This window comes from Enterobacter cloacae complex sp. 394I7 (genome assembly GCF_057320345.1).
Map to the genome: position 1 here is coordinate 2,055,202 of NZ_JBXWCR010000001.1, position 115,343 is coordinate 2,170,544.

General features: G+C 53.8%; 103 protein-coding genes and 1 tRNA gene (2 of these 104 only partly in view). 51 read left to right on the forward strand and 53 right to left on the reverse strand.

Annotation, left to right across the window (positions count from 1 at the left end; all coding sequences use genetic code 11):
* A protein-coding gene (gene btsR, locus AC2FAP_RS09960) for a two-component system response regulator BtsR (RefSeq protein WP_020883216.1) crosses the window boundary here: on the reverse strand, window positions 1–227 show its start. The gene continues 493 nt to the left of window position 1, outside the view; 227 of the gene's 720 nt are visible here — the first part of the coding sequence; the start codon lies at window positions 225–227; the stop codon falls past the left edge of the window.
* Window positions 221–1,906, reverse strand: coding sequence for a sensor histidine kinase (locus AC2FAP_RS09965; RefSeq protein ID WP_025203652.1), 1,686 nt, complete (start codon window positions 1,904–1,906; stop codon window positions 221–223). The genes btsR and AC2FAP_RS09965 overlap by 7 nt, the downstream gene beginning before the upstream one ends.
* 217 nt (window positions 1,907–2,123) lie before the next feature.
* On the opposite strand from AC2FAP_RS09965, the gene mlrA reads away from it, so the two are divergent.
* Together mlrA and AC2FAP_RS09975 are read left to right on the forward strand one after the other, a co-directional pair.
* Window positions 2,124–2,864: an HTH-type transcriptional regulator MlrA gene (mlrA, locus tag AC2FAP_RS09970; RefSeq protein WP_410380966.1), complete on the forward strand. Its 741-nt coding sequence runs from the start codon at window positions 2,124–2,126 to the stop codon at window positions 2,862–2,864.
* A gap of 69 nt (window positions 2,865–2,933) precedes the next feature.
* Window positions 2,934–3,047, forward strand: a complete 114-nt coding sequence (locus tag AC2FAP_RS09975; RefSeq protein WP_010433613.1) for a protein YohO — start codon at window positions 2,934–2,936, stop codon at window positions 3,045–3,047.
* Here the strand turns inward: AC2FAP_RS09975 and AC2FAP_RS09980 are convergent.
* From AC2FAP_RS09980 to bglX, 5 genes are all read right to left on the reverse strand, one after another.
* Window positions 3,022–3,759, reverse strand: a complete 738-nt coding sequence (locus AC2FAP_RS09980) for an ABC transporter permease (protein ID WP_049022978.1) — start codon at window positions 3,757–3,759, stop codon at window positions 3,022–3,024. The genes AC2FAP_RS09975 and AC2FAP_RS09980 overlap by 26 nt on opposite strands.
* Complete coding sequence (locus AC2FAP_RS09985) at window positions 3,743–4,693, reverse strand: ABC transporter ATP-binding protein (protein ID WP_049022979.1); 951 nt, start codon at window positions 4,691–4,693, stop codon at window positions 3,743–3,745. Before AC2FAP_RS09985 ends, AC2FAP_RS09980 begins: the two co-directional genes overlap by 17 nt.
* The gene (locus tag AC2FAP_RS09990; RefSeq protein WP_193162491.1) at window positions 4,686–5,843 is read right to left on the reverse strand and encodes an ABC transporter permease; all 1,158 of its coding nucleotides are present in this window, start codon (window positions 5,841–5,843) and stop codon (window positions 4,686–4,688) included. Before AC2FAP_RS09990 ends, AC2FAP_RS09985 begins: the two co-directional genes overlap by 8 nt.
* A gap of 12 nt (window positions 5,844–5,855) precedes the next feature.
* Window positions 5,856–6,773 (reverse strand): glycine betaine ABC transporter substrate-binding protein OsmF, encoded by a 918-nt coding sequence (gene osmF / locus AC2FAP_RS09995; RefSeq protein WP_014170886.1) that lies wholly within the window; start codon window positions 6,771–6,773, stop codon window positions 5,856–5,858.
* A 146-nt stretch (window positions 6,774–6,919) separates the two neighbouring features.
* Window positions 6,920–9,217 carry a beta-glucosidase BglX gene (gene bglX, locus AC2FAP_RS10000; RefSeq protein WP_449541831.1) on the reverse strand — a complete coding sequence of 766 codons (2,298 nt, stop codon included), beginning with the start codon at window positions 9,215–9,217 and terminating at the stop codon, window positions 6,920–6,922.
* Between the two features lie 189 nt (window positions 9,218–9,406).
* Here bglX and dld point away from each other — a divergent pair, with 189 nt between their 5' ends.
* Together dld and AC2FAP_RS10010 are read left to right on the forward strand one after the other, a co-directional pair.
* Window positions 9,407–11,155: a D-lactate dehydrogenase gene (gene dld / locus AC2FAP_RS10005; RefSeq protein WP_448868534.1), complete on the forward strand. Its 1,749-nt coding sequence runs from the start codon at window positions 9,407–9,409 to the stop codon at window positions 11,153–11,155.
* Between the two features lie 111 nt (window positions 11,156–11,266).
* Window positions 11,267–11,821: a GNAT family N-acetyltransferase gene (locus tag AC2FAP_RS10010; RefSeq protein WP_020883208.1), complete on the forward strand. Its 555-nt coding sequence runs from the start codon at window positions 11,267–11,269 to the stop codon at window positions 11,819–11,821.
* Between the two features lie 66 nt (window positions 11,822–11,887).
* Here the strand turns inward: AC2FAP_RS10010 and pbpG are convergent, their stop codons facing one another.
* Together pbpG and AC2FAP_RS10020 are read right to left on the reverse strand one after the other, a co-directional pair.
* Window positions 11,888–12,811 (reverse strand): D-alanyl-D-alanine endopeptidase, encoded by a 924-nt coding sequence (pbpG, locus tag AC2FAP_RS10015; protein WP_014170890.1) that lies wholly within the window; start codon window positions 12,809–12,811, stop codon window positions 11,888–11,890.
* A gap of 167 nt (window positions 12,812–12,978) precedes the next feature.
* Window positions 12,979–13,566, reverse strand: coding sequence for a Yip1 family protein (locus tag AC2FAP_RS10020; RefSeq protein ID WP_449541830.1), 588 nt, complete (start codon window positions 13,564–13,566; stop codon window positions 12,979–12,981).
* Window positions 13,567–13,723: 157 nt separating this feature from the next.
* Here AC2FAP_RS10020 and AC2FAP_RS10025 point away from each other — a divergent pair, with 157 nt between their 5' ends.
* Window positions 13,724–14,296 (forward strand): DedA family protein, encoded by a 573-nt coding sequence (locus AC2FAP_RS10025; protein WP_138614376.1) that lies wholly within the window; start codon window positions 13,724–13,726, stop codon window positions 14,294–14,296.
* A 42-nt stretch (window positions 14,297–14,338) separates the two neighbouring features.
* Here the strand turns inward: AC2FAP_RS10025 and AC2FAP_RS10030 are convergent, their stop codons facing one another.
* Both AC2FAP_RS10030 and mdtQ read right to left on the reverse strand, forming a co-directional pair.
* On the reverse strand, window positions 14,339–15,103 hold the full coding sequence (locus tag AC2FAP_RS10030) for an SDR family oxidoreductase (protein ID WP_020883205.1): 765 nt from the start codon (window positions 15,101–15,103) through the stop codon (window positions 14,339–14,341).
* A gap of 50 nt (window positions 15,104–15,153) precedes the next feature.
* Window positions 15,154–16,563: a multidrug resistance outer membrane protein MdtQ gene (gene mdtQ / locus AC2FAP_RS10035; protein WP_449541829.1), complete on the reverse strand. Its 1,410-nt coding sequence runs from the start codon at window positions 16,561–16,563 to the stop codon at window positions 15,154–15,156.
* A gap of 203 nt (window positions 16,564–16,766) precedes the next feature.
* Between mdtQ and yohP the strand changes: the two genes are divergently transcribed.
* Complete coding sequence (gene yohP, locus AC2FAP_RS10040; protein ID WP_015572324.1) at window positions 16,767–16,850, forward strand: small membrane protein YohP; 84 nt, start codon at window positions 16,767–16,769, stop codon at window positions 16,848–16,850.
* Window positions 16,851–16,888: 38 nt separating this feature from the next.
* Here yohP and AC2FAP_RS10045 read toward each other — a convergent pair whose 3' ends face one another.
* From AC2FAP_RS10045 to dusC, 5 genes are all read right to left on the reverse strand, one after another.
* Window positions 16,889–18,283 (reverse strand): glycoside hydrolase family 1 protein, encoded by a 1,395-nt coding sequence (locus tag AC2FAP_RS10045; RefSeq protein ID WP_449541828.1) that lies wholly within the window; start codon window positions 18,281–18,283, stop codon window positions 16,889–16,891.
* Between the two features lie 12 nt (window positions 18,284–18,295).
* Window positions 18,296–20,149 carry a PTS beta-glucoside transporter subunit IIABC gene (bglF, locus tag AC2FAP_RS10050; protein ID WP_449541827.1) on the reverse strand — a complete coding sequence of 618 codons (1,854 nt, stop codon included), beginning with the start codon at window positions 20,147–20,149 and terminating at the stop codon, window positions 18,296–18,298.
* Window positions 20,150–20,285: 136 nt separating this feature from the next.
* Window positions 20,286–21,119: a BglG family transcription antiterminator LicT gene (gene licT, locus AC2FAP_RS10055; RefSeq protein ID WP_014170897.1), complete on the reverse strand. Its 834-nt coding sequence runs from the start codon at window positions 21,117–21,119 to the stop codon at window positions 20,286–20,288.
* A 166-nt stretch (window positions 21,120–21,285) separates the two neighbouring features.
* A complete protein-coding gene (locus AC2FAP_RS10060; RefSeq protein WP_485452917.1) occupies window positions 21,286–22,641 on the reverse strand; it encodes a carbohydrate porin in 1,356 nt (451 codons plus the stop codon).
* Between the two features lie 313 nt (window positions 22,642–22,954).
* Window positions 22,955–23,887, reverse strand: coding sequence for a tRNA dihydrouridine(16) synthase DusC (dusC, locus tag AC2FAP_RS10065; protein ID WP_050737101.1), 933 nt, complete (start codon window positions 23,885–23,887; stop codon window positions 22,955–22,957).
* A gap of 194 nt (window positions 23,888–24,081) precedes the next feature.
* Here dusC and AC2FAP_RS10070 point away from each other — a divergent pair, with 194 nt between their 5' ends.
* The 5 genes from AC2FAP_RS10070 to AC2FAP_RS10090 all read left to right on the forward strand — a co-directional run bounded on the left by AC2FAP_RS10070 (window position 24,082) and on the right by AC2FAP_RS10090 (window position 28,543).
* Entirely contained in the window at window positions 24,082–24,480 is a 399-nt protein-coding gene (locus AC2FAP_RS10070) for a CidA/LrgA family protein (protein WP_020883202.1), read from the forward strand.
* A complete protein-coding gene (locus AC2FAP_RS10075) occupies window positions 24,477–25,172 on the forward strand; it encodes a CidB/LrgB family autolysis modulator (RefSeq protein WP_059306318.1) in 696 nt (231 codons plus the stop codon). Before AC2FAP_RS10070 ends, AC2FAP_RS10075 begins: the two co-directional genes overlap by 4 nt.
* A gap of 129 nt (window positions 25,173–25,301) precedes the next feature.
* The gene (gene cdd, locus AC2FAP_RS10080; RefSeq protein WP_449541826.1) at window positions 25,302–26,186 is read left to right on the forward strand and encodes a cytidine deaminase; all 885 of its coding nucleotides are present in this window, start codon (window positions 25,302–25,304) and stop codon (window positions 26,184–26,186) included.
* A gap of 127 nt (window positions 26,187–26,313) precedes the next feature.
* Window positions 26,314–27,033, forward strand: a complete 720-nt coding sequence (gene sanA / locus AC2FAP_RS10085; protein WP_014170903.1) for an outer membrane permeability protein SanA — start codon at window positions 26,314–26,316, stop codon at window positions 27,031–27,033.
* Between the two features lie 121 nt (window positions 27,034–27,154).
* On the forward strand, window positions 27,155–28,543 hold the full coding sequence (locus AC2FAP_RS10090) for a glutamine synthetase family protein (protein ID WP_106503352.1): 1,389 nt from the start codon (window positions 27,155–27,157) through the stop codon (window positions 28,541–28,543).
* 49 nt (window positions 28,544–28,592) lie between these two features.
* Here the strand turns inward: AC2FAP_RS10090 and mglC are convergent, their stop codons facing one another.
* The 7 genes from mglC to AC2FAP_RS10125 form a co-directional block, all read right to left on the reverse strand.
* A complete protein-coding gene (gene mglC, locus AC2FAP_RS10095; protein ID WP_014170905.1) occupies window positions 28,593–29,603 on the reverse strand; it encodes a galactose/methyl galactoside ABC transporter permease MglC in 1,011 nt (336 codons plus the stop codon).
* A gap of 15 nt (window positions 29,604–29,618) precedes the next feature.
* Window positions 29,619–31,139 (reverse strand): galactose/methyl galactoside ABC transporter ATP-binding protein MglA, encoded by a 1,521-nt coding sequence (mglA, locus tag AC2FAP_RS10100; RefSeq protein WP_020883197.1) that lies wholly within the window; start codon window positions 31,137–31,139, stop codon window positions 29,619–29,621.
* A 79-nt stretch (window positions 31,140–31,218) separates the two neighbouring features.
* The gene (gene mglB, locus AC2FAP_RS10105) at window positions 31,219–32,217 is read right to left on the reverse strand and encodes a galactose/glucose ABC transporter substrate-binding protein MglB (RefSeq protein WP_449541825.1); all 999 of its coding nucleotides are present in this window, start codon (window positions 32,215–32,217) and stop codon (window positions 31,219–31,221) included.
* 295 nt (window positions 32,218–32,512) lie between these two features.
* On the reverse strand, window positions 32,513–33,535 hold the full coding sequence (gene galS / locus AC2FAP_RS10110; protein WP_020883196.1) for an HTH-type transcriptional regulator GalS: 1,023 nt from the start codon (window positions 33,533–33,535) through the stop codon (window positions 32,513–32,515).
* Between the two features lie 155 nt (window positions 33,536–33,690).
* On the reverse strand, window positions 33,691–34,848 hold the full coding sequence (gene yeiB / locus AC2FAP_RS10115) for a DUF418 domain-containing protein YeiB (protein WP_014170909.1): 1,158 nt from the start codon (window positions 34,846–34,848) through the stop codon (window positions 33,691–33,693).
* Window positions 34,849–34,866: 18 nt separating this feature from the next.
* Window positions 34,867–35,535 (reverse strand): GTP cyclohydrolase I FolE, encoded by a 669-nt coding sequence (gene folE / locus AC2FAP_RS10120; RefSeq protein WP_020883194.1) that lies wholly within the window; start codon window positions 35,533–35,535, stop codon window positions 34,867–34,869.
* Between the two features lie 102 nt (window positions 35,536–35,637).
* A complete protein-coding gene (locus AC2FAP_RS10125) occupies window positions 35,638–36,786 on the reverse strand; it encodes a YbfB/YjiJ family MFS transporter (protein ID WP_032678574.1) in 1,149 nt (382 codons plus the stop codon).
* A 138-nt stretch (window positions 36,787–36,924) separates the two neighbouring features.
* Here AC2FAP_RS10125 and fghA point away from each other — a divergent pair, with 138 nt between their 5' ends.
* Both fghA and AC2FAP_RS10135 read left to right on the forward strand, forming a co-directional pair.
* The gene (fghA, locus tag AC2FAP_RS10130) at window positions 36,925–37,761 is read left to right on the forward strand and encodes an S-formylglutathione hydrolase (RefSeq protein WP_449541824.1); all 837 of its coding nucleotides are present in this window, start codon (window positions 36,925–36,927) and stop codon (window positions 37,759–37,761) included.
* 249 nt (window positions 37,762–38,010) lie between these two features.
* Complete coding sequence (locus AC2FAP_RS10135; RefSeq protein WP_138614382.1) at window positions 38,011–39,996, forward strand: ligand-gated channel protein; 1,986 nt, start codon at window positions 38,011–38,013, stop codon at window positions 39,994–39,996.
* Between the two features lie 53 nt (window positions 39,997–40,049).
* On the opposite strand, the gene AC2FAP_RS10140 is transcribed toward AC2FAP_RS10135, so the two are convergent.
* Window positions 40,050–41,519: an amino acid permease gene (locus AC2FAP_RS10140; RefSeq protein WP_020883191.1), complete on the reverse strand. Its 1,470-nt coding sequence runs from the start codon at window positions 41,517–41,519 to the stop codon at window positions 40,050–40,052.
* A gap of 171 nt (window positions 41,520–41,690) precedes the next feature.
* Window positions 41,691–42,557: a DNA-binding transcriptional regulator YeiE gene (gene yieE, locus AC2FAP_RS10145; RefSeq protein WP_014170915.1), complete on the reverse strand. Its 867-nt coding sequence runs from the start codon at window positions 42,555–42,557 to the stop codon at window positions 41,691–41,693.
* Between the two features lie 98 nt (window positions 42,558–42,655).
* Here yieE and AC2FAP_RS10150 point away from each other — a divergent pair, with 98 nt between their 5' ends.
* Entirely contained in the window at window positions 42,656–43,702 is a 1,047-nt protein-coding gene (locus tag AC2FAP_RS10150) for a YeiH family protein (RefSeq protein ID WP_040017996.1), read from the forward strand.
* Window positions 43,703–43,766: 64 nt separating this feature from the next.
* Entirely contained in the window at window positions 43,767–44,624 is an 858-nt protein-coding gene (nfo, locus tag AC2FAP_RS10155) for a deoxyribonuclease IV (RefSeq protein WP_449541823.1), read from the forward strand.
* A gap of 47 nt (window positions 44,625–44,671) precedes the next feature.
* Here nfo and fruA read toward each other — a convergent pair whose 3' ends face one another.
* The 3 genes from fruA to fruB are packed head-to-tail and all read right to left on the reverse strand — an operon-like array spanning window position 44,672 to window position 48,439.
* A complete protein-coding gene (fruA, locus tag AC2FAP_RS10160; protein ID WP_151887812.1) occupies window positions 44,672–46,354 on the reverse strand; it encodes a PTS fructose transporter subunit IIBC in 1,683 nt (560 codons plus the stop codon).
* 16 nt (window positions 46,355–46,370) lie between these two features.
* Window positions 46,371–47,309, reverse strand: a complete 939-nt coding sequence (gene fruK / locus AC2FAP_RS10165) for a 1-phosphofructokinase (protein ID WP_014170919.1) — start codon at window positions 47,307–47,309, stop codon at window positions 46,371–46,373.
* On the reverse strand, window positions 47,309–48,439 hold the full coding sequence (gene fruB, locus AC2FAP_RS10170) for a fused PTS fructose transporter subunit IIA/HPr protein (protein WP_426021373.1): 1,131 nt from the start codon (window positions 48,437–48,439) through the stop codon (window positions 47,309–47,311). The genes fruK and fruB overlap by 1 nt, the downstream gene beginning before the upstream one ends.
* A 360-nt stretch (window positions 48,440–48,799) precedes the next feature.
* Between fruB and setB the strand changes: the two genes are divergently transcribed.
* Window positions 48,800–49,981, forward strand: coding sequence for a sugar efflux transporter SetB (gene setB / locus AC2FAP_RS10175; protein ID WP_014170922.1), 1,182 nt, complete (start codon window positions 48,800–48,802; stop codon window positions 49,979–49,981).
* On the opposite strand, the gene AC2FAP_RS10180 is transcribed toward setB, so the two are convergent.
* Entirely contained in the window at window positions 49,978–50,232 is a 255-nt protein-coding gene (locus AC2FAP_RS10180; RefSeq protein ID WP_025203636.1) for a YkgJ family cysteine cluster protein, read from the reverse strand. The genes setB and AC2FAP_RS10180 overlap by 4 nt on opposite strands.
* Window positions 50,233–50,396: 164 nt before the next feature.
* Here AC2FAP_RS10180 and yeiP point away from each other — a divergent pair, with 164 nt between their 5' ends.
* Window positions 50,397–50,969, forward strand: a complete 573-nt coding sequence (yeiP, locus tag AC2FAP_RS10185) for an elongation factor P-like protein YeiP (RefSeq protein WP_008500940.1) — start codon at window positions 50,397–50,399, stop codon at window positions 50,967–50,969.
* A 43-nt stretch (window positions 50,970–51,012) separates the two neighbouring features.
* On the opposite strand, the gene uxuA is transcribed toward yeiP, so the two are convergent.
* Window positions 51,013–52,203 carry a mannonate dehydratase gene (gene uxuA / locus AC2FAP_RS10190; protein ID WP_032678583.1) on the reverse strand — a complete coding sequence of 397 codons (1,191 nt, stop codon included), beginning with the start codon at window positions 52,201–52,203 and terminating at the stop codon, window positions 51,013–51,015.
* Between the two features lie 204 nt (window positions 52,204–52,407).
* On the opposite strand from uxuA, the gene AC2FAP_RS10195 reads away from it, so the two are divergent.
* The 9 genes from AC2FAP_RS10195 (at window position 52,408) to yejF (ending at window position 63,988) form a co-directional block, all read left to right on the forward strand.
* Window positions 52,408–53,874, forward strand: coding sequence for a mannitol dehydrogenase family protein (locus AC2FAP_RS10195; RefSeq protein ID WP_342863855.1), 1,467 nt, complete (start codon window positions 52,408–52,410; stop codon window positions 53,872–53,874).
* Window positions 53,875–53,997: 123 nt separating this feature from the next.
* Window positions 53,998–54,984, forward strand: a complete 987-nt coding sequence (locus AC2FAP_RS10200) for a CobW family GTP-binding protein (RefSeq protein WP_014170928.1) — start codon at window positions 53,998–54,000, stop codon at window positions 54,982–54,984.
* A 33-nt stretch (window positions 54,985–55,017) separates the two neighbouring features.
* A complete protein-coding gene (locus tag AC2FAP_RS10205) occupies window positions 55,018–55,731 on the forward strand; it encodes a phosphatase PAP2 family protein (RefSeq protein ID WP_025203633.1) in 714 nt (237 codons plus the stop codon).
* 416 nt (window positions 55,732–56,147) lie between these two features.
* Window positions 56,148–56,717, forward strand: a complete 570-nt coding sequence (gene mepS, locus AC2FAP_RS10210; RefSeq protein ID WP_014170930.1) for a bifunctional murein DD-endopeptidase/murein LD-carboxypeptidase — start codon at window positions 56,148–56,150, stop codon at window positions 56,715–56,717.
* A 126-nt stretch (window positions 56,718–56,843) separates the two neighbouring features.
* Complete coding sequence (locus AC2FAP_RS10215) at window positions 56,844–58,385, forward strand: cyclic di-GMP phosphodiesterase (protein WP_020883182.1); 1,542 nt, start codon at window positions 56,844–56,846, stop codon at window positions 58,383–58,385.
* A 77-nt stretch (window positions 58,386–58,462) separates the two neighbouring features.
* The gene (locus tag AC2FAP_RS10220; protein ID WP_025203632.1) at window positions 58,463–60,268 is read left to right on the forward strand and encodes an extracellular solute-binding protein; all 1,806 of its coding nucleotides are present in this window, start codon (window positions 58,463–58,465) and stop codon (window positions 60,266–60,268) included.
* A gap of 9 nt (window positions 60,269–60,277) precedes the next feature.
* Window positions 60,278–61,372, forward strand: coding sequence for a microcin C ABC transporter permease YejB (locus tag AC2FAP_RS10225; protein WP_014170933.1), 1,095 nt, complete (start codon window positions 60,278–60,280; stop codon window positions 61,370–61,372).
* On the forward strand, window positions 61,372–62,397 hold the full coding sequence (locus AC2FAP_RS10230; protein ID WP_014170934.1) for an ABC transporter permease: 1,026 nt from the start codon (window positions 61,372–61,374) through the stop codon (window positions 62,395–62,397). Before AC2FAP_RS10225 ends, AC2FAP_RS10230 begins: the two co-directional genes overlap by 1 nt.
* 1 nt (window position 62,398) lies before the next feature.
* Complete coding sequence (gene yejF / locus AC2FAP_RS10235) at window positions 62,399–63,988, forward strand: microcin C ABC transporter ATP-binding protein YejF (protein ID WP_047955886.1); 1,590 nt, start codon at window positions 62,399–62,401, stop codon at window positions 63,986–63,988.
* A gap of 3 nt (window positions 63,989–63,991) precedes the next feature.
* Here the strand turns inward: yejF and AC2FAP_RS10240 are convergent, their stop codons facing one another.
* The 3 genes from AC2FAP_RS10240 to rsuA all read right to left on the reverse strand — a co-directional run bounded on the left by AC2FAP_RS10240 (window position 63,992) and on the right by rsuA (window position 66,536).
* Window positions 63,992–64,336 carry a YejG family protein gene (locus tag AC2FAP_RS10240; protein WP_014170936.1) on the reverse strand — a complete coding sequence of 115 codons (345 nt, stop codon included), beginning with the start codon at window positions 64,334–64,336 and terminating at the stop codon, window positions 63,992–63,994.
* Between the two features lie 280 nt (window positions 64,337–64,616).
* Window positions 64,617–65,813 (reverse strand): Bcr/CflA family multidrug efflux MFS transporter, encoded by a 1,197-nt coding sequence (locus tag AC2FAP_RS10245; RefSeq protein WP_014170937.1) that lies wholly within the window; start codon window positions 65,811–65,813, stop codon window positions 64,617–64,619.
* Window positions 65,814–65,828: 15 nt separating this feature from the next.
* Window positions 65,829–66,536, reverse strand: coding sequence for a 16S rRNA pseudouridine(516) synthase RsuA (gene rsuA / locus AC2FAP_RS10250; RefSeq protein ID WP_014170938.1), 708 nt, complete (start codon window positions 66,534–66,536; stop codon window positions 65,829–65,831).
* A gap of 151 nt (window positions 66,537–66,687) precedes the next feature.
* Between rsuA and radD the strand changes: the two genes are divergently transcribed.
* Complete coding sequence (radD, locus tag AC2FAP_RS10255) at window positions 66,688–68,448, forward strand: DNA repair helicase RadD (RefSeq protein ID WP_020883178.1); 1,761 nt, start codon at window positions 66,688–66,690, stop codon at window positions 68,446–68,448.
* Between the two features lie 125 nt (window positions 68,449–68,573).
* Window positions 68,574–68,858 (forward strand): 50S ribosomal protein L25, encoded by a 285-nt coding sequence (gene rplY / locus AC2FAP_RS10260; RefSeq protein ID WP_014170941.1) that lies wholly within the window; start codon window positions 68,574–68,576, stop codon window positions 68,856–68,858.
* 53 nt (window positions 68,859–68,911) lie between these two features.
* Here the strand turns inward: rplY and yejK are convergent, their stop codons facing one another.
* The gene (gene yejK, locus AC2FAP_RS10265) at window positions 68,912–69,919 is read right to left on the reverse strand and encodes a nucleoid-associated protein YejK (protein WP_014170942.1); all 1,008 of its coding nucleotides are present in this window, start codon (window positions 69,917–69,919) and stop codon (window positions 68,912–68,914) included.
* 134 nt (window positions 69,920–70,053) lie between these two features.
* Here yejK and AC2FAP_RS10270 point away from each other — a divergent pair, with 134 nt between their 5' ends.
* The 3 genes from AC2FAP_RS10270 (at window position 70,054) to AC2FAP_RS10280 (ending at window position 72,210) form a co-directional block, all read left to right on the forward strand.
* Complete coding sequence (locus AC2FAP_RS10270; RefSeq protein WP_449541822.1) at window positions 70,054–70,281, forward strand: YejL family protein; 228 nt, start codon at window positions 70,054–70,056, stop codon at window positions 70,279–70,281.
* A gap of 19 nt (window positions 70,282–70,300) precedes the next feature.
* Window positions 70,301–72,061, forward strand: coding sequence for an LPS biosynthesis-modulating metalloenzyme YejM (gene yejM / locus AC2FAP_RS10275; protein WP_449541821.1), 1,761 nt, complete (start codon window positions 70,301–70,303; stop codon window positions 72,059–72,061).
* Between the two features lie 72 nt (window positions 72,062–72,133).
* Window positions 72,134–72,210, forward strand: a tRNA-Pro gene (locus AC2FAP_RS10280).
* 95 nt (window positions 72,211–72,305) lie between these two features.
* Here the strand turns inward: AC2FAP_RS10280 and AC2FAP_RS10285 are convergent.
* Both AC2FAP_RS10285 and AC2FAP_RS10290 read right to left on the reverse strand, forming a co-directional pair.
* Window positions 72,306–72,626, reverse strand: a complete 321-nt coding sequence (locus tag AC2FAP_RS10285) for a hypothetical protein (protein WP_485452918.1) — start codon at window positions 72,624–72,626, stop codon at window positions 72,306–72,308.
* Entirely contained in the window at window positions 72,626–72,865 is a 240-nt protein-coding gene (locus AC2FAP_RS10290; RefSeq protein WP_485452919.1) for a hypothetical protein, read from the reverse strand. The genes AC2FAP_RS10285 and AC2FAP_RS10290 overlap by 1 nt, the downstream gene beginning before the upstream one ends.
* Window positions 72,866–73,005: 140 nt before the next feature.
* Between AC2FAP_RS10290 and AC2FAP_RS10295 the strand changes: the two genes are divergently transcribed.
* Complete coding sequence (locus AC2FAP_RS10295; protein ID WP_485452920.1) at window positions 73,006–74,055, forward strand: acyltransferase family protein; 1,050 nt, start codon at window positions 73,006–73,008, stop codon at window positions 74,053–74,055.
* Between the two features lie 41 nt (window positions 74,056–74,096).
* Here AC2FAP_RS10295 and AC2FAP_RS10300 read toward each other — a convergent pair whose 3' ends face one another.
* Both AC2FAP_RS10300 and AC2FAP_RS10305 read right to left on the reverse strand, forming a co-directional pair.
* The gene (locus tag AC2FAP_RS10300; RefSeq protein ID WP_485452921.1) at window positions 74,097–76,193 is read right to left on the reverse strand and encodes a tail fiber/spike domain-containing protein; all 2,097 of its coding nucleotides are present in this window, start codon (window positions 76,191–76,193) and stop codon (window positions 74,097–74,099) included.
* A gap of 54 nt (window positions 76,194–76,247) precedes the next feature.
* A complete protein-coding gene (locus tag AC2FAP_RS10305; protein WP_485452932.1) occupies window positions 76,248–77,504 on the reverse strand; it encodes a host specificity factor TipJ family phage tail protein in 1,257 nt (418 codons plus the stop codon).
* Window positions 77,505–77,884: 380 nt separating this feature from the next.
* Between AC2FAP_RS10305 and AC2FAP_RS10310 the strand changes: the two genes are divergently transcribed.
* The 10 genes from AC2FAP_RS10310 (at window position 77,885) to AC2FAP_RS10355 (ending at window position 82,575) form a co-directional block, all read left to right on the forward strand.
* Entirely contained in the window at window positions 77,885–78,130 is a 246-nt protein-coding gene (locus AC2FAP_RS10310; protein ID WP_485452922.1) for a DUF7446 family protein, read from the forward strand.
* Window positions 78,127–78,540, forward strand: coding sequence for an ead/Ea22-like family protein (locus tag AC2FAP_RS10315; RefSeq protein WP_485452923.1), 414 nt, complete (start codon window positions 78,127–78,129; stop codon window positions 78,538–78,540). The genes AC2FAP_RS10310 and AC2FAP_RS10315 overlap by 4 nt, the downstream gene beginning before the upstream one ends.
* Window positions 78,541–78,542: 2 nt before the next feature.
* Window positions 78,543–78,779: a hypothetical protein gene (locus tag AC2FAP_RS10320; protein ID WP_485452924.1), complete on the forward strand. Its 237-nt coding sequence runs from the start codon at window positions 78,543–78,545 to the stop codon at window positions 78,777–78,779.
* Entirely contained in the window at window positions 78,776–79,468 is a 693-nt protein-coding gene (locus AC2FAP_RS10325) for a hypothetical protein (RefSeq protein WP_485452925.1), read from the forward strand. The genes AC2FAP_RS10320 and AC2FAP_RS10325 overlap by 4 nt, the downstream gene beginning before the upstream one ends.
* On the forward strand, window positions 79,461–79,763 hold the full coding sequence (locus AC2FAP_RS10330) for an ASCH domain-containing protein (RefSeq protein ID WP_485452926.1): 303 nt from the start codon (window positions 79,461–79,463) through the stop codon (window positions 79,761–79,763). Before AC2FAP_RS10325 ends, AC2FAP_RS10330 begins: the two co-directional genes overlap by 8 nt.
* Before the next feature lie 66 nt (window positions 79,764–79,829).
* Window positions 79,830–80,099, forward strand: coding sequence for a hypothetical protein (locus AC2FAP_RS10335; protein ID WP_485452927.1), 270 nt, complete (start codon window positions 79,830–79,832; stop codon window positions 80,097–80,099).
* Window positions 80,100–80,130: 31 nt separating this feature from the next.
* The gene (locus AC2FAP_RS10340) at window positions 80,131–80,340 is read left to right on the forward strand and encodes a hypothetical protein (protein ID WP_180251493.1); all 210 of its coding nucleotides are present in this window, start codon (window positions 80,131–80,133) and stop codon (window positions 80,338–80,340) included.
* A 1-nt stretch (window position 80,341) separates the two neighbouring features.
* Complete coding sequence (locus tag AC2FAP_RS10345) at window positions 80,342–81,520, forward strand: phage integrase Arm DNA-binding domain-containing protein (RefSeq protein WP_221696892.1); 1,179 nt, start codon at window positions 80,342–80,344, stop codon at window positions 81,518–81,520.
* Between the two features lie 364 nt (window positions 81,521–81,884).
* Window positions 81,885–82,124 (forward strand): DinI family protein, encoded by a 240-nt coding sequence (locus tag AC2FAP_RS10350; RefSeq protein WP_014170944.1) that lies wholly within the window; start codon window positions 81,885–81,887, stop codon window positions 82,122–82,124.
* 124 nt (window positions 82,125–82,248) lie between these two features.
* Entirely contained in the window at window positions 82,249–82,575 is a 327-nt protein-coding gene (locus AC2FAP_RS10355) for an NIPSNAP family protein (RefSeq protein WP_449541861.1), read from the forward strand.
* A 305-nt stretch (window positions 82,576–82,880) separates the two neighbouring features.
* Here AC2FAP_RS10355 and AC2FAP_RS10360 read toward each other — a convergent pair whose 3' ends face one another.
* The 4 genes from AC2FAP_RS10360 to AC2FAP_RS10375 all read right to left on the reverse strand — a co-directional run bounded on the left by AC2FAP_RS10360 (window position 82,881) and on the right by AC2FAP_RS10375 (window position 86,511).
* Window positions 82,881–83,231, reverse strand: coding sequence for a hypothetical protein (locus AC2FAP_RS10360; protein WP_449541820.1), 351 nt, complete (start codon window positions 83,229–83,231; stop codon window positions 82,881–82,883).
* A 118-nt stretch (window positions 83,232–83,349) separates the two neighbouring features.
* Complete coding sequence (locus tag AC2FAP_RS10365) at window positions 83,350–84,309, reverse strand: hypothetical protein (RefSeq protein ID WP_032678589.1); 960 nt, start codon at window positions 84,307–84,309, stop codon at window positions 83,350–83,352.
* Window positions 84,310–84,927: 618 nt separating this feature from the next.
* Window positions 84,928–86,115: an MFS transporter gene (locus tag AC2FAP_RS10370; protein ID WP_449541819.1), complete on the reverse strand. Its 1,188-nt coding sequence runs from the start codon at window positions 86,113–86,115 to the stop codon at window positions 84,928–84,930.
* A gap of 135 nt (window positions 86,116–86,250) precedes the next feature.
* Window positions 86,251–86,511, reverse strand: a complete 261-nt coding sequence (locus AC2FAP_RS10375) for a DUF2534 family protein (protein ID WP_010433451.1) — start codon at window positions 86,509–86,511, stop codon at window positions 86,251–86,253.
* A gap of 209 nt (window positions 86,512–86,720) precedes the next feature.
* Between AC2FAP_RS10375 and eco the strand changes: the two genes are divergently transcribed.
* The gene (gene eco, locus AC2FAP_RS10380; protein ID WP_025203609.1) at window positions 86,721–87,224 is read left to right on the forward strand and encodes a serine protease inhibitor ecotin; all 504 of its coding nucleotides are present in this window, start codon (window positions 86,721–86,723) and stop codon (window positions 87,222–87,224) included.
* 93 nt (window positions 87,225–87,317) lie between these two features.
* Here the strand turns inward: eco and mqo are convergent, their stop codons facing one another.
* Window positions 87,318–88,970, reverse strand: a complete 1,653-nt coding sequence (gene mqo / locus AC2FAP_RS10385) for a malate dehydrogenase (quinone) (RefSeq protein WP_138014043.1) — start codon at window positions 88,968–88,970, stop codon at window positions 87,318–87,320.
* Between the two features lie 187 nt (window positions 88,971–89,157).
* On the opposite strand from mqo, the gene AC2FAP_RS10390 reads away from it, so the two are divergent.
* Entirely contained in the window at window positions 89,158–90,447 is a 1,290-nt protein-coding gene (locus AC2FAP_RS10390) for a SulP family inorganic anion transporter (RefSeq protein ID WP_047742943.1), read from the forward strand.
* Here the strand turns inward: AC2FAP_RS10390 and mgtE are convergent.
* The 6 genes from mgtE to AC2FAP_RS10420 all read right to left on the reverse strand — a co-directional run bounded on the left by mgtE (window position 90,410) and on the right by AC2FAP_RS10420 (window position 97,778).
* Window positions 90,410–91,846 (reverse strand): magnesium transporter, encoded by a 1,437-nt coding sequence (gene mgtE / locus AC2FAP_RS10395; protein ID WP_149376362.1) that lies wholly within the window; start codon window positions 91,844–91,846, stop codon window positions 90,410–90,412. The two genes, AC2FAP_RS10390 and mgtE, sit on opposite strands and share 38 nt — an antisense overlap.
* A 147-nt stretch (window positions 91,847–91,993) precedes the next feature.
* A complete protein-coding gene (locus tag AC2FAP_RS10400; protein ID WP_049023597.1) occupies window positions 91,994–93,637 on the reverse strand; it encodes a multidrug ABC transporter permease/ATP-binding protein in 1,644 nt (547 codons plus the stop codon).
* A gap of 75 nt (window positions 93,638–93,712) precedes the next feature.
* The gene (gene alkB / locus AC2FAP_RS10405) at window positions 93,713–94,363 is read right to left on the reverse strand and encodes a DNA oxidative demethylase AlkB (protein WP_020883168.1); all 651 of its coding nucleotides are present in this window, start codon (window positions 94,361–94,363) and stop codon (window positions 93,713–93,715) included.
* Window positions 94,363–95,421, reverse strand: a complete 1,059-nt coding sequence (ada, locus tag AC2FAP_RS10410; protein ID WP_032678594.1) for a bifunctional DNA-binding transcriptional regulator/O6-methylguanine-DNA methyltransferase Ada — start codon at window positions 95,419–95,421, stop codon at window positions 94,363–94,365. The genes alkB and ada overlap by 1 nt, the downstream gene beginning before the upstream one ends.
* Window positions 95,422–95,493: 72 nt before the next feature.
* On the reverse strand, window positions 95,494–96,549 hold the full coding sequence (gene apbE / locus AC2FAP_RS10415; RefSeq protein WP_014170957.1) for an FAD:protein FMN transferase ApbE: 1,056 nt from the start codon (window positions 96,547–96,549) through the stop codon (window positions 95,494–95,496).
* Between the two features lie 113 nt (window positions 96,550–96,662).
* Complete coding sequence (locus AC2FAP_RS10420; RefSeq protein ID WP_014170959.1) at window positions 96,663–97,778, reverse strand: porin OmpC; 1,116 nt, start codon at window positions 97,776–97,778, stop codon at window positions 96,663–96,665.
* A 743-nt stretch (window positions 97,779–98,521) separates the two neighbouring features.
* Here AC2FAP_RS10420 and rcsD point away from each other — a divergent pair.
* Together rcsD and rcsB are read left to right on the forward strand one after the other, a co-directional pair.
* The gene (gene rcsD, locus AC2FAP_RS10425) at window positions 98,522–101,194 is read left to right on the forward strand and encodes a phosphotransferase RcsD (protein ID WP_020883163.1); all 2,673 of its coding nucleotides are present in this window, start codon (window positions 98,522–98,524) and stop codon (window positions 101,192–101,194) included.
* Between the two features lie 16 nt (window positions 101,195–101,210).
* Complete coding sequence (rcsB, locus tag AC2FAP_RS10430) at window positions 101,211–101,861, forward strand: response regulator transcription factor RcsB (protein ID WP_006176468.1); 651 nt, start codon at window positions 101,211–101,213, stop codon at window positions 101,859–101,861.
* 87 nt (window positions 101,862–101,948) lie between these two features.
* On the opposite strand, the gene rcsC is transcribed toward rcsB, so the two are convergent.
* Together rcsC and gyrA are read right to left on the reverse strand one after the other, a co-directional pair.
* Window positions 101,949–104,795, reverse strand: coding sequence for a two-component system sensor histidine kinase RcsC (gene rcsC / locus AC2FAP_RS10435; RefSeq protein WP_121339246.1), 2,847 nt, complete (start codon window positions 104,793–104,795; stop codon window positions 101,949–101,951).
* A gap of 135 nt (window positions 104,796–104,930) precedes the next feature.
* A complete protein-coding gene (gene gyrA, locus AC2FAP_RS10440) occupies window positions 104,931–107,567 on the reverse strand; it encodes a DNA topoisomerase (ATP-hydrolyzing) subunit A (protein ID WP_014170963.1) in 2,637 nt (878 codons plus the stop codon).
* Window positions 107,568–107,713: 146 nt separating this feature from the next.
* On the opposite strand from gyrA, the gene ubiG reads away from it, so the two are divergent.
* From ubiG to yfaE, 4 genes are all read left to right on the forward strand, one after another.
* A complete protein-coding gene (ubiG, locus tag AC2FAP_RS10445; RefSeq protein WP_014170964.1) occupies window positions 107,714–108,442 on the forward strand; it encodes a bifunctional 2-polyprenyl-6-hydroxyphenol methylase/3-demethylubiquinol 3-O-methyltransferase UbiG in 729 nt (242 codons plus the stop codon).
* A gap of 347 nt (window positions 108,443–108,789) precedes the next feature.
* On the forward strand, window positions 108,790–111,075 hold the full coding sequence (gene nrdA, locus AC2FAP_RS10450; RefSeq protein WP_020883162.1) for a class 1a ribonucleoside-diphosphate reductase subunit alpha: 2,286 nt from the start codon (window positions 108,790–108,792) through the stop codon (window positions 111,073–111,075).
* Between the two features lie 51 nt (window positions 111,076–111,126).
* Window positions 111,127–112,257: a class Ia ribonucleoside-diphosphate reductase subunit beta gene (gene nrdB / locus AC2FAP_RS10455; RefSeq protein WP_014170966.1), complete on the forward strand. Its 1,131-nt coding sequence runs from the start codon at window positions 111,127–111,129 to the stop codon at window positions 112,255–112,257.
* Complete coding sequence (yfaE, locus tag AC2FAP_RS10460) at window positions 112,257–112,511, forward strand: class I ribonucleotide reductase maintenance protein YfaE (RefSeq protein ID WP_014170967.1); 255 nt, start codon at window positions 112,257–112,259, stop codon at window positions 112,509–112,511. Before nrdB ends, yfaE begins: the two co-directional genes overlap by 1 nt.
* A 48-nt stretch (window positions 112,512–112,559) precedes the next feature.
* On the opposite strand, the gene glpQ is transcribed toward yfaE, so the two are convergent.
* Window positions 112,560–113,612 carry a glycerophosphodiester phosphodiesterase gene (glpQ, locus tag AC2FAP_RS10465; RefSeq protein ID WP_032678598.1) on the reverse strand — a complete coding sequence of 351 codons (1,053 nt, stop codon included), beginning with the start codon at window positions 113,610–113,612 and terminating at the stop codon, window positions 112,560–112,562.
* An 11-nt stretch (window positions 113,613–113,623) separates the two neighbouring features.
* Entirely contained in the window at window positions 113,624–114,976 is a 1,353-nt protein-coding gene (glpT, locus tag AC2FAP_RS10470; protein WP_020883160.1) for a glycerol-3-phosphate transporter, read from the reverse strand.
* A gap of 255 nt (window positions 114,977–115,231) precedes the next feature.
* Between glpT and glpA the strand changes: the two genes are divergently transcribed.
* Window positions 115,232–115,343, forward strand: the start of a protein-coding gene (glpA, locus tag AC2FAP_RS10475; protein ID WP_032678599.1) for an anaerobic glycerol-3-phosphate dehydrogenase subunit A. The gene runs 1,517 nt beyond the window's last position; the window shows 112 of its 1,629 coding nt (coding positions 1–112); it begins with the start codon at window positions 115,232–115,234; its stop codon lies beyond the right edge, outside the window.

The window sequence follows — 115,343 nt, forward strand, 5'->3', positions numbered from 1 at the left end:
TAGGGGCGATGCTCCGGGTCGAGCATTCCGACCATCTCCAGGCCGCTAATTCGGGGCATCTGAATGTCGAGGAACAGCACGTCCGGGCGCAGTTTGTGCACGGCGCCAATAGCCTCAATGGCGTTTGCGCACTCCCCCACAATCTCAATGTCAGGCTGCTCCTGCAACAGAACGCGCAGGTTTTCCCGTGCTAACGGCTCATCATCCACAATCAGCACTCTTAGCATGCGTTTTCCTCCAGCGGCAGTCGTAACGTAATACGGGTGAATCGGTCGGGCTCACAGGCAACGGTAATGCCACAGTCATCACCAAAGTGCGCGCGCAGGCGTTTATCCACCAGGCTCATCCCTAATCCGCCTGAGGTGGAAGGCACATAAAGCCCGGCGTTATCTTCAATATCCAGCACCAGATGATGGTTAAAGCGGCTGGCGGAAATGGTGATCTCCCCAATTCCCAACAGCTGTGACGTACCGTGTTTAATGGCGTTTTCCACAATAGGCTGCAGGGTAAAGGCCGGAAGATGCTGATACGCCAGCTCATCCGGGACGGATAACGACACCTGCAGACGAGTCTGGAAGCGTGCCTGCTCAATCTGCAGGTAAGCATTAACGTGTTCTATTTCATCGGCCAGGGTCACAATCTCGGACGGACGTTTAAGGTTTTTGCGGAAAAACGTCGACAGGAACTGAACCAGCTGCGCCGCCTGATCGCTGTCGCGGCGGATCACCGCTTTGAGCGTATTAAGCGCATTGAACAGGAAATGCGGATTCACCTGAGCGTGCAGGAGTTTAATTTCGGATTGCGTCAGCAACGCTTTCTGACGCTCATACTGCCCGGCGAGGATCTGCGCGGAGAGCAGCTGAGCGATGCCCTCTCCCAGCGTACGGTTGATAGAGCTGAACAGACGGTTTTTCGCTTCATAAAGCTTGATGGTGCCCATTACCCGCTGGTTTTCCCCGCGCAGCGGAATGACCAGCGTGGAGCCCAGTTTGCACTGCGGGTGCAGCGAACAGCGGTAAGGAACTTCGTTGCCGTCGGCATACACCACTTCGCCGGTTTCAATGGCGCGCAGCGTATAGGCGGAGGAGATCGGTTTCCCGGGCAGATGGTGGTCGTCGCCCGTGCCGGTAAAAGCCAGCAACCGTTCACGGTCGGTTATCGCCACCGCGCCGATATCCAGCTCCTTATAAAGCACCTGCGCCACCTTCATGCTGTTCTCTTCGTTAAAGCCCTGACGCAGGATCCCCTCCGTCGAAGCGGCGACCTTCAGGGCCGTCGCGGAAAACGCCGAGGTGTACTTCTCAAACATGGCGCGCTTGTCGAGCAGAATACGCATAAACAGCGCAGCACCCACGGTATTCGTCACCATCATCGGGGCGGCGATATTGCTCACCAGATGAAGCGCATCGTCAAACGGCCGGGCAATCAGCAAGATGATGGCCATTTGCGCCATTTCAGCGACAAAGGTGATCGCCCCGGCGGTGAGCGGGCTAAAGACTTTATCCGGACGACCGCGCTTAATCATGTAGCTGTGAACCAGGCCGCCGAGCAGCCCTTCGACGATCGTTGAGATCATACAGCTCAGCGCCGTCATGCCACCCATCGAATACCGATGCAGGCCACCGGTTAACCCGACCAGCCCACCGACCACAGGGCCGCCAAGCAACCCGCCCATCACGGCACCGATGGCTCGCGTATTGGCAATGGAGTCTTCGATATGGAGACCAAAATAGGTTCCCATAATGCAGAAAATAGAGAAGGTCACGTAGCAGAGCAGCTTGTGCGGCAGGCGTACGGTAACTTGCATCAGCGGAATGAACAGACGCGTTTTACTCATCAACCAGGCGATGACAAGAAACACGCACATCTGCTGAAGCAACAGCAGCACCAGATTAAACTCGTACATACTCAAAACCGCACACCCTCAAAACGCGTAACATACACTGCTGGCGGTAAACTTTCTTTGAAGCGCGGCAAAAAAGCTGCAATTCGTGCCCGGCATCACACCTTTTGCCGAACCTAACGCCTGCTTCGCATTATTCGTGCAAAAAACAACCATTTCTTCCTGGTTCAGTAAACAGGGACTACAGTTAAGCTGGGGACGCGTAAGCCAGGGGGCGAATATGGCGCTTTACACAATCGGTGAAGTGGCACTCCTTTGTGATATCAATCCCGTCACGCTACGGGCATGGCAGCGACGGTATGGATTACTCAAACCGCAGAGAACGGACGGAGGCCATCGTCTCTTCAACGATGCCGATATCGACCGGATCCGCGAGATCAAAAGCTGGATCGATAACGGTGTGCAGGTTGGCAAAGTGAAATCCCTGCTCAGCCATGACGATCCTGACACGCAGCTTCTCTGGCGCGAACAACAGGAAACGTTGCTGCGCCTTCTGCAGGCGGGCAATCTGCAGCGCCTGCGCGCATGGATAAAAGAGCAAGGGCGCGATTATCCCGCGCAAACGCTGATCACGCATCTTTTCATCCCGCTCCGTCGACGCCTGCAGTGCCAGCAGACCACCCTGCAGGCGCTGCTGAGTATGCTCGACGGCGTCCTGATCAACTATATTGCCGTCTGCCTTGCCTCGGCGAAGAACAAGCACGGAAAAGACGCGCTGGTGGTCGGCTGGAACGTGCACGATACTACTCGTCTGTGGCTGGAGGCCTGGATTGCCACCCAGAATGGCTGGCGCGTTGACGTCCTTGTGCACTCGCTGGCGCAATTTCGCCCTGAATTGTTCGACGGCCAGACCCTGCTGGTCTGGTGCGGAGAAGTGCCTTCCGCCTCGCAGCAACAGCTGATGACGGAATGGCGTGAACATGGTTACCCGGTTTACTCGCTTGGCCCGCAAGAGCCGTAACGGCATTTAATGGTTCATTAACAGCTGCGCTTCACCGTATAATTGTTCCGTTAACAACAGGAGCACATGATGAAGGCAACCAAACTGGCCGTAATTACCCTTTTTGTTCTGATGGCCGTAAGCGGTATCGGCGGCGTGATGCTGGCCGGGTATTCGTTTATTGTTCGTGGCGGTGTCGGCTGAGATACTGCGCCAGACGCTCAAAAACGCGATCGACGACGATTGCCGCCAGCGCGACCAGCAACGCCCCCTGCACAATATAGGCCGTATTGAACCCGCTTAAGCCGATGATAATCGGCGTTCCCAGGGTGTTGGCCCCCACCGTCGACGCAATGGTCGCCGTCCCGATATTGATGATCACCGACGTACGGATCCCGGCAAGGATGACCGGTGCCGCCAGGGGGAGTTCAACTTTGCGCAGCCGCTCTGCATGACTCATCCCCATCCCTTCAGCGACGCTCAGTACCGACGCAGGTACCGCCGCAATACCGGCCAGCGTACCCTGCAGAATGGGCAACACACCGTATAAAATCAGCGCAATGATGGCCGGTTGCTGACCAAAACCCATCACCGGCACTGCAATCGCCAGCACCGCCACCGGCGGAAACGTCTGGCCAATCGCCGCAATGGTCTCCACCAGCGGGCGAAACTCCCGGCCCGCGGGGCGCGTGACCGCGATGCCCGCCCCCACGCCCAGTACAATAGCGACGGCACTTGAGAGCACCACCAGCCAGAGATGGGCCAGGGCAAGATTAATAAAACTCTCCTGCTGATACACCGGGCGCGGCAAGTCGGGGAAGAGCGTGCTAAACAGCGCCGCGCTGTGCGGCATCAGCAACAGCAAAGCGACAAAGAGCACGACCAGCCAGAACAGCGGATCACGAAGTGCCTTCACGTGTCACCTCCCCTGCCAGCAGATCGCGAAAATGCAGGGTGCCACTTGGCGCGCCCCGGGCATCCGCAACGGGCAACACTTCACACTGACGGGCAACAAACGCCGAAAGCGCATCCCGCAAGCTCATCTGTTCCTGCAGAGGCTCGCCACGCACCGTCGCGTCCTGTCGACGCATATAGTCGCTGACCGTACGCAGCGAGAGCAGCCTGACGCCCAGCTCGCTGTGGCCAAAAAACTCACGCACAAAATCGTTTTTCGGCCAGGTCAGCAGCTCAAGCGGCGTCCCCTGCTGCACCACCTCACCATGGTCCATCAGCACCAGATGGTCGGCCAGACGCAGCGCCTCATCAATATCGTGCGTCACAAGAATGATTGTTCGCCCCAGAATGCGATGAATGCGGGTCATTTCCGCCTGCAGTGCGGCGCGCGTGACCGGATCCAGCGCGCCGAAGGGTTCATCCATCAGTAACACCTGCGGATTGGCCGCCAGCGCACGCGCCACGCCCACCCGCTGCTGCTGGCCTCCGGAAAGCTGGTGCGGGTAGCGGTCACGCAGCGCAGGTTCTAACCCGAGCAGAGACATCAGTTCATCAACCCGGTCGGCAGTTTTTGCCCGCGACCATTTCTCCAGCTGCAGAACGGTGGCGATGTTCTGCGCGACCGTCCAGTGCGGAAACAGGCCGATGGACTGGATGGCATACCCCATACGACGACGCAGCTCCAGCACAGGCAGGCTGCGGATCTCCTCTCCGGCAAAGCGGATCAGACCGCTGTCATGTTCAACCAGGCGGTTAATCATCTTCAGGGTGGTGGATTTTCCCGACCCCGATGTGCCAATCAGCACGGAAAATGCGCCCTCGGCAAAATTCAGGTTGAGATGGCTTGCCGCCGGACGACCCGCAAAGGTTTTACTGACATCGTGAAATTCAATCATTGGCTCTTCTCCTGAGCAGCGCGAGCCATAAGGCAAACAGCGCGTCGATGACAACCGCCAGCGCAATCGTGGGCACCACGCCCAATAACACCAGGTCCAGGGCGCTACTCAACAGCCCCTGGAAAACCAGCGCGCCAAAGCCGCCCGCGCCGATCAGCGCCGCAATCACCGCCATGCCAACGGTTTGCACCGCCACCACCCGCAGGCTGCGCAGCAGCAGGGGCAAAGCCAGCGGCAGCTGGATCTTCCAGAAACATTGTCTCGCGCTCATCCCCATTGCATGGGCACTTTCCAGCACGTCCGGCGCGACCTGGCTCAGCCCGGCCACCACACCGCGCACCAGCGGCAGCAGCGCATAGAGCACCAGCGCGATAAGGGCTGGCGTTAAACCGGTTCCGGCGATCCCCATCGTTCCCAGCACCGGGAACGACTTCACCAGCCCGGCCAGCGGAGCAATCAACAGGCCAAACAGAGCGACGGACGGGATAGTCTGAATCACATTCAGTACGGCAAACACCCCGCCCTGACGTGAAGGGTGGCGATAGCACCACATACCCAGCGGTATGCCGAGCAGTAAGGCCGGGATCAGGGTGCCAAACAGGATCGTGAGGTGTTGCGCCAGGGCGTCATTAAACACCTCCTGACGGTTGGCGTACTCTTTTAACAGCGAGAGATTATTCAGCTCACCGCTAAACAGCAGCAGCAATGGAATACACCATATCTGGGCATTGAGTATCCAGCGCCAGACGGATGTTGAGATAAGACGGCGAATAGCATCGCTGCAGGCCAGCAGACACAGCGCCAGCCAGAGCCACAAACCGCTACCCACAGAGGTTCTTGCCAGCGGACTTTCCGCCGAGGTCATGTGCGTTGCTGCAAGTCCGCCTCCCCAGAACAAGGCGATAAACAGCCCTTCACAAAGCAGCAGCGTCAGCCACTGAGCCTTGCGTCCTTGCCAGAGCGACAACGCAACCCACGCGCCCAGCGCCGTCACCAGTAACCACGGCGTAAATGACCAGACCTGCCAGAGCGAGCGACTCTCCCCCGACATCAGGCGATTCGGGGCCACATTCACAAACGGTAACGCGACCGCCGCGATGGCCACACAGGCCAACAGCAGCAGTACGCGGTTATGACATTTTATTGGCACAGCCCTGTCCTGTTACTTCACAAGCCCTTGTTGTTTCAGGAAATCGGCGGCCACTTTTTTGGCATCCAGTCCCTCAACGGCAATGCTGGCATTCAGCTGTTGCAGCGTTTTTGCATCCAGCTTTTCGAAGACCGGTTTGAGCCATTCAGCAATATCCGGGTACGCTTTAAGTACCGCTTCCCGCACGACAGGTGCCGGGGCGTAAATCGGCTGGACGCCTTTTGGATCGGTTAAGGTTTGCAGGCCAAGCGCCGCGACCGGGCCGTCGGTGCCGTAAGCCATCGCCGCATTAACGCCCGACGTTTGCTGCGCAGCGGCTTTGATGGTCACCGCGGTATCACCGCCCGCCAGAGAGAGCAGCTGGGCCTGATCCAGTTTGAAATCATAGGCTTTTTCAAACGCCGGCAGCGCATCCGGACGCTCAATAAACTCAGCGGAAGCCGCAAGCTTAAAGTCACCCTTCTCTTTCAGGTAGCGACTCAAATCCGCAAGCGAGGTCAGCTTTCCTTTCTCCGCCACGTCCTTGCGCACCGCGATGGTCCAGGTATTGTTGGCCGGCGCCGGCGTCAGCCAGACCAGCTTATTTTGCTCAGCGTCGAGTTTTTTGACTTTTTCATACCCGGCTTTGGCATTTTTCCACGCCGGATCGTTTTCATCTTTGAAGAAGAACGCGCCGTTGCCGGTGTATTCCGGGTAGATATCCAGCTCGCCGGAGGTAATCGCGCCGCGTACCACAGGCGTGGTTCCCAGCTGGACTTTATTGACGGTTTTAACACCGTGGCTTTCCAGTACCTGCAGAATAATGTTACCGAGCAGCGCACCTTCGGTATCTATCTTGGAACCCACTTTTACCGGTTCTGCCGCCTGTAATGGCAGACTCAGCGCCGCCAGTAACACCGCTGAACCCAACATCCCCTTTGCAATCGTCATTCCACTGTCCTCATTTTTTTGCTGCCTTTTTCAGAGGCTTGAGAGAAAAGCGTAGCTTAAAACGGCGGAATTAACCGTCAAAATGCCTTTTTAACATAAGGTAAGACGCATCCCCCGCAAAGCGGGGGATGCAAGGGAGGGAAACGTCAGAGCAGCTCGAACTCGCCTTTATTTACGCGAGCGGAATCGACCCCGATAAAGACGTTAAACTTGCCTGGCTCCGCATCATATTTCATCTGCTGGTTCCAGAACTTCAGCGCATCCACGTCGATGGGGAAGCTGATGGTTTTGGTTTCGCCCGGCTTCAGGTTGACCTTCTCGAAGCCACGCAGCTGTTTCACCGGACGGCTCATGGAGGCGGTAACATCCTGGACGTACATCTGAATGACCGTTGCCCCTTCGCGTTTACCGGTGTTGCTCACCTCGACGCTTGCGGTAACTTTGCCGTCACGCTTCAGGGTCGGCGCAGACATTTTGACGTCAGAAACCTTGAAGGTGGTGTAGCTCAAACCGTAACCAAACGGATACAGCGGGCCGTTCGCTTCATCGAAGTAACGGGAGGTGTACTTATTCGGTTTGTCGGCGTTGTACGGCCGGCCGGTATTCAGGTGGCTGTAGTAAACCGGGATCTGCCCGACCGAACGCGGGAAGGACATTGGCAGCTTGCCTGACGGGTTGTAATCGCCAAACAGCACGTCGGCAATCGCATTACCGCCTTCGGTACCGGCGAACCAGGTTTCCAGGATCGCGTCGGCCTGCTGGTCTTCTTTGACCAGCGCCAGCGGACGACCGTTCATCAGCACCAGCACCAGCGGCTTGCCAGTCGCCTTCAGGGCGGCAATCAGATCGCGCTGGCTTTGCGGAATGGTGATGTCGGTACGGCTGGAGGCCTCATGCGCCATCCCTTGCGCTTCACCCACTACCGCGACAACCACGTCAGATTGCTTAGCGGTGTTCACCGCTTCATCAATCATCTCTTTCGGCGAACGCGGATCGACCTTCACCGCCTCTTCGTACTGATTGAGGAAGGTGACAATGTCTTTATCGTTGGTGACGTTCGCCCCTTTGGCGTAAACCACTTTCGCGTTCTCACCCACGGCGTTCTTGATACCGGTCAGCACCGTGACGGACTGATCGGCCACCCCCGCTGCAGACCAGCTCCCCATCACGTCGCGCTTGCTGTCAGCCAGCGGGCCCACCACGGCAATGGTGCCGGATTTCTTCAGCGGCAGCGTGTCGAGGCGGTTTTTCAGCAGCACCAGACTTTCGCGTGCCACATCGCGGGCCTCTTTGCGGTGCAGACGACTTTCCGCGTTGGTGTCCGCCGGGTCAGAATCTTTCGGCCCCAGGTGGCTGTACGGGTCGTTAAACAGCCCCATATCATATTTCACGTTCAGCACGTGGCGCGTGGCGTCATCCAGCTCCGCCATGGTCACCTTACCGCTCTTCACCAGCCCCGGCAGGTATTTACTGTAGTACTCGTCGCTCATGCTCATGTTGATGCCGGACTTGAGCGCCACGCGTACCGCATCTTCCGGATCGGAGGCGGTACCGTGCTTAATGAGCTCTTTAATGGCGCCGTGGTCAGAGACGGTAATGCCCTTAAAGCCCCACTGGTCACGCAGAACGTCTTTCAGCAGCCACGAATCGGAGGTCGCCGGCGTGCCGTTGAGGGAGTTCAGCGCCACCATCACCGCGCCGCTGCCGGCATCCAGCCCCGCTTTGTACGGTGGCATGTAGTCGTTGAACAGCCGCTGCGGGCTCATATCCACGGTGTTGTACTCTTTACCCCCTTCCACGGCGCCATAGGCCGCGAAGTGTTTGACGCTGGTCATCACCGCGTAGCGATCTGCCGGGCTCTTACCCTGCATCGCTTCCACCATGGTTTTCCCCATCGTGGCTGTTAAATAGGTATCTTCACCGAACCCTTCTGAGCCGCGGCCCCAGCGCGGATCGCGGGAGACGTCCACCATCGGTGCCCAGGTCATATTCAGGCCATCATCCGCCGCTTCATAGGCGGAAACGCGCCCCACGGTTTTCACCGCATCAAGGTTAAAGGACGATGCCAGACCAAGGCTAATCGGGAAGACGGTACGCTGACCGTGCACCACGTCATAGGCGAAGAACAGCGGAATTTTCAGACGGCTGAGTTCCATCACCTGATCCTGCATTTTGCGGATATCCTGGCGGGTGACGGTGTTAAAAATAGCCCCGACCTGCCCGTCTTTGATCATCTCGCGGATGGCCTCTTTCGGGTTATCCGGGCCGACGCTGATAAGACGCAACTGGCCAATTTTCTCATCGACCGTCATTTTCTTGAGCAATTCCGTGACAAACGCGTCCCGGGCTTCAGGCGTGAGCGGGTGATTGCCAAACAAATCCTCTGCCAGCGCAGGTTGCAGCGCCAGGCTGACGGCGACACCTACAGAACATAGCCATTTCATGTCGTTTTACTCTCTCATCAATAACCGCCGGAAGAACTCGGCCAGACCGTGCGAAAAGCGCAGTGTGCCACAAACCCTCAGAACGTTGCAGGGTTATTCTCTGATTTTTCTCGTGAATACTAGACCGCTTAACAGTTAATCGCGCTATGCTTTACAGCGAGAAATTTGCCCCACCACAAGGAGTGGAAGATGTCTTCTGTTCGAACTCACGATAACACGACGTTTATTAACGAACTGTCGCGCCTGGTTGGCTCCTCTCACCTGCTTACCGACCCGGCAAAAACCGCCCGCTACCGTAAGGGCTTTCGTTCCGGTCAGGGCGAGGCGCTGGCGGTGGTGTTTCCCGGCACGCTGCTTGAACTCTGGCGCGTCCTGAGCGCCTGCGTGGCCGCCGACAAAATTATTCTCATGCAGGCGGCTAACACCGGTCTGACGGAAGGCTCAACGCCGAACGGCAACGATTACGATCGTGACATCGTGATCATCAGCACCCTGCGTCTCGACAAACTGCATCTGCTGGATAAAGGCGAGCAGGTGCTCGCGTTCCCTGGCACGACGCTCTACTCCCTTGAAAAAGCGCTTAAGCCGCTGGGACGCGAACCGCATTCGGTCATTGGCTCATCCTGTATTGGCGCCTCCGTGATCGGCGGGATCTGCAATAACTCCGGCGGTTCGCTGGTGCAGCGCGGCCCGGCTTACACCGAGATGTCACTTTTTGCCCGTATCGACGAAAATGGCAAGCTGACCCTGGTCAACCATCTGGGTATTGATCTTGGCGTTACGCCGGAGCAGATCCTGAGTAAGCTCGACGACGATCGGGTGAAAGATGAAGACGTCCAGCACGACGGTCGTCATGCTCACGACCACGATTACATCACCCGCGTGCGGGATATCGAAGCGGATACCCCGGCACGTTACAACGCCGACCCTGACCGCCTGTTTGAATCTTCGGGCTGTGCGGGCAAGCTGGCTGTTTTTGCCGTGCGCCTCGACACCTTCCCGGCCGAGAAAAAACAGCAGGTGTTCTACATCGGCACCAATCAGCCGGACGTGCTGACCGAGATCCGTCGTCATATTCTGGGCGAGTTCGCTCACCTGCCGGTGGCGGGCGAGTACATGCACCGTGATATTTACGACATCGCGGAACGCTACGGCAAAGATACGTTCCTGATGATCGACAAGCTCGGCACCGATAAAATGCCGTTCTTCTTCACCATGAAGGGCCGTACCGACGCGATGCTGGAAAAAGTGCCGCTGTTTAAACCCCACTTTACCGACCGCTTTATGCAGAAACTGGGCAACGTCTTCCCGTCACATCTGCCGGAGCGGATGAAAACCTGGCGCGATAAGTACGAGCATCACCTGCTGCTGAAAATGGCCGGGGACGGAATTGCCGAAGCGCAAACCTGGCTCAGTGAATTCTTCAAAACTGCCGAAGGCGATTTCTTTGCCTGTACCCCTGAAGAGGGCAGCAAAGCCTTCCTGCACCGTTTCGCCGCTGCAGGTGCCGCCATTCGTTATCAGGCGGTGCATTCAGACGAGGTGGAAGACATTCTGGCGCTGGATATCGCCCTTCGCCGCAACGATAACGAGTGGTTTGAACACCTGCCGCCGGAAATTGACAGCAAGCTGGTCCACAAGCTCTATTACGGCCACTTTATGTGCTACGTCTTCCACCAGGATTACATCGTTAAGAAAGGGGTGGATGCGCACGCGCTGAAAGAGCAGATGCTCGCGCTGCTGCACGCGCGAGGCGCACAATATCCTGCGGAACATAACGTGGGGCATCTTTATAAGGCTCCTGACGCACTTAAGCAGTTTTATCGCGAGAATGACCCCACAAACAGCATGAACCCCGGCATTGGTAAAACAACGCGGAATAAATACTGGAAAGAGAGTCCTGACGCGGAGCAGCCCGTGACGCAAGCGTCTGATTAATTCCCACAGCCAAATTTGAGAGATTGTTAAGCGCGCCTTAATCGTACTAGAGTAGCGTTCTGTCGCCGGAGAAACGTTTCTCCGGCATCTGTTACGAGGAGCAGGCACATCATGTCGGCTGTTGATATTTTATCCGAAACCGAAGTGGAAGTGCGCGATGCCCTTCCCGACGATGTGCATGCTATCGCCGCTATCTACGCCTGGCATGTGCTTCACGGGCGCGCATCCTTTGAAGAAGTTCCCCCCACCATTGATGAAATGCGTCAGCGAATGAAAAGCGTGGCCGAGAATGGCTTACCGTGGCTTGTCGCGCTGTACCGCGGCATCGTCGTAGGCTACTGCTACGCGACGCCTTACCGTCCGCGCCATGCCTATCGCTACACTCTGGAAGAGTCGATTTACGTGGATGCGAGTACTACCGGTCGTGGTTTTGGCTCCGTCCTGATGGATGCGCTGATCGCCCGCTGCGAGCAAGGACCGTGGCGGCAGATGATTGCCGTTGTGGGGGATGGCAACAACAATGCCGGCTCGTTACGGTTGCATAAGAAATACGGCTTCGAAATCGTCGGTCAGTTACGCAGCGTCGGGTATAAGAAAGGTGACTGGCGGGATACGGTGATCATGCAGCGCTCACTCAATGACGGAGACTGGACGCTGCCGGAGTAAGACGCAGCGAGGTCTGTTGCCCTCTCCCGCGGGAGAGGGCGAAAACACAGTCATCAGCAATCCGGCTCAGTCGTTCTGGGCGGTTGCCATCTGCTCTGCTTTCTGCTTTTTGTAGGTCAACGCCGCGGCCGGTACCGGCTGCACTTTCCCCGTCTCAATCCAGGTACGCAGTCGGCTTGCATCCGCGAAGTGGGTGTATTTGCCAAAGGCATCCATCACCACCAGCGCCACCGGTTTACCGTTGAATACGGTACGCATCACCAGGCAGTGTCCCGCCGCGTTAGTAAACCCGGTTTTCGTTAACTGAATATTCCAGTTATCCCGGTACACCAGATGGTTAGTATTACGGAACGGCAGCGAATAGGCCGGGTTCGCAAAGGTCGCCATCTCTTCACGGGTCGTACTGAGCTGACCAATCAGCGGGTACTGTTTGCTGGCAATCAGCAGTTTTGTCAGGTCGCGGGCCGTGGAGACGTTGTGAATCGACAGGCCAGTCGGCTCGACGTAACGGGTATTGGTCATCCCCAGCGATTTGGCTTTTGCGTTCATAGCACGAATAAATGCGTCATAGCCACCCGGATAGTGGTGGGCCAGGCTCGCCGCCGCGCGGTTTTCAGAAGACATCAGCGCCAGCAGCAGCATGTTTTTACGGCTGATTTCGCTGTTCAGTCGCACGCGGGAGTAGATCCCTTTCATCTCCGGCGTATGGCTGATATCCACTTTCAGTTTTTCGTCCAGCGGCAGATGTGCATCAAGCACCACCATCGCGGTCATTAATTTGGTAATCGAGGCGATCGGGCGTACCAGATCCGGATGGCTGGCGTAAATCACCTTATTGGTGTTGAGATCAACAATCATCGCACTGCCGGAAGCGATTTGCGGCTGGGCAGCAGCGGTGGTCACGGCGGGCGTTTTGGCGATCGCTGGCGCGGCAGCGGACGCTCCCAGCAACAGGGCCAGGCTAAGTAAAGAGACTCGGAATTTCAGCATGGTGAGACTTCTGATAATTATTCACGCACGTTATGACGTACACCGCCTGTGTCGATGGAGAAACGCAGGCTGGCTTCGGCATCATAGCGGTCACCGGGCTTTGTCGCCAGAGGATAATCGTGAACAGATGCTGCATTGCTGGCATTTACGCCAGCAATGCAGTGAGCCTAGAAGAGACGGTATCCATAACCCCACAGAATAACCGTCAGAGCCAGTAGCGCTTCCAGCACCAGCACGCCGATGGCGAGCGTTGAACTGGAGAAGCTCAGGCCCTCTTCTTTATTGATATTGAGGAAGGTTGGTACCCCCAGATACAGCAGATAACCGGTGTAAAAGAGGGCAATAGTACCGATCAGCGCGCACAACCAGACCAGTGGATACAGCGCCACAATACCGCTTAAGAACAGCGGCGTCGCGACATACCCGGCGAAAACCATACAGTCTGCCAGCGATGGACGTTGCGGATAGTTACGCGCCATCCAGTGAATGACACGCCCCATGACAGCCACACCCGCCAGCATCAGGCCATAAAAGAGAATGGCCAGTGAAAGACCGGTAAACCAGGAAAGCTGAACCACGGTGCCATCACCAAAGTTCCAGCCGATTTGTGTTGTGCCAATAAACGCGCAGATTACAGGCACCGCTGCCATCAGCAGCACATGATGCGTGTAATGATGCGAGACCGTTTCGTTCTCCGTTTTGATGACATGCATTTCACGATCGGGATGGGAGAAAAGTCCCCAGACATGGTTCATAACGCCCCCTTGTTGTCGGCCCGTCAGCGATATCTTAAGTATAATGCAGGCCTGAGATTATTTTATGTACAGTGGGAAATTTCCGTTGATTGCCCCGTTATTGATTCATGGGGTATATGATTAACCGAGGCATAATAAGGGAGATGACATTGACGTAATGGATATCAACAGTCTTATTGAACACTATGGATACGCTGCACTGGTCGTTGGCAGCGTGGCGGAAGGAGAAACCATCACGCTGCTCGGCGGGGTGGCCGCGCATCAGGGGTTACTCAAATTCCCACTCGTTGTTGCCGCAGTCGCACTCGGCGGGATGATTGGCGATCAGCTGCTCTACTTTCTGGGACTGCGCTTTGGCCCTACGCTTTTGAAGCGCTTTTCAAAGCACCGCAAGAAAATTCACCGCGCCCAACGGCTTATCCAGCGTCACCCTTACCTGTTCGTGATTGGCACCCGTTTTATGTACGGCTTTCGGATTATCGGCCCGATACTGATTGGCGCCAGCCATTTACCGCCGAAAATTTTCCTGCCGCTGAACATTCTTGGCGCGATTGCCTGGGCCCTGATCTTTACCACGCTCGGTTATGTGGGTGGAGAAGTGATTGGTCCGTGGCTGCATAATGTTGACCAGCATCTGAAGCACTGGGCATGGGTTATCCTGATTGTCGTGGTGGTAATTGCTGTCCGGATGTGGCTGAAGCATCAGGAAAAGACGCGGGATGAAGAGTAAGTGCAATGGCGCCCTCTCGCACAAAGAGAGGGCGAAAAGTTTCTACCCGGCGGGCTTAAATTGTGGATTCGCCAGCATAAAACCGCCGTCGACAATAAATGATTGCCCGGTAGCATAGCTGGCGTCACCGTCACACAGCCACGCCACCAGGCTGGCAATCTCTTTGGTATGCCCCGGCCGCGCGAGCGGGATCGCGGGCATCGAACCAGCCTTCACTTCACTGTCGTCCATATCATTCATTGGCGTGGCAATGGCACCTGGCGCAACGGCATTCACCAGGATGTTATGCTCGACCAGCTCCAGCGCCATGGATTTGGTTAATCCGCCCAGGGCATGCTTGGCCGCCGTATACGCACTGGCATCCGGTAAAGGCGTGTGTTCATGCACCGAGGTAATGTTCACAATTCGCCCCCCTTCTCCCTGCTTCACCATCTGACGCGCAGCGATCTGTGAACAGAGAAACGCGCCATCCACGTCAACGGTAAAAATCCCCCGCCACTCCTCAAACGGCATGTCGAGAAACGGCGCTTTGGTCATCGCCCCGGCATTGTTGACCAGCACGTCCAGCCGACCAAAGCGCGTAATTAACGTTTCAATGGCCTGCGCCCCCTGCGGGAGAGTGCTTAAATCAAGTTGAACCGCCTCTGCACGCCGCCCCTTCGCCTCGACTTCGCGGCAGGTTTCCAGCGCACCTTTTTCGTCGGAATGCCAGGTGACGCCGATATCAAACCCTCGTTCAGCCAGCATCAGGGCCGTGGTTTTCCCAATCCCGGAATCCGATGCGGTAACAATCGCGACTTTGGTCATACTCACCTCCAGAAAAGCTGCAAAGAGGTAAGTATAGATAATCGCGCTTTTTAGCCCTGATGATAGCCGCCACCCAGCGCCGAGGTCAGCTGCAGCGTGGCGTCAACGTACTGGCCTTTGAGCATCACCCCGGTGAGCTGCTCCCTGAGGGCCGGTATTCTGGCCTCACTCACGCGGGAGCCGGCGATAATGCCGGCGCGAAAGCGGGCCTGAGCCAGTGCAACAACGCGGGCAGCCTCTTTTTCGACACGCTGCTGGTGCTGGTTTTTGGCGGTCAGTGTTTCGACTTCGCTGGCCGTGCGCGCCACCTGATTCACCGCATCCACCACCGCTTTGTTATAACGCGCGACGGAGAGATTGTTCTGCGCCTGGGCAATATCCAGCTCGGCGTTTAGCCTGCCGCTGTCGAAAATGGGCAGCGTCAGACCGGCGGTGACGCCCATCTGCTGCGCAGAAGAGCGGAACAAATCGCTCAGGTGCAGGGCATCCTGCTGTAAGAAAGCCATCAGATTCACATCGGGATAGAAGGCTGCTCTGGCGGCCTCAACGTCACTCATGGAGGCCTCGATATACCAGCGAGCCTCCTGCAAATCCGGTCGACGTGCCAGCAGTTCATACCCCAGCGTGGCCGGGAGCGAGGCTTCTACCGTGGGTAAGGCGTGGCGTGTAAGCGTCACTGAGGGGGTGTTCGTCAGGGCGCTCAGACGCGCCTCAACGGCTTTCATTTTTCCGTTCACTTCTGCCAGTTGCTCGTCAGTTTTGCTGGCGTTGATGTCGGTTTCGACGCCCTCTACGGAAGAGGTGATCCCATGCTGATACAGTTCGCGGTCGGCTGCAATAATCGTGTCCTGCTGGTGTTTAATCTCCGTGAGAAAATCCCCCACCGCGGCCTGGGTTTGCCACGCCCAGTAAAGACGTGCGACGCTGCTGGCAAGCAGTTGCCGGGTTTGCTCAAGCTCCGCTTTTTGCGCGTTTACCCGGCCAATTCGGGCTTCAACCCGTGCACGATTTTTCCCCCACAAATCGAGATCCCAGCCCGCGCTCAGACCAAAAGTACCGTTGGTGTACCACGGCCCGGTGGTTCCCGCCGCCGGATCGGTTATCGCAAAGGGCCCCATCAGCCCCTCGGCCGACATTTTTTGCCGTTCAGCATCCGCTGAGAAATCAATTTCCGGCCCTCCGGCGGCCAGGGTGGCTTTTGCCTGCGCTTCCGCCAGCGTGATGCGCTGACGGGCAATTTGCATATCCGGCGCATCGTTCAGCGCCTTCGCAATCAGCGAATTGAGTTCAGGATCGTTATACGTTTTCCACCATGCATCTTTCGGCCACGCGGTATGGCTCAGCGTAGTATTCACCGCAGCCGTTGTTGATTGCATATTTACAGGGGAAACCGAGGCATGTTCCGGCGCGCAGGCCACCAGAATAAAAACCAGGGGAATACTCAGAGATAAAGGTTTCATTACGCCATTCACGCAAAAAATAAAGGCGCAACTTACGCCAGACGTCGCTCTTTTTTTTAGTAACGCGTGGCAACCCGCAATTTGTCATACATTTTCATACTCAGAAAATTATTCATCATAAGAATGAATTAAATGAGTGAATTCATCTTCATTATAAATTCACTGCTACACTTACTTTCGACAAACAGACGCGGGAGAAGCGAATGAAAATATTATTGTGGGTTATTTTAATTATATTTCTGATAGGGCTGCTGGTGGTAACCGGTGTATTCAAGATGATTTTCTGATTTCATTGCCCGGCTCAGCGCCGGGCAAATTCACATCATTATGCTTTCAGGGAAGCGCCTTTTGTGGCAATAACCTCTTTATACCAGTAGAAGCTTTTCTTACGACTGCGCGCTAACGTCCCTTTTCCACTGTCATCACGATCGACATAAATAAAGCCATAACGTTTTGAGAGTTCTGCTTTAGACGCACTGACCAGATCGATCGGCCCCCAACTGGTGTAACCCATTACCTCCACACCATCTTCAATGGCTTCACGCACCTGTACCAGGTGGTCGTTAAGGTAGCTGATGCGGTAATCATCCTGCACTACGCCGTCAGCATCCGGCGTGTCTTTCGCGCCCAGACCGTTTTCCACGATAAATAGCGGCTTCTGATAGCGATCCCAGAGCACGTTCAGCAGGGTACGCAGGCCGACAGGGTCAATCTGCCAGCCCCACTCGGAACTAGCCAGATGCGGGTTAGGTACCATGCTAAGGATATTGCCCCGAGCCTGCTGATTAAGCGCCTCATCCGCGGTGACACATCCCGTCATGTAGTAACTGAACGAGATAAAATCGACGGTCGATTTCAGCGCCTCACGATCGGCATCGGTGATATCAATCTGGATATCGTTATCGCGGAAGAAGCGCTGCATATACCCCGGATAAACACCACGGCACTGCACATCGCCAAAGAATTGCCAGGCGCGGTTTTCCTGCAGTGTTTCCAGGACATCTTCCGGCTTGCAGGTCAGCGGATACATCAGACCGCCCAGCAACATGTTGCCAATCCGGGCGTCTGCAATGATCTCATGGCAGGCTTTCACTGCCAGCGCGCTAGCCACCAGTTGATGATGGATAGCCTGATACACCTCACCTTTGCTGCTGGTTTCCGGCAGGCCGACGCCGGTCATCGATGCATGCAGAGACATATTGATCTCATTGAACGTCAGCCACAGCTTTACCTTCGTTTTGTAGCGCGTAAATACGGTACGGGCATAGCGCTCAAAGAACCCAATGGTCTGACGGCTGGCCCAGCCTCCGTACTGCTTCACCAACCCCCACGGCATTTCGTAATGCGACAGTGTGACAAGCGGCGTGATGTTGTGCGCGGCCAGTTCGTCAAACAGTTTGTCGTAAAAAGCCAGCCCCGCTTCGTTAGGGTGCTGCTCGTCGCCGTTCGGGAAAATGCGTGTCCAGGCAATGGAAACGCGCAGGCAGCTAAAGCCCATCTCGGCGAACAGTTTGATGTCCTCGGGGTATCGATGATAGAAATCAATCGCGATATCCTTGATGCCGCTGTCGCCCTCGACGCGCTCAACCACCGGGCCAAAAACTCCCTGCGGCTGGACGTCAGAGGTGGACAACCCTTTACCGTCTTCCCGATAAGCGCCTTCTACCTGATTCGCGGCAACCGCACCGCCCCATAAAAAATCATCCGGGAAAGTCTTCATTCCATTCTCCTGTTATTGATGGTTTACGCTGAGTAACGGTGCTCCCGCATTCACGGAGGTTGTCGCCACGGTCACCACTTCGCGGTACTCGTCGCTATTACTGATAATAATCGGGGTCGCCAGGTCGTATCCGGCATCGATAATCGCCTGACGATCAAACTCCAGCAGCAGATCCCCCGGCTGTACCTTGTCCCCCACCTTCACATGGGCGGTAAATGGCTTGCCGTCGAGCTTCACGGTGTCGATACCTACGTGGATTAACACTTCAATACCGTTGTCACTGAGCAGGCCGATGGCGTGTTTGGTCTGGAAAAGCGAAGCTACAACGCCAGCAAAAGGGGAAACCACTTTGTTATCTGAAGGAATAATGGCAACCCCGCTGCCCAGCAGGCCGCTGGCAAAAGTGGTATCCGGCACGTGATCGAGCGCCAGAACGGTACCGGTCATCGGGGATAACACGTCGTTTTCTCCGACCGACACTGCAGACTCAGGCATTGTGCGCCCCGGCATACCGGCCACCAGTGTCAGGCCACAGCTCAGTACCAGCGCAACCACCGTACCAATAACGCCGCCCCACAGCGTGGCATTCACCCCACCCGGCGGGATCATTTGTGCGATGGTAAAGATATTCGCGAAGCCGAAGGAATAAACGTGGGTATCGCTGAAGCCGACAATCGCCCCGCCGATAGCACCAGCGACACAACCAAAGATAAACGGACGGCGCAGCGGCAGGTTTACGCCATACACGGCTGGCTCGGTGATGCCAAAGATCCCGGCCGTGACGGATGAGCCTGCCAGCATTTTCTGGCGGGCATCGTGGGTACGCAGGAAAATGCCCAGCGCCGCACCCACCTGACCAAATACTGCTGGCAGCAACATGGGCAGCATCGAGTCATGCCCCAGTACCGCCAGGTTATTAATCATCAGCGGCACCAGCCCCCAGTGCAGGCCAAAAATTACGCATACCTGCCACAGTGCCCCCATTGCCGCCCCCGCCAGCCACGGTGCCAGCACATAGATCCCCTGATAGCTGTTCGCCAGTATCTGACTCAGCCAGGTCGCCAGCGGACCAATGACCAGGAACGTCAGTGGAACAGTAACGCCTAAACAGATCAGCGGAGCGAAGAAGTTTTTCATCGATGATGGCAGCCACCTGGTGCTCTGCTTTTCCAGCCAGCAGCTTACCCACGAGGCGAGAATAATCGGGATCACCGATGTGCTGTAGTTGAACCAGGTAACCGGAATACCAAGAAAGGCTTCCGATACCGCCCCCGGCTGTTGGCTCGCATTAAAGGCGGCGATCATCATCGGATGGGTAAGCGCCCCGCCGATCACCATGGTAATAAACGGGTTGCCGCCGAATTTTTTCCCGGCCGTATAGCCCAGCACCAGCGGGAAGAAGAAGAACAGCGCGTCGCTTGCGGCAAACCAGATTTTATAGGTGCCACTTTCAGTCGTGAGCCAGCCGCAAACTACGGCCAGCGCAAGCAGCCCTTTTAAAATACCGGACGCAGCAAGGATGCCAATAAAAGGCGTGAAGATCCCGGAAACAATGTCGATCAGACGGCCCAGCAGGTTGCCTTTTTCCGTCTTATCGTCCACCGCAGGGGTATCATCTGTCAGCCCTGCTTCCTTGCGTACCGCCAGCCACACATCATGCACATGGTTACCAATCACTACCTGAAACTGACCGCCGCTTTCGACTACCATGATCACCCCCGGGTTTTTCTTTAACCCTTCCGCATCCGCTTTTTGATTCTCTTTCAGTTTGAAGCGAAGCCGGGTGGCGCAGTGAACAAGGCTGACGATGTTCTCTTTCCCGCCAACGTGCCCGAGAATATCCTGTGCTAAAGCCTGGTATTCCATCTCGATTTCCTTACATCCGATGCCCGAAGGCACCTGTTGACTGAGTACAAAATAAAAAAACCCGAGAACGGTCTTTTTTCACAGACCGCACCCGGGTTTTGCCTGCATTATGCAGTAACAATCCCATTGTTGAGGCTTAGCGCCCCTCTTTTCTTACCCGCTCAATATGAATCGCGAGGAACATAATTTCTTCGGTTGTCAGCTCACGCTGATAGCTCTTATTCAGATGCTGCGCGATTTTCTCTGCGCATTTCCAGGCTTTCGCGTAATTGTCCTTTACCGCCGTATGCAACGAAACATCATCATCTTCTACCACGGTGCGGGTAAGCATCCGCTGAGCAAAAAATTTCAGATGGGTGACAAAACGCTGATAACTGAGCGACTCTTCGTCATACTCAAGCTGTAGCTGATACTTCACCAGTTGCAGGATCTCCTGCATCACCCGCGTCACGTGCATCACTTCCGGCATTTCGCTATTCAGTTGCGCCGTCACCAGATGCAGCGCGATAAACCCGGCTTCATCCTCCTCGAGTTCAACATTCAGGCGTTTGGCGATAATGGCCCGCGCCTCCTGCCCTAATTCGAACTCCTTCGGATAGAGACGTTTAATATCCCACAGCAGCACATTTTTGATTGCCAGCCCTTTCTTTTGGCGTTCAATCGCAAAGTAGCAGTGGTCCGTTAAGGTGATATACAAACTGTCCTGCAGTTTCCCCAGCCGCTGCGCTGCCTGCCCAATAATGCAGTCACAGGTGGTCATCACCTCAAGCGGGATCTGGCTCAGCAGCTCTCCGAGTCGACGCATCAACTCATCGCTTTGTAATGCAAACACCTTTTCAATAAGCGCGGTATCCAGTTCATCACCGACGCGTTTCTGGAACCCCAGCCCACGCCCCATCACGACCTGTTCACATCCGCGTTCATCCTGAACAACCACCACATTATTATTAAGAATTTTGGCGATTTTCATCGGAACCCCAGAAACAAAAAAACCTGACCTCCGGCAGATGCCAGAAAATCAGGTTTTGCCTGCCTAAGCAGTAACAATCCAGTTCTGGCACTCTATCAGTTTCATTCGTAGCCTCAATATGTCACGAGTAAGAAACGTGACGCAGATCGAACTTGAGACGGTGATCTCAGAAGGTCACCACCGTTTTCAGCTCGGTTACCCAGGCATCCTGCGTGCGGGAAACCCCACCAGGATGGTGCCAGTATTGAATGCCCGGCTGTAGCTCCAGCCATGACAGCGGACGAAAGCGATAGTAGAACTCACCGTTCAGCGAATGGTCCGGCACAGGATGGTATGCCGGATCGTTATAATCGGAAGCCCCGCTCAGGCTGTTCAGGTAACGTTGATTGCGTGCGTACTGGCTGCTCATATCAATCCAGGTCAGACCGAAGCCAATCCAGTCTTGTGGACGCGCATCAAACAACCCACGGTATCGCAGTGAGGCTGCGTATACCTGGTGCATAGAGTTCGTGCGTTGATCGGCAAGACTCATGCTGAAAGAGGCGCTCAACCCACGATTCGGATCATTTTGATGTTGGGTCAGTTGCTGGTTTAGCCCGGCATACATAAACCAGGTGCGGTTGTGCTTATCAAATCCATCCGGGTCGCTCGCACCCGCCCCACCGGATTTACCCCGGTAAAGATCGGTTTGCGGCGCATTGGTAAACACTACGCCCAGATTGTACGCGCCCGGCAGACCGTTGATATGCGGACGCGCTTCGATTTCAACCGGGAGTAATATTCCTTTGCTGCCCTTTGTTGACCAGCTCCAGGCATGGCTGCGGCTTGACGCATCCGGGTTTTGCTCCATCACACCGCCTTTTATGGTCAGCGTGGGCGTTACTTTATACGCTAGCGTGGAGCCCCAGGTATGCACGTTCCAGTTATTCCAGGTCAGTGAGTTGGCAGATTTCCCGCCGCACTGCGAGAGCAACTGGAAGTCACACGGAATGATTTGATCAAAGGTTTGCACTTTGTTCATCATCCCGATGCGCCAGGTCAGACGCCGATCGTCAAAACTGCGGGCAAAGGTGAGCCAGCCCAGGCGGGTAATGGACTGCCCTCCCCAGCTTTCCTGAGTCAGGTCGTTAAAGTTAACGCGCGGATCCTGGACACGCCTGGTGGTGAGATCGTCATTGTGGTTACGGTTGACGATATTTCCTTCGATCCGCGCATCCGGCACGCCTGTCCAGCGCTCCAGATCCTGATTAAAGGTCAGCGCAAACTGATCAATATACGCCACGTGAGAATCATGGTTATAGCCGCCACCTCCGTTCCAGGCGATTTCGTTCAGATAGCCCAGATTATAAGTAAACCCGTTATCGTTAATGATCTTGCGGATGCCGCCCATATCGCCCAGGAGAGGGTCCGGTGGCGCATCAAAACCTAACACCGTTCCATTCCATTCCTGTGCCCCTGATAAAGAGGGGAATGTTATTAAAGCGAGCGCGCACAGTGTAGTGTGTATATTTTTATATGCCATCATAACAACCTGTGAGTGAGTATTGAGTGCGTAAGCCGTCGCAGGAAAATTCTCTTTTCCTGTCGCGATTTAATTATTCATTTCAGTGAAAGACGTCAGTAAAAATTGTTAAGCCAAATTTCTCTCCTGCGTAAATAACAGGCAAAAAAAAACCTAAGCGCTCCACAGCGATACGTGCTGTGAAACGCTTAGGTTTTGCCTGTTAACCAGTAACAATCCTGCGTTGAATACAGTGGCACCTTAACATCGTGGCGTCACGTTGAAAACCTGCTTTGTTTTATATTTTAAAAAAGTGTGAGCAAATTAACGCTTATTATTTGGACTGAATCACCCGTGCAATATCAGCGGAAGTCTGCAGCGTGCGGATCTCCTGAAATAACCCCAGCGCTTCACTGTACTCTTTGCGTAAATAACTGAGCCACTGCTTAATTCGCGCGACGTGATATAACCCGGTATCACCCTGTTTTTCGAGGCGACTGTATTTTTTCAGCAGCGCGACCACATCGGCCCACGGCATACGTGGTTCGTTATATTTAATCACCCGGCTGAGGTTTGGTACGTTAAGCGCGCCGCGGCCAATCATCACCGCATCGCAGCCAGTCTCTTTCAGGCACGCCTGCGCGCTTTCGTAATCCCAGATTTCGCCGTTGGCAATAACGGGAATGGTGAGTCTTTTGCGGATCTCGCCAATCGCCTGCCAGTTAATACGTTCGGCTTTATAGCCATCTTCTTTGGTGCGGCCATGCACCACCAGCTCAGTGGCCCCGGCCTGCTGCACGGCATCGGCAATCTCAAATTGCCGCGCGTCGCTGTCCCATCCCAGACGCACCTTTACCGTCACCGGCAGATGCGACGGTACAGCCTCACGCATGGCTTTTGCGCCACGGTAAATCAGCTCCGGATCTTTCAGCAAGGTGGCGCCGCCGCCGCTGCCATTCACCAGTTTTGATGGGCAACCGCAGTTGAGATCAACCCCAAAGGAACCAAGCTCTACGGCACGAGCCGCGTTCTCCGCCAGCCATTCGGGATACTGACCCAATAGCTGAATGCGCACCAGCGTGCCGGAAGAGGTGCGGCTCTGATGATGCAGTTCCGGGCAAAGGCGATAGAATGATTTTACTGGCAACAACATATCGACCACGCGCAAAAACTCCGTCACGCAGAGATCGTAGTCGTTCACCTCGGTCAGAAGCTCGCGCACGAGAGAGTCGAGCACGCCTTCCATTGGGGCCAGTAAAACACGCATAGCAGTACCTGTGAAAAAAGACGCGCTATAGTAGCCGCTCTCCCGGCATGAGGAAAGCCCGGTGGTTGACCCGGTGAGGTTATACCAGACGTTCCATTTCGGAATGTCTGGTATGCTCAAAATTCATGATGTGATCCGTGGCACATTTTTAGGTTTAATTGTATGATGAATGCGTTTCATCAAGGACTTTCACCATGAGAAAATCATTGAACATTATCTGGCAATATCTTCGCGCATTCGTCCTGATTTACGCCTGCCTGTATGCCGGAATCTTTATCGCATCCCTGCTTCCCATCACCATTCCCGGCAGCATCATCGGAATGTTGATCCTCTTTGTTTTGCTGGCGTTGCAAATTTTGCCTGCCAGATGGGTTAACCCTGGCTGCTTTGTCCTTATTCGCTATATGGCGCTGCTGTTCGTGCCTATCGGCGTCGGGGTTATGCAGTATTTTGATTTGCTCCAGGCGCAATTCGGACCCATTGTGGTGTCCTGCGCGGTCAGTACGCTGGTGGTTTTCCTGGTAGTAAGCTGGAGTTCGCATCTGGTGCATGGCGAACGTAAAGTGGTTGGGCAGAAAGGAACAAAACAATGATGGCCAATATCTGGTGGTCGCTGCCGTTAACGCTGGTAGTGTTCTTCGCCGCACGCAAACTCGCCGCACGTTTCAAAATGCCGTTACTTAATCCGCTGCTGGTGGCGATGGTGGTGATTATCCCGTTCCTGCTTCTCACCGGCATTCCTTATGAACGCTACTTTGCCGGCAGCAAAATTTTGAACGACCTTCTGCAGCCCGCCGTGGTGGCGCTCGCCTTTCCTTTATATGAGCAATTGCACCAGATCCGCGCCCGCTGGAAATCCATCATTACCATCTGTTTTGTCGGGAGCCTGGTGGCGATGATCACCGGCACCTCGGTGGCGCTGTTGATGGGCGCGTCTCCACAAATTGCGGCCTCTATTCTGCCTAAGTCGGTCACCACGCCTATCGCGATGGCCGTGGGCGGCAGCCTGGGGGGGATTCCGGCCATCAGCGCCATGTGTGTGATATTCGTGGGGATCCTCGGCGCGGTCTTTGGACATACCCTGCTGAATGCGATGCGTATCCATACCAAAGCGGCACGAGGTCTGGCGATGGGTACCGCGTCGCACGCCCTGGGCACCGCGCGCTGCGCTGAACTGGATTATCAGGAAGGGGCGTTTAGCTCACTCGCACTGGTGATCTGCGGGATTATCACCTCCCTGCTCGCACCGTTTATTTTCCCGCTGATTGTGGCGGTCATGGGTTAAAATTTGCGATGCGTCGCGCAAATTTCATTTTGTTTTCATAAGTTGCATACATAATGAGAAGTGGATCACATATAAAGCCCCAGCGGCTCCGTAAACTACCGATCCATTAACCTTTATGAGGCAAACGCCATGCATCCACGTTTTCAAGCTGCTTTCGCCCAGCTTGCAGAGAATGTGCAATCAGCTCTGGCCCCGATTCTGGCGGATGAGCATTTCCCGGCCCTGCTGACGGCTGAACACGTCACGGCACTGAAAGAAGCCACAGGGCTGGACGACGACGCGCTGGCCTTCGCGCTGCTGCCGCTGGCGGCAGCCTGCGCCCGCGCCGATCTCTCTCATTTCAACGTCGGTGCGATTGCACGCGGCGTAAGTGGAACCTGGTACTTCGGTGGCAACATGGAGTTCCTCGGCGCGACCATGCAGCAGACCGTTCACGCGGAACAAAGCGCCATCAGCCACGCCTGGCTGCGCGGTGAACAAGCGCTGAGCGCCATTACCGTTAACTACACCCCTTGCGGCCACTGCCGCCAGTTCATGAACGAGCTGAACAGCGGGCTGGAGTTACGCATCAATCTGCCAGGCCGTGCGCCGCATACCCTCGGGGATTACCTGCCTGACGCGTTTGGTCCGAAAGATCTCGACATCAAAACGCTGCTGATGGATGAACAGGATCACGGTTTTGCCCTATCCGGCGATGCGCTGAGCGAAGCCGCGATTCGTGCGGCGAACAAGAGTCACACGCCATACAGTCACTCCCCAAGCGGTGTGGCGCTGCAGTGTCGTGATGGTCGCATCTTCACCGGCAGCTATGCCGAAAACGCCGCCTTTAACCCGACGCTGCCACCGCTTCAGGGCGCCCTGAATTTGCTGAGCCTCAATGGCTATTACTACCCGGACATTCAGCGCGCGATTCTGGCAGAGAAAGCCGACGCGCCGTTGATCCAGTGGGATGCCACCGCCGCAACGCTGAAAGCGCTCGGTTGCTCAACTATTGACCGTGTTTTGCTTGCGTAATGCCTCCGGCGGGCAGAAATGCCCGCCGCTTTGCTGAAAAACCCCTCAGTTGATTCGCTGTTTCTTGCGCTAACCAGGCGGGTAAAGTAGCCTGAGTTAAATTTCACCTTCGGTACGAGCCATCTGCATGTTAAAGCGCGCTTTTTACAGCCTGTCTGTCCTGGTCGGCATACTGCTGTTGATCGTGCTGGGTCTTGATCGCTGGATGAGCTGGAAAACGGCTCCGTATATCTTTGACGACCTGCAGGACCTGCCCTATCGTCAGGTCGGCGTTGTGCTGGGTACCGCCAAGTATTACCGCACCGGGGTGATTAATCAGTATTACCGTTACCGTATTCAGGGCGCACTGAACGCGTATAACAGCGGCAAAGTGAATTACCTGCTGCTGAGCGGCGATAATGCGCTGCAAAGCTATAACGAACCGGTCACCATGCGCAAAGACCTGATTGCCGCTGGCGTCGATCCGGCCGATATCGTGCTCGACTACGCCGGGTTCCGCACTCTGGATTCCATCGTGCGTACGCGCAAGGTGTTCGACACCAACGATTTCATCATCATTACCCAACGCTTCCACTGCGAACGGGCGCTGTTTATCGCACTGCATATGGGTATTCAGGCACAGTGCTACGCTGTGCCGTCGCCTAAAGATATGCTGAGCGTCCGCGTACGTGAGTTTGGCGCGCGTTTTGGCGCCCTGGCCGATCTGTACATCTTCAAACGTGAACCGCGTTTTTTAGGTCCGCTGGTACCCATTCCGGCGATGCATGAAGTGCCGGAAGATGCGCAGGGCTACCCGGCCGTCACGCCAGAACAACTGCTTGATATGCAGAAAAAAGAGAAAAAATAGCCTCGCCTTTATACTTTCTTTATACCGGGCGTAACGCTTTTTATCCCGCCTTTACGCCGCCCCTTTTAAGCTGAGTTCACTGCCGCTACGGCTTCATTGAAGAATGACTATGAACTCAATAATGAATGCGTTTTTCCTGAAAAATATCCGCCCCTATTTTAACTTCCCGGGTTTATCACTCCCGACGGCACTCAATGCTGGCCTCTGGCTTGATGACAAACTTGATGCCATGCAGCACAACGTCTCGCTGGAAGTGGCGGATTACCTGGAACGTTACCCGCAGACAAAACATATTGACGTTTACCTGAACGACATCAATGGCATTATGCGCGGCAAGCGGCTCTCGGTGGAAAGCATGCTGAATCTGGAAAAAGGCTGTTACTTCCCCCTCTCCGTCTACTCCATGGACCATAAAGGCAAAATAGCCGCCCCGCTTGATGATGAGCCCGACCGGCTCTGCGTTCCCGTCGGCGGTTCCCTGCGCCCCTGTTCGCAAGACCCTCAGCATAACGCGCAGATCCTGCTGACCATGAAAGAGAGTGACGGCAAACCGTGCCCGCTTGAGCCAAGGGTGATATTGCAAAACGTTCTGGCTCGTTTCCATCAGCACGGGCTCTTCCCGGTGATAGCCCCGGAAATTGAGTTTTACCTGACCGGGCGCGGCACGCAGGATCCACAAAATCAGGGCTGCTTTCATATGGATACCTCAACGGCACACGCGGCGCTGTTTGACGAGCTGGAGCAGCTGGCGCACCTGCAGCGTATCCCCCTGACCGGGATCGTGGCCGAGGCCGAATCTGGCCAGTTCGAGTTAAACCTGAAGCATAGCCATCGCGTCGTTGAAGTCTGCGATAACGTGCTGGCCCTGCGACGCCTGACCCGCTACGTTGCGGAGAAACAGGGTCTGCAGGCCAACTTTATGGCCAAACCGTTCAGCCAGCAGTCCGGCAGCGGTTTGCACTTCCATTTCAGCCTGAACGATATTCATGGCGAAAACGTATTCGCGTCACCGGTGGAAGCGCTGAACAGCATGATGCGCCTCTGCATCGCTGGCCAGCTGGCGCTGATGCCCGCCTCCATCGCCATTCTAGCCCCTGGCGTTAACGCATTCCGCCGCCTGCGTAAAAACCTCACGGAACCGCTATTTAACTCCTGGGGCTATAACACCCGCTCCGCCGCGCTGCGTATTCCCTGCTCCGATGACCATAACCGGCGTATTGAGTACCGGCTGGCCGGGGCTGATGCTAACCCGTATCTGGTGGCGGCAACGCTTCTGAGCGGAATGCTGTACGGGCTGGAAAATTTTGACGAGCAGGATTTACCTGAACCTCAGCAGGACGGGCCGGATCTGCCGCTGTTTCAGCAGGAGGCGATTGAGACATTTGCACGCTGTCAGTATCTCACCGGCAGCCTGGGAGAGGCTTTTTCTCAACAGTGGGTTGCCTGCAAGCTCTCTGAGCTCGACTGGTTCGAGAGCATCGTCACCCGGGAGGAGTCGAGTCTGGCATGAAGCACAAAAAAGCCCGCTCGGTGAGCGGGCCAGGTAATGCCAGAGGCGATTATTTTTTACGCGCGTATTTGAGTGAATCCAGGGCGACCGCAAAGATGATGATGCCGCCTTTGATGATGTACTGCCAGTACGGGTTCACGCCGATGTAGGTCAGACCGTAGTTGATTACGGTGAAGATGATGACACCGGTTACCACGCCGAACACGGTACCCACGCCGCCGCTAAAGGAGACGCCGCCGACCACACAGGCTGCGATCGCATCCAGTTCGTACATGAAGCCCAGGTTGTTCGTTGCAGAGCCGATACGGCCCGCTTCCAGCATCCCACCAAAGGCGTAGAACACACCTGACAGGGCATAGATCATCAGCAGATTCAGGGCAACGTTGACGCCGGACACTTTCGCCGCTTCCGGGTTACCGCCGATAGCGAAGATGTTTTTACCGAAGCGGGTTTTGTTCCACAGGATCCAGACAAAAGCGACGGCAATCAGGGCGTAGAAGGTAATGTACGACAGGCGGAAACTGCCCAGCGCGATAAACCCTTGCGTAAAGGTCGAGAACCCGCTGTCGAAGCCAGAGATTGGCGACGCCCCCACGAAGTCGTAGTACAGGGAGTTGATACCGTAAACGATGATCATCGTACCTAAGGTAGTGATAAATGGCGTCACGTTCAGGTAAGCGATAATGATGCCGTTAATCAGACCAATCACTGCGCCGATCGCACAGACAATCAGGATCACCACGAAAATGGGCATGGTCGCCATTTCCGGGAACACCTTGTTGGCGTTTTCCATCGACTGTAGCAGCGTTGCCGCGATAACCGCCGCGAGGCCAACCTGACGTCCCGCTGACAGGTCAGTCCCCTGCGTCACGATAAGTCCCGCCACGCCCAGCGCGATAATAATACGCACGGAGGACTGGGTCAGGATGTTACTGAGGTTCAACAGGCTTAAGAACGTAGGGTCCTGGAAAATGATGATAGCCAGCAGTACTAAAAGAACAACGTAAATACCGCCTTCTTTCAGGTAAGTGAGAAAACTTTTTTTATTTAACGCACTCATGAGGAGCCCCTGATCTTAAAGGTGCAAAGACGCAAGACGCAAAATTTCGTTTTGCGTTGTCGTTTTGGTGTCAACAATACCGGCAACGAGACCATTGCTCATAACCAGAATACGATCTGTGATCCCTAACAATTCCGGCATTTCGGAAGAAATAATAATGATCCCTTTATTCTTTTTCGCCAGCTCGGCAATCAGCTGATAAATCTCAAACTTCGCGCCGACGTCAATACCGCGGGTCGGTTCATCCAGCATCAGGATTTCTGGCTGGGTTAATAACCAACGGCCAATAATGACCTTCTGCTGGTTACCGCCTGACAGCGAACCAATTTGCGTGCGGTGACCTGGCGTTTTGACGCGCATGGAGTCAATCACCCACTGGGTATCGCTCTTCATGCGGGAGTTATCCAGCAGCCCGACTTTGTTTTTATAGTTGCGAATATTGGAAATTAACGAGTTAAAGTTAATATCCAGATACGCATAAATACCGGTCGAACGACGCTCTTCCGTGACCAGCGCAAAACCATTATTAATGGCTTCGTTAGCGCTGTGGTTATTGATTTTCTTACCGTGCAGCGTGATAGTGCCCGCGGCTTTCTCACGAATACCGAACAGGGTTTCGACAATATCAGTACGTTTTGCCCCAACCAGACCTGCGATACCGAGAATTTCGCCCTTATGCAGGTCAAAAGAGACGTCGCGAATAGACGGCTGGCGCAGCGAGGTGAGATTGCGAACCTCAAGGATCACTTCACCCGGCTTGTTCTCTTTGTCCGGGAAGCGCTGGTTCAGAGAGCGCCCCACCATCATGGCGATGATCTTGTCCATATCCAACCCTTCGAGAGGCTGGGTGGCAATCCACTGGCCGTCGCGCAGGATGGTAATCTCATCACACAGCTGGAAGATCTCTTCCATTTTGTGAGAGATATAAACAATGCCGCAGCCGCGGTCTTTGAGCTTACGAATAATGGTAAAAAGGTGGTTAACCTCTTTTTCCGTTAATGACGATGTCGGTTCGTCCATGATGACGATTTTCGCATCATAGGAGAACGCTTTGGCAATTTCGATCATCTGCATTTGGGACACGGATAACGTTCCCACGCGGGCGCGCGGATCGATATCAATATCCAGTTCATCGAAAATCGCTTTGGTGTCGCGATACATTTTATCCTGATCGACAAAGACACCTTTGGTCGGATAACGGCCCAGCCACATGTTATCCATAACAGAACGTTGCAGCACCAGGTTTAATTCCTGGTGAACCATTGAGATACCGTTTTCCAGTGCTTCTTTTGCTGAATGGAAATCGATCTCTTTCCCCTGAAAAAGAATGCTGCCAGAATCTTTTTGATAGATCCCAAAAAGACATTTTAATAATGTTGATTTACCTGCGCCGTTCTCCCCCATTAATGCATGAATAGAGTGAGGACGAACTTTTAAATTAACATTATCGAGTGCCTTAACCCCGGGAAATGACTTGTTGATAGCGCTCATTTCCAACAAGTATTCACCAGATGACTGAGTATTTGTGCTGACCATAATTATACCTTGTTGGCCTCGCATATCGCGTTATAAAAGGGCGCAACAAGTTGCGCCCAGTGAAGACAATTCAAATAACTTATTTACCGATAAACTCAGCCAGGTTGGACTGGTCTACGCCAACGTAAGGTACGCGAACGATTTTGTTTTCAATTTTCCAGGTCGTACCGTCTGCCGCACCTTTGCCATCGGCCAGGTTTTTCGCCAGATCGAAGGTTGCTTTCGCCTGGTTGTTGGCATCGTTCAGCACGGTCCCGGCCATTGCACCGGATTTCACCAGGGCCAGAGCTTCTGGCAGTGCATCCACACCGAACACAGGAATGGCTGATTTGTTGTGCGCTTTCAGCGCTTCTACCGCACCCATAGCCATCGCATCGTTGTTGGCAATCACCACTTCGATTTTGTTAGCGTTCGGGCCGGACAGCCACGCGTCCATCTTATCTTTCGCCTGAGCGGTATCCCACATCGCGGTATCTAATGCCAGCTGCTGGGTTTTCAGGCCCTTATCATTCAGCTCTTTGATAACGTAAGTGGTACGGGCTTCAGCATCCGGATGGCCTGGTTCGCCTTTCAGCAGCACGAACTGGATCTGGCCGTCTTTGTTCAGGTCCCAGTTCGGGTTCGCCGCCCAGTGTTTAGCAATCAGATCGCCCTGAATAATGCCGGACTCTTTGGAGTCAGTACCGACGTAAAACGCTTTGTCATAGCTGTCCAGCGCTTTACGGGAAGGTTCTTTGTTAAAGAAGACAATCGGCACATTCTGGCCGCGCGCTTTTTCAATGACCGTGCCTGCCGCAGCGGGGTCAACCAGGTTGATGGCCAGTGCCTTCACGCCTTTTGCCAGCAGAACGTCGATCTGGTCGTTCTGTTTGGACTGGTCGTTCTGGGAGTCATTCATCAGCAGCTGAACATCTGGCGCTGCTTTAGCATCTTTCTCGATAGCTTTACGGACAACAGACATGAAGTTGTCGTCGTATTTATAGATGGTCACACCAATACGGGTATCCGCAGCGTGCGCTGCTGCACCAAAAAGCGTGCTTGCCATTACAGCAGACAGGGTCAACACCTTCTTATTCATGGTATCTCCGGTTTTTTTTATGCAGGGTAGTTCTTGTGAATAACGATCGGCAGGCAGGTGTTAATGAAACGTTACTGACAGCCGAAGTTCACTTATAAAATTTCTATCTTCCGTGTTCGGTAACGCTCCAGAAATGCGTTTTATTCGTTGTTTGCGGCACATTGGCTATGGTGAAAGTGATTAATCACTGTTACATAGCGTTTCAGCCCCTAAAACGCTGACATCATAGTCAGCGCCTTGTTAAGATACTGTGAATTTACTCACAGATTGAAAACGGTTACATCAGCTGATGTAATCAGTTAGTGATCGGAACCACAATTTGCCGGGCAGCGACAGAATGTCGACGCACTAAAGTCGGCATGAAACAGTGTGTTGCGCCCGGATCCAGCAGCCCTGCCGCCCCCTGTAACGCCAGCTCAGTGGCCAGTTTGGCCATAGAGGCGATGGGGTAACGCACGGTGGTCAGCTGCGGGTCGGTGTAACGGGCAATGGGAATATCATCAAAACCAATCAACGATAAATGCTGTGGCACCGCAATGCCGTTATCCTTCAGCGCAGTCAGCGCCCCGGCCGCCATGTTATCGTTGTAGGCAAACACGGCAGACAGCTGCAGATTACGGCCCAGTAACTCCACCATCGCCGCCTCCCCGCCCTGCATATCCGGCGTGCCGGTTCCAACCCAGCTTTCAGACGGCGTAATACCCTGTTCTTTAAGGGCGTTTTGCCAGCCTTCGCGCCGCAGCTCATCATCTTCAATATGATGGCTGGAGGCCAGAAAACCGATCCGCTGATGCCCGTTGTTGATGAGCATTTTGGTGGCCATCATCGCCCCGCTGACGTTATCCAGCCCGACGCAGCGGTGGGCATACCCTGGCACAATACGGTTGATCAGCACCATGCCCGGGATTTGCTCCATAAACCCGGAAATCTCGTCATCGCTTAAGGCTTTTGAGTGCACAATCAGTGCGTTACAACGCTGGCGGATCAGCACTTCAATCGCATGACGCTCTTTTTCGGCCTCGTGATAGCTGTTGCCAATCAGCACGTATTTCTGATGCTGCTGAGCGACAACGTCTACCGCTTTAACCAGCGCACCGAAAAAGGCATCAGAGACATCCATCACCACCACGCCAATGGTATCGCTGACCTGCGTGGCAAGCGCCTGCGCATTGGCATTAGGGCGATAACCCAGCTGGGTGACGGCTTTCATTACGGTTTCGCGGGTGTCAGGGCTGACCAGCGCGCTGTTGTTCAGCACGCGTGAGACGGTAGCCACGGAAACACCCGCCTGACGGGCGACGTCACGAATGGTGATCATATTCACCATCCTTCAAAGGATTGCAGCAACTCACAGACACCCCCTGTGTTTAGCAAGGTGGCTATTTTGGCAGCGAGAGAAAGGGGACTACGTGAAGAAGCTCACACAGATGAAAACGTTTACATCCGTTTTGTTAATGATTGTGATCCAGATCGTTATCTGGATGTATTTCTCAATGATACCCCTGAAGCATGTGCGGTTAACTGACGCCACACCCACTCCAGCGGCCCCTGGCGGAAATAACGTAGCCAGAGAACAGAAAACGCCAGGTTAACCATCCAGACCGGGATAACAAACGCCAGCAGCGAAAGCCGGTCGAATTTCATAAACAGGCCAAACCGATAGAAAAGCGTGGTGCATATCAGCGTCTGCAGAATGTAATTGCTGAGGGCCATACGGCCTACGCAGGCAATGGCACTGACAATCCATGCGCGACACATTTGTGGCCAGAAGCCGTAAATGAGTGCCGCATAGCCAATCGTCTGGAAGGGCGCGCTCAGCTCGCGCGGGACCTGAAGCAGAAACGCACACCAGCGGTAGTTCCAGTGCAGATGCCACTGCATGATCACGGCCGGCAGATTAATCAGCACGCCGAGAAGAATTAACCCGGCTCCCGTCAGGCGATAGTGGCGAAGGGAAAACTCCCCTTTCAGCCAGCCGGTGCGCATCAGTGATGCCCCCATCAGCATCATCCCTGCCAGCTGCCAGCCATACTGCGCCCCCAGCGCCAGCAGGTTATCGCCAAGCATATCCGCACGGTTGCTTATCGCTTCCGTGCCTCCTTTCAGCTTCCAGTACTGCTCGTACTGAAGGTTGGCGGCATCAGGGATCCATGAACGGTTTGCCGCATCACCGGAGATTATCCCCAGCAGTAACAGCACGCCAAGGCCCATGACGTAAAGCATCACGCCCGTGTTAAACAGGCTTTTTACGCTGTGCGCATCGCGAATGAGCCGCCAGCAAATCAGCCCGACTAAGCCATAGGCGAGAAGAATGTCGCCATCCCAGAAGAACAGCCCGTGAATAAAGCCGAGGATCACCAGCAATGTCAGACGCGACTGGATCCAGCGCGTGCCGCGCCTGAGCAGTAGCTGCAGGCCCGCGCCAAACAGCAGGGCAAACAGGGTGAGGAATTTGACCTGGGCAAAGAGATCGAGGATGGCCCACGTCCAGGCATCGCTGCGGGTAATGTCGCCATACCACGCAGGATTGAGATACGCCGCCTTCGGCAAGCCGAAGGCGCTGATGTTAAGCAGCAGGATACCGAGAATGGCGACGCCTCGAACAAAATCGAGCGTGACGTTTCGCTCCATGTAGCCTGCCCTGTCAGATTAGTTGTGGTGACGCACGGCGCGCAGAAACTCCTGGCGGGTGTTCTGGCTGGATTTAAACAGACCGCCCAGCGACGTCGTGGTGGTCGCACTGGTGGCATCACGCACGCCGCGCGCTTTCACACAGTAGTGAACGGCGTCGATAGATACTGCCACGTTATTGGTGCCCAGCAGCGTTTGCAGCGCGGTCAGGATCTGCTGCGTCAGACGCTCCTGCACCTGTGGACGCTGAGCAAAGAACTGCACGATGCGGTTGATCTTCGACAGACCAATCACCGTATCTTTAGGAATATAAGCCACGGTCGCTTTACCGTCGATGGTCACGAAGTGGTGTTCGCAGGTACTGGTTAACGTGATATCACGTACCGTTACCATCTCATCCACCTTCATCTTGTTTTCAATGACGGTGATTTTCGGGAAATTGGCGTAATCCAGGCCGGAGAAAATTTCGTCAACGTACATTTTTGCGATACGGTGCGGCGTCTCCATCAGACTGTCGTCGCTCAGATCGAGATTCAGCAGTTGCATGATCTCGGTCATATGCCCAGCAATCAGATGCTTACGGGTTTCATTGTCCAGTTCCTGAACGGGTGGACGCAGTGGCGTTTCAAGACCACGCGCAACCAGAGCTTCGTGAACCAGGGCTGCTTCTTTACTGAGTGATGGCATTCTTTTCTCCTGCAGGTGTGGCGTCTTTTGCCCTCGTTGTGGCAAAAGTGTGCGCTCATTGTGCGTGAGGCGGCGCACATAATCCAGTATTCACGACGATAATTATTGCAATTGCTGTTGCCTTTCGGCCTGACGATCCCAGACCAGTGCGCCGCCGATGAACAGCGCGACGCCCGCCAGCCCCAGCGCAGGCTCCAGTCGGTGCGTGAGCCACGTCGACAACGCCGACGTTACCGGGCCAATCAACTGACCGATGGCATAACCGGTAGTAAGCAGTCCCGCCATGTAGCGCGTGTGATCTGGTGCCAGTTCGCGCCCATAAAGTAAAGAGAGCTGAACGGCACACAAGAACCCGCCCCCAACGAGCAAGCCGCCGGTCAGTAACCCGCCAATCCCCGGCAGCAGCCAGGCTGCCAGTACGCCTGCCCCCTGCAACCACAATACGATAGCCAGCCTGCGGTTTGAGGTTGAGGTGTGGCGTAAAACGATGCTGAGCGCAATGCCCGCCACGGCGGCAATACCAAATATCGGCCAGACAAACTGGGCAAACAGACTGCCGGGAAAACGCACGGCCGCCATTTGCGATAAAAAGGTCGCCGGAAGGATATAGCCAAACCCGGCCAGGCTGTAGCTCCAGACCAGGCGCTTTAAATTCTTCGTCAGGACGAGCGGTTCCGGTGCGCTGCCCGGCCGGTGAAGTTGACCCGCACGCGGCAGATACCGGGCCACCAGCGCGATAAGCACCAGCGCCAGTACGCCGTAGATTTGCCATGCTGCACCGGCGGAAAGCGCCTTAGCCTGGATATAGACGGCAAGCAGCCCGCTGAGCGCAATACCTGCACCTGGTCCGGCAAAAACCGCGGCGCTGAGACCCGGTTTCCCCAGTTGTCCCAGCCGCTCGTTGGTCCAGGCGGCAATCAGCACCATCGACCAGCCGCTCATGCAGCCAATCACAAAGCGCAGCAGGCCATGTACCACGGCGTTATCGGCCGCAGCGGAAAGCAGCGTCAGCGCAACTGCACCAAAAATACCCAACCAGAGGCGTGTTTCAACGAAGCGGTGCGCACGCATTGCATCCCATGCTCCCACCAGATAGCCCAGATAGTTCATCGCCGCCACCAGGCCCGCGCTGGTGAGCGTGAGTTGCCCGGCGGCAATCATTAGCGGCACCTGAGGGGTAAAAGCAAAGCGCCCTATCCCCATCGCTACCACCAGAACCACAAACCCACTGAGCGCGATACGCAGCGCCATGACCGCTCCAATTGTTAAAGAAAAGTTAATTTATGATGCCGCATCTTACCGTCCTGCGAAAGTGAAAGTTGCTCACAGGTAAATGAAAACTCTGTATTATGGGCCGAGTGAATAGCAATTCGTATTAAGGAGCCCTGCATGGAACTGCTCGAAGAGCATCGTTGTTTTGAAGGTCGACAACAGCGCTGGCGGCACGACTCCAGCGTACTGAACTGTGCCATGACGTTCAGCATTTTTTTGCCGCCAACTGAAACGGGCGTAAAGCCACCCGTGCTGTTCTGGCTGTCCGGTTTAACCTGTACCGACGAAAACTTCACCACCAAAGCGGGCGCGCAGCGTATTGCGGCTGAACTGGGGATTGCGCTGGTCATGCCTGATACCAGCCCGCGTGGCGATGATGTCGCCGATGATGCCGGGTACGATCTGGGCAAAGGCGCCGGATTCTACCTGAACGCGACAGAGCAGCCCTGGGCACGTCATTACCGCATGTATGATTACATTCGTGACGAACTGCCTGCGCTGGTTCAGGCCGAATTTGAAGTAAGCGACCGCTGCGCCATTAGCGGACACTCCATGGGTGGACACGGCGCGTTGATAATGGCGCTGAAAAATCCGGGAAAATACACCAGCGTGTCGGCATTCGCCCCGATTGTGAACCCCACTCAGGTGCCATGGGGTCAGAAAGCCTTCACCCATTACCTGGGCAGTGACACGGATAAATGGCAGGCGTGGGACAGCTGTGCGCTGATGCTGGCCAGCAACACGGGGGGCGCCATCCCGACGCTGATCGATCAGGGCGATGCGGATCAGTTCCTCGCCGGTCAGCTACAACCTGCAGTTCTGGCCGAAGCGGCACGCCAGAAGGACTGGCCGCTGACGCTGCGTATCCAGCCAGGGTATGACCACAGCTATTACTTTATGGCGTCATTTATTGAAGATCATCTCCGCTTCCATGCGGCGCATCTGTTTAAGTAAGTTCCTCCCTTCTTGCCCGGTGACGCTCCGTCTGCCGGGTCTCAAAACCCTATCCCTTTGAATAAAAGCCAGTTTCACTAACCAATACCAAAATACAAATGATTTCGATTATCATTTGTGTTTACAATTTCACATTCTTTTGTACAATTCCAGGCTCTTCTCCATCACAAAGAGTTCTTACAAGACAAATACATACAGTTCTCAGGGTTACCCGATGGAGTGTTTTTCTTTTTGATATGGAATGTTCAAATGACAATACCACGCGTTACGTTACTGGCTGTTGCCATCAGCGCCGCCATGCTCTCCCCTCTTGCTCACGCAGCCGACCCGGATACCGTGGTGGTGACCGCCACGGGTTTTGAGCAAAAAATCCAGAATGCCCCGGCTTCTATCTCCGTCATTTCAAAGCAGCAGATTGAAGACAAGGCTTACCGCGATGTGACCGATGCGCTAAAAGATGTCCCGGGCGTCGTCGTCACGGGCGGCGGAAGCAGCAGCGATATCAGCATTCGCGGCATGGCGTCCCAGTACACCTTGTTCCTGGTCAATGGCAAGCGCGTCAGTACGCGCAGCACGCGCCCGAACAGCGATAACTCGGGCATTGAGCAAGGCTGGCTACCGCCGCTGGAGTCTATCGAACGCATCGAAGTGATCCGCGGACCCATGTCATCGCTCTATGGCTCAGATGCAATGGGCGGCGTAATCAACATCATTACCAAAAAAGTCTCGAATACCAAAGCCTGGACCGGATCGTTACACGGCGATGCCACGTTCCAGGAGAACCATGATTCCGGGGATATCTTCCAGACCAACGCCTACGCTTCCGGCCCGTTAATTGACGGACTGCTCGGTGCAAAAGTGACAGGCCTGCTCTCACGTCGCGCGGAAGATCAGATCCTGAACGGTTTCAATGAGCAGAAAATGCGTAACGGCGGGATCACGCTGAACTTTACCCCGGACGAGCAGAACGATTTTGACCTCGATTTTGCCCGCGAACTTCAGGACCGAAACAGCACGCCGGGCAAGTCGAAAGCGACTGAAACCTGCCGCGGGACAACCTGCACGCCAAACAGCAAAAGCGAAACCCGCTACGAACATACGACCTATTCCCTTACCCACAGCGGTTACTACAGCGACTTCAACACCACCAGCTACATCCAGCAGGAAGAGACCAATAACCCGGTTCGCAAAATGCGTTCGTATAACACCACTTTCAACAACCAGAACCAGATCTTCCTCGGCGACCATACCCTGACCCTCGGTGGCCAGTATCGCTATGAGAAGCTGCGTGACAACGGTAACCAGCTTGAGGCGGCGGACGGGCTCAACAAACTGACGCGCTGGAGCTGGGCGCTGTTTGCTGAAGATGAGTGGGCGATGACCGATAGCTTCACGGCGACCGGTGGTCTGCGTATGGATAAAGACCAGAACTATGGCACCAACTGGACGCCTCGCGGTTATGGGGTGTGGCACCTTGCAGAACAGTGGACGTTAAAAGGGGGCGTTTCTGCCGGCTACCGTGCACCGGATCTGCGTCAGTCCTCCGCCAGCTGGGGTCAGGCAACGGGCGGCGGTCGGCTGGACGGCATGATCGTGGGTAACCCGGACCTCAAGCCGGAGAAGAGCCTGAGCGAAGAGATCGCCCTGCTCTGGGATAACAATGACAGTCTTAACGCCGGCGTTACGCTGTTCAATACCGACTTCAAAAACAAAATCACTGAAGTACGTCGCTGTAACAGCAGTGCCGACCCTGCCTGTACGATTGGCGGTCATGCCTACGATTTTGTCAGCGACCGGGTCAACGTCGACAAAGCCAACATGCGCGGTGTGGAATCCACTTTCGGCTGGAAAATCACCCAGGATGTTAACTGGACGGCTAACTACACCTATACCGAATCCGAGCAGAAGAGCGGTCAGTTCTCTGGTAAGCCACTGAATAAAATGCCTAAGCATATGTTCAACACCACGCTGGACTGGCAGGCCACGCAGGATGTGGGCTTCTGGAGCCGCCTGAACTTCCGCGGCAAATCTTCTGAGTATCTCAGCCGAACCTCAATGTCACAGGGCACACCGTCTTACACGCAGGTTGATGTGGGTCTGCGTTATAACGCCAACAAGAACCTGCTGGTAACCGCAGGCGTGTATAACGTGCTGGATAAACAGATTGATTACGAGACTTACGATACCGTACTTGATGGCCGCCGTTACACTGTCGGCATGACCTACAGCTTCTGATCGCCAATAAAAAAGCCCGCTCAACCGAGCGGGCTAAAAGAGAGGAAGTGCGGTTATTGTTTTACGCGTCCCGGAAATTCCATTTCACTGTAGCGAACAAAGCGCGTCCCCTTCGTCAGTTTGTAACCAAACCAGATTATCAGGAACAGCGGAATACCGATGTAGGTCGCCGTTACACCACCCCAGTCGATACGGTCCGCAAGGAACGCTTCATAGTTCTGTCCCAGCGTAATAATCAGGCACAGAATGAAGGCGAAAATAGGCCCCAGCGGGAAGAACCCTGAGCGATACGGCAGGTCATTGATGTCATGACCTTGCATAACGTAACCGCGACGGAAGCGATAGTGGCTGATAGCAATCCCGAGCCAGGCGATAAAGCCCGTCATACCGGACGTATTGAGCAGCCACAGGTACACCGTCTGGTTGCCAAACATGGAGGTCAGGAAGCACAGACCGGCAATCACCGTTGTGGCATACAGGGCATTACGCGGTACGCCGCCACGGGACAGCTTAGAAAAGATGCGTGGCGCTTTGCCGTCGCATGCCAGGGTATAGAGCATACGGGTAGACGCATACATGCCGGAGTTACCCGCTGAGAGCACGGCGGTCAGGATAACGGCGTTCATTACCGCCGCGGCGGAGAGCAGACCGGCATGCTGGAAGACCAGCGTGAACGGGCTAACGCTGATGTCTTTCACATCATTGCGCAGCAGGCTTGGATCGGTGTAAGGAATGATCAGGCTGATAATCAAAATCGCAAACACATAGAACAGCAGGATACGCCAGAATACCTGACGCACCGCGCGTGGAATGTTCTTCTCCGGGTTCTCGGATTCACCGGCAGCAATCCCGATCAGCTCGGTTCCCTGGAAGGAGAAGCCGACAATCATCGCCACGCCAATCATGGCCGAGAATCCACCCGCAAATGGCGCATCACCAATGCTCCAGTTACTCCATCCTGCAGGTTGAGCGCCTTTGAAAATACCAACGATCATCGCCACACCGACGACGATAAAGATGATGACGGTTGCCACTTTGATCAAAGAGAACCAGTATTCCGCTTCGCCAAAACCACGCACGGAGATGTAGTTGAGCAGGAAGATCACCGCCAGGAACAGCGCACTCCAGATCCAGCCTGGCGTGTCCGGGAACCACCAGTTCATCACCAGCTGTGCGGCGACAAGGTCAACGGCGATAGTAACGGCCCAGTTGTACCAGTAGTTCCAGCCCAGCGCGAAGCCGAAGCCTTCTTCAACGTATTTTTGACCGTAGGTCGAAAACGAACCGGATACCGGCATGTACGCCGCCAGTTCGCCCAGACTGGTCATCAGGAAGTACACCATCAGGCCAATCAGGATATAAGAGAAAAGTGCCCCACCCGGGCCGGCTGCCGAAATTGTTGCGCCAGAGGCAACAAAAAGACCTGTACCGATTGAACCGCCGATAGCGATCATCGTCAGGTGACGCGCCTTAAGTTCGCGACGTAGCGCGGGCGCTTCTGTGGTTTTAATTTCTGAAACCATGTGAAAATGCTGTCCCTTCAACAAATGAGGCGCGATTGTAGCAGACGATACGCGTTCCTTCCGGCAGAAATGCTCAGTTATAAGAGAGCTTCATGACTCGGCCAGGATTATAAGTAAAGCACGCATCTGCATCTCCCCTCTCCCAACGGAGAGAGGATCCGCATTGCGGGTTTACATGTCGCAATAGCGCAGAAAACGCTGCAGCGAGCTGGAAAGGTGTTTCTGACGATGATGAATGCACCACAGCGTGCGCACCAGTTTAGGCAACGGGAGCGGTATTTCGACCAGCGTGCCGGCCTCAAGCTGTTCAGCAATCACCCGCCGGGAGAGACAGCTGATGCCCAGCCCATGACGGACCGCGTGTTTGATGGCTTCCGAGTTGCCCAGCTCCATACTCAGCCGGAAATGCGGCAGGTGAGAGAGCAGCAGGTAATCGACAATTTCACGGGTACCGGAGCCCTGTTCCCGGAGGATCCACTGCGCCTGAGCCAGCCGTTCCAGCGTCACTTCACCCTGTAATAAAGAAGAGGCCGGCGAGGCGAACACCACCAGCTCATCTTCCAGCCAGGGTTCAGCAATGATATCGACGTTGTGACACGGCCCTTCAATCAAACCGATGTCCACGCGGAAATCGATCACCGCATTGATGACATCCTGGCTATTGCCAACGCTCATCTCCAGCGGCAGGGTCGGGAAATCCCGGCGATAGCGGGCAATCACTTCCGGCAGAATGTAATTGCCGATCGTACTGCTGGCGTAAACGCGGATGGCCCCGTTCTCTTCGCGGAACAATTGTTCGATTTCAGTCGCCTGCTCCAGCAATGCCAGCGCGCGCGGGTACAGCAGGCGGCCATGTTCATTGACGACCAGCCGTTTCCCCACTCTGTCGAAAAGCTGAACCCCCAGTTGCCCTTCCAGATCGGTCAGGGCCGCGCTGACCGCGGACTGGGACAGCGCCAGCATTTGCGAGGCCTGCGTCGTCGACCCGCTTTTCAGCACTTCGGCAAAAACTTCCAGCTGACGCAACGTAATGTGCATGGTCACTTACCACTTATATAGATTGATTATAAGTATATAATCAATTTTATTTTTAAACCACAACGCCGTAACCTTTTAGCCAGATAAAGGAGAAGGTTATGTCAGAACACACCTTACAGCATCAACGTACATTGTGGCACTTCGTGCCGGGTCTTGCGCTCAGCGCGGTGATAACTGGCGTAGCGTTATGGGGCGGCAGCATTCCGGCCGTCGCCGGGGCAGGTTTTAGTGCCTTAACGCTGGCAATATTGCTCGGCATGGTGGTGGGAAATACCGTTTACCCCCATATCTGGAAGTCCTGTGATGGCGGGGTTATTTTCGCCAAACAGCATCTGCTGCGCCTCGGGATTATCCTTTACGGCTTCCGCCTGACCTTTTCACAGATTGCGGATGTCGGCGTCAGCGGGATCGCTATTGACGTCCTGACCCTGACCAGCACCTTTTTACTGGCCTGCTTTATCGGCCAGAAAGTGTTTGGGCTGGATAAACAAACCAGCTGGCTGATTGGTGCCGGCAGCAGCATCTGCGGGGCTGCCGCGGTACTGGCAACCGAGCCTGTCGTTAAGGCAGAATCCAGCAAAGTGACGGTTGCCGTCGCGACCGTGGTTATTTTCGGTACGCTGGCGATTTTCCTCTACCCGGCCATGTACCCGCTGGTTGCGCACTGGTTTAGCCCGGAGACCTACGGCATTTATATTGGTTCAACCATGCATGAAGTGGCTCAGGTGGTGGCGGCGGGTCACGCCATTAATCCGGATGCGGAAAATGCCGCGGTCATTGCCAAAATGCTGCGCGTCATGATGCTGGCTCCGTTCCTGATTATCCTGGCCGCTCGCGTAAAACAACTCGCGCCGGCAGGCAGTAGCCAGAAGAGTAAAATCACCATTCCGTGGTTTGCGATTCTTTTCATCGTGGTGGCGGTATTTAACTCCTTCCACCTGCTGCCGAAAGCCGTGGTGGATATGCTGGTCACGCTTGATACCGTCCTGCTGGCGATGGCGATGGCGGCGCTCGGGGTCACGACACACGTTAGCGCGCTGAAAAAAGCAGGTGCAAAACCGCTGCTGATGGCGCTGGTACTCTTCATCTGGCTGATCGTTGGCGGCGGTGCGATTAACCTCGCGGTACATAGCCTGATGGCATAAACCACTTCATCCTTCTCCTGTTAACCCGCTATCATACGTATTTCGGGTTAACAGGAGTCCCTTTATGAAATATGTTGGAGCGCACGTCAGCGCTGCAGGTGGCCTTGCGAATGCCGCCATTCGCGCCGCCGAAATTGAGGCGACCGCTTTCGCCCTGTTCACCAAGAACCAGCGCCAGTGGCGCGCCGCCCCGCTCACCTCTGAAGTGATTGATGATTTCAAAGCCGCCTGTGAGAAATACCACTACGGGCCGGGTCAAATCCTTCCCCACGACAGCTATCTCATTAACCTCGGCCATCCCGTGCAGGAGGCGCTGGAGAAATCCCGCGAGGCGTTTCTTGATGAAGTGCAGCGCTGCGAGCAACTTGGGCTGACGCTGTTGAACTTCCATCCGGGAAGTCATCTGATGCAGATTGACGAAGATGCCTGTCTGGCGCGCATTGCCGAATCCATCAACATCACGCTGGATAAAACCCAGGGCGTGACGGCGGTCATCGAGAACACCGCCGGGCAGGGCAGTAACCTCGGCTTTAAGTTCGAACATCTGGCGGCCATTATTGACGGCGTGGAGGATAAATCCCGCGTGGGCGTATGTATTGATACCTGCCATGCCTTTGCCGCGGGTTACGATCTGCGAACGCTTGATGAGACGAAAAAGACCTTCGATGAGTTTGAACGCATTGTGGGCTTCAAGTATCTGCGCGGAATGCACTTGAACGATGCGAAAAGCGCGTTTGGCAGCCGCGTGGACCGCCATCACAGCCTCGGTGAAGGCAATATTGGCCACGATGCGTTCCGCTTTATTATGCAGGATGCCCGTTTCAACGGTATCCCGATGGTGCTGGAAACCATTAATCCGGACATCTGGGCAGAAGAGATTGCCTGGCTGAAGGCGCAGCAAACCGCTGAACAGGCGGCATAAAAAAAGCCGGGTCGCATAAGCACCCGGCTTTTTTATTGTTTTACCGCTTACGCCGCTTTCGCGACCCCTTCCGCTTCCGGACGTTTCAGCACCGCGTAAGAAAGACCTGCCACCAGCGTACCGGCCACAATCGCCAGCAGATAACCCAGCACTGGCGTGATTGCACCTGGGATCAGCAGCACGAACAGACCGCCGTGTGGTGCCATCAGTTTCGCGCCAACCGCCATGGAGATAGCACCGGTTACCGCGCCCCCCACGATACAGCATGGCAGCACGCGCATTGGGTCACGCGCCGCGAACGGAATTGCCCCTTCGGTGATAAAGCACAGGCCAAGTACCAGGGCAGCTTTCCCCCCTTCCTGCTGCGCTTTGTCGAACTTACGACGTGCAATGATGGTTGCCAGGCCAAGAGCCAATGGTGGCACCATACCGGCCGCCATAATCGCTGCCATTGGCGCGTAGGTCTGGGTACTCAGCAGGCCAACACCGAATGCGTATGCTGCTTTGTTCACCGGGCCACCCATGTCGGTACACATCATGCCACCGAGAATAGCTCCCAGCAGTACCGCATTCGCGGTACCCATGGTTTGCAGCCAGTGGGTCAGACCCGCCAGGATACCCGCTACAGGTTTACCGATGAGGTAAATCATCGCCAGGCCCACCACCAGGCTGGAAATCAACGGGATGATCAGAATCGGTTTCAGCGCTTCCATACTCTGCGGCAGTTTCAGCTTCGAGCTGATAAGCTTCGCAACGTAACCCGCCAGGAAACCGGCAATGATACCGCCGATAAAGCCAGAACCGGTGCTCACCGCCAGCATACCGCCGATAAGACCCGGCGTCAGGCCCGGACGGTCAGCGATGGAGAAGGCGATAAAGCCTGCCAGCACCGGCACCATCAGGGCAAACGCGGAACCACCACCAATCTGCATCAGGGCGGCAGCCAGCGTGCCTTCTTCTTTAAACGCGGTAATACCAAACGCGAACGAGAGGGCAATACACAGACCGCCCGCCACCACCATCGGCAGCATATAAGACACACCGGTCAGCAGATGGCGATAGGCGCCAGCTGACTCTTTCTTACCTTCCGTCGCAGTTTGCGTGGACCCCGTTGCCTGATACGGCTTCGCTTCCACCAGCGCTTTATCAAACTCCTGAGCGGTCTTTTTCAGCGCCAGGCCCGTTGACGTGCGGTACATCGGCTTACCGGCAAATTTCGCCAGGTCCACTTCGATGTCAGCCGCAACCATCACCAGATCGGCTTCAGCCACCTCTTCAGGGGTGATTGCGTTGCCCGCACCAACGGATCCACGTGTTTCAACTTTTACCCACCAGCCGCGTTTTTTCGCTTCGGTTTCAATGGCTTCAGCCGCCATAAAGGTATGAGCCACGCCCGTCGGGCAGGCCGTGATCGCCACAATACGTTTTGGTCCGGACGCGGCAACCGGCGCCGCGACCGGTGCGCTGTAAACAGACGCATGACCTTTCGCTTCGCTCAAAAACAGTTCCGGGTGTGCCACCGCGCGATTGATATCACCCAGCCACACTTTTTTGCCATTCAGCGCACTGTCAGCGGGAATGTTATCACCCAGAACAATCACCATTTCGGCGTCGCCCGGGTTATCCGTCATCTCGAGATGTGCTTTGTTCGCCGCCGCTCCCAGCAAGGTCTTCGCCATATAGGCGCGAGCCTGTCCGAGACCGGAGTCAATGATCAGCAGCGTTTTCATTATTCCTCTCCTGCTGTTAGTTAAAAGGTTTTAAGTCAACGCGCGCCATCATCGCGGCTAACTGGGTACGATCGGTAATACCGACATTGCTCTGGCTAACGGCCAGGGCAGCAACGGCGGTGGCAAGACGTAAAGTATGTTCACTGGATTCACGCATCAGCAGGCCATAAATCAGACCGCCAACCATTGAATCCCCTGCGCCAACGGTGCTGACAACGTCAACCGATGGCGGTTTGGCGATCCATTCGCCAGAAGCGTTAACCCACAGCGCCCCTTCTGCACCAAGAGAGATAACCACGTGAGCGATACCCTGCTCGCGCAGCGCATGGGCAGCGTCAATCACATCTTTTAATTCTGGCAGCTTACGGCCAGCCCAGATCTCCAGTTCGCGGCGATTCGGCTTCACCAGCCACGGCGAGGCTTTCAGGCCGGCGACCAGCGCGTCACGGCTGCTGTCAAAAATAATGCATGGGCACTGGCTTCGCAGACGCGTCATCCAGTCGGTGAACGCTTCCGGGCTCACGCCGGACGGCAGGCTGCCGCTGACGCACACCATGTCGAACTGACCAAGCCAGGTCAGAGAGTCGTTCACGAAGCGCTCCCAGTCTGACGGAGTCACCTCGAAGCCTGAGAAGTTCAGATCGGTCACTTCGCCGTCTTTCTCCGTCAGCTTGACGTTGATACGGGTACGGCCCTGAACAACCTGAAAACGATTAGCAATCCCCAGCTCGCTGAACAGCTGCTGGAAACCATCCTGGTTATCTTTACCGAGGAATCCGCCCACGGTGACATCGATACCGAGATCCTTGAGCACTTTCGCGACGTTAATCCCTTTACCTGCAGCATGCAGGCCAGTGGTACGCACGAGGTTTACTTCGCCGCGCTCAATCTCCGGGCAAAACCCCACCAGGTCGTATGCCGGGTTCAGCGTAATAGTCGCAACACGTCTGCTCATTATGCGCCCTCCCCCAGACCTGCCGCGATGGCGTCGCCAATCGCTTTCAGCGCCTGTTCAGCATCAGCACCCTGTGCGGTAAAGCGCAGACGGTGACCTTTCTTCACGCCCAGCGCGACAACTTTCATCAGGCTACGGCCGTTGGCCGGTTTGCCCGTGCCATCAAGGTTAGTCACGGTAATCTCACTTTCGAATTGTTTAATGGTATTCACCAGCATGGTGCCAGGACGGGCATGCAGGCCGTGCTCGTTACGCACTACAAACTCAGCGGTCAGCACGTCATCAGTCAGCACATTATCGCTGGTCAGCAGCGCCAGCAGCGTGCTTGCGTCAGCGTTCAACAGTTTTTCAGCCTTGTCATTCAGCAGCAGATCGCCAAGACGTTTTAGCGCGGAAACCGGCTGTTCATCGGTCATCGCGACGGTGACCAGCATCGCAGCGTGCGCGCCCTCAACGTCAAACGCGTTGGCCGCGCGGCTCACCGCGATAGCGCTACGCAGGTTGCCTTCAGCACTGTCGTTCAGCCAGATACCTTGTCCCAGGTTCAGCGGCTTCTCATTGATAACGCGCGTGATAAAGGACGCGTCTACCGCACCGGCTTCTTTCAGACGGCCTGCGTTCAGCGCCTGCAGCGTGACCAGATCGCTCGCCACAACATCCAGGGTCAATGTTTCGTTATCCAGTTTCAGCGCTTCACTCTGTTTTTCGCCCATCAGCAACGCGCGCAGCTCTTCCGCCGTCGTCGCGGACTTCAGCTGTTCAGCCACCGAATCATCGCTCAGCACATGCGTCAGCTGACGCAGCAGGCCCAGGTGCTCGTCGCTGCTGGCAGCGATACCGATTGCCACGTAAGCAACCTGACCGTCGCCCCACACCACACCCTGAGGAAACTGATAAACCTGAACGCCGGTTTTCAGCACCTGATCGCGGGTGTCCGTTGTACCGTGCGGAATGGCGATGCCATTGCCGAGGAAAGTGGAGGTCTGCTGCTCGCGCGCCAGCATGCCGTTAACGTAGCCGTCCGCGACATTACCCGCCTGCACAAGGGCAGCGGCAACCTGGCGAATGGCCTCTTCTTTGTTCCCGGCCTGAGCGCCCGGGTGGATATCCTGAACAGATAACTGGAACATGGTTCTCCTCTCCTGCTGAACTTGAATCGTTTCAGCTTAAATGAGAAAAAATGCGCTAGCCTGCTCCGTTTGTTAAAACAAGATAGCGCTGAAACGTTTCAAAAAGTCTTGCGCTTTCTGCTTAACCTTGCAAGAAAAGTTACAAATGGCGATTCAGAATTTAGAGATACAGCACATTTCTTCTTCGCTCAGCTGAATCTTGCTGACGTTCAGCAAGTCAGTTTCAGCTAAGTTCAGCCCGAGCCTGTTAATTGAAATGGCATTTTGATTTTTCGTGGCGAAATTGACCGCAGTACCTGTTTATTTTCTGACAAGCGTCGTACACTCCGCGTCTCTTTATGACTTGCTGATACTGAAAGTATGCATAACACCCCTGCCGCCGCCTCGCCAAAACCCTTTGATTTGACGTCCACGGCGTTTTTGATTGTTGCCTTCCTTACCGGCATTGCCGGGGCGTTACAGACGCCCACGCTGAGCCTGTTTCTGACCAATGAAGTCCACGCCCGTCCGGCAATGGTTGGCTTCTTTTTTACCGGCAGTGCCATCATCGGCATTCTGGTGAGTCAGTTTCTGGCGGGGCGTTCCGACAGAAAAGGCGATCGTAAAAGTCTGATCGTCTTTTGCTGCCTTCTCGGGGTGTTTGCCTGCGTGTTGTTTGCTTTTAACCGCAACTATTTCATCCTGCTGTTCGTGGGGGTGTTCCTGAGCAGCTTCGGTTCCACGGCGAACCCGCAGATGTTCGCCCTCGCCCGCGAGCACGCCGACCATACCGGTCGTGAAGCGGTGATGTTCAGCTCTATTCTGCGTGCCCAGGTGTCGCTGGCATGGGTCATTGGCCCGCCGCTGGCGTATGCCCTGGCGATGGGATTTGGCTTTACGGTGATGTACCTGAGTGCGGCTGTCGCGTTTGTGGTGTGCGGCACCATGGTGTGGTTCTTCCTGCCGTCGATGCGCAAAGAGCCCAAAGTGGCTTCAGGCGTACTGGAAGCCCCGCGCCGTAACCGTCGTGATGCGCTGCTCCTGTTTGTTATCTGTACGTTGATGTGGGGAACAAACAGCCTTTATATTATCAACATGCCGCTGTTTATTATTGATGAGCTGCATCTGCCAGAGAAGCTGGCGGGCATTATGATGGGAACCGCGGCCGGGCTTGAGATCCCGACCATGCTGATCGCGGGCTATTACGCGAAGCGTTTCGGAAAGCGTTTTTTAATGCGCATCGCGGCTGTCGCAGGACTGCTGTTCTATATCGGTATGCTGACGGTGCACACGCCAGGACTCTTGCTGGCATTGCAGCTTCTCAACGCCATTTATATCGGCATACTCGCCGGGATTGGCATGCTCTACTTCCAGGACCTGATGCCAGGCCAGGCAGGCTCCGCCACCACCCTTTATACCAATACCACTCGCGTGGGCTGGATTATTGCAGGCTCAATGGCCGGCATCGTGGCCGAGATCTGGAGCTATCACACGGTATTCTGGATTGCGCTGGTGATGTGTACGCTGACGATAGGGTGTCTGGCGCGAATTAAGGATGTTTAAGGGGCGGTGAGCGCTTCCAGCTCAAGAAGGTAAGTGATCGCCTGCGCGCGCGTGCTGCCGCACATCTCCGCGGACGGCTGAAGGCCGGAACAGACTTTCGGGCGCAGCGGTGAACCAAAGATCATGCACAGGTTATTTTCAGCAAGCTGCACGCAGCGGGTATTGGCAGGTTTGCCGTCCGGCATGCCAGGAATGGGGCTTGAAATGGACGGTGCGGTACAACACGCGCCACAATCGGGACGACAATCCATACAGGCTCTCTTTCGCTGAAGAACGCCCGCGCAGTCGGGCATTGCGCGCACAGTAACACCTTTTGTGTATTGATAGCAAAAGCCACGAATTCCGCTTGCCTGAAAGGCCGAGCACGAGTAATTTGGCGCGATATTTTTTACCACCCGTAAACAGGATTACTGCAATGCCAAGAGCGAACGAAATTAAGAAAGGTATGGTACTGAATTACAACGGCAAGCTGCTGATTGTGAAAGATATCGATATTCAGGCCCCGAGCGCCCGTGGTGCAGCAACGCTGTACAAAATGCGTTTCGCCGATGTGCGTACCGGTCTGAAAGTGGAAGAACGTTTTAAAGGTGACGATATCGTTGATACCGTGACCCTGACCCGCCGCTATGTTGATTTTTCCTACATTGATGGCAACGAATACGTATTCATGGATAAAGAAGATTACACCCCGTATATCTTCACCAAAGATCAGATTGAAGAAGAACTCCTCTTTATTCCTGAAGGCGGGATGCCTGACATGCAGGTTCTGACCTGGGATGGCGTGCTGCTGGCGCTGGAGCTGCCGCAGACCGTGGATCTGGAAATCGTGGAAACGGCTCCGGGCATCAAAGGCGCATCCGCAAGTGCCCGCAACAAACCAGCAACCCTGACGACTGGTCTGGTGGTGCAGGTGCCAGAATACCTCTCCGCAGGCGAGAAAATCCGCATCCATATCGAAGAAAAACGCTATATGGGTCGCGCAGACTAATGCGATATTCGCCCGGTGGCACAACGCCACCGGGCAACAGACGTTACAGCAGTTCCGGGTATTTCGTCATCTTCAGCGCCAGCTCAACGCCCCGCACTTCCGCCATGCCTTTCAGACGACCAATCGCCGAATAACCTGGGTTCGTTTTCTTACGCAGATCGTCCAGCATCTGGTGACCATGATCGGGACGGAACGGGATAGGACGAACGTCACCCGCGTGCTTACGACGTACCTCTTCCGCCAGAATCGCATCCACTACCGCGACCATATTCACATCGCCGCCCAGGTGCGCTGCTTCATGGAAGGTTTTTGGATTATCCTCACGACAGGTCGCACGCAGATGCGTGAAGTGAATACGATCGCCGAAGGTTTCAATCATCTGCACCAGATCGTTATCCGCACGCACGCCGTAAGAGCCGGTACACATGGTGAATCCGTTATAGATACTGTCCACGGTCTCTTTCAGCCACTGCATATCTTCAATCGTGGACACGATACGCGGTAAACCGAGAATAGGACGCGGAGGATCGTCCGGGTGCACGGCCAGGCGCACGCCCGCTTCTTCCGCTACCGGTACGATAGCGCGCAGGAAAAACGCCATGTTTTCACGCAGCTGGTTTTTATCGATATTCCCATATTCCGCCAGTCGCGCGCGGAACTGATCCAGCGTATAGCCCTCTTCAGCGCCCGGCAGGCCAGCAATAATATTGCGGGTCAGCTTTTCAATCTCGGCGTCACTGGCTGCGTTAAACCACGCGAGCGCCTGCTGCTGCTCTTCAGCCGTGTAATCGGCTTCTGCACCAGGACGTTTCAGGATGTGCAGCTCAAATGCGGCAAAGGCAATCTGATCGAAACGTAATGCTTTTGAACCGTCCGGCAACGTGTACTCGAGATCGGTGCGCGTCCAGTCAAGAATGGGCATGAAGTTATAGCAAACAGTATCAATACCGCAGGCCGCCAGGTGACGAATGCTCTGCTGGTAGTTGGCAATCCAGGTCTGATAATCACCTGAATGGGTTTTGATATCTTCGTGAACCGGGATGCTTTCCACCACAGACCAGGTCAGGCCTTTTTCCGCCAGCAGCGCCTGACGCTTTTTGATTTCTTCAATCGGCCATACCTGACCATTAGGAATGTGATGCAGCGCCGTCACGACACCCGTTGCGCCAGCCTGACGCACATCATCAAGAGAAACCGGATCGTTCGGCCCGTACCAACGCCAGGTCTGTTCCATTGCCTCACCTCTAAAGTTGTTATACCAATATGGATGACTACGATGACGACTACCATACATGTTTGCCGTAAAGGGTCAACACACCGCCACACATTGATTGATCAAACTCACACTTCACGGATATTTACGGCTCACCAATTTAATTTGCTGTCATATAACTTTACACTGGCGTTGTTAATTAATGGTTAATCAGGTGTGTATTTCATGAAGACAATTGCCTCCACCTCGCTTCCTGCCCATGTCCAGCTCCCTCGCTACGATCGTAAGCAGTTACGCTCTCGCATCGTCCATTTTGGCTTCGGCGCATTTCACCGCGCGCATCAGGCCTTGTTAACAAACCGGGTGCTGAATGAGAAAGGCGGCGACTGGGGTATTTGTGAGATTAGCCTCTTCAGCGGCGACGTGCTGATGAGCCAGTTGCGCGCACAGGATCATCTCTTCACCGTGCTGGAAAAAGGGGCGGAGGGAAACCAGCCAATTATCGTCGGTGCCGTCCATGAATGTCTGAACGCAAAACTGGATTCTCTGCCTGCCATCATTGAGAAATTTTGTGAACCTCAGGTCGCCATTGTGTCGCTCACCATCACAGAGAAAGGTTATTGCATCGATCCCGCCACCGGTAATCTGGATTTGCACAACCCCCGGATCGTTCACGATCTGGAGAACCCGTCTGAACCGCACTCCGCGCCCGGGATCCTGGTCGAGGCGCTCCACCGCCGCCGTGAACGCGGTTTGTCCGCTTTTACCGTCCTCTCCTGCGACAATATCCCTGATAACGGCCATGTGGTGAAAAACGCGGTACTGGGGATGGCCCAGAAACGCGACCCGGCGCTGGCAGAGTGGATTAATTCACATGTGAGCTTTCCGGGGACCATGGTCGACCGAATTGTCCCCGCCGCGACCGAGGCGTCGCTGGCAGAAATCACGAAAGAGCTTGGAGTAGAAGATCCTTGTGCCATCAGCTGCGAACCGTTTATTCAGTGGGTAGTGGAAGACAACTTTGTTGCCGGACGCCCGGCATGGGAAGTGGCTGGCGTACAAATGGTGCAGGACGTGCTGCCGTGGGAACAGATGAAATTGCGCATGCTCAACGGCAGCCACTCTTTCCTCGCGTATCTGGGCTACCTCGCCGGGTATGCGCACATTAACGAATGTATGGAAGACACCGCGTTTCGCGAAGCCGCACGTCGGTTAATGCTGAATGAGCAGGCTCCTACGCTGCGTATTAAGGATGTCGACCTCACGGCTTATGCCGATAGCCTGCTTGAACGCTTTGCCAATCCGGCACTGCAGCACCGGACCTGGCAAATTGCGATGGACGGAAGCCAGAAATTGCCGCAACGCATGCTGGATGGGATCCGCATCCATCTTGAACGTAAAACCGCGTGGCCGCTGCTGGCCATGGGCGTTGCAGGCTGGATCCGCTACGTCAGCGGAACCGACGAGCGTGGCGACGCAATTGATGTGCGCGATCCGCTGAGTGATAAAATCCGCACCCTTGTTGCAGCCAGCAGCGACGCTGAGCGCGTCAACGCCCTGCTGGGGCTGAGTGAAATCTTTGGTCACGATCTCGCACAAAATAGCCTATTCGTGGAGGCCATCAGCCAGGCCTATCAGCGCATCGCCCGCCATGGCGCGCGTCAGGCTGTTATCGAAACGTTAAATATTTAGCGATTATTGCGCTTAAGGCGAACGGCGATTGCCTCCGTTCGCCCTCCCCCTTCTCATTGCGCCCGTTTTTCGCCAGGATGATGGATAATTGTTATAGCATCACAATTATCGACTGGAGCGCACGTGACCAAAACCAACCTCATTACCGGTTTTCTCGGCAGCGGTAAAACCACCTCAATTCTCCACCTGCTGGCCAATAAGGATCCAGCAGAAAAATGGGCCGTACTGGTCAATGAATTTGGCGAAGTGGGTATTGATGGCGCATTACTGGCAGACAGCGGCGCGATGATCAAAGAGATCCCCGGTGGCTGCATGTGCTGCGTAAATGGTCTGCCGATGCAGGTCGGGCTGAATACGCTGCTGCGTCAGGGCAAACCAGACCGTCTGCTGATTGAACCGACCGGGCTGGGTCATCCGAAGCAAATTCTCGATTTACTGACCGCGCCGGTCTACGAGCCGTGGATCGATCTGCGTGCCACGCTGTGCCTGCTGGACCCCCGTCAGCTGCTGGATGAAAAAGCCGTGACCAACGAGAACTTCCGCGACCAGCTCGCCTCGGCAGATATTATCGTCGCCAATAAAGAGGATCGCGCAACGGCGGAAAGCCAGTCCGCGCTGGAGACATGGTGGCAGCACTTCGGTGGCAACCGTCAGCGGGTGCAGACCACCCAGGGGAAAATTGATAACGCCCTGCTTGACCTGCCTCGCCTGAACCTAGCGGCGCTCCCGGCAAGCGCGGAACATGCCCACAGCCATCCGCAAAAACAGGGTCTGGCTGCCCTGAGTCTGCCGGAGCACCAGCGCTGGCGTCGTAACCTTAACAGCGGCCAGGGCTATCAGGCCTGCGGATGGATTTTCGATGCGGATACCGTATTCGACACCATCGGCATACTCGAATGGGCCAGACTGGCTCCGGTCGATCGTGTTAAAGGGATCATGCGCACCCCGGACGGGCTGGTGCGGATCAACCGTCAGGGCGAAGATTTCTTTATCGAAACGCAAAATGTGGCGCCACCTGATAGCCGAATAGAGTTAATTAGTGCGGTTAACGCCGACTGGAATGCCCTGCAGTCCAGCCTGTTGAAGCTTCGTTTAAGTTTGGGCGGCTAACGTTGCCCCAGATTTCACTCTATGCTGAATGTTATGACGACTCGACTTCCCCTGATATTACTGCTTAATGTCGCCGGTCTGGCGCTCTTTTTCTCCTGGTATATCCCGGCGAATCATGGTGTCTGGTTTCCGCTGGATTCTGCCATTTTTCACTTCTTCAACCAGGAGCTGGTGAAGAGCGAAGCCTTCCTGTGGCTGGTTGCTATCACGAATAACCGCGCCTTTGACGGCTGCTCGCTGCTGGCGATGGGCGGCCTGATGCTCTCTTTCTGGCTGAAAGAGGACAAAACAGGACGCCGCCGTATTCTGATTATTGGTTTGATGATGTTGCTGCTTGCGGTGGTAATTAACCAGCTGGCAACGGCCATTATTCCGGTTAAGCGTTCCAGCCCAACGCTCTTCTTCCCCGATATTTATCGCGTCAGCGAGCTGCTGCATATTCCAACGAAAGATGCGTCGAAGGCCAGTTTCCCGGGCGATCACGGAATGATGCTGCTTATTTTTTCCGGCGTGATGCTCCGCTATTTCGGCCGAAAAGCCTTTGCGATAGCCCTGATTATTTTTGTGGTTTTTGCCTTCCCACGGGTAATGATTGGTGCTCACTGGTTTACTGATATTGCAGTCGGTTCGCTCTCTTCTGTGCTGGTTGCGCTGCCGTGGTGTCTGATGACACCGCTGAGCGACAAGATAATAGCCGTGTTCGATCGCTACCTCCCCGGCAAAACGCAACAAATCAGAAACCAATAATTAACCTTAATTAACACTATGCATCAGGGATCGTTTTGATCCTTGATGCACTTTTCTCCCCTTTCACCCCCTCCCGTCATCATTTCGTCACAATATTCGTGATAAAAATGAATGTGTTGCACGGTTTTTAACCTTGATCGTGCGCTTTTTGAACAATTATCAATTTTTACTTTCTGTATCACAATTTCTTATAAAAAAAAGGCTTTTTTTGCTCGCAATACCCCAGGCAATCGGTTAATCTCGAACTCGTTTTGCCCCATAGAGATAATTATTTCGCTGGTGAATAAATTTGTGCGCTACGCCACAAATGTGATCAGAAAGAATTGTCTCATTGTGAACAGATAATTAGTCTCGTCACGTTTGGCATTTTTTATAACGATATTTGTCGTTAAGGACTTCAAGGGATAATAAACAAAATGGTCAAATCTCAACCGATTTTGAGATATATCTTACGGGGGATCCCGGCGATAGCAGTGGCGGTACTGTTATCTGCATGTAGTACATCGAACACCGCAAAGAATATGCATCCTGAGACGCGTGTTGTGGGAATGGAAGATTCCTCGTCACTGCAAGCCTCTCAGGATGAATTTGAAAATATGGTACGTAATCTGGACGTGAAGTCCCGTATTATGGACCAGTATGCTGACTGGAAAGGCGTGCGTTATCGTCTTGGCGGTAGCACCAAAAAAGGCATTGATTGTTCCGGTTTCGTACAGCGTACTTTCCGTGAGCAGTTTGGGTTAGATCTTCCGCGTTCAACTTACGAACAGCAGGAGATGGGCAAGTCGATTTCACGCACTAAACTGCGCACCGGGGATTTAGTCCTGTTCCGTGCGGGTTCGACAGGTCGACATGTTGGCATTTACATTGGCAATGACCAGTTTGTACATGCCTCCACCAGCAGCGGTGTGACCATTTCCAGCATGAACGAACCTTACTGGAAGAAGCGCTATAACGAAGCGCGCCGCGTACTGACCCGCAGTTAAAATAATCATTGTATCGTTGGTTATCCCTTGGCCGGCGATATGATAAAAAAAGCACTGCTTCGGCGGTGTTTTTTTTTGCCCGTTACACTGAATACATTCAGCGGCAATCCAGGAACCACGACGTCTATGTTCACCCGCTACTTCTCCAGTAATCGCAAGATACTTTTCCTCAGCCTTATCACCGGCCTGATCACAGCCCTGCTCCTGGGTTCATTGCAATTTTTCTGGAGCTACCACAAGCGGGAAGTCAGATTCGACACCCTGATTGACGACGTGAGCATCTACATGGAAAGCTACTTCGATGAGTTAAAAAGCTCTATCGATCTCCTTCAGCCGCTCACGCTGAACAGCTGCCACGACGTCAACGCTGAGCTGACCTCTCGCGCGGCGTTTAGCCTTAACGTGCGCGCCTTTTTGCTGGTCAGGGATAAACTGGCGTACTGCTCTTCAGCCACCGGTCCGATGAACGTCCCGATGGAAGAACTGATACCCGAGCTGCACATCGATAAACAGATTGATATGGCGTTACTGCCGGGTACACCAATGATGCCGCACAGACCCGCGATTGCCATCTGGTATCGAAATCCGCTGGTTAAGGACGGCGGCGTGTTTACTTCGGTAAACATCAACCTGACTCCGTACATGCTTTACACCGCACGCCAGAACGAGTTCGCGGGCATTGCCATCATCATTGGCGACAATGCGTTGTCGACAAGGTCCGCCACACTGGTGAAGGCACAGGATTTACATGAAACGCCGGCGCGTACCGCGACCCTAAAAGAGGTTCCGCTGACGATCAAACTGTACGCCGAAGAGTGGACGAGCGATGAAATCCTGTTCGCGGTGTTCTTTGGACTGGTCTGCGGGATCGCGGCCGGCTCGCTTAATTTCTATATCCTCACCACGCGTCTTAACCCAGGCAAAGAGATCTTGAGCGCCATTAAACGCGGCCAGTTTTATGTGGTGTATCAGCCTGTTGTGGATGCAGAGACGCTGCAAATGCGCGGTGTCGAAGTCCTGATGCGCTGGAAACACCCGACGATGGGGGAAATTCCGCCTGATGCCTTTATCAACTTCGCCGAAGCGCAGAAGCTGATTGTGCCGCTGACGCTGCATCTCTTTGACCTCATCATCCGCGACGCGCCGGTATTACAGACCCTTCTGCCGCCGGGCGCAAAACTGGGCATTAACATTGCGCCGGGGCATCTTCATGCGGAAAGCTTCAAAGAGGATATGCGCACTTTCCTGGACTTAATGCCGCCGGATCATTTCCAGATCGTGCTGGAAATCACCGAGCGCGACATGGTTAACCATCGGGAAGCCAACAATCTTTTCGAATGGCTGCACAATGAAGGCTTTGAAATTGCGATTGATGATTTTGGTACCGGCCACAGTGCGCTGATTTACCTTGAGCGTTTCACCATGGATTACATCAAAATTGACCGGGGTTTTGTCAACGCGATCGGGACGGAAACCGTGACCTCCCCGGTGCTTGATGCCGTACTCACCCTGGCAAGACGACTGAATATGTCGACCGTCGCCGAAGGGGTGGAGACGCCGGAGCAGGCAGCCTGGCTGCGCGAACATGGCGTTGTTTTCCTTCAGGGTTACTGGATTAGCCGCCCGATGCCGCTGGAGCAGTTCCGCCAATGGCAGCCTGAACGTTGAATGATTTCACATTGCCCGTGACGTCACTTATTATTCAGCTTAACTGAGCCGGTCAGTCGAAAGGGAGCCGCCGCGAGATGCTTATGCGCTTTATGTTGCTGCTGTTGGCATTAACGAGCCTGTCCAGCCAGGCGCAAACCATCAAAGAGAACATCGCGTTCTCTGTGATTGGTGAGCCAAAGTACGCGGTCAATTTTACGCACTTTGATTACGTCAATCCTGCCGCGCCAAAAGGCGGAAACGTGACCCTCTCCGCCACGGGGACGTTCGACAACTTCAACCGCTTCGCCCTGCGCGGCGTGGCGGCAGCGCGAACAGAATCGCTCTACGATACGCTGTTTGTTACGTCTGATGATGAACCCGGCAGTTACTACCCGCTGATTGCGGACAACGTGCGTTACGCGGATAACTTTGCGTGGGCGGAAATTTCGATTAACCCACGGGCGCGTTTTCACGATGGGACGCCGGTCAAAGCCAGCGACATTGCCTTCACATTTCACAAATTTATGACTGAGGGCGTTCCCCAGTTCCGCATTGTCTACAAAGGCGTGACGGTCAAAGCCATTGCCCCGCTCACGGTGCGTATTGAGCTGAGTGAGCCGAATAAAGAGAACATGCTCAGCCTGTTCTCCCTGCCCGTGATGCCTGAATCGTTCTGGAAAGATCACAAACTTAGCGACCCGCTCTCCACACCCCCGCTGGCGGGTGGCCCTTACCGCATCACCGACTGGCGCATGGGGCAGTATGTTGTCTATTCCCGGGTCAAAGACTACTGGGCGGCAAACCTGCCGGTAAACCGTGGCCGCTGGAATTTTGATACCCTTCGCTACGATTACTACCTTGACGATAACGTGGCATTTGAAGCCTTCAAAGCTGGTGCGTTCGATATGCGCGTGGAGAGCAGCGCTAAAAACTGGGCGACACGGTATATCGGCAAAAACTTCGCTAACGGGTATATCGTTAAAGACGAGCATAAAAACGCGTCCGCTCAGGATACGCGCTGGCTGGCGTTTAATATTCAGCGTCCGGTATTTACTGACCGTCGGGTGCGGGAAGCCATTACCCTGGCCTTTGATTTTGAATGGATGAACAAAGCGCTATTTTACGGCGCTTACAGCCGGGCAAATAGCTATTTCCAGAACACTGAATATGCCGCTCGCGATTACCCAAAAGCGGACGAACTTGTCCTGCTGGCACCGCTAAAAGCAGAACTGCCGCCGGAGGTGTTCACGACGGTATTTCAGCCTCCGGCGTCAAAGGGTGACGGCTACGATCGCGACAACCTGCTTAAAGCCAGTAAACTGCTGGATGACGCAGGCTGGCCACTGAAGAATCAAAAACGCGTCGATTCCAGAACGGGCAAACCGTTAAGCTTTGAGCTGCTGCTTGCGTCCGGAAGCAACGATCAGTGGGTGCTGCCGTTTAAGCACAATCTTGAACGGCTGGGGATTACCATGAACATTCGCCAGGTCGACAACGCGCAGCTCACCAACCGCAAACGCAGCCGTGATTACGATATGATGCAAACCCTGTGGCCCGCGCAGCCGTGGCCCAGTTCGGATCTGCAAATCTCCTGGGCATCCAGCTATATCGACTCCTCCTACAATGCGCCGGGGGTGAAAAGCCCGGCGATTGATGCCTTGATTGCGAAAATCGTGGCGGCGCAGGGTGATAAAGAAAAACTCCTGCCGCTGGGACGCGCCCTCGACAGGGTCTTAACCTGGAATTACTACATGCTGCCAATGTGGTATATGGGCGAAGACCGGCTTGCGCGCTGGGACAAGTTCTCCGAGCCTGCCGTACGCCCTGTCTATTCACTGGGCTTCGACACCTGGTGGTATGACGTTAACAAAGCCGCCAGACTTCCCGCTGAGCGGCGATAAGGAATCATCATGGGTGCGTATCTGATCCGCCGTCTCCTGCTGATTATCCCGACCCTCTGGGCAATCATCACGATTAACTTTTTTATTGTGCAAATCGCGCCCGGCGGCCCGGTCGACCAGGCTATTGCAGCCATTGAATTTGGCAACAGCGGCGGCATGCCTGGCGGCGGTGGCGAAGGAATGGGCGCGAGCCATGCCCGCACCGGCCTGGGAAATATCAGTGAAAGCCATTATCGCGGCGGACGTGGCCTGGATCCGGAAGTCATCGCCGAGATCACCCATCGTTATGGCTTCGACAAACCGCTTCACGAGCGGTATTTCAACATGCTCTGGGACTACCTCCGCTTTGATTTTGGCGACAGCCTGTTTCGCAGCGCGTCGGTTTTAACATTGATTAAGCAAAGTCTGCCGGTGTCGATTACCCTGGGGCTGTGGGGAACGTTGATTATTTATCTCGTCTCTATCCCCCTGGGGATCCGTAAAGCGGTTCACAACGGCAGCCGCTTCGATGTCTGGAGCAGCACGTTTATCATCATCGGCTATGCCATTCCGGCGTTTCTGTTTGCCGTTCTGTTGATTGTCTTTTTTGCCGGTGGCAGCTATTTCGATATCTTTCCGCTGCGGGGGCTGGTGTCAGCGGATTTCAGCACCCTGCCCTGGTACAAGAAGATCACCGATTATTTCTGGCACATCACGCTGCCGGTGCTTGCGACCGTCATTGGCGGCTTTGCGGCCCTGACAATGCTGACCAAAAACGCCTTTCTCGATGAAATCCGTAAACAGTACGTTGTGACTGCCCGTGCGAAGGGCGTCGGCGAAAAGCAGATCATGTGGAAACATGTCTTTCGCAACGCCATGCTGCTGGTGATTGCCGGATTTCCTGCCACGTTCATCAGTATGTTTTTTACCGGCTCGCTGCTGATAGAGGTGATGTTCTCCCTCAACGGACTGGGCTTGCTGGGATATGAAGCCACCGTGTCGCGCGATTATCCGGTCATGTTTGGCACACTTTATATCTTCACCCTGATTGGCCTGCTGCTGAATATCATCAGCGATATCAGCTATACGCTGGTTGATCCCCGAATTGATTTTGAGGGCCGCTGATGCCGCGTTTAAGCCCCGTCAACCAGGCCCGATGGGCCCGTTTTCGCCACAACCGCCGCGGCTACTGGTCGCTGTGGATCTTTGCCGTCCTGTTTGTCTTAAGCATGTGTTCGGAATTGATTGCCAACGATAAACCGCTGCTGGTGCACTTTAACGACCGCTGGTATGTGCCCGTTCTCACCCAATACAGCGAAAGCGATTTTGGTGGCCCGTTTGCGACGCCCGCTGAATATCAGGATCCGTGGCTTCGCCAGCAAATTGAACAGCACGGCTGGGCACTCTGGGCGCCGGTGCGTTTTGGCGCAAACAGCATTAACTTTGCGACCACCACCCCCTTCCCTTCCCCGCCTTCCGCGCAAAACTGGCTGGGAACGGATGCCAACGGCGGCGATGTGCTGGCACGCATCCTCTACGGCACGCGGATCTCGATCCTCTTTGGACTGATGCTGACCGTCTTTTCCAGCGTGATGGGTGTGGTAGCAGGTGCCGTTCAGGGCTACTACGGCGGGAAAATCGACCTGTGGGGCCAACGTTTTATTGAAGTCTGGTCAGGCATGCCGACGCTGTTTCTGATCATTCTGCTTTCAAGCGTGGTACAGCCAAACTTCTGGTGGCTGTTAGGCATTACCGTCATCTTCGGCTGGATGGCGCTGGTAGGCGTGGTGCGGGCGGAATTCCTGCGCACCCGTAATTACGATTACATTCGCGCTGCCCAGGTGCTGGGGGTGAGCGACCGCGGGATCATTTTCCGCCATATGCTTCCTAACGCCGTGGTAGCGACCCTCACCTTCCTGCCGTTTATTCTGTGCAGTTCCATCACTACCCTCACCTCGCTTGATTTCCTTGGCTTCGGGCTCCCTCTCGGTTCCCCGTCGCTCGGTGAGCTACTGCTGCAGGGCAAGAACAACCTGCAGGCACCGTGGTTAGGCATCACCGCCTTTCTTGCCGTGGCCGTGCTGCTTTCACTGCTGATTTTTATTGGCGAAGCCGTGCGCGATGCTTTTGATCCCAACAAGGCGGTATAAGATGACGCAGCCCCTTCTCAGTATTGATAACCTGTCGATTGCCTTTTCAAAACAGGGTGAGGCGCGTACCGTGGTCACGGAGTTGTCGCTGCAGATCCAGCGCGGCGAAACGCTGGCGCTGGTAGGCGAGTCAGGCTCTGGCAAGAGCGTATCGGCACTGTCGATCCTGCGCCTGCTTCCGTCTCCGCCCGTCAGCTATCCGCAAGGCGACATTCTGTTTCACGGTCGCTCGCTGCTGCATGCCGATGAACAAACCCTGCGCGGAATTCGCGGCAATAACATTGCCATGATTTTCCAGGAGCCGATGGTCTCTCTTAACCCACTGCACACGCTGGAAAAACAGCTCTATGAAGTGCTGTCCCTGCACCGGGGCATGCGCAAAGAGGCGGCGCGGGGGGAGATTCTGGATTGTCTTGAACGAACCGGCATTCGCAATGCCGCAAAACGGCTGAACGATTTTCCCCATCAGCTTTCCGGCGGCGAACGTCAGCGGGTGATGATTGCGATGGCTCTGCTCACGCGACCCGAACTGTTGATTGCCGATGAGCCCACCACCGCGCTGGACGTGACGGTGCAGGCGCAAATTCTGCGGCTGCTGCGGGAGTTGCGTGACGAACTGAACATGAGCCTGCTGTTTATCACCCATAATCTCAGCATTGTGAGAAAGCTCGCCGACAGCGTCGCCGTGATGCAAAACGGACGCTGCGTCGAGCAGAACACCGCAGCCACCCTGCTGAAAGCGCCTCAGCACCCCTATACGCAGCGTCTGCTTGATAGCGAGCCCACGGGTGACCCGGTTCCCCTGCCGGCTGACAGCGCGCCGTTGCTGCGCGTTGAGGGGCTGGGCGTGTCGTTTCCTGTTCGCAAAGGGATTCTGCGGCGCATCGTCGACCAGAATCCGGTATTGAAAAATATCCATTTTTCCCTGCGTCCGGGCGAATCGCTGGGGCTGGTGGGCGAGTCCGGTTCGGGGAAAAGCACTACCGGCCTGGCACTGCTGCGCTTAATCGCCTCGCAGGGTGAGATCCTCTTTGACGGTATGCCGCTGCACAACTGGAACCGTCGCCAGATGTTGCCCGTTCGTCCCCGCATGCAGGTTGTGTTTCAGGATCCAAACTCCTCGCTTAACCCACGGCTGAACGTATTACAGATTGTCGAAGAGGGTCTGCGCGTTCATCAGCCGGCATTGACCGTCCGGCAGCGGGAAGAAGAAGTGATACGCGTTATGGCGGAAGTTGGCTTAGATCCGGATACCCGGCACCGCTACCCGGCTGAATTTTCCGGCGGTCAGCGCCAGCGTATCGCCATTGCCCGCGCGCTGATCCTCAAACCGGAGCTGATCATTCTGGATGAACCGACATCGTCGCTGGACAGAACCGTTCAGGCTCAGATCCTGGCATTACTGAAAGGATTGCAGGAAAAGCACAGGCTGGCCTATATCTTTATCAGCCATGATTTACAGGTTGTGCGGGCGTTATGCCATCAGGTGATTGTGTTGCGACAGGGAGAAGTGGTCGAGCAGGGAGAGTGCCAGCGCGTATTTGCTGCGCCAACGCAGAGCTACACGCGCCAGCTGTTGTCCGCAGACTAGCGCTCAGAAAGGATACTGGCCCGAGAAAGGCTCAGCGATAGCAACACCAAAGTTTTTCAGACGGCAGGTCGCGGCAAATTCATCCTGACTTTTCACGAACAGGCAGGGTTCACCTTCACACTCCAGTACGGAGCTGTCCACTTCAATATCCGTCAGGGCCTCGCTGAGACGCTCCATGACTCGCCATGCATTTTCGTCGCTCGGGCTCAGCAACTTAAGTGCAACCAGACAATTCTCGCAACCCGCGACGCTTTGCGGAATCGGTTCAACTTTCGAACCTGCAAAACCCGCCGACCAGCGATAGCTCTGGGGCAAGCGATGGACTATGGAGAGTTGTAATGTATTCACGTTCGTTCCCCGGAAGCAAAATTTACTTCACAATTTATTTACATTTATAGTAACACATCATCGCCAGCCTGCACTATTCGGCGCTTTTTTATAGGTGTTCAGGCTCGCGTCGGCGCTATATGTACCCGTTTCTGCGATCTAACTCAACCTTTTTAAATACAATGATGTGACTTTTTACACAAATAGATTTTACATAAAAGAAACAAACACAGGGTAAACGAACGCAGCTTTGGTTGATGTGTGTCAACAAAAAAGGCCCTGACTGGGCCTTATTTGCGCGTTAGCTGGCCACCTTTCGCGGCCGACTGGCGTAGAGATAGAAAAGAATGGAGCTGGTTGCACAAAACGCCATCGCCCACAGCATCGGCCAGGCCGTATTAAACGTGGCCATCGACAGTAACGCCCCGACGATGGCGCCGATGCCAAAGCGGAATGTTCCGGCCAGCGACGAGGCGGTGCCTGCCATATGCGGGAATTCGTCGAGGATCACCGCCATCGCATTGGAGGAAACCATCGACACGCAGCCGACGAAGGCCGCAACCCCCACCACCAGCGCCCAGAAGCCCACGCCTGTAAAAGCACTCAGCACCAGCCAGATAGCCATCACAAACTGGATCCAAAGCCCGGCGCGGAACATGTTCAACGCCCCGACTCGGCGGACAAAGCGGCTGTTAATGATGGTCATAATGAACAGGAAGACGATGTTGAGCGCAAAGTAATAACCGAAGTGCTGCGGAGAAACATGGTTCAGTTCGATATAGACAAACGGCCCGGCACTCAGGAATGAGAACATCCCGGCGAAGCTGAAACCGCTCGCCAGCATATAGCTCAGCACGCGCTTATGGCGAAACAGTGAGGCGAAATTCCCCATTGTGGTTCGGATGTGGAACTTCTGTCGGCGCTCCGCGGGTAGCGTTTCATCAATAAAGAAGAAGATCATTGCCGAGGCCAGTAGCGCGGCAAGCGCCAGGATCCAGAAAATCACATGCCAGCTGAACCATACCAGTACCGCACCACCGGCCATAGGGGCCACCAGCGGTGCAATCGTCGTCACCAGCATCACGAACGACATCATCCGGGAGAACTCTTCTTTCGGGTAGATATCGCGCATCAGGGCATTGATCACCACGCTTGCCGCTGCCGCTGCCAGACCGTGGAAAAAGCGCATGACAATCAGTTGATCGATGGTTTGCGCCTGCGCACAGGCCACCGCCGCCCCTGCAAAAATCAGGGTCCCGCCAAGGATAACGGGCTTGCGGCCAAAGCTGTCCGCCATCGGGCCATAAAACAGCTGACCGAGGGCAAAACCGAGAATATAGGTGCTGAGCGTCATCTGCGCGCTGCCTGCCGGTACGCCAAACTGCGCGGAAATAACCGGCAGCGCAGGCAGATACATATCAATAGACAGCGGCATCAGCATGGCCAGCAGGCCAAGAATGAAGACGATTTTGAACGACGAGTGTGGCCTGGTGGTCACAGAGTTCTCCTGAAATTAATGCGAAGGCAGACCAACGCTGGCGATCTCTTCTTCCGTTAACGGGCGATATTCGCCGGGCGCCAGCTCAGGATCGAGTTCAATTGCGCCAATACGTTCACGATGCAGACCGACAACGTGGTTACCCACCGCGGCAAACATACGCTTCACCTGATGGTAGCGCCCTTCACTGATGGTCAGACGAACCTCGGTAGGCGCGATCACTTCAAGCACGGCAGGCCGGGTCAGATCTTTTTCATTATGCAACTGAACGCCGTTGGCAAATTGTTCTGCCGTGTCATCCGCAACCGGAGACTCCAGCGTCACCCGATACGTCTTCTCGCAGTGATGACGCGGAGACGTGATACGGTGCGACCACTGCCCGTCGTCGGTCATCAGCACCAGCCCGGTGGTGTCGATATCGAGACGGCCAGCGGCATGCAGCTTGTGCGCGACCGGTTCGTCGAGGAAATAAAGCACCGTTGGATGATCCGGATCGTCCGTAGAACAGACATAGCCTTCCGGCTTATTGAGCATGAAATAGCGTGGCCCGTGCTGTTGGGTCAGCGGGTTGCCGTCATATTCAACCTGATGGTCAGGCTGGAGTTTGAACGCAGTGTCTTTCACAATGTCGCCATCCACGGTAACGCGGCTGGCGCGAATTTCACGCCCGGCAATAGCGCGGCTTACGCCGAGTTGCTGAGCGATAAACTTATCAAGTCGCATGAAATCTTTTTAGCCTTAATGGTGCTGGAAGTCGGACAACAGGTCCGAAAAAGAAGCAGTCTGGAATGGCTCAGTATAATGGTCTGGTTGCGCCACTCAAGGGAAAAAGTTTCGTGGCATACTATATGCGAAATAACTAAACCGAGACCCCATGACTTTTACACTTCGTCCTTATCAGCAGGAAGCCGTTGACGCCACTCTCGCCTGGTTTCGTAAACACCAGGCACCGGCGGCCATTGTGCTTCCCACCGGTGCTGGCAAAAGCCTGGTGATCGCCGAACTGGCGCGTCTGGCACGCGGACGCGTGCTGGTGCTGGCCCACGTCAAAGAGCTGGTGGCACAAAACCATGCCAAGTATTGCGCGCTCGGGCTGGAAGCGGACATTTTCGCTGCCGGGCTAAAGCGTAAAGAGAGCCACGGCAAAGTGGTCTTTGGCAGCGTACAGTCGGTGGCCCGCAACCTTGATCTGTTTCGCAGTGAATTTTCGCTGCTGATTGTCGACGAGTGTCACCGCATCAGCGATGACGACGACAGCCAGTATCAGCAAATCCTCACTCACCTGAAAGAGGTAAACCCACACCTTCGCCTGCTTGGCCTGACGGCGACCCCGTTTCGCCTGGGTAAAGGCTGGATCTATCGCTACCATTATCACGGCATGGTGCGCGGCGATGAGAAAGCGCTGTTCAGCGACTGTATCTATGAACTTCCTTTGCGCTACATGATCAAGCATGGCTACCTGACGCCGCCCGAGCGGCTGGACATGCCGGTGGTGCAGTACGATTTCAGCCGGTTACAGGCGCAGAGCAACGGGTTATTCAGCGAAGCGGAGTTGAACCAGGAGCTGAAAAAGCAAAAGCGCATTACCCCGCATATCATTAGCCAGATAGAAGAGTTCGCCGCGACGCGCAAAGGGGTCATGATCTTTGCCGCCACCGTGGAGCATGCGCGAGAAATTACCGGGCTGCTGCCCGCCGAGGACGCGGCCTTAATCACCGGCGAGACGCCCGGGCCGGAGCGCGACCGCCTGATCGACGCCTTCAAAGCGCAACAATTCCGCTATCTGGTGAACGTGTCGGTGTTAACCACCGGGTTTGATGCCCCGCATGTCGATCTGATTGCCATTTTACGTCCGACCGAATCGGTCAGTCTTTATCAGCAGATTGTGGGGCGCGGCCTGCGCCTGGCGCCCGGGAAAACCGACTGTCTTATTCTGGATTACGCCGGAAACCCGCACGATCTCTACTCTCCGGAAGTCGGCACGCCAAAAGGCAAAAGCGACAACGTCCCCGTTCAGGTCTTTTGCCCTGCCTGTGGTTTTGCCAACACCTTCTGGGGTAAAACCACCGCAGACGGCACGCTGATTGAACATTTTGGCCGCCGCTGTCAGGGCTGGTTTGAAGATGACGAAGGACATCGCGAACAGTGCGATTTCCGTTTCCGCTTTAAAAACTGCCCGCAGTGCAATGCGGAAAACGATATTGCCGCCCGTCGCTGTCGCGAATGCGATACGGTTCTGGTCGATCCTGATGACATGCTAAAAGCAGCGCTGAAGTTAAAAGATGCGCTGGTGCTGCGCTGTTCCGGTATGGCACTGCAACCCGGCGCGGATGACAAAGGCGAGTGGCTGAAAATCACCTATTACGATGAAGACGGCGCAGACGTCAGCGAGCGCTTCAGGGTACATACGCCTGCCCAGCGTATGGCCTTCGAACAACTCTTTATTCGCCCGCACACCCGTACGCCCGGTGTACCGCTGCGCTGGATTACCGTGGCCGATATCGTGCGCCAGCAGGTGTTACTGCGCCACCCGGATTTTGTTGTGGCTCGTATGAAAGGACAGTTCTGGCAGGTTCGGGAAAAGGTGTTTGATTACGAAGGCCGTTTTCGTCGCGCCAACGAATTGCGCGGTTAAGGGGACTTTTCATTGATGTGAGGGGCATTTGAGTATAAAATGCCGCCCGCTTCATATCCGTGAAGCAGAACACTCACCTGCTGCTGGGTCGCCTGTAGTAGGGTTTAAAATACAGAGAGAAATCAATGTTTACTATCGAAGCAGAAGTACGTAACGTGCAGGGTAAGGGTGCGAGCCGCCGCCTGCGTAACGCTAACAAGTTCCCGGCTATCGTTTACGGTGGCGAAGCTGCTCCAGTTGCAATCGAACTGGATCACGACAAAGTGTGGAACCTGCAGAACAAACCTGAATTCTACAGCGAAGTTCTGACCATCGTTGTTGGCGGTAAAGAAGAAAAAGTGAAAGTTCAGGCTGTTCAGCGTCACGCGTTCAAGCCAAAAGTCACTCACATCGACTTCGTTCGCGCGTAATCGCAAACACGTCGAAAAAAAGCCCCGCTTCTGCGGGGCTTTTTTTATGCCTGTTATTTCCCGCCAGAGGTGCGGCGCTGAAGCTGATCGCGCAGGTTCGGCGGCGTGCCTTTAATGGTCAGCGTATCGGTGGCCGGATCCCAGAAGATGCGTTCACCCAACAGCATGGCATCAAAGTTGATGGTCAACCCACCGCCGCTACCGGCAAATTTAGTGAGCTGTCGCAGCGTACTGCGATCCGCCGGGAAGCTCTCTTCGAGCTCATAGCCTTTATCAGCGGTAAATTCCTGGAAGCTGACTTCACTGACGCCCGCCAGCTCTTTTGACAGCGACTCCAGCTCAATCTCTTCTCCCGCCTGCAGCTGTTCGTTGCAGTAACTGTACACCTGCTGGCGCACGGTCTGACGCTCAGATTTATCGAGCTGCGCTTCGGCGGTAAAGTCGTCAACCGCCTGCAGCAGCCCTTTGTTCTGCGCTTTGGCGTTAAGACCTTCGCTGGCGCCGAGGAAGTCCATAAAGAAATCAGCCACTTTACGGCCGACGCGGCCTTTCAGGAAGGTCAGGTAGCGGGTCGATTCCGGGTTCGTTTCCCACTCGGTTAAATCGATACGCGCCACGATATCCGCATGGTTGATATCAAGATAATGGGTAGAACTGATATCCAGCTGCTCATTCACGCGCATGCTGCTTAAATTGTTCAGCACGGTGACCAGCAGATACTCTACTGCCAGGTAGCGATAGTGACAGAACAGGACGATACCGCCGTCTGCGAACGGGTATTTTGCCAGTTCGTCACGCAGACGTCCGGTGGCGGCGCGGCTAAACGCCAGGAAATCCTCTTCGCCCTGACGCTGCAGACGAAGACTATCAGCCAGTTCGCTCTCTTCGCTGAACAGACCATAGGCTTTATTTTTAGCACTGTAGACGCGGTGCAACTCCGCCATCATTTCCACAACGGTCGCCGTGGGTTCCAGTAACGAATCGCGAAGCACCACTTCAAGGGTTTGCTCATCACGCTTGATAAGCTGGTGCAAGGCAATCTGGTTGATTTCCAGACTCATGATAAACTCTCCTTTTAGACCGGGCGGTATTCAACCACCACCAGGTCATGTGTGCAACAACAGATAAAAAAGGGGAAAAAAAGCTGTCGCTACGGTAATATGTTGCCCTTTCATCAACAAACTGATTTTGATTTATGCCACAACATTCCCGCTACAGTGATGAACACGTTGAACAACTGCTCAGTGAGCTGGTCAACGTACTGGAAAAACATAAAACGCCGACCGATCTCTCCCTGATGGTTTTGGGAAATATGGTCACCAACCTTATCAATACCAGCGTTGCTCCGGCTCAGCGTCAGGCGATCGCCAAATCTTTCGCCCAGGCGTTACAGTCCTCCATCAGCGACGACCAGGCCCATTAAGGGAAACGAACAACAGTTTATGGTGACGAATCGTCAGCGCTACCGTGAAAAAGTCTCCCAGATGGTCAGCTGGGGACACTGGTTTGCCCTGTTCAACATTCTGTTAGCGACGGTCATTGGCTGTCGTTATCTGTTTGTCGCAGACTGGCCGACAACGCTAACCGGGCGTATTTACTCCTGGATGAGCGTTGTGGGTCACTTTAGCTTTTTGGTTTTCGCCACCTATCTGCTGATCCTGTTCCCCCTGACGTTTATCGTCATGTCGCAGCGGCTCATGCGTTTCTTGTCCGCTATCCTCGCGACGGCGGGGATAACGCTGCTGCTTATCGACAGCGAAGTCTTTACCCGTTTTCACCTGCATCTCAACCCCATCGTCTGGGAACTGGTGATCAACCCGGATCAAAACGAAACGGCCCGTGATTGGCAGCTGATGTTTATCAGCGTTCCGGTGATCCTGCTTATTGAGATGCTGTTTGCCACCTGGAGCTGGCAAAAACTGCGCAGCCTGACCCGTCGGCGCCATTACGCGAAACCCGTTGCGACGCTCTTTTTCGTCTCCTTTATTAGCTCGCACATCATGTATATCTGGGCGGATGCGAACTTCTATCGCCCTATTACCATGCAGCGCGCTAACCTGCCGCTCTCTTATCCGATGACGGCCCGCCGTTTCCTCGAAAAACACGGCCTGCTGGATGCGCAGGAGTATCAGCGCCGTCTGGTCGAACAGGGTAATCCGGAAGCGGTCAGCGTTCAGTATCCGCTGAGCGAACTACGCTATCGCGATATGGGCCGCGGGCAAAACGTCCTGTTAATCACCGTCGATGGCCTGAATTATTCACGTTACGAGAAGCAGATGCCTGCTCTGGCTGATTTCGCCAGTAAGAACGTGACGTTTACACAGCATATGAGTTCCGGTAACTCGACCGACGCGGGTATCTTTGGTCTGTTCTACGGCATTTCAGCCGGATACATGGACGGCGTGCTGTCCGCCCGTATTCCTGCGGCACTGATCACCGGACTTAATCAGCAGGGTTATCAGTTAGGGCTATTCTCTTCGGATGGCTTTAACAGCGCGCTCTATCGCCAGGCGCTGCTGTCAGACTTCTCACTGCCGGCGGCACAGAGCCAGACAGATGAACAGACCGCCAGTCAGTGGATAAGCTGGCTGCAACGCTACGCCCAGGAAGATAACCGCTGGTTCTCGTGGGTTGCCTTAAACGGCACCAACCTTGAGGACACGAATCAGAAAGGCTTAGCGCGCCGCTACAGCCGCGCTGCCGGTGATGTTGATGCACAGATTGGCCGCGTGCTCGACGCGTTGCGCGAGTCTGGCAAGCTGGATAACACCGTCGTGATCGTCACGGCCGGTCATGGTATCCCGTTGGGTGACGAAACGAAGAGCATGGAGTGGTCGCGTCCAAATCTGCATGTTCCGCTGGTGATCCACTGGCCGGGAACGCCGGCGCAGCGCATCAATATGCTGACTGAACATAAAGATGTGATGACGACCCTGATGCAACGTCTGCTGCACGTCAGCACGCCAGCAAACGAATATTCACAGGGGCAGGATCTCTTCAGTGCCACCCGCCGCCATAACTGGGTGACGGCTGCCGGAGAGAGCACGCTGGTGGTGACTACGCCAGCGTTGACGCTGGTGCTGAACAATAATGGGAAGTATCAGACGTATAATCTGCAGGGTGAGCGGTTGAAAGACCAAAAACCGCAGCTGAGCCTGCTGCTGCAGGTTCTGACGGATGAGAAGCGCTTTATCGCTAACTGATTAATTATAAACCAGTTAGCAACAGATTCCCTTGCATTCAAAACGGAATCGAGTAGTATTCTTTTTATGCGTCGGCACGTAGCGCAGCCTGGTAGCGCACCGTCATGGGGTGTCGGGGGTCGGAGGTTCAAATCCTCTCGTGCCGACCAAAAATACTCTTTAAAACCAGCCACCTATGGCTGGTTTTTTATTGCTTTGAAATCTAAATGGTGAAACTATGGTGTAATGATGGTTGAACCCCATATTAAATTGGTATGCAATCGGCGTTACCAACCCGGTTAAGACTATGGGTTAGAACGCCAAAAACCTCTACGTCATCCAGAGCTTCACCCTCTATAGCTTCACCATCCTCAGTTATTAATGCCGCACCATAAAGCTTTGCAAACTCGTTTCTGTTATCCATTCTTACCAGTAGTGTATCTCCCTGCTCTGGTCTTAATGCGACATTAACAACCGCCCATCCACACGACGTTTCTATCACTCGGCAATTTCCGTCTATCCCACATAGCAGATCGATTGTGAGCCTTTGCTCCTGGTAGTCCATTGCTGGCGAAGGAAATCCCATTAAAATACCCTCCCCATGTTACGTAATATCCAATAACGATTATCACTTTCAACTGTAGTTTTATCAGTGAAGTCTGGCTGGTAGCGCTCTATCCAGGAGTTGGCATCGGCCCTAGTAAAGTGCCAGTTGAATTCCCGAAGCTTATCTATGAACCGGTCAGTATTCAGGTAGCGATAACCCTTCGGGTTAAGCTGTATAGCCGCAACAAAGGCGGAATGTATGTCTGCTGTGCGTGGCATGGTCACCTCACAATTCACTGTATGCATATACAGTAAAGCAAGAACATGGCATCGATCAAGTAGTGTTTTGATAACCCATAACTGGTACTATTCTTATTAATATTGTTTTCAGTTACATACACCGTCTTGCAGAGACCTTGATGAACAGCCTAACAGAAAATCAACACGTATCACTTGAGTCAATGAGGGGTATTGCTGCAATAACTGTCGCTATAGCCCACGTTGTGCAGTTTTTTATCGTCAGGTTCTACCCCGATGCATTTACCTATATAATTTTTGCAGCGCAATCAAGTGTAATGGTGTTTTTCTCTATGTCTGGTTTTCTTATTGGGAAATCCATACAGAGTAACTCATCTAAAAATGACAGCTTCAAGCTCTCAGTTTATGCCGCCAGTAGATTTAAGAGAATCTATCCACCATTAATCCTGTCTATAGCTTTAATAATTCTGTTGAACTACATTTCACCGTACGTGTTCGAGTCAACGAATTCACTTTTCTCTTCATCTGGAAATAGTACTATGCATGGAAAATTTGATTACACTCCTGCACAGATACTATCTGCACTAACGTTTACTAATGGTATATCCACGCCGATAATACAATTCAACCAACCTCTATGGAGTCTCCCGCTTGAGGTTTGGTACTATGCCATAGCTGGGTTGCTATTCACCAAAAAACCATTAACAGCTATTACTGCAATTACTATTTTTATATGCATATCAATGTTTAAGCTGGAATTTTTTATATATTCTTTTGTTTGGTTCTCTGGTTTAATTGTTTCTTACATTCCCGCAGCTAAAGGAAAGTATAAAATATTGGCGCTTTCTATTTTACTGGCTCTTGCTTGCGCCTCACTAAGACTGGGTTCATTATTTGCAGGAAAAGAGGTAATCTTGGCCTATTATAACGCCTCTTTTGGACTTTTCTTTACTGCGTTCATTTATGTGTTTTTAATTATATACGACAAAAGAATTTCAATTCTGAATAATACATCTAAGTACTCTTACACGTTGTATATTACACACTACCCTATACTTTATTTTTTCCTTGGGATGTTTGAGTTAAAGGTCAGAGATGATTTAATTATATCAATACTTGTTGGTTTTATTTCCATATGTTCTGCGCTTGTATTCGCTAGTTATTCGTCTAAGTTTGTTGAAAATAGAAAGTTTATTAGCAGGATAATGTAGTACAATTTAATGATAAATAAGGCCCCAATGGGGCCTTACTTTTAATTATGCATCGTCACAACTGCAAGAGCGGCTCCAGCGCTTAACGTTATGGTAATGTTGTTTCCTGAAATCGCCGTGTTTACTGTGATAGCTCCGGCGCTATATGCTACGTTCTGGCTGGTAATTGTCCTTGTCCTTATGTCAATCTCACACGCTCCATATACTCCTCCTGACTGGGCTATTACGGTCATTTTGCTATAGTTCCAATCAGGGCTCTTGTAATTTATTACCGCAGATGTAACCCCGGCAGTTATCAGGTTAGCGCTTTGACTTTGAGGTAGTTGGTTAAACTCTACAACGGACATTGAACTTGGCGATACGTTATCTCTGATGTCCATTTTTGTTGGCATCCCTGCTGGAACTCTGTTTCCATAATAAGCAAAGGATGATGATGCATTACCAAAGAAGTTATCATTAATCTTCAATCTGAAGAACCCATCAACATTGTTGTTAGAGTAGTACGGATAACTGAAGTTGTTATCTGTATATTTTGTATCATGAAACGATGCAGATCTCATTTTGCCAGTTGCAGTGCCAGCCCTCTCAATTCCAATTGGGGTGTTATAGATTTGAGAAACTTCCACATCTGAATAAAGAGTCTCATTTTGATAAAGAATTTTTGAAGCCCCGTTCACATATCCTGCTTTTACGTTCACTTGCGTGACTCCATAAGAAGCAACTAATGACGGCTTGACAACGTTATCACCACTGAACGAGCCAATTTTTATGTTAAATACGTTTGCATTTGTTACCCTTACACCTATAGGGCTATTATAGCCTCCAGAAAGCATTGCACCCAAAAAACCTACTTTTATGGTATGTGTACTGACACTTGTGTTATCTCCGAAAATCATTAAATGGTTATCAACCACATTCGCGGAATAGCCAACATCAATGCAGCAGTTTACTGATCCACCTCTGTTATCACTTCCATTAGGAGCGTTAGTGTCTATTCCATCAAAGTTTATTCCTCTATGGTCTGACCCTGCTACGCCTCCACTACCAGTTACTGAGCAATTGCTTGCCTTTAAAAATCCTATACAGTTATTGTTATATTTACTGGAATGTATAGCATTGTATTCAGTAGACACTTCCCCATCTAAAATAATATGTACATTATAAATTCTTGCGTTTATTCTAGTATCACCATCTCGCCATGGGATAAAATCTCCATTGTCAGGATCGAAGAATTTAGCAAATCCAAGCATGCCGCCTGACTGAGACTTCAATGAATCTGGAATTGAGGGGTCGTTAAATCTGCCAATTATTCTGCATCCTTTCTTTATGTGAACTGAGATGTTGTCACGTCCTACGTGAGTGCTTCCCAGATGATAAAGCACGCCCTGAGCTTTTAACTCAAAGTTAGACCAACGCTCATTGCGAAGCATTGTTTGAATTGCATTCCTGTTATTCCAGGCTGTGGCAGGATCATAGGTCGCATTAATAATCACGCCATGATTGAGGTCAGTAGGCTGGCTGATTAATCTCAGGAACACGCCATTTGATGCAACATGATCACCATACCCATCAGGCGTCGAGCCGGAAGTGGTGCCGATGTAATATGCGCCGCCGCCGTCTCCTGATGCATAGTAACCGGCTGTAGAGTATGTATGGCCCGGTGAAATTCCGCCAAAAGACTTCATATCTGCAACCGTCTGGAACCCGCGAGTTACGCCGCCATTAAGCGCAAAAATCTCATTTCTTAATTCTTGATCACCTACGTTTAACCATTTACCAGGACCTTGTCCTCCAGAGCTATCCGGCGTTGACCCTGGCGGTACAATCTTCCCACCTACAGGGAATGTTCCAGTCCATTTGTAATATGATGACGTGGCCTCATCGTACAAAATTTCGTTTAGATTTACAGTTGCACCAGTCTGGAAAGTAACGCCTTGTAGTGTTATATATCCGAACGAACCAGCTGCATCAGCGACCATGCTTTCAATGCCAAACCATGTCCGTCGATCATTACCGAAGCGATCCTTCCAGATAGCCTTTGTAATATCGTTAATCGCAAAATCAAAATTTTGCGCGTTATCATAAAGGTCTCTAGGGTCCGTAGAACCCAGAGGATTATTAGTGGCGTAAGTTGTCATGCAGGCTCCGGGCATAAAAAAACCCGCCGAAGCGGGTTTTATATTAATTTCCGTTTAAACGATATCACCAGGATAAGTGGCGTCGTCATACTGGTATTTTGCTGGGTTGTACTGAATGGCCGTTACATCGTTTGTGCCATCACTTCCCGGAGATATTTCCCCTATCAGGGTGTCATAACCTATACGGGTAGATGAGCAGAACATTAGACGTAATGGCTCTACTGCTGGGTCATCAATGATCCATGTTTCTGGCGATAATGCAGATGAGTAAGGTACCGTTAGAGTAAAGTCGTCTATTCGTGTGGGAACGAGTAATGCTGAAGCTTTACCTTCCTGGTCCCTGATGATTACTCTTGGGTCTGGAAAACTCCAGTCTGGCGTCTCACTAAGCCTCAAGGTTATGGTGCTGCTGTTGTAACTCATATCCTCAATCAGGCAACTTAACGTCTGGTTTCCAGGTATGTCATCGGTGAAAATGACTCTGTCCATAAACTGGTAACACAAAGCATCCATTTCTGTGGATGTATCGTGTGATAGCCTTTGCAGCTGATAACCGAGCAAACGCCGCATGCCTATTCTATATGCCCTGTCCTGATTAAGGACGCCATCAAGCTGAAAGTTTTCAACTTTTATCGGAGACGGGTTACCAGGCAGGCGGCATTGTACGGTTTCTTCCGCCCATGTCAGTTCGTTGATATAAGTAACATCTACACCATCGTAATCATCTTCATTAGGAGCCTTGAACGAAGTTGTTAGCTCAGATGTGGTTTCCTGTGGAGTTATTATTCCTGTCCATGGTTTGATACCTTCTCTTCCAGCCGATGCCAAACCTTCAGACAGGAGGAAATAACCCATCCCGGCACCGGTGATGGTCTTCAGCATATCAAGGGCAGAAATAGTATCCGTCGTTGCAAAGTCAAATGTTTCCCCACGCGGCGTCCAGTACGTTGATTCAAGAGAATCAATTGCAGACCTGTCTATTTCGTTATCCTGATACCCAAGAGACTTAAGTACATGGTACAGGGCAGCGCTTATGCTGCGCGGGCTACCTTCGTTATATTGACGTGTTGGAGTTACATTCACCCGCCTGTCAGATTGAGCCCCGAGGCGGTTACCTGTCCTGATGCTTAGCGCCAGAGTAGTTATATCCCGATAGCTTGCTGGCCGCTTGGCGAGTCTTGAGCGTAAAGCCTGCCAGTAAACCTGGTCTCGCGTTGAGCCACCAGCAGGCGGGTCCTTCCTTCTCATCCTTATTTCGTACTGTCCAGGCGCAACATCAATTGCTCTGGTAAAGCCAATCTGGTCTTCAATATTCCGCGTATATCAGCGCTGTCGTGACGCAGGAAAGCCCGTTATCTTGAAGATTCTGAAAGCGAACAGCAGGAAGACGAAGATTGGGACGATGACGACGACGAACCAGATAGCGACAAGGCGAAGGTCCGCGAGATTTACCGCGAACTTTGCAATCGCGGGTTTAGCAATGACTGGGAAGCATATCAGGCAGTTTATGAGGCTGACTGGCCCGAGAACTGGAGTGCGTGGGATATCTGCGACGGGCTGACGTTCAAGACCTACACCAGCCACTTCCGCTGGATTCTGTTTGCCATCACCTGGGCGATCGCCAAATACCACAACACAAAGCTGGTCGATAAAGCAATGTATACGTACCTGGCAGTGAAAGGAGTGCAGTCATGAGCAATACAATCAGCGTTATTAAAAGCCCAATCACCAATCGTATTTACGCTGGGCGATCTCGTGCAGTTAAAGGGCTGGCGCAAGGTGTGCGTCAGTTCGTGGGAGACAAGTTTGACGTTACTGATGAAGCACTGCACGCCGTTGCGCATTACCTGGTGCATACAGATGACATCAAAGTTTTCACGCTTCCAGACGGACGTGAAATCCATCTGCGTGCTGACGTGAAGGAGGCTGCCCCATGAGCAACATCGACAAACGCGCATTACGAAAAGCTGCGATACATGCAAAGACTGTCGATGACTGGGGATGTGATGCTGACAACTTCCACGAAAAAGCAACGCCTGATGCTGTTCTGGCGCTGCTGGATGAGCTGGAAGCAGAACAGCGAATCAGTGCGACGTGGAGAAAAACGGCAGAGTCGAACAGTGAAAAGCTGGAAGCCGCAGAGAAGCGGATTGCTGAGCTGGAGGCGCGGGAGAAATCGCTTCGCACTGTGGGGGTAATGAGTCAGAAGGCCTTTCAACGGCTTGAGGGCAGAGAATCGCGGTTCATAGCTCTGTGGCCTCGCCCTGAAATTTACCTTCCGCGCAAACGTCCTGAAGACGGCGTAATTGTTTACGCCCGTGTTGCTGGCACCGGTAAAGGAGAGTGAGCATGGCTCGCTATATAGCAGTAATTCACGGCTGGCACGTCAGTAGTAATGGGTTTGACGTGCATGAACTGGGCGCAACTGACAGAGAATCGGCCTACAACGAAGCAGTGTTGTTGAAGCATAAGCGAGAAAGCACCTTCGACAAATGCGCATTCACTGTGGTTGAGATTGCTGACCACGAAAGATTGTCACGCAAGTTAACGCTCCGCGAACGGCTGACGGGGAGGACTAACCCATGAGCACTATTACCAGAGAACAGTTACGCGAACGCGCGCGAGAAAAGGTGAAGAGTCTGGAATTTGCCGTCACACAGGCCGCTTTCTCTGATTCACGCGCAGAGCTTGAGGAAGAACTGGAGCTGGCGCGTATCGCGCTGGCTTCGCTCGAAGCGGAGGAACGTGCAGATCCGGTGGCATTCATCAACGGAGCATGGACACTGGTCTATTACCGCCCGCCGAAAGAGCTTGGACTGAAAATTGGTGACAAGCTCTACACCGCCCCGCCAGCGCCGGTATCTGTGATGGATGAAGCAAAATCACGCGAGCTATTTGAAAAAAACTGCATGGCGAATATTGAACGCAACAAGTGGCATCCTGACCTGTACGCACACCTACCGGCCAGGGAGCAATGGGCTGCGTGGGAAGCCTGCCGCGCCGCCATGCTTCAGAGTGCCGAACCTGTAACGACGGCTTACAAGTTGCCTGAACTGAGGTATCTCGACACAGTAAAATTCAACGCAGACTGCGCACTTCAGGACCCTGAAAGCATCTATGCTCAGGAGTTTTTCCTGTCGCTTGACGAGGTGTTCGGAGAGCGCGGTAACTACACGGAGCCGGTGCAGGCCAAGGCGGTATCTATTTTGATAGCGGAGATATTTCGACTGCGTGGATACCCAGCAGCACCGCAGCAGGAGGTGAAGAATGGCTAACCTCCAGCTGGCAGTTAACGGTGAATACTTCGACCAGATGAAGTCCGGCGAGAAAACAGAAGAGTATCGCCTGGTTAATCCGTACTGGTGCCGCAGGCTATCACATGGCCATAACCAGCAATTACCTCGTCGCTTTGACCGCCTGATTATCACCCGCGGCTATCCGAAGCGTGATGACCTGAGCAAGCGCATCGATGTTCCGTATGCTGGCTACGAGGTAAAGGTGATAACGCATCCACACTTCGGTCCAGATCCGGTGAAGGTCTTCGCTATCAGGGTGAATATCCATGCCTAACCCATTCGACGCGATTATGTTCGTGCTGCTGGCAATCGGTGCCCTGCAGCAACTGGGGTGGCTGCCATGGTGAGCAAACTCAAACAGCGGCGCTTGCGCCGCCTCAAAGCCGATGTTGCCTGGTGGCGAGAAGAGGCAGAGGATTGCCGATCCCGCCTGCTGGAACTGGCCGGAGAAATCGACAGGCTCAAAAAGCTGGTTATCCGCGTACCCATGCCGGTGCTCATACCTAAAGAGATGGCCCACCAGCTTTATTACACCGAAACAAAAAGATGTCGTACCTGCAATGATGGGCTCCGTGGTGGTTGTTCATCATGCATTTTCTATAAAAGATAGCCGGGTGCAGCCGGTTAAGTGGAGAATAGCCATGGCCAAGTTGATGAAGGCGAGTCTATGGGGAAAGCGAGAGTTTGAACCTGGCTCAGTTCCAGATAACAGAACTATCAAACGCTGGATTGAAAACGGTAAGCTTCAGGGTCGCATCGTAGATGGAACGATCCTTGTAAGTTCCTCAGAAAAATGGGGCGTTGACTCAATGGTCAGTGAAAGAGTTCGTCAGTTAATTCAAGAGGATTAACATGGCCGCAAGACCACGTAAAAGGGAAAACCGAAATCTCCCTGACTTCCTGCTTTATGATAAAGCCACCGGACAATATCGCTTTACACTTATAACCGGGAAACGTAAAAGCATTGGAACTGATCGCGTAATGGCAATCGCCATTGCCAAAGAATATAACCTCAGAATGAGGCCTGAAACGGTCCCGTCCGTTGAAAGCCTGATTAGAGACTCAGGCGGACTTAATGGAGAAGCACAACCATTCAGCCATCATATTGATCGCATTATGGCGCGTGCCGTAGCCGATGAAAAACCATCACAAAGTACCCTGGATGACTGGAATAATGACGCTATCAGGGTTAAGGAATTTTTTATCGATATCCCTGCTTGTGACATTGAGCTTGAGCATGTGAACCAGTTTATTAACCGCTACCATGCTGATGCTTCAGCTAACGTTCAAAACAGGAAAGTGAGCTTTCTCAAAAAATTGTTCTCTTATGCTGTTGACGAATCATTAATGATGGATAACCCGGCAGCACGTAAAAAAATGCGCCGCGTTGAAGATAAGAAGCGCAAAAGGCTCGCACTGGATAACTTTATTGCTATTAGAAACGCAGCAGAACCATGGTTAAGAACCGCAATGGACCTTGCCCTTCAAACGACACATGCTCGTCTAGAAGTTTCAAGAATAAAATATTCGATAAGGGAACCGAAGAACGGCGTTTGTGGATGTGTATGGTTAGACCAACCTGAAAACGGGATATACGGAACTTTGTACATTCACCGCCAGAAGGTGCAAAAGAAAGAAGCATCGCACGTAGCGATCCCAATTGGAGAGGAATTGAAGAGGATTATTGACGATAGCCGGGATAGTGTTGCCAGTCCGTATGTTGTTCACCGTATACCAGAACGAAATAACAAACGCAGTAAAGAGGTTTCGCACCCTACTCAGGTAGCGCCAGATTATCTTAGCCGTTCGTTCTCTGCACTGCGTGACAAACTTGGGTTGTGTGATCATCTTCCAATGGATGAGCGTCCAACCTTTCATGAGATCAGGGCTCTTGCCGCTCACTTGTTTGATAGCCAGGGTATCGACCCTCAGGGCAGGATGGCACATAGTGATGCCAAATCAACGAAGATATATACCAGTAATCATATTGACTGGGTTATGGTTCCACATGGTGAGATCAAGGCAGGATAACCAATGGCGAAACCACACCTTAAGTCATTGATGTGTATAGTGCAGATAATGCGTAAATTTCACTGTTTGCTTATACAGTCGAATGATGTGAAAGCCAGTAATGGCGCGGCTTAGAAGCTATTTATGCGGGTGTCATGGGGTGTCGGGGGTCGGAGGTTCAAATCCTCTCGTGCCGACCAAAAATACTCTTTAAAACCAGCCACCTATGGCTGGTTTTTTTATTGCATCATTTCTGATGGGAATCATTACCTGTAGTTTCAGCACCAACGGTCGACAACCCCCCTTAAAACACTCCGCCACGCTTGACGCTGTATATTTTTACAGTAAAAATACCTCCCCCACTTGAAGTTATTACGGAGGTTTTATGTTTGTTGAATTGGTTTACGATAAGCGAAATGTTCAGGGTCTGGATGGAGCCAGAGAAATTATATTGGCCGAGCTTACGAAGCGAGTGCATAACATCTTCCCTGATGCTGAAGTGAAGGTTAAGCCTATGCAGGCTAACGGACTCAATAGCGATGCCAGTAAAAGCGATCGTGAAAAGTTGAACCGCATGCTGGAGGATATGTTTGAAGAGTCTGATATGTGGCTTACAAATGAATAAATTTCTTTGAAGCCCTCATATCGAATGTACTGGCGCGGACTTTAGCTGATAATTTTCCTTTGTGTAACACAATAACATTGGACAATCGACTTAGTGCGATAAACCAACGTCTGGAGCAGTGATGATGAAAACAGTCGAGATACTGCAATACAATTTACACAAAGGCACCGGAGCATTTTTTCATAACGTCATGGCAGAAATTAGCGTTCCCCTACATCAACGCCATGGCATCGATGTGGTGTCATTTGGTAACTCTCTGCACGATCTTGATTGCTACTATCTCATTCGAGCCTTTGAAAGTATTGAAAATATGAATACGGTGCTTAATTCTTTCTACGCGAGCGCAGACTGGCGCTGCGGGCCTCGTGAGTCCATCATTGACTGCATCGAAACAAGCATTAAGACAGTAATTGATCTGCCACGAGTAAGTGTGAATGGGCTGCGAGTGTAAGTCCAAATCTGTTACGTCGCGATTGAGCGTTTACTGCCATATTAAGTTTGGTTCGGTGTATTGAAACTGCCAAAACGAGTCTTAGCTACTACATATCAAACCCTGCCCTGATCCCCCTTGATTAACACACCGCGATGTTTGTAATGTCTTCATAAGCCACATGAGGACATCCCCAAGAAGCGTTTTTCCGACCAACATATTGTTGAAAACCAACCCTTCCGGGTTGTTTTTTTATTTCTGCAAAGGGAAAGGGGTGTCATGTCACTCACTGGAAAAAAAGGGGCCCGTTTAGGCCCCCTGATGCGTTACGGTTTCACTTTGGCCTTTTCCTCATTGATGACGTTTAGCGCTGCTGCGGTGCAATCACCCTGAGCGATCCTGAGCGTGCCCGCCTGTTGGCGTTGCTCCAACAATGCGGAAAGCGTGTTGTAAACTTTCGTTTCGTGGTGGGCCTGTGCATAGCCCAACGCCTCGCAGATTTGAAAATCTGACATTGCCGCAACACGTTTACCATTTCCCCCCATGAAAGGCCGGGTGCTCAATGCATCCGTTTCGGGTTGGGAAGCAATGCTACATGCTGTTGTAGTCACCGCTGCCAGAATGAAGAATGTCCACTGAGCCTTTTTCATCAGTAACGCTTTTTTTAAGGGTTTCACTTAAAATACTTCCCAAATTCGACATGTTGTCGCCTGATTTCTTTCAGGTTTGCCACTATTCCAGCCATACACCAGCCACTGACAACCCCCAAAAACCACCCCATCAAGAGATTGACTATCACCAGTGACCCACGTTTCTGGAGCCAGACTGAGCGCTACCACCACCAATATGATTGCCACCGCCTAAGCCGTGGGCGCTGTTGCTGTTGGCTGCATTGTTGCTGCCGTTCCCCGTCCCATGCTCATGCCGTGAGTTATTACGGCTATGATCGCTTCCCTGACGCTGAGAGACGATCAACGCGTCTACATGCGGAACTGCGATTTGCACATTCGGATCGACTTTGGCGATCTCCCCTGCGGTGGTGGTAGTAGTGACACCATTAACCGTGATATTCACAGGCGTCCCCGGCTTCATACTGGACACAGCAACGTTAATCGAGCCCGTGTCTTTTGTTATGGCAACACTTGTAACGTTATCAGGTGCTTTCGTGGTGGCTGGAGTATGAGTAAGCGAGGGCGCAGTAACCGCCGTGCCAGCGGGTAAGGCTGGACCTGTTGTCGCTTGCTGCATAGACACCACTGCGGCGCGGTAAGTTGTGCCTGTGATTTGTGGCGCAGCCACTGCAGACATTTTGGTGGCGTCAGGGGTGTTAACGGCAGTTCCTGCAGGTAAGGCTGGCCCTGTTGTGACTTGCTGCATTGAAATTACAGCGTTCCGGTAAGTCGTGCCCGTAATGTGTGGCGTTTTCTGCTGCAGGGGTTGCGGCGTTCTTTGTGTTACAGGTCGCGGCGCATCGGGAGCCATTTCAGTTGCCTGTACTGCATTAATACGATCGCCTGCAGTGCGTAAGCTGTTTTCGATGTCCCCTAAACGGGCCATATTTTCAGGTGAACGGTCGGCATTGTAAGCCTTTAATGCAGCCTGCTTATCCTCCATGGCCTGATTGGCTTCATTGCGAATCGACTGAATAGCAGTGGCTTTTTCATCCATGGTCATGAAATTAGAAGCGAAGGCGTTCACACTTCCGCATGAAAGCGCAATTATTACGGATAAAGAAATGATAGAATGGCGGTTCATTACAATAATTACCTTTAATTTATGTTAAGGGAAAACAGAAACAACAATTAACTACCCCGGCACATGTCGGGGACTTTTTTCAACAAACGAAACAAGCACTTCAAACCGCGCATAATAACGACTGTAAACGATTACACTTTTGATATTTATCAATATCCCTAATTCAAATCGTAGAAATAACAATCAACTCAGCCCCTACATTTCCCTGTTAATTCGCTTCAAAACATCTCTATTGTTATCGCAACAAATCATTTTTTTAGTGGATAACACTCAGATGGTGAATTTTTCCGGTTCATTATCCTGCATAAAAAAGTGAAATAATGTTTCAGTGCACGTGCATTGACGTAACGAAAGCATACCTCCTCTGGATAAAGCGCCCTGTCCCTGCATAGCTGGTGTGGCCCCAAGCCAGACACCGTCAGCAATGCAGAGAGGAATACATGCCCGGATTTCACGCGATAAGAGGTGTGATAATTGAACAACGTGGCGGTATAGCGGGGGGGGCTAATTACAGAGGCAGGAATTTATTGCAATTGATGACAGGGCTGGACAGCATAAATGCTGTCCAGCCCAGATTCGTACGACTAAAAAAAGAAAAGCATTTTAATAACCGTATTCTTACCGCACTTCGGCAGGCGTTTTACGCAGATAAAGCAGCGTCAGCAAACAAATCACCGCGCCGGCATAAAAGATATATTCTGCGCCCCACAGTTCCCAGATAGCGCCGGCACCCACGCTGGCCATCAGTAACCCGACCCCGCTGACCAGACTGAAAAGACCAAACGCCGTACCGCGCAAATCCGCAGGTGCTGTTTTGGCCACCATCGCGGCCAGCAGCCCCTGAGTCATCCCCATATGCATGCCCCAGAGCGCAACGCCGACAATAATACCGGTCCAGTGGGTACTCAGGGCCAGAACAACATCAGCGGCAATCAATACGACTAGCCCCCACTGCAGAAGCCGGGTATGGCTCATACCATCAGAGAGTTTGCCAAACGGATAGGCCGAGAAAGAATAGATCACGTTCATCACCACCATCACCAGCGGGATTAAGGCCAGGGGAACGCCAGACTGTTGCGCACGGAGGACAAGAAAAGCCTCGCTAAAACGTGCCAGTGTGAATACCGCCCCCAGGCCAATGACCCACCAGCACGATTTTCCCAGCCGCGTTAAATTCTCTCTTTTGATGGGATTAGTGCGTTTATGTTCGACAGGGGTTTTCGGCTCCTTCAGGCCGAAATACAGCAGCGCAACCGAAAGAAAGCCGGGGATCAGGGCTATCCAGAAAACCGCGCGAAAATCATTGTGTAGCAGCAGCATTAACCCCACGGCCAGTAGTGGCCCCAGAAATGCGCCGGTGGTATCCATAGACTGACGCAGGCCATATGCCGCCCCACGCAGTTCCGGCGGGGTGATATCTGCGACCAGTGCATCCCGTGGAGCACCGCGGATCCCCTTCCCCGCACGATCCATCAGGCGCGCGCCTAAAACCATCCCCGAAGAGGATGCGAGGGCGAAAAAGGGTTTGCTCAGCGCACCGAGGCCATACCCGAGTAGCGCCAGCCCTTTACGCTTGCCAAGATAGTCGCTAATCGCCCCCGAAAAGACTTTGATAAAGAGAGCGGTAGCCTCCGCGAGTCCTTCAATCAGGCCGATAACCAACACGCTCGTTCCAAGCGTAGTCACCATAAACAGTGGAAGCAGGCTGTGAATACTCTCTGACGAGATGTCCATCAACATACTGACGCCACCCACTACCCAGACCCCACGAGGGATCCGGCTGAGTACCGTAAATCTGGAAAGCATCTGTAACTCCTGCTCTGAAAATAGTGGCCTGACTGCTTACAGAATAGGATACGACGGATTAAAAACCTGAGGAAGAACAACGAGCCAATAAAAAAGCCAGCGCTCAGGCTGGCTTTTTTATCGCAGGAAAGGCGTTTAGTGTTTATCACGCCCACCCAGGAAGAAAATGCCCAGCGGAATGGCAAGCAGCACGGTGAACACCAGGCTATAAACAAAGATCATCGCTGATTGCAGGACATACATGCTGGTCGTCCAGGCAGAGAGAGGAATGTTGTACTGTTCAATAACGCCAACAATGGTTGCCCGCCCAACGCACGCGGCAGCAATCATAAACACAACCAGTAGCGCCAACAGGAACTTGCGGCCTTCAGGTGTTTTCAGTTTTGCACGTACCATCTCTCTCTTCCCTTCACAGATGAATAACATTATGTGGCGCTTAAAATAACACGATCTGCCACCAGACTCCAATGCAGTACAAACAACCACTCATTGCGCATGAATAGAGTTTTATGCGCTGCCAATATTGAAAATGTAAGTAAATTACACTAACCATTCACGAACATTATGTTAACCTGTGCCTGATAGTTTGACATAAAGGAATGACTGTGAAAAAAGCACCTAAATTTGCCATTGCCCTGATTGCCGCCGCATGCGTTAGCACCAGCGCTTTCGCCAGCGACACCCCTAAAGCGCAGCCTCTGGAAAAAGTAGCGCCTTATCCGCAAGCGGAAAAAGGGATGAAGCGTCAGGTCATTCAGTTACCCGCTCAGCAGGATGAAGCGAATTTCAAAGTGGAACTGTTAATTGGCCAGACGCTGGAAGTGGACTGCAACCAGCACCGTCTGGGCGGTCAGCTGGAAAGCAAAACCCTGGAAGGTTGGGGCTACGACTATTACGTCTTTGATAAAGTGACGTCTCCGGTTTCGACCATGATGGCCTGCCCGGATGGCAAGAAAGAGAAGAAATTTGTTACCGCGTATCTGGGTGACAACAGTCTGCTGCGCTATAACAGCAAGCTGCCAATCGTCGTTTATACGCCTGCAAACGTGGAAGTGAAATATCGCGTGTGGAAGGCGGAAGAAGAGACGGGCACCGCAGAAGTCCGTTAAGGATAAGCCGTGTGGCGATTTCGCCTGACCCGGCCATGATACTGTGCGGTTTAATAAGCCGGGTAAGCGCTAACGCTACCCGGCTTTTTCACATCAGAGTGCGATATCCGCGACCGGTTTGTTTTCCGCCTGAGGCTTCAGCTCTGCCTTTGGTGCTGCGTCAGCAGCAGCTTGCGGCTTCACATATTGCAGCTGCAGAACGCGGCTGGTGTATTCCAGTTCCTGTTCCGTCGCGTCAACGTTACCGTTCAGCTTAGTGCCGTAAGAAGGAATAATGGTTTTCAGTTTTGCCTGCCATTCCGGGCTGGCAACTTTGTCTTTAAACACTTTTTCCATCAGATGCAGCATGATTGGCGCAGCGGTAGAAGCCCCCGGTGACGCACCCAGCAGCGCAGCAACAGTGCCTTCTTTGTCACTGACCACTTCGGTACCCAGACGCAGTACACCGCCCTCTTTCGGATCGCGTTTGATGATCTGTACACGCTGACCCGCCTGCCACAAACGCCAGTCTTCTTTCTTCGCCTGCGGATAGTACTCTTTCAGCGCCTCAAAGCGTTCATCGTCAGAGAGCATCACCTGGCTAATCAGGTATTTCACCAGATCGAAGTTATCCAGACCGACGTCCATCATGGGCTTAACGTTAGAGGTGGTGGTCGCACTCAGCAGGTCCCACAGGGAACCGTTTTTCAGGAACTTCGTGGAGAAGGTCGCGAATGGCCCGAACAGCACCACACGTTTACCGTCAAGCACGCGGGTGTCGATGTGCGGAACGGACATGGGTGGCGCACCAACGGAAGCCTGACCGTAGACTTTTGCCAGGTGACGATTCACCACTTCCGGGTTTTCAGACACCAGGAACTGACCGCCCACCGGGAAGCCTGCGTAATCGTCCGCTTCCGGAATACCGGTTTCCTGCAGCAGTTTCAGCGCCGCGCCGCCCGCACCAATAAAGACAAACTTCGCCTTGATGACGTGCTCTTCTTCATTGTGTTTCAGATCGGCAACGGTCACGCTCCAGCTGTTATCCGCATTGCGCTTAAAGCCACGCACTTCGGTGCTGAGCTGCAGATTAAAGTTCTCTTTTTTCTGCAGGGAACCTACCAGCTGGCGGGTAATTTCGCCGTAGTTCACGTCAGTACCAATTTCAGTACGGGTCGCGGCGACTTTCTGGTTCGGGTCACGACCTTCCATGACCAGCGGAGCCCACTCTTTAATCTGCGCGTGATCTTCGGAGTATTTCATGCCGCGGAACAGCGTGCTCTGCTGCAGAGCCGCATAGCGCGCACGCAGGAAGTTAACGTTCTGCTCGCCCCACACAAAGCTCATGTGCGGCACGGTGTTGATGAAGGAGTGCGGATCGTGCATTACGCCGCTGTTCACCTGGTGAGACCAGAACTGGCGAGAAATCTGGAATGCTTCGTTGATCTCAACCGCCTTCTCGATACTAATGGAACCGTCCTTTTTCTGCGGTGTGTAGTTCAGTTCCATGAGTGCCGAATGGCCCGTACCGGCGTTGTTCCAGCCATTCGAGCTCTCCTGCGCCACGCCATCGAGGCGCTCGACCATGGTCATAGACCAGTCCGGCTGCAGTTCTTGCAGATAGGTTCCCAGCGTGGCGCTCATAATACCGCCACCAATTAAAAGGACGTCCGTTTCCTGCTCTTTTGGCGTGTCAGCTTTTGCCGCCATTGAGACGGTATTCAGCCCCACGGCCAGAGACAAGAGCATGGCAGTCATTTTTTTCATAATTTATGCCTTAGTGTAAAAGTGCGTGATGCGTGGAAATTGCAGGTGAAAAAAGCTGCGCGGGAACGGTAACAACTTTTAAATGGTGTTTAAAGGTTAAGAAATTATTGTAATTGTGAAATTTAATGATGGATTGTTTGTGAGGGATTACCTATGCGGCTGGCAAAAGGCGGCTTTTCTGGCTAGTATGTTGCGTTTTGTGATCGCGCGCACGGAAGCCTGCCCTAACCTGCGAAGTGTTATGTCATTACCCGATTCTTCTTTACCCCATGAAGGCCATGTCGCCTCGGTGTTACGCTCTCCCCGGCTGCTGATGCGTGAAACGCTGGCAGGCGTGATTACTGCCCTGGCGCTTATTCCTGAAGTGATTTCGTTTTCTGTCGTCGCAGGGGTTGATCCTAAAGTCAGCCTGATTGCTTCCGTGGTGCTGTGTCTTGCCCTGTCCGTGCTCGGCGGCCGCCCGGCAATGGTCACGGCGGCAGCGGGTTCCGTGGCGCTGGTGATTGGCCCGATGGTGCATCAGCATGGCGTGCAGTACATTTTGCCGGCCGTTCTGCTGGCCGGGGCGATCCAGATCCTCTTCGGCGTGCTCGGCATGGCGCGACTGATGCGCTTTATTCCGCAGTCGGTGATGACCGGGTTTGTTAACGCGCTCGGTATTTTGATCTTCTTCGCCCAGGTTCCCCATTTCTGGAGCCGAAGCCCGCTGATTGTGGGCCTGTTCGTGCTGACGCTGCTGATCGTCCTCTGGGTGCCCCGCTATATCAAAAGTATCCCCGCGCCGCTTATTGCCATTGTGGTGTTAACCCTGTTTACCGTGACCACCGGGCAAATCCTGCCGACCGTGGGTGACGAAGGCACCATGAGCGGTGGCCTGCCCGGGCTGACGCAGCTGCTTGTCCCGCTGAACACCGATACGCTGAGCATTATCTGGCCATGCGCATTAAGCATTGCGTTTGTGGGTCTGCTGGAGTCGCTGCTGACGGCAAAATTGGTGGATGAGCTGACGGCGAGCCCGTCCGGCAAGCGCCGCGAAAGCATTGGTCTGGGCATCGGTAACATTCTGGCCGGCTGGTATGGCGGTATCGCAGGCTGCGCCATGATTGGTCAAACCATCGTCAACGTGGAGATGGGCAAAGGCCGCAGCCGCATTTCCACTGTTGCGGCCGGTCTGGTGCTTCTGGTGCTGGTGACGGCGCTGAGTGAAGTGATGGCCCGCATCCCGATGGCCGTGCTGGCCGGGATTATGGCGATTGTCGCCGTCAAAACCTTCAGCTGGCATAGCCTGCAGCCCGCGACGGTGAAAAATGCCCCCCTTGCGGAAACGGTCGTGATGCTGGTGACCGTTGCAGCCACGGTATCAACCGGTAACCTGGCCATTGGCGTGCTGGGCGGGATTATCGTGATGGCACTCCTTCCCGCCCGAATTAAGCGTCGGGTTAAAGAAGAAAAAGCGTTGCCAGCCCAAGAAAAATAAAGAAGCCGCCCGTATCGGTGATGGCAGTGATCATGACGCTCGACCCCACTGCGGGGTCGCGCCCGAGTTTTGTCATCGTCAACGGGATGATGACGCCCATCATCGACGCAACCAGCAGGTTCAGCACCATCGCCAGCATCATCACGCCGCCTAATGCCATATCGTCGTACAGCCACCAGGTAATGCCGCCCATAATTCCGCCCCACACCAGGCCATTAATCAGCGCCACGCCCATCTCTCTGAAGATCAGGAAGGCAAAGTTACCCGGCTGAATGTTCTCCAGCGCCAGCGCGCGAACAATCATGGTGATGGTCTGGTTGCCGGTGTTGCCGCCTATCCCGGCCACAATCGGCATCAGCGAGGCTAACGCGACCAGCTGCGAAATGGTGTGTTCGAAGCCATCAATCACGCGGGAGGCGATAAACGCGGTACAGAGGTTAATGGCAAGCCAGGCCCAGCGGGTTTTGACCGCCTTGCCCACGGAGGCATGGACGTCATCTTCGGCGCTGATCCCACCAAGCGCACGCAGATCGTTATCGGTCTCTTCGTAGACCACGTCAACGATCTCATCGATTGTCAGACGTCCCATCAGCTTGCCGACCGAGTCCACGACCGCCGCACTCACGAGGTCGTCACGTTCGAAGGTACGCGCGGCTTTTTCCGCGTCATCCTCCGGCGAGAAGACCATCGGCTCGTTTTCCATGACCTCGCTCACCCGCCGCTGAGTGCTGTTGAGCAGGATCGTTTTCAGCTCCAGCTCACCAAGCAAGGTTTTATCCCGCGAGGTCACGAACAGTTTATCGGTGTTGTCGGGCATACTCCCCAGGCGGCGTAAATAACGCTGCACCGTGCCGAGCGTGACGTCCGGGCGCACCGTGATGACGCCAAACTCCATAATTGCGCCAACGCTGTGTTTATCGTAGTGCATCACCTGGCGCACGCGCGCCCGCTCATCGGCAGGCAACGAGGCCAGCAGTCGGCCGGTCAGGTTACGCGGCAGGTGTTGAACAAGGTAAATCTGTTCGTCGATATCCAGCGTTTGCAGGGCATCAAGAATATCCCGGTCGCTCATCTCATCGATAAGATCATCCCAGACGTTTTCCGACGCCTCCAGCAGCACCTGCCCGCGCTCGTGATCCTGCACCAGACGCCACAGGGCGTGACGCTCTTCCGAGGGAAGTGCTTCGAGGGTATCCGCCAGGTCGGGCGGAGGCAAATGGGCAACCAGTGCACCTACCTCAGCAATATCGTCGGCTAAAGTGCCGACATCATATTGCTCAGCCAGGGTCAGTTTGCCCAGTAACGAAGACGTGACCGCTTTATCGGTCGTGAGAAGCCAGATGAGACGCGCACGTTCCTGGTCACGCTGCCGGGCGCTGTTTTTCTTTAATACCGACATCAATCATAAATCCATGAAATGAGATGGCATTAAGCATAGCGCGGGGATATGTAAATAAGAATAAACAACGGGACGGGATGCATAAAAAAGCGGCACATCGGCCGCGATTTTATCCCCTCTCCCGGTCGGAGAGGGTCAGACGAGACATCAGGCCGTGCGCGCTACCGCATCACGAGACGCTGCATCGCGCTCCTCGCCGGTCAACTCGCTGAGCTTGCCGTCGCGCATCTCCAGCAGACGGTCGGCATGAATGAAGTAGTGATCGTCATGGCTGATGGCGAAAATAGTTTTGCCCATCGCCTTCATCAGCGGCAGTAACACCTGATAAAACTCGCGGCGGAAATGCGGGTCCTGGTCTGCCGCCCATTCATCAAGCAGGATGATGTCGCGCTCTTCAGCCAGTGCCAGCAGCAGCGCCACGCGCTTTTTCTGCCCCTTCGAGAGTTTCAGGTTCAGGATTTTACCGTCCTGAAGCTCAACCTTATGGGACATCTGCAGTTGCCCAAGCCATTTCTCCACCAGCGCAGGGTTAGCCTGCTGCCCTTCCGGCCCGAGCAGGTGATCAAAGAGCCAGACATCGGTGAAGACCGCCGAGAAGAGCTTGCGATAGTCCTCAGGTTTCTCCGCGCTCAGCGCTTTGCCATCCAGCAAAATCTCGCCCGATTGCGGCTGATATAAGCCGGTGAGCAGCATCGCCAGCGTGGATTTCCCGCTACCGTTACCGCCAATCAGGAACAGCAGCTCGCCGCGATGAATCGTCAGGTTTACTGGTCCGACGGAAAAAGCGTTGTCCTGATAGCGGAACATGACGTTACGCAGCTCCAGGGTTTGCCAGTTCGGGAAGGCCTGCGGGCGTGGGAATTCGGCTTTAAACGGTGCGAGATCGAATTTATTGAGCTTGTTAAACGCCACCTGAGCGCTCAGCAACGTTGGCAATGCGCCCACGGCGGAGAGGAGCGGTGTACGTAAAAACAGCAGCGTCAGTGAATAGGTCGCCGCGACGTTGGTATCCGCCCATCCCAGACTGTTCGCCATCCAGAAAACCAGACCAATGGCGCCCAACATCATAATGTTCGACCAGTTCACCGCGCTCAGGTGGAAGGTATCGGCGCGAATGATGTGATGCCGGTATTCGCGGGCATCGGGAATATAGAGATGGTTAAAGATATGCTCGGCACGCTCGCGATTCAGGGTCAGCTCTTTACGCCCTTCCAGCACGGTCTGGTAATCGTTATAGAGCTTATCCTCGGTTTCACGCAGCACCGCCATGTGTTTATAGACGCGCGACACCAGCAGAAAACCGCCCCAGATGGTGATAACAATCCACAGCGCAGTGACCGCCAGCATTTTTGTGGAGAGCCAGGCGAGATACGCCGCCGAACCAAAGGTCAAAATAATGCCCTGCACCAGCTCCGGCAGACGAACGAAGGCAATGGTAATGGCGCGCACGTCGCTGGTCAGCCCTGCCAGCAGGGAGGCACTTCCAAGCTGCTCAACGCGTTCTACCTGCGTGTCCAGAATACGCTTGATAAATTCACTGCGCAGACGGAAAACGAAATGGTGTCCCAGCGCCGTCAGCGCCAGCTGCGAGCCGAGCGTCACCGCCATCAACAGCAGTAGCAGGCCAAGAAACTCCGGCAGGACGGCGAGTGAGGTATCGACCATTTCAATCAAGCGCACGTTAATAAACGCGATCAGGCCGATACCTAACGCGGCGCTGGCGAGGCTTAACGCCATGACGGCAATGAAGGGCCAGCGATACTGACGCCAGACGAGGAGAAGTAGTTGCATGCAGGCAATCCGGGCAATAAAAATCAGCCAGCAGTTTAAACTGCCGGACGGTTACATCAAGAATAATTCTTATTTTTATTGGCCACGGGATGCCTGCCGGAACGTCAGGTTAAGACGGAACTCGCCGGTCTGAGGATGTACTCCCGGTTTGAGGGGCTGAATGCCGTGATAAAAAAGCCGCGATTCCCTGCCCCAAACCACCACATCACCGTGCTCCAGCATGAGCCGTTTCAGCGGATCGTTACGGCGTAATCCGCCAAACTGGAAGACCGCGGGCAGGCCTAAGGATACCGAGACGATCGGCGCGCGCAGATCGGGTTCATCCTTGTCCTGATGCAGCGAGAGCTTTGCCCCCACGGCGTAGCGGTTAATCAGACAGGCATCCGGGCGAAAGTCGGCATAGCCCGCTTCAACGGCGGCGTCATGGCAGAGCGCCCGAAAAACGTCAGGCATCGGCGGCCATGGCTGGCCGGTTACAGGATCGCCCGGGGCATATACATAGCCCTGCGCGTTTGTCGCCCAGCCCAGTTCTCCGCAGTTCGTCATCGCCACCGACATGGTGTACCCCCCGGGCGTCACCATGTGTCGAAACGGCGAGACCGCCGCCACCTCATCGATGCCGGCAAGCAGCGCCGCCGCGCGGGAAAGCGCAAAGCGGCGCAGGATCACCGCGCCGGGCGCAAGGGGCTCCTGCCAGGGTTCCGCATCCGCAAAAAGATCGAGCATTATCCCTCCGGGTTCTTTGCCTCACGTTTCAGTAACAACGCCTTTCGTTCTGTCCCCCAGCGGTAGCCCGAAAGCGCACCGTCGTGACGAACAACACGGTGGCAGGGGATGATAACGGCCAGTTTATTTGCGGCACAGGCTCCCGCCACCGCACGGACAGCGCCTGGGCTACCGATCGTCTGCGCCACCTGGCGATAACTTGCCGTTTCACCGCGGGGAATGTCACGAAGCGCCTGCCACACACGCTGCTGGAAAGCGGTGCCCCGAATATCCAGCGGAAGTGCCAGCGGCACGGTATGGTCATCGATAGCGCTAATCACCCGCTCAATACGCCGGGCGAATTCTCCTTCCAGCGTTTCTCGCTCTGCTTTGGGAAACAGCGTCAAAAGCTCCTCGGTTAATGTCGCATCGTCGTCACCCAGCAGAATCGCGCAGATCCCGCGCTCGCTTTCACCCACCAGGCAACGGCCTAACGAACACTCACCAATCGCATAACGCACCGCCACATCCCCTTTGCGGTACTGCTTCGCCGTCATGCCCAGCGCAGCGTTGGCTTGACGATAATAGCTGCTGCTGTCAGGAAACCCGGCGGCCAGCACGGCATCGGTAATTTTGTTCCCCTGCGCAAGCGCGGTACGCAGGCGTTGTACCCGCGCCGCCTGTTGCCAGGCTTTAGGCGTCATACCGGTAACGGACTTAAACAAGCGGTGGAAGTGGAAAGGACTCATGGCGACCTGCTGCGCCAGCATTTCCAGCGTTAACGCGGGATCGCGCTCCAGCAGACGGCAGGCATGTTCAACTTTTGCCAGCGTCTGTTCCTGCGGATCGCGTTTGTCCGGCTGACAGCGTTTACACGGGCGAAACCCTGCCTGAAGGGCATGATCTACATCGGGGTAGAAGCGGACATTTTTACGTAACGCGTGGCGGGCACGGCAGGACGGACGACAGACGATCCCCGTCGTTTGCACGGCAAAGACAAACTGATCGTCAGCACGCGGATCGCGAGCCAGCACGGCCAGCCAGCGATCGTCATCGGTAGTAAAGGTCGGGTTTTTCATCATCAGCTCCTCTTACAAGCATACATACAGCGTGCCCGAGTGCCACTGATTAAAAACCCGCAACCTTGCTTTTTAATTCTTATCACTCACCAGGAAGCTGTCGAACTGCGGCGAACTCCAGGTTTTGAAGCCATCAGCCTCTTTGGTGATCATATAGACAGCCAGTCCTTCCTGGCGGACCACCTCTTTGGCTTTCTCCGGACCGAGGACCATTAAACCGGTATCCCAGGCATCGGCTTCCAGCGCGGTGGGGGCAATGACCGTCACCGAGACCAGATTATGCGCGATTGGGCGGCCGGTCTGCGGATCGATGACATGCGAAATCCGCTTCCCATCGAGCTCATAATAGTTACGGTAGCTTCCGGAGGTGCTGATACCGTGACCGTTGATATCCACAATCGCCTGTACGGCGTTTTGCTGGTCGGTCGGTTTTTGAATCGCCACCCGCCACGGATTACCGCTGGCATTCATGCCGCGGCTGACTAACGCGCCGCCCACGGACACCAGGTAACGTGAAATACCTTCCTGGGCCATCAGCGCGGCCAGATGATCTGCCGCATACCCTTCCCCTACCGTCGACAGATCGACAAAAAGATCGGGAATATCTTTTTGCAGGTACTGTTGTCCGTACTGGTTGATCACCGTCAGGTGCTGTAACCCTGTCCGGGCGCGGGCGTCATCTATCGCCGCCTGGTCAGGTGTGGTGACAGGCTGCTTGTTCGGGCCAAACCCCCACAGGTTAACCAGCGGCCCCACGGTCACGTCCATCGCGCCGTTGGTCTTGTAGCCCACGCGCATTGATTCGGTCACGATATCGGCCATTGCTTCGCTCACCGGCCACAGGGAAGTACTGGTGGAGAGGTTAAAGCGCATCAGCGCAGAGTCATTTTTGTAGGTCGAAAGAAGCTGATCGTCGGCGTCCAGCTGCGACTGAATTTTGCTGCGAAGTTCGTCAGCGCGTGTCTTATCGAGATTCATCACGCTGACACGCCAGAATGTGCCCATCGTTTTGCCTTCCAGCACCGTCGCCGCGGGAGCATCCGTTTTGGCCACAGGCGTGGAAGAGTCACATGCTGTCAGGAAAAAAAGTATAGCCAGGAAGCTGGCGCGTAAAAAAGTCATGTCCATTCATTATTATCCTCATGCCAGGGCGGCAAGAGTACACCAAAAGGGTGAATTGTAAGAACCGAAAAGGCACGAAAAAGGGGCCATAAGGCCCCCTTTGTCACACGATGAAGCGATTAGAACTGGTAAACCAGACCCAGCGCTACGATATCATCAGTACCGATACCCGCCTGACGGGTGAATTCATTTTCATCAACCAGGTTGATTTTGTAATCAACATAGGTGGACATGTTTTTGTTGAAGTAGTAAGTCGCGCCAACATCAACATATTTCAGCAGATCCTGATCGCCATAACCTTCGATGTCTTTACCTTTGGACTGCAGGTAAGCCACGGATGGACGCAGACCGAAGTCGAACTGGTACTGAGCAACCACTTCGAAGTTCTGTGCTTTGTTAGCAAAGCCGTAAATGTCGCTGCTGCTCTGAGAGTTACCGAAACGGGTTGCGTTATAGGTCTGAGAGTACTGCGCCGCCAGGTAGATGTTGTTGGCGTCGTATTTCAGGCCACCAGAGTAAACTTCAGCACGATCGCCTTCGCCTTTCAGCGCCAGGTTAGTGGTGTCGTTCTGGTCAGCAGTACGTTTAGAAGAAGACATCGCACCACCGATGCTGAAGCCTTCGCCCAGGTTGTAGGTCACAGACGCGCCGTAACCGTCACCGTTCTGTTTCAGGGTGCTACGACCGGAATCGTTTTCACCGCTTACGCTGCCGTTTTTACCCTGATACTGCAGAGCAAAGTTCAGGCCATCAACCAGACCGAAGAAGTCCTGGTTACGGTAGGTTGCTACGCCGTTAGCACGGGATTGCAGGAAGTTGTCTGCACCGTAGGTGTCGCCGCCAAATTCTGGCAGAACGTCAGTCCAGGACGTTACGTCGTAGATCACTCCGTAGTTACGACCATAATCGAAAGAACCCGCGTCAGCGAATTTCAGACCCGCAAACGCCACACGCGTCCAGGACTGGTTGTCGCTTTCAGAGGTGTTGCCCTGAATCTGGTATTCCCACTGGCCGTAACCGGTCAGCTGATCGTTAACCTGGGTTTCGCCTTTGAAGCCAAGACGCATGTAAGTCTGGTCGCCATCATTGCTCTTGTCGTCAGAGAAATAGTGCAGACCATCAACTTTGCCGTACAGATCTAATTTGTTGCCATCTTTGTTATAAATTTCAGCCGCATTTGCTGCGCCTGCCACCAGCAGAGCTGGTACCAGGAGGGACAGTACTTTAACTTTCATTTTATTAACCCTCTGTTATATGCCTTATAATTGCCACTGCTTACTGATTAACCCTCATTAACCAGTCGGCAATTTCATTCTCCGCAAAATTACAGAATAATCCAACGGGAATATGATACGAAAACTTTGAAAATGTTTCATTTCACGATAAACATGTTTCAAAATGTAAATATCAAGGAACTTTTACAAAGCACAGAGAGCTTAAGAATTTAGCACTTATCATCAAGCGAGAAGAAAAAACATTTAAATTCAGTAAACTACATTAAAAATATTTACAGCACTGAATGACAAAACAAGATCGGCCGTTATCTCTAAAATAACTCTCGCTATCATCATTAACTTTATTTATTACCGTCATTCAGATTTGAATGTCTGTTTATCCCTAATTCTACCGAATGCCTGGCATTCGGTTTTTTTTTACCTTTCTTTACGTAGCATGCGTTTTTTTGTGCTACCGCACTGAAATTGTAACGACTATTAACTAAATTCGTTTCCTCTCTCCTCGAGAACCGCGTCATTACTGCAAATCTCAATTTCTTGTTAATTCGTGCTATTTACCGGTATGTATCGTTTTTTATTTGTACACGCTCACTCGCTTTGTACATGTTTCATGCAATGGCGTTCTCCGATATTGTCAGTCGAAAAAGTGGCGGGTTCAAAGAGCGTGACGCTGGAAATTCAGGTATTACCCTTTATACTGCCCTATCGCCATAGAGCACGACCATTACGGGTTAAAGATATCAATGAGTCAGACTGAAACTACCGCTCCGAGCAAATTCTCCCTCTTACCCGGGAGCATCACCCGTTTCTTTCTTCTTTTGATCGTTGTGCTGCTAGTCACAATGGGGGTTATGGTTCAGAGCGCGGTTAACGCCTGGCTGAAGGACAAGAGCTATCAGGTTGTTGATATCACCCACGCCGTCCACAAGCGCATTGATACCTGGCGCTATGCAACCTGGCAGATTTACGACAACATCGCGGCCGCGCCGGCAACCTCCTCCGGAGACGGGCTTCAGGAGACTCGCCTGAAGCAAGACGTCTATTATCTGGAAAAACCACAGCGCAAAACCGAAGCGCTGATCTTCGGCTCTCATGACAGCGCAACGCTTGAGATGACCCAGCGCATCTCAACCTATCTTGATACCCTTTGGGGTGCCGAGACGGTGCCGTGGTCGATGTACTATCTGAACGGTCAGGACAACAGCATGATCCTGATCTCAACCCTGCCGCTAAAAGACCTCTCTTCCGGTTTCAAAGAGACGACCGTGGGCAGCATTGTCGATTCCCGCCGGGCAGAAATGCTGCAGCAGGCGAACGCCCTTGATGAACGTGAGAGCTTCTCATCTCTGCGCCGCCTCGCCTGGCAGAATGGCCATTACTTTACGCTGCGTACCACCTTTAACCAGCCAGGCCATCTGGCGACGGTGGTGGCCTTCGATTTGCCCATCAATGACTTGATTCCACCGGATATGCCGCTCGACAGCTTCCGTCTGGAGCCGGACAGCAGCACTCAGAATATGCGTGCCGCATCGGATAAAGAGGCCGCAGAGAGCGTATCGATCTCCTTTAACGGATCGAAAATCGAAATTGCCTCTTCGCTGAACTCAACCGGTATGCGTCTGGTGTGGCAAGTGCCGTTCGGCACCCTGCTGCTTGATACGCTGCAAAATATCCTCCTGCCCCTGCTGCTGAATATCGGCCTGCTGGCGCTGGCGCTGTTTGGCTACAGCACGTTCCGCTTCCAGTCAGGGCGTCAAAGCGATGCCGCCCCGGTCCCGGCAGGAACCAGTAACGAACTGCGCGTGTTGCGCGCGCTGAATGAAGAGATTATTTCCGTGCTGCCGCTTGGGGTGCTGGTTCACGATCAGGAAGCCAACCGTACGGTGATGAGCAATAAAATTGCTGACCACCTGCTGCCTCATCTCAATCTGCAGAACATCACCGCTATGGCGGATCAACATCAGGGCGTGATTCAGGCCACCATTAATAACGAGCTGTATGAGATCCGACAGTTCCGCAGCCAGATCGCCTCCCGCACGCAGATCTTCATCATCCGCGATCAGGATCGTGAAGTGCTGGTGAATAAAAAGCTCAAGCAGGCACAACGTCTGTATGAGAAAAACCAGCAGGGGCGCGCTGCCTTTATGCAAAATATTGGTGATGCCTTCAAGAAGCCGTTAAAAATGCTGGCGACCCAGGCGGCGGCGCTGAATACATCTGAAAGTCATCAGCTTGCCTGCCAGGCCGACTCGCTGGTGCGCATGGTAGATGAGATCCAGCTGGCGAATATGCTCGAAAATGATTTCTGGAAAGGAACGCCGACTCTCTTCTCTATCCAGAATCTGATCGATGAAGTGGTGCCTGAGGTCCTGCCCGTGATTAAGCGCAAAGGGCTGCAGCTGCTGATCAATAACCATTTACCGGCGAATGATGAACGTCACGGCGATCGCGAAGCGCTGCGTCGCATTCTGCTGATGATTATTCAGTACGCCGTCACCACCACCCAGATCGGCAAGATCACCCTGGAAGTCAGTACCGACGAGTCGGCTGAAGATCGCCTGACGTTCCGTATCCTGGATACCGGGGAAGGCGTAACGACAAGCGAAATCGATAATCTGCATTTCCCGTTCCTGAATGACACCCAGAGCGATCATTACGGCAAGGCCAATGCCCTGACCTTCTGGCTGTGCGATCAGCTGGCACGTAAGCTCGGCGGCCATCTGAATATCAAGGCCCGCGAATCACTTGGCACGCGTTACTCACTGCACGTTAAAATGGCGGCGAATCCACAGGAAGAAGACGAAGAACGCCTGCTGGATGATGTGGTCGTGATGGTGGATGTGACCTCGAATGAGATCCGCAATATTGTGGTTCGTCAGTTAGAAAACTGGGGCGCGGCCTGCATAACGCCGGATGAAAGACTCTCAAGTCAAGAATTTGATCTGTTTTTAACTGATAATCCGTCTAATCTTACTGCCTCCGGCTTGCTTTTAAGCGATGATGAGCCAGGCGTGCGAAAAATCGGCCCAGGCCAGCTGCGCGTCAACTTTAATATAAGCAATGCGATGCAGGAAGCTGTACTACAACTAATAGAAGAGCAACTGGCGCAGGAAGAGATAGCGGAATCACCGTTAGGCGGCAATGAAAATGCCGAGCTTCACGCCAGCGGATACTATTCACTCTTTGTTGATACAGTACCAGATGATGTTAAGCGGTTGTATACTGAGTCCGCTGCGAATGATTTTGCAGCGCTGGCACAGACAGCACACCGGCTTAAAGGGGTGTTTGCCATGCTTAATCTGGTTCCCGGCAAGCAGTTATGTGAAACGCTGGAACATCTAATTCGTGAGAAAGATGCCTCTGGCATTGAAAAATACATCAGCGACATTGACGCCTACGTCAAAAGCTTGCTGTAGCAAGGTAGCCTTATACATGAACAATATGAACGTAATTATTGCCGATGACCATCCGATTGTACTGTTCGGTATTCGCAAATCACTTGAACAGATCGAGTGGGTGAATGTAGTCGGTGAATTTGAAGACTCTACAGCACTGATCAATAACCTCCCAAAGCTTGATGCGCATGTGCTCATCACCGATCTCTCCATGCCTGGGGACAAATACGGTGATGGGATCACACTCATCAAATATATCAAACGTCACTTCCCGGACATCTCGATCATTGTTCTGACCATGAACAACAACCCGGCCATTCTGAGCGCCGTGCTGGATCTGGATATCGAAGGGATTGTGCTGAAACAGGGTGCGCCGACCGATCTGCCAAAAGCGCTCGCTGCGCTGCAGAAAGGCAAGAAGTTCACGCCTGAAAGCGTCTCTCGTCTGCTGGAAAAAATCAGCGCCGGTGGCTATGGCGACAAACGCCTGTCTCCGAAAGAGAGCGAAGTTCTGCGCCTGTTCGCCGAAGGTTTCCTGGTCACCGAGATTGCCAAGAAGCTGAACCGCAGTATTAAAACCATCAGTAGCCAGAAGAAATCAGCAATGATGAAACTGGGTGTGGATAACGATATTGCGCTGCTGAACTATCTCTCCTCCGTTACGCTGAGCGCGTCGGATAAGGATTGATGTTTACCGGGTGTGCGGCCTGATGGCCTCACCTCCCCCTCCCGGCGTGTGAGGGAAACAACAAAAAAGGCCCTGACGGGCCTTTTTTTATACTCTCGCTTTTCTGACCCGCTCCGCATACACGGAAATCGTCTGTTTCAGGACGTCCAGCGTCACCGGTTTCGACAGACAACTGTCCATCCCTGACTCCAGACAGCGCTGTTTCTCTTCCGCCAGTGCATTCGCCGTCACGCCCACGACCGGCAACGTCAGGCCAAGCTGGCGTATACGCTGCGTCAGACGGTAGCCATCCATATTCGGCATGTTGACGTCGCTAAGAACGATATCAATGTGGTTTTTACTCAGCACGTTCAGCGCATCCACGCCGTCATTGGCGGTTTTGCACTGATAGCCAAGCGAACCCAGCTGGTCTGCCAGCAGGCGACGGTTAATCGGATGGTCATCCACCACCAGAATCATCATATCGTCATTCAGCGATGCCAGCGCATCCGGTGACGGCAACTCCGTCGCCCCGTCGCTATCTTCCAGCTGCACGCTGTAGATACGTGCCAGCAGGCTCATGAGCTCATGCGGCGTCGCCACGCTGTGCACCCATTCACCCGGGGCTCGTTCGACCGGAATACCGATATGACGACGGCAGAAATGAACCACCCCTCTGCCCTGCCAGGGTTGTTCCAGCACCTCGTCGGTGATTAGCACATCGTCGACATCCGGCGTTTGCCCTTCATAGCGGGACACGCGCACGCCGCTGTGGGTAAGAAGCGCCGTCAGGTAATCATTCAGTGAGGCATTGTGTACTGCCAGCCAGCAGCGCTTATCGCTCAAGCCGTCCACCACCGCTTTTGCCGGATACTGGGCAGAATAGAGCGGAATGCGGATAGTAAACTGGCTGCCCATGCCTGGCTCGGTATCAACGGAGATATCGCCGTCCATCATGCTCACGAGCTTCTCACAGATCGCCAGACCCAACCCGGTCCCCTGGAAGTTACGCTGTACGCCGGTACCGACCTGGAAGAACGGGTCAAACAGACGCACCACTTCCTTCGCCGGGATACCCACGCCGGTATCACGCACGCGAATACTCAGGTAGTCCCCTGCCCGACGCACGTGCAACACAATGCAGCCGATATCGGTAAATTTAATGGCGTTACTGAGCAGGTTAGAAATGACCTGCTGCAGACGCATCGGATCGCCATGCAGCGTCAGCGGCACGTCCGGCTCAATAAAGCAGTAGAGGCCCAGCTGTTTACGCACCACCAGCGGCAGATAGTTGGCGCTGATGTGGTTCATCACCTCGCGCGGAGAGAACTCCCGCGGCTCAATTTTCAGCTGCTCCGACTCAATTTTGGAGAAATCGAGAATATCGCTGATGATTTTCAGCAGCAGGCTGGAGGAGTTATTCATCGCCGTCACCAGGCGATCGACCCCTTTCGGCAGCTCTTTGGTCTGGAGAAGATCAAGGTTACCGATAATCCCGTACAGCGGGGTACGCAATTCGTGGCTGACGGTGGCGAGGAACATGGATTTTGACTGGCTGGCCTGCTCGGCGGCCTGCGCCATCTCCTGCAGGGACTCTTCCATCTTCACACGCGCCGAGACGTCTACCAGGACGCAAATTGCCACGTTCTCATTACGATAGCGGGAGTGCACAAAGCTGATTTGCAGGTTCGTGTGCGTGCTGGTCAGCACGTCAACGAAGTTCACCTGCTGGCCACAGATAATCTGCGTCAGCCTCTGTCGGTCCTCATGCGTCAGCATGTTCAGGTAGTTATGCGCCAGCTCATTACTGAGGATATTGGTCCCGTCCTGCGTGCGCAGGATGCAGATCCCCACCGGCGCCGAGGCGACAATCTTGCGGTTAAACTGCTCGTGCTCTTCCAGCCGCTGGGCGTCGCTTTCGGCGGGTATAAAGATTTTGCGCTCATACATTCGCGCGAGGGTAAACAGCGCCCCCCCGGCCAGCAGGTTCAGCAAAATCGCGTTCATGATAAGAATGCGGATCCGCTCAAGCACCATATCCACGGGCAGCGAATAGACAATACTCAGCGACGAAGGCGGCAAGCTCTTTTTAAGCACCAGCTCACGGAAGCCTGAGGTATAGCCAAACCACGACCGCTCCTGCATCCAGTGCGGGTCGACGTTCAGTCGATTATCCGGACCGGCAAGTGAGATCAGGGTATGTCCGTTTTCATCCAGAATGGTCACGCCCATCGGCAGACTGCCCGGCGTGAAGAAGTTTTCCATGCGAATGGTCTGTTCAATCCCCAGCAGCGCCTGCAGACGATTGCCCAGATAGACCGGCGTGAGGGCGTAGAAATAGCCCACGCCCATGCGTGGCCCCTGGCTTATCCAGAAGATGTTATTCCCGCGCTCGTCCTGCGGCGCATTGCGATATTTCACAATACGTTCGTGCAGGCTTTTCAGCGCATCATCGCGCTCGACGGGCACATCGCGCAGGCCAAAGTCGGCCATGCAGAGATTTTCACTGCCAATCAGGAAGACGCGGTTCAGATCATAGGCGGCGGAAAAGTTGTCACGCCAGTAGCGCATAAACCAGGAGAGCGACTCCAGTGAACCGCGCCAGGTGCTGCCCATCGCAGAGCAATCGGAATCCGGAAACAGCGGCTCGAAATTCGGTACTTCGGTTTTGTCATTACGCCCTCGGATGGCAAGAATGCCGTTTTCCGCGGTCAGGCGATTCTCGGCAATGTACTTCAGCTCCTTCATCACGTCGGACGTTCGCTGAATATAGCGCTGGGCCTGATCGGAGCTTAAGTTAAACTCCTGGCGGATCTCCGCTTCTTTCTGATGAAGGGCGTTAACGATGTAAAACACCGACAATAATGCCACCAGCAACCAAAGCAAGAGCGCCAGCGCCCGAAACAGATAGCGAGAGACTTTCAGCGTGGTACGAAAGGAGACGAGGTATTTCAAAGGGGCGAGGCTCCGCCGTCGGGGTCAAAAAGAATGTGGTTAAGGTAGCGGTAAACGCGCCTTGTCGCAACGTTCACTTATCTGCTTGTGCAAAAGAAAAGGGCCGGAAACCGGCCCTTTTTGCATCAGGAGACATTACTCGTCAGCGTCATCCGCTGCATCATCTTCGGTATCGGCTTCTGGTGCGATTTCATCATCACCTTCTGCGACGCTACCGTCGATGGAGTCGAGCTCTTCGTCATCCACAGGCTCAGCTACACGCTGCAGACCCACGACGTTTTCATCTTCCGCGGTACGGATGAGGATCACACCCTGAGTATTACGGCCAACCACGCTGATCTCAGATACGCGTGTACGCACCAGCGTACCGGCATCCGTGATCATCATGATCTGGTCGGCATCGTCTACCTGTACCGCACCCACAACGGATCCGTTGCGCTCGGTAACCTTGATAGAGATAACGCCCTGCGTGCCACGAGACTTGGTCGGGTATTCGCTTTCGGCAGTACGTTTACCGTAGCCGTTCTGCGTGACGGTCAGGATAGCACCTTCACCGCGCGGAACGATCAGGGAAACGACGGTATCTTCACCGGCCAGTTTGATACCACGAACACCTGTTGCAGTACGGCCCATTGCACGAACCGCGTTCTCTTTGAAGCGCACCACTTTACCGGCGGCGGAGAACAGCATCACTTCATCGGAACCGGAGGTGAGGTCAACGCCAATCAGTTCGTCACCGTCGTTCAGGTTCACCGCGATGATACCGGCAGAACGTGGACGGCTGAATTCGGTCAGCGCGGTTTTCTTCACGGTACCGCTGGCGGTCGCCATAAAGACGTTCACGCCTTCTTCGTACTCACGTACAGGCAGAATCGCGGTGATACGTTCGTTCGCTTCCAGCGGCAGCAGGTTCACGATTGGACGACCACGCGCACCACGGCTCGCTTCTGGCAGCTGATAGACCTTCATCCAGTACAGACGACCACGGCTTGAGAAGCAGAGGATCGTGTCATGGGTGTTTGCCACCAGCAGACGGTCAATAAAGTCTTCTTCTTTAATACGTGCTGCCGATTTGCCTTTACCGCCACGACGCTGTGCTTCGTAGTCGGTCAGCGGCTGATACTTCACATAGCCCTGGTGAGACAGGGTGACCACCACATCTTCGCGGTTGATCAGATCTTCAATGTTGATATCAGAGCTGTTCGCCGTGATTTCGGTGCGACGCTCATCGCCGAACTGATCGCGGACCAGTTCCAGCTCTTCACGGATCACTTCCATCAGGCGCTCTGCGCTACCCAGGATATGCAGCAGCTCGGCAATCTGTTCCAGTAGTTCTTTGTATTCGTCGAGCAGTTTTTCGTGCTCAAGGCCGGTCAGTTTCTGCAGACGCAGATCCAGAATCGCCTGGGCCTGCTGTTCAGTCAGGTAGTACTGACCGTCACGCACGCCGAACTCAGGCTCCAGCCACTCAGGACGCGCAGCATCGTCGCCAGCGCGTTCCAGCATGGCGGCCACGTTGCCCAGATCCCACGGACGGGCAATCAGAGACGCTTTCGCTTCCGCAGGGGTTGGTGCACGGCGAATCAACTCAATGATTGGGTCGATGTTTGCCAGTGCTACGGCCAGCGCTTCAAGGATATGCGCACGGTCGCGGGCTTTACGCAGTTCGAAAATAGTACGGCGAGTCACCACTTCACGGCGGTGACGCACAAACGCGCTCAGAATATCTTTCAGGTTCATGATCTTCGGCTGACCATGGTGCAATGCAACCATGTTGATACCGAAGGAGACCTGGAGTTGAGTCTGGGAATACAGGTTGTTCAGTACAACCTCGCCCACCGCGTCGCGTTTGATTTCAATCACGATGCGCATGCCGTCTTTATCAGATTCGTCACGCAGCGCGCTGATGCCTTCAACACGTTTTTCTTTTACCAGCTCGGCGATTTTTTCAATCAGACGCGCTTTGTTCACCTGATACGGGATCTCGTGAACAATGATGGTTTCACGGCCGGTTTTGGCGTCCGCTTCCACTTCGGCGCGGGCACGGATATAAATCTTGCCACGTCCTGTGCGGTACGCTTCTTCAATACCACGACGACCGTTGATGATCGCCGCCGTCGGGAAGTCTGGACCCGGGATGTGTTCCATCAGCCCTTCAATGCTGATGTCTTCATCCTCAATATAGGCCAGGCAGCCGTTGATCACTTCCGTGATGTTATGCGGTGGAATGTTGGTTGCCATACCGACGGCGATACCGGACGAACCGTTCACCAGCAGGTTAGGGATTTTCGTTGGCATAACGTCCGGAATGCGTTCCGTGCCGTCATAGTTATCAACGAAATCAACCGTCTCTTTTTCCAGGTCAGCCATCAGCTCATGGGCAATTTTCGCCAGACGGATTTCCGTATAACGCATTGCCGCGGCGGAGTCGCCGTCGATAGAACCAAAGTTACCCTGACCATCTACCAGCATGTAACGCAGCGAGAATGGCTGCGCCATTCGGACGATAGTGTCGTACACCGCGGAATCACCATGGGGATGGTATTTACCGATTACGTCACCAACGACACGGGCAGATTTTTTGTAGGCTTTATTCCAGTCATTGCCCAATACGTTCATGGCGTATAGTACGCGACGGTGTACCGGCTTCAGGCCATCGCGGACGTCCGGCAGCGCACGGCCAACAATGACCGACATCGCATAGTCCAGATAGGAGCTCTTCAGCTCTTCCTCGATGTTAACCGGTGTAATTTCTCTCGCAAGGTCGCTCATCTAACCGCTATCCCTCTACTGTATCCCGGATTCAAAGGTCGCAAATTATAACACAGCCGCGGTGATTGAGGTAAACCAATAAGCTTTATTCAACCGCGCGGGCTGATATACTCCGAAGTCTTGCAAAATAAGGAGTAAAAGCGCCCATGAATGCCGAAAAATCCCCGGTGGCTCACAACGTTGACCATGAAGAGATTGCCAAATTCGAAGCGGTGGCATCCCGCTGGTGGGATCTCGAAGGTGAGTTTAAACCTCTGCACCGCATTAACCCGCTGCGTCTGGGCTATATCGCGGAGCGTTCCGGCGGCCTGTTCGGTAAGAAAGTGCTCGACGTCGGCTGCGGCGGCGGCATTCTGGCAGAAAGCATGGCGCGCGAAGGGGCCACCGTCACCGGTCTGGATATGGGCTTTGAACCGCTGCAGGTTGCCCGTCTTCATGCGCTGGAATCTGGAGTGCAGGTGGAATATGTGCAGGAAACCGTCGAAGAACATGCGGCAAAGCATGCCCATCAGTACGACGTGGTGACCTGTATGGAGATGCTGGAGCACGTTCCCGACCCCCAGTCCGTGGTTCACGCCTGTGCAAAACTGGTGAAACCGGGCGGCCAGGTCTTCTTCTCGACGATCAACCGAAACGGAAAAGCCTGGCTGATGGCGGTCGTCGGGGCGGAGTATGTGCTGCGTATGGTGCCAAAAGGCACGCACGACGTGAAGAAATTCATCAAGCCTGCTGAATTACTGAGCTGGGTTGATCAAACGTGGCTCAAGGAGCAGCACATCACCGGTCTGCATTACAATCCATTGACCGATAAATTCAAACTCGCACCGGGTGTAGATGTTAACTATATGTTGCATACAACCGCCAAAAACGACTGACGTCATCCATTATTCTTATAAAGATTGCGCGACATCATGTTGCGCAATTCTGACCTCCCGTTGAAGAAATCAGCACTCGATCAAATTTTGAATTTTTTTTCTTAATTATTGACATCTCTTCCAGGCCTTACGGTACGAGGACTTAGCCTTTTTTACCCTTTGACAACCTCAATTTAACGTCAAAATCAACCCTTGTGCTGAAAAGATTCGATACTAGAATACTCACCATATAGCGTTTTTCTTATCGCAAACCCCCTATATGTAGTATTTATCCACAGAGTTAGTCACAAGACGGATCTGTGGATAAGCGGGGGATATTTTTTATTTCACGGACAGGTAAAACCCACATGAATCAGAGTCTGCTGGTGACTAAGCGCGACGGTACCACCGAGCGTATCAATCTGGACAAAATCCATCGTGTTCTCGACTGGGCAGCAGAAGGACTGAATAACGTATCTATCTCCCAGGTTGAACTGCGCTCTCACATTCAGTTTTACGATGGCATCAAGACGTCTGATATCCACGAAACCATTATCAAGGCTGCGGCGGATCTCATTTCCCGTGAAGCCCCGGATTATCAGTACCTCGCTGCACGTCTGGCGATTTTCCACCTGCGTAAAAAAGCGTACGGCCAGTTTGAGCCGCCAAAGCTTTACGATCACGTGGTGAAAATGGTTGAGCTGGGCAAATACGACACGCATCTGCTGGAAGACTATACGGAAGAAGAGTTCGAGCAGATGAACGGGTTTATCGATCACTGGCGCGACATGAACTTCTCTTACGCGGCGGTGAAGCAGCTCGAAGGCAAATACCTGGTTCAGAACCGTGTGACCGGTGAGATCTACGAAAGCGCCCAGTTCCTCTATATTCTGGTGGCCGCCTGCCTGTTCTCTAACTACCCGCGTGACACCCGTCTGGAATACGTGAAGCGTTTCTACGATGCGGTTTCCACGTTCAAGATTTCTCTGCCTACGCCAATCATGTCTGGCGTGCGTACCCCAACCCGTCAGTTCAGCTCATGCGTCCTGATCGAGTGTGGTGACAGCCTGGATTCCATCAACGCGACCTCCAGCGCCATCGTGAAATATGTCTCCCAGCGTGCCGGTATCGGCATCAACGCCGGTCGCATTCGTGCACTGGGTAGCCCGATTCGCGGCGGTGAAGCGTTCCACACCGGCTGTATCCCGTTCTACAAACACTTCCAGACCGCGGTAAAATCCTGCTCTCAGGGCGGCGTACGCGGTGGTGCAGCCACCCTGTTCTACCCAATGTGGCACCTGGAAGTGGAAAGCCTGCTGGTACTGAAAAACAACCGTGGCGTTGAAGGCAACCGCGTTCGTCACATGGACTACGGCGTACAGATCAACAAGCTGATGTACACCCGTCTGCTGAAAGGTGAAGACATTACCCTGTTCAGCCCGTCCGACGTCCCGGGCCTGTATGACGCGTTCTTCGCCGATCAGGATGAGTTCGAGCGTCTGTACACCAAATACGAAAAAGACGACAGCATCCGTAAGCAGCGCGTTAAGGCGGTTGACCTGTTCTCCCTGATGATGCAGGAACGTGCCTCTACCGGCCGTATCTACATTCAGAACGTTGACCACTGCAACACCCATAGCCCGTTTGACCCGGTGGTTGCGCCAGTGCGCCAGTCTAACCTGTGCCTGGAAATCGCCCTGCCGACCAAACCGCTGGAAGATGTTAACGACGAAAACGGCGAAATCGCGCTCTGCACCCTCTCTGCTTTCAACCTGGGCGCTATCAAGAGCCTGGAAGAGCTGGAAGAGCTGGCGGTGCTGGCCGTACGTGCGCTGGATGCCCTGCTGGATTACCAGGACTACCCAATCCCGGCGGCAAAACGTGGAGCAATGGGCCGTCGTACCCTCGGTATCGGCGTTATCAACTTTGCCTACTGGCTGGCGAAACACGGTAAGCGTTACTCCGACGGCAGCGCGAACAACCTGACCCACGAAACGTTCGAAGCGATTCAGTACTACCTGCTGAAAGCCTCCAACGAGCTGGCGAAAGAGCAAGGCGCGTGCCCGTGGTTCAACGAAACCACCTATGCGAAAGGCATTCTGCCGATCGATACCTACAAGAAAGACCTGGATGCGATTTCTAACGAACCGCTGCATCTGGACTGGGAAGCGCTGCGTGAATCCATCAAGACTCACGGCCTGCGTAACTCCACGCTGTCTGCCCTGATGCCGTCTGAGACCTCTTCGCAGATCTCTAACGCCACCAACGGTATTGAACCACCGCGCGGCCACGTCAGCATCAAAGCGTCGAAAGACGGTATCCTGCGTCAGGTTGTGCCTGACTACGAGCTGCTGAAAGACAACTACGAGCTGCTGTGGGAAATGCCAAACAACGACGGTTACCTGCAGCTGGTGGGGATCATGCAGAAGTTTATCGACCAGTCGATTTCTGCTAACACCAACTACGACCCGACGCGCTTCCCGTCTGGCAAGGTACCGATGCAGCAACTGTTGAAAGACCTGCTCACCGCCTACAAATTTGGTGTGAAAACCCTGTACTATCACAACACCCGTGATGGTGCGGAAGACGCTCAGGATGACATGGCACCGTCAATTCAGGACGATGGCTGCGAAAGCGGCGCATGTAAGATCTAATGAAGGGCGGGGATATCCCCGCCTTTATTTCGTAAGACAGGACTCCAATTCATGGCATACACCACCTTTTCACAGACGAAAAACGACCAGCTCAAAGAGCCGATGTTCTTCGGGCAACCGGTCAACGTGGCACGCTACGATCAGCAAAAATATGACATCTTCGAAAAGCTGATTGAAAAGCAACTCTCCTTCTTCTGGCGCCCGGAAGAAGTTGACGTCTCTCGCGATCGTATCGATTTCCAGGCGTTGCCGGAGCACGAAAAGCATATCTTCATCAGCAACCTGAAGTACCAGACGCTGCTGGACTCCATTCAGGGCCGTAGCCCGAACGTGGCGCTGCTGCCACTGATCTCCATTCCGGAGCTGGAAACCTGGGTGGAAACCTGGGCGTTTTCTGAGACCATCCACTCCCGCTCTTACACCCACATTATCCGCAACATCGTTAACGATCCGGCGGTGGTGTTTGACGATATCGTCACTAACGAGCAGATCCAGAAACGTGCTGAAGGTATTGCGCACTACTACGACGAACTGATCGAGATGACCAGCTACTGGCATCTGCTGGGCGAAGGCACCCACACCGTGAACGGCAAAACCGTCACCGTGAGCCTGCGCGCGCTGAAGAAACAGCTTTACCTGTGCCTGATGAGCGTTAACGCACTGGAAGCCATCCGCTTCTACGTGAGCTTCGCCTGCTCCTTCGCTTTTGCGGAACGCAAGCTGATGGAAGGTAATGCCAAAATCATCCGTCTGATCGCCCGTGACGAGGCCCTGCACCTGACCGGCACCCAGCATATGCTGAACCTGCTGCGCAGCGGTACAGACGATCCGGAGATGGCTGAGATTGCCGAAGAGTGCAAACAGGAGTGCTATGACCTGTTCGTGCTGGCCGCTCAGCAGGAGAAAGAGTGGGCAGATTACCTGTTCCGCGACGGCTCCATGATTGGCCTGAACAAAGACATCCTGTGCCAGTATGTTGAGTACATCACCAACATCCGTATGCAGGCGGTCGGGCTTGAGCTGCCGTTCAAAACCCGCTCTAACCCAATTCCGTGGATCAACACCTGGCTGGTATCCGATAACGTGCAGGTTGCGCCACAGGAAGTGGAAGTCAGTTCTTATCTGGTCGGGCAGATTGACTCTGAAGTTAACACCGACGACCTGAGCGACTTCCAGCTCTGATGAGCCGCGTAACGCTTAGCCTTTCCGGTACCGAAGTGCTGTGCCGGGAAGAACACCCTTCCCTGTTGATTGCGCTTGAGGCGCATCAGGTTGAAGTGGAGTATCAATGCCGCTCAGGCTATTGCGGCTCATGTCGCTGCCGTTTAGTCGCCGGACAAGTGGACTGGCTGACCGAACCGCTGGCCTTCATCAACGAAGGTGAAATTTTGCCCTGCTGCTGCCGGGCAAAAGGCGATATAGAGATTGAGATGTAAACCGCCCCTCCGGGCGAAATAAAAAAGGGCCTTACGGCCCTTTTTCTTTTACTTCAAAAACTGCACGGCTTTATCGGGGAAATCGGTGAACAGCCCGTCCACCCCGGCCTGGTTATACAGCACGTCGTACAGCTGGTTTACGTCCGTCGCATAAGCCGGTAGCTGGTCCGCACGCACCGTATACGGATGAACCTGCATATGACTGGCGTGCGCCTCTTTCACCATTGCCGTCAGCTTGACGTGGCCTGGCGTTGAGCCTTCCGCCACCAGCATATGGTAATCCGGTCCGATACCGTCGGCGTACTGCGCGATCTGTTTCATTGCGCCCGGCTTAAACATCCAGTCGTAGTTGTAATTCACCCACGTGCCGTCGGGCTGTTTCTCCTGAGTTTCATTCCAGTCGGTGTAGGCAATCAGCTGTACCAGATTGAGATCCATCCCTCTCTTTGGCGCCAGCTCGGTTTTGATGCGCTTCAGCTCAGCGGCGTCAAAACACTGCAGATAGACTTTGTCGCGCTTGCTGGTGTAGCCGTACTTTTTCAGCACGTCCAGCGTCTTCGCGGCAATGTCCTTCCCTTCCTGATGGTGGAACCACGGTGCTTTTATCTCCGGGTAGATGCCGATGTTTTTCCCGGTTGAGTGGTTCAGTCCCTGAACAAACTCAATCTCTTCTTCGAAGGTATGAATGCGAAAATCAGATTTACCCATCGGGAAACGTCCCGGATAGACCTGCACCTTCTTGCCGTTTTCAACCTCGAAACCCTCGGTAAACTTCAGCGAACGAATCTCATCCAGCGTAAAGTCAATGGCGTAGTAGCGACCATCTTTGCGGGCGCGGGCCGGGAAACGCTCAGCCACGTCCGTCACGCGGTCAAGATAGTGGTCATGAAGGACGACCAGCTGGTCGTCACGGGTCATCACCAGATCCTGCTCGAGATAATCTGCCCCCTGCGCATAGGCCATCGCTTTTGCCGGGAGCGTGTGCTCTGGCAGATAGCCACTTGCGCCGCGATGGGCGATAACCATTTTCTCGTTAGCCAGCGCTGAGCCTGTCATCAGGCCCGCCAGCAGCAGGCCCGTTGCTACGTAAGTTAATTTCATCAGCCTTCTCCTTATTGACGACGCGCCTGCATTTCGGCGTGATGACGTTTTTCACCAATCATCACCACAATCAACAGCAGCACTGCCAGCACGCTACCGCCAATCATCACCATAAAGCCGCCGTCCCAGCCGAAAAAGTCAACGGTGTAGCCCACAATGGCGCTCGCCGCGACCGAACCGCCCAGGTATCCGAACAGACCGGTAAAGCCGGCTGCCGTACCTGCGGCTTTCTTCGGCGCCAGCTCCAGGGCATGCAGACCAATCAGCATAACCGGGCCGTAAATCAGAAAGCCGATGACGATCATACAGGCCATATCGACTGATGGGTTACCCGGCGGGTTGAGCCAGTAAACCACGGTGGCAATGGTCACCAGCGTCATAAAGAAGACGCCCGTAGCACCACGGTTACCCCGGAACACTTTGTCCGACATCCAGCCGCAAATCAGCGTCCCCGGGATCCCGGCGTACTCATAGAGGAAGTAAGCCCAGGAGGATTTATCCAGCGCGAAATGCTTCACCTCTTTCAGATAGGTAGGTGACCAGTCGAGGATGCCGTAACGCAGCAGGTACACGAAGACGTTGGCCACCGCGATATACCACAGCAGTTTGTTGGGCAGGACGTACTTCATGAAGATCTGTTTGGCCGTCAGCTCTTCTTCATGCTGCTCGCTGTAATCATCCGGATAGTCGTTTTTGTACTCTTCAATCGGCGGCAGGCCACAGGACTGCGGCGTGTCACGCATCAGGGCGAAAGCGATAACCGCCACCAGAATGGCACCAAAGGCAGGCATATAAAGCGCGGCTTTCCAGTCGTTAAACCACGCCATCCCCAGCAGGAACAGCAGAGGTGGAATACCACCACCGACGTTATGCGCGCAGTTCCACACCGACACGATGCCGCCACGCTCTTTCTGCGACCACCAGTGCACCATGGTGCGCCCGCACGGCGGCCACCCCATTCCCTGGAACCAGCCACAGAGGAACAGCAGCACGAACATCACGGCGATGCTGGAGGTTGCCCATGGCACAAAGCCCATGAACAGCATCACCGCTGCCGCCAGGATCAGACCCGCAGGCAGGAACACGCGTGGATTCGAGCGATCGGACACTGAACCCATGATGAATTTGGAAAAACCGTAGGCGATAGAGATCCCCGACAGCGCGAACCCCAGATCGCCACGAGAAAAGCCCTGCTCCACCAGATACGGCATGGCGAGCGCAAAGTTTTTACGTACCAGGTAGTACGCCGCGTACCCGAAGAAGATCCCCAGGAAGATTTGCCAACGCAGACGACGGTATAGCGGATCAATTTCTGCCTCTGGCAGACGCGCCCGATGCGGCGCAGGTTTGAAGATACTGAGCATGACAGCCTCCGTGGCCAGGTATTGAATTTACAGGGGTTTAACTGCCCCACACTCCAGAGAGGCGGCGATGTTAAGAAATCACGGTGATTGTTACTGTGAATCAACGCACAAATTGTTACAGAAATATGACAATGTGCGCAGAAAAGCGCATGGAATCACGTTTCACTTTCGAATTTCGTTCGTTTATGTTCGAAATCAAACAAACCACAGTTTTGATGTGGCTAAATGGTAAAAAACGAACACAGAGGGATAACAATGACAATTCACGATCCTCGCTACAGCGATGTGATTATCATTGGCGGTGGCGCGACCGGCGCCGGCATCGCACGCGACTGCGCCCTGCGTGGGCTGAGCGTCACGCTTCTGG

Coding starts and splice junctions, on each gene's coding strand:
- yeiB (WP_014170909.1), bottom strand. CDS start 34,848: ATGGAGCGAAACGTCACGCTCGATTTTGTTCGAGGCGTCGCCATTCTC.
- mlrA (WP_410380966.1), top strand. CDS start 2,124: ATGGCGCTTTACACAATCGGTGAAGTGGCACTCCTTTGTGATATCAAT.
- nrdB (WP_014170966.1), top strand. CDS start 111,127: ATGGCATACACCACCTTTTCACAGACGAAAAACGACCAGCTCAAAGAG.
- yejF (WP_047955886.1), top strand. CDS start 62,399: ATGACGCAGCCCCTTCTCAGTATTGATAACCTGTCGATTGCCTTTTCA.
- AC2FAP_RS10205 (WP_025203633.1), top strand. CDS start 55,018: ATGACGACTCGACTTCCCCTGATATTACTGCTTAATGTCGCCGGTCTG.
- dld (WP_448868534.1), top strand. CDS start 9,407: ATGTCTTCTGTTCGAACTCACGATAACACGACGTTTATTAACGAACTG.
- glpQ (WP_032678598.1), bottom strand. CDS start 113,612: ATGAAATTAACTTACGTAGCAACGGGCCTGCTGCTGGCGGGCCTGATG.
- ubiG (WP_014170964.1), top strand. CDS start 107,714: ATGAATGCCGAAAAATCCCCGGTGGCTCACAACGTTGACCATGAAGAG.
- fruB (WP_426021373.1), bottom strand. CDS start 48,439: ATGTTCCAGTTATCTGTTCAGGATATCCACCCGGGCGCTCAGGCCGGG.
- AC2FAP_RS10230 (WP_014170934.1), top strand. CDS start 61,372: ATGCCGCGTTTAAGCCCCGTCAACCAGGCCCGATGGGCCCGTTTTCGC.
- bglF (WP_449541827.1), bottom strand. CDS start 20,149: ATGGAATACCAGGCTTTAGCACAGGATATTCTCGGGCACGTTGGCGGG.
- AC2FAP_RS10140 (WP_020883191.1), bottom strand. CDS start 41,519: ATGGTTTCAGAAATTAAAACCACAGAAGCGCCCGCGCTACGTCGCGAA.
- AC2FAP_RS10090 (WP_106503352.1), top strand. CDS start 27,155: ATGAATGCGTTTTTCCTGAAAAATATCCGCCCCTATTTTAACTTCCCG.
- mglC (WP_014170905.1), bottom strand. CDS start 29,603: ATGAGTGCGTTAAATAAAAAAAGTTTTCTCACTTACCTGAAAGAAGGC.
- pbpG (WP_014170890.1), bottom strand. CDS start 12,811: ATGCTGAAATTCCGAGTCTCTTTACTTAGCCTGGCCCTGTTGCTGGGA.
- osmF (WP_014170886.1), bottom strand. CDS start 6,773: ATGACGATTGCAAAGGGGATGTTGGGTTCAGCGGTGTTACTGGCGGCG.
- AC2FAP_RS10225 (WP_014170933.1), top strand. CDS start 60,278: ATGGGTGCGTATCTGATCCGCCGTCTCCTGCTGATTATCCCGACCCTC.
- rcsB (WP_006176468.1), top strand. CDS start 101,211: ATGAACAATATGAACGTAATTATTGCCGATGACCATCCGATTGTACTG.
- AC2FAP_RS10335 (WP_485452927.1), top strand. CDS start 79,830: ATGGTGAGCAAACTCAAACAGCGGCGCTTGCGCCGCCTCAAAGCCGAT.
- AC2FAP_RS10315 (WP_485452923.1), top strand. CDS start 78,127: ATGAGCAACATCGACAAACGCGCATTACGAAAAGCTGCGATACATGCA.
- folE (WP_020883194.1), bottom strand. CDS start 35,535: ATGCCATCACTCAGTAAAGAAGCAGCCCTGGTTCACGAAGCTCTGGTT.
- AC2FAP_RS10295 (WP_485452920.1), top strand. CDS start 73,006: ATGAACAGCCTAACAGAAAATCAACACGTATCACTTGAGTCAATGAGG.
- bglX (WP_449541831.1), bottom strand. CDS start 9,217: ATGAAATGGCTATGTTCTGTAGGTGTCGCCGTCAGCCTGGCGCTGCAA.
- AC2FAP_RS10355 (WP_449541861.1), top strand. CDS start 82,249: ATGAAAACAGTCGAGATACTGCAATACAATTTACACAAAGGCACCGGA.
- fruK (WP_014170919.1), bottom strand. CDS start 47,309: ATGAGCAGACGTGTTGCGACTATTACGCTGAACCCGGCATACGACCTG.
- rcsD (WP_020883163.1), top strand. CDS start 98,522: ATGAGTCAGACTGAAACTACCGCTCCGAGCAAATTCTCCCTCTTACCC.
- uxuA (WP_032678583.1), bottom strand. CDS start 52,203: ATGGAACAGACCTGGCGTTGGTACGGGCCGAACGATCCGGTTTCTCTT.
- AC2FAP_RS10310 (WP_485452922.1), top strand. CDS start 77,885: ATGAGCAATACAATCAGCGTTATTAAAAGCCCAATCACCAATCGTATT.
- nrdA (WP_020883162.1), top strand. CDS start 108,790: ATGAATCAGAGTCTGCTGGTGACTAAGCGCGACGGTACCACCGAGCGT.
- AC2FAP_RS10375 (WP_010433451.1), bottom strand. CDS start 86,511: ATGGTACGTGCAAAACTGAAAACACCTGAAGGCCGCAAGTTCCTGTTG.
- AC2FAP_RS10070 (WP_020883202.1), top strand. CDS start 24,082: ATGAGAAAATCATTGAACATTATCTGGCAATATCTTCGCGCATTCGTC.
- AC2FAP_RS10300 (WP_485452921.1), bottom strand. CDS start 76,193: ATGACAACTTACGCCACTAATAATCCTCTGGGTTCTACGGACCCTAGA.
- galS (WP_020883196.1), bottom strand. CDS start 33,535: ATGATCACCATTCGTGACGTCGCCCGTCAGGCGGGTGTTTCCGTGGCT.
- AC2FAP_RS10215 (WP_020883182.1), top strand. CDS start 56,844: ATGTTCACCCGCTACTTCTCCAGTAATCGCAAGATACTTTTCCTCAGC.
- yfaE (WP_014170967.1), top strand. CDS start 112,257: ATGAGCCGCGTAACGCTTAGCCTTTCCGGTACCGAAGTGCTGTGCCGG.
- mepS (WP_014170930.1), top strand. CDS start 56,148: ATGGTCAAATCTCAACCGATTTTGAGATATATCTTACGGGGGATCCCG.
- gyrA (WP_014170963.1), bottom strand. CDS start 107,567: ATGAGCGACCTTGCGAGAGAAATTACACCGGTTAACATCGAGGAAGAG.
- apbE (WP_014170957.1), bottom strand. CDS start 96,549: ATGGACATGACTTTTTTACGCGCCAGCTTCCTGGCTATACTTTTTTTC.
- AC2FAP_RS10030 (WP_020883205.1), bottom strand. CDS start 15,103: ATGACCAAAGTCGCGATTGTTACCGCATCGGATTCCGGGATTGGGAAA.
- nfo (WP_449541823.1), top strand. CDS start 43,767: ATGAAATATGTTGGAGCGCACGTCAGCGCTGCAGGTGGCCTTGCGAAT.
- AC2FAP_RS10195 (WP_342863855.1), top strand. CDS start 52,408: ATGAAGACAATTGCCTCCACCTCGCTTCCTGCCCATGTCCAGCTCCCT.
- AC2FAP_RS09975 (WP_010433613.1), top strand. CDS start 2,934: ATGAAGGCAACCAAACTGGCCGTAATTACCCTTTTTGTTCTGATGGCC.
- AC2FAP_RS10150 (WP_040017996.1), top strand. CDS start 42,656: ATGTCAGAACACACCTTACAGCATCAACGTACATTGTGGCACTTCGTG.
- rplY (WP_014170941.1), top strand. CDS start 68,574: ATGTTTACTATCGAAGCAGAAGTACGTAACGTGCAGGGTAAGGGTGCG.
- AC2FAP_RS10075 (WP_059306318.1), top strand. CDS start 24,477: ATGATGGCCAATATCTGGTGGTCGCTGCCGTTAACGCTGGTAGTGTTC.
- glpT (WP_020883160.1), bottom strand. CDS start 114,976: ATGCTCAGTATCTTCAAACCTGCGCCGCATCGGGCGCGTCTGCCAGAG.
- AC2FAP_RS10350 (WP_014170944.1), top strand. CDS start 81,885: ATGTTTGTTGAATTGGTTTACGATAAGCGAAATGTTCAGGGTCTGGAT.
- AC2FAP_RS10370 (WP_449541819.1), bottom strand. CDS start 86,115: ATGCTTTCCAGATTTACGGTACTCAGCCGGATCCCTCGTGGGGTCTGG.
- yieE (WP_014170915.1), bottom strand. CDS start 42,557: ATGCACATTACGTTGCGTCAGCTGGAAGTTTTTGCCGAAGTGCTGAAA.
- dusC (WP_050737101.1), bottom strand. CDS start 23,887: ATGCGTGTTTTACTGGCCCCAATGGAAGGCGTGCTCGACTCTCTCGTG.
- AC2FAP_RS09965 (WP_025203652.1), bottom strand. CDS start 1,906: ATGTACGAGTTTAATCTGGTGCTGCTGTTGCTTCAGCAGATGTGCGTG.
- alkB (WP_020883168.1), bottom strand. CDS start 94,363: ATGCTCGATCTTTTTGCGGATGCGGAACCCTGGCAGGAGCCCCTTGCG.
- mglB (WP_449541825.1), bottom strand. CDS start 32,217: ATGAATAAGAAGGTGTTGACCCTGTCTGCTGTAATGGCAAGCACGCTT.
- AC2FAP_RS10320 (WP_485452924.1), top strand. CDS start 78,543: ATGGCTCGCTATATAGCAGTAATTCACGGCTGGCACGTCAGTAGTAAT.
- cdd (WP_449541826.1), top strand. CDS start 25,302: ATGCATCCACGTTTTCAAGCTGCTTTCGCCCAGCTTGCAGAGAATGTG.
- mdtQ (WP_449541829.1), bottom strand. CDS start 16,563: ATGAAACCTTTATCTCTGAGTATTCCCCTGGTTTTTATTCTGGTGGCC.
- yejM (WP_449541821.1), top strand. CDS start 70,301: ATGGTGACGAATCGTCAGCGCTACCGTGAAAAAGTCTCCCAGATGGTC.
- ada (WP_032678594.1), bottom strand. CDS start 95,421: ATGAAAAACCCGACCTTTACTACCGATGACGATCGCTGGCTGGCCGTG.
- fghA (WP_449541824.1), top strand. CDS start 36,925: ATGGAACTGCTCGAAGAGCATCGTTGTTTTGAAGGTCGACAACAGCGC.
- fruA (WP_151887812.1), bottom strand. CDS start 46,354: ATGAAAACGCTGCTGATCATTGACTCCGGTCTCGGACAGGCTCGCGCC.
- AC2FAP_RS10060 (WP_485452917.1), bottom strand. CDS start 22,641: ATGGCATATAAAAATATACACACTACACTGTGCGCGCTCGCTTTAATA.
- rsuA (WP_014170938.1), bottom strand. CDS start 66,536: ATGCGACTTGATAAGTTTATCGCTCAGCAACTCGGCGTAAGCCGCGCT.
- mglA (WP_020883197.1), bottom strand. CDS start 31,139: ATGGTCAGCACAAATACTCAGTCATCTGGTGAATACTTGTTGGAAATG.
- mgtE (WP_149376362.1), bottom strand. CDS start 91,846: ATGTCGGTATTAAAGAAAAACAGCGCCCGGCAGCGTGACCAGGAACGT.
- AC2FAP_RS10135 (WP_138614382.1), top strand. CDS start 38,011: ATGACAATACCACGCGTTACGTTACTGGCTGTTGCCATCAGCGCCGCC.
- setB (WP_014170922.1), top strand. CDS start 48,800: ATGCATAACACCCCTGCCGCCGCCTCGCCAAAACCCTTTGATTTGACG.
- AC2FAP_RS10220 (WP_025203632.1), top strand. CDS start 58,463: ATGCTTATGCGCTTTATGTTGCTGCTGTTGGCATTAACGAGCCTGTCC.
- licT (WP_014170897.1), bottom strand. CDS start 21,119: ATGAAAATCGCCAAAATTCTTAATAATAATGTGGTGGTTGTTCAGGAT.
- AC2FAP_RS10020 (WP_449541830.1), bottom strand. CDS start 13,566: ATGAACCATGTCTGGGGACTTTTCTCCCATCCCGATCGTGAAATGCAT.
- radD (WP_020883178.1), top strand. CDS start 66,688: ATGACTTTTACACTTCGTCCTTATCAGCAGGAAGCCGTTGACGCCACT.
- AC2FAP_RS10180 (WP_025203636.1), bottom strand. CDS start 50,232: ATGGATTGTCGTCCCGATTGTGGCGCGTGTTGTACCGCACCGTCCATT.
- AC2FAP_RS09985 (WP_049022979.1), bottom strand. CDS start 4,693: ATGATTGAATTTCACGATGTCAGTAAAACCTTTGCGGGTCGTCCGGCG.
- AC2FAP_RS10010 (WP_020883208.1), top strand. CDS start 11,267: ATGTCGGCTGTTGATATTTTATCCGAAACCGAAGTGGAAGTGCGCGAT.
- AC2FAP_RS10045 (WP_449541828.1), bottom strand. CDS start 18,283: ATGAAGACTTTCCCGGATGATTTTTTATGGGGCGGTGCGGTTGCCGCG.
- AC2FAP_RS10325 (WP_485452925.1), top strand. CDS start 78,776: ATGAGCACTATTACCAGAGAACAGTTACGCGAACGCGCGCGAGAAAAG.
- AC2FAP_RS10025 (WP_138614376.1), top strand. CDS start 13,724: ATGGATATCAACAGTCTTATTGAACACTATGGATACGCTGCACTGGTC.
- AC2FAP_RS10290 (WP_485452919.1), bottom strand. CDS start 72,865: ATGCCACGCACAGCAGACATACATTCCGCCTTTGTTGCGGCTATACAG.
- mqo (WP_138014043.1), bottom strand. CDS start 88,970: ATGAAAAAAATGACTGCCATGCTCTTGTCTCTGGCCGTGGGGCTGAAT.
- AC2FAP_RS10365 (WP_032678589.1), bottom strand. CDS start 84,309: ATGAACCGCCATTCTATCATTTCTTTATCCGTAATAATTGCGCTTTCA.
- AC2FAP_RS10340 (WP_180251493.1), top strand. CDS start 80,131: ATGGCCAAGTTGATGAAGGCGAGTCTATGGGGAAAGCGAGAGTTTGAA.
- yejK (WP_014170942.1), bottom strand. CDS start 69,919: ATGAGTCTGGAAATCAACCAGATTGCCTTGCACCAGCTTATCAAGCGT.
- AC2FAP_RS10390 (WP_047742943.1), top strand. CDS start 89,158: ATGTTGCGTTTTGTGATCGCGCGCACGGAAGCCTGCCCTAACCTGCGA.
- AC2FAP_RS10285 (WP_485452918.1), bottom strand. CDS start 72,626: ATGGGATTTCCTTCGCCAGCAATGGACTACCAGGAGCAAAGGCTCACA.
- AC2FAP_RS10125 (WP_032678574.1), bottom strand. CDS start 36,786: ATGGCGCTGCGTATCGCGCTCAGTGGGTTTGTGGTTCTGGTGGTAGCG.
- AC2FAP_RS10330 (WP_485452926.1), top strand. CDS start 79,461: ATGGCTAACCTCCAGCTGGCAGTTAACGGTGAATACTTCGACCAGATG.
- yeiP (WP_008500940.1), top strand. CDS start 50,397: ATGCCAAGAGCGAACGAAATTAAGAAAGGTATGGTACTGAATTACAAC.
- AC2FAP_RS10270 (WP_449541822.1), top strand. CDS start 70,054: ATGCCACAACATTCCCGCTACAGTGATGAACACGTTGAACAACTGCTC.
- AC2FAP_RS10420 (WP_014170959.1), bottom strand. CDS start 97,778: ATGAAAGTTAAAGTACTGTCCCTCCTGGTACCAGCTCTGCTGGTGGCA.
- AC2FAP_RS10400 (WP_049023597.1), bottom strand. CDS start 93,637: ATGCAACTACTTCTCCTCGTCTGGCGTCAGTATCGCTGGCCCTTCATT.
- yohP (WP_015572324.1), top strand. CDS start 16,767: ATGAAAATATTATTGTGGGTTATTTTAATTATATTTCTGATAGGGCTG.
- AC2FAP_RS10345 (WP_221696892.1), top strand. CDS start 80,342: ATGGCCGCAAGACCACGTAAAAGGGAAAACCGAAATCTCCCTGACTTC.
- sanA (WP_014170903.1), top strand. CDS start 26,314: ATGTTAAAGCGCGCTTTTTACAGCCTGTCTGTCCTGGTCGGCATACTG.